General features: G+C 35.1%; 108 protein-coding genes and 1 pseudogene (1 of these 109 running past the window's edge). 57 read left to right on the top strand and 52 right to left on the bottom strand.

Annotated elements, in window-relative coordinates; genetic code table 11:
* A protein-coding gene (locus GXM16_RS20335) for a GNAT family N-acyltransferase (RefSeq protein ID WP_163396331.1) crosses the window boundary here: on the top strand, positions 1-984 show its 3' portion. Its footprint begins 825 nt before the window's first position; 984 of the gene's 1809 nt are visible here — the last part of the coding sequence; the start codon falls outside the window, past its left edge; its stop codon occupies positions 982-984.
* Positions 985-1036: 52 nt separating this feature from the next.
* On the opposite strand, the gene GXM16_RS20330 is transcribed toward GXM16_RS20335, so the two are convergent.
* The 3 genes from GXM16_RS20330 to GXM16_RS20320 form a co-directional block, all read right to left on the bottom strand.
* Complete coding sequence (locus tag GXM16_RS20330) at positions 1037-1315, bottom strand: TM2 domain-containing protein (protein ID WP_163396330.1); 279 nt, start codon at positions 1313-1315, stop codon at positions 1037-1039.
* 19 nt (positions 1316-1334) lie between these two features.
* A complete protein-coding gene (locus tag GXM16_RS20325; RefSeq protein WP_163396329.1) occupies positions 1335-1757 on the bottom strand; it encodes a DUF805 domain-containing protein in 423 nt (140 codons plus the stop codon).
* Positions 1758-1927: 170 nt separating this feature from the next.
* Complete coding sequence (locus GXM16_RS20320; RefSeq protein WP_163396359.1) at positions 1928-2875, bottom strand: 2-hydroxyacid dehydrogenase; 948 nt, start codon at positions 2873-2875, stop codon at positions 1928-1930.
* A 163-nt stretch (positions 2876-3038) separates the two neighbouring features.
* Between GXM16_RS20320 and nhaA the strand changes: the two genes are divergently transcribed.
* Positions 3039-4196: a Na+/H+ antiporter NhaA gene (gene nhaA / locus GXM16_RS20315; RefSeq protein ID WP_163396328.1), complete on the top strand. Its 1158-nt coding sequence runs from the start codon at positions 3039-3041 to the stop codon at positions 4194-4196.
* A gap of 36 nt (positions 4197-4232) precedes the next feature.
* Here the strand turns inward: nhaA and proC are convergent, their stop codons facing one another.
* From proC to GXM16_RS22700, 12 genes are all read right to left on the bottom strand, one after another.
* On the bottom strand, positions 4233-5018 hold the full coding sequence (proC, locus tag GXM16_RS20310; protein ID WP_163396327.1) for a pyrroline-5-carboxylate reductase: 786 nt from the start codon (positions 5016-5018) through the stop codon (positions 4233-4235).
* Positions 5019-5116: 98 nt separating this feature from the next.
* A complete protein-coding gene (gene mgtE / locus GXM16_RS20305) occupies positions 5117-6466 on the bottom strand; it encodes a magnesium transporter (RefSeq protein WP_163396326.1) in 1350 nt (449 codons plus the stop codon).
* The gene (gene rsmA, locus GXM16_RS20300) at positions 6450-7235 is read right to left on the bottom strand and encodes a 16S rRNA (adenine(1518)-N(6)/adenine(1519)-N(6))-dimethyltransferase RsmA (RefSeq protein ID WP_163396325.1); all 786 of its coding nucleotides are present in this window, start codon (positions 7233-7235) and stop codon (positions 6450-6452) included. Before rsmA ends, mgtE begins: the two co-directional genes overlap by 17 nt.
* A gap of 92 nt (positions 7236-7327) precedes the next feature.
* Positions 7328-7660, bottom strand: coding sequence for a DUF4286 family protein (locus GXM16_RS20295; protein ID WP_163396324.1), 333 nt, complete (start codon positions 7658-7660; stop codon positions 7328-7330).
* Positions 7661-7742: 82 nt separating this feature from the next.
* Entirely contained in the window at positions 7743-9524 is a 1782-nt protein-coding gene (locus GXM16_RS20290) for a tetratricopeptide repeat protein (RefSeq protein ID WP_163396323.1), read from the bottom strand.
* An 85-nt stretch (positions 9525-9609) separates the two neighbouring features.
* A complete protein-coding gene (gene serS, locus GXM16_RS20285) occupies positions 9610-10881 on the bottom strand; it encodes a serine--tRNA ligase (protein ID WP_163396322.1) in 1272 nt (423 codons plus the stop codon).
* Between the two features lie 211 nt (positions 10882-11092).
* Positions 11093-11617: a hypothetical protein gene (locus tag GXM16_RS20280; RefSeq protein WP_163396321.1), complete on the bottom strand. Its 525-nt coding sequence runs from the start codon at positions 11615-11617 to the stop codon at positions 11093-11095.
* A gap of 57 nt (positions 11618-11674) precedes the next feature.
* On the bottom strand, positions 11675-13078 hold the full coding sequence (locus GXM16_RS20275; protein WP_163396320.1) for a tetratricopeptide repeat protein: 1404 nt from the start codon (positions 13076-13078) through the stop codon (positions 11675-11677).
* A 39-nt stretch (positions 13079-13117) separates the two neighbouring features.
* Entirely contained in the window at positions 13118-14038 is a 921-nt protein-coding gene (locus tag GXM16_RS20270; RefSeq protein ID WP_163396319.1) for a hypothetical protein, read from the bottom strand.
* A gap of 90 nt (positions 14039-14128) precedes the next feature.
* A complete protein-coding gene (locus tag GXM16_RS20265; protein WP_163396318.1) occupies positions 14129-15682 on the bottom strand; it encodes a patatin-like phospholipase family protein in 1554 nt (517 codons plus the stop codon).
* A 90-nt stretch (positions 15683-15772) separates the two neighbouring features.
* Positions 15773-16315 carry a DMP19 family protein gene (locus tag GXM16_RS20260; RefSeq protein WP_163396317.1) on the bottom strand — a complete coding sequence of 181 codons (543 nt, stop codon included), beginning with the start codon at positions 16313-16315 and terminating at the stop codon, positions 15773-15775.
* 36 nt (positions 16316-16351) lie between these two features.
* On the bottom strand, positions 16352-16519 hold the full coding sequence (locus GXM16_RS22700; RefSeq protein ID WP_167519881.1) for a hypothetical protein: 168 nt from the start codon (positions 16517-16519) through the stop codon (positions 16352-16354).
* A 222-nt stretch (positions 16520-16741) separates the two neighbouring features.
* Here GXM16_RS22700 and GXM16_RS20255 point away from each other — a divergent pair, with 222 nt between their 5' ends.
* The 4 genes from GXM16_RS20255 (at position 16742) to GXM16_RS20240 (ending at position 19432) form a co-directional block, all read left to right on the top strand.
* Positions 16742-17104: a TlpA family protein disulfide reductase gene (locus tag GXM16_RS20255; RefSeq protein WP_208797402.1), complete on the top strand. Its 363-nt coding sequence runs from the start codon at positions 16742-16744 to the stop codon at positions 17102-17104.
* 129 nt (positions 17105-17233) lie between these two features.
* Positions 17234-17791 carry a YdeI/OmpD-associated family protein gene (locus GXM16_RS20250; RefSeq protein WP_163396316.1) on the top strand — a complete coding sequence of 186 codons (558 nt, stop codon included), beginning with the start codon at positions 17234-17236 and terminating at the stop codon, positions 17789-17791.
* A gap of 131 nt (positions 17792-17922) precedes the next feature.
* Positions 17923-18825, top strand: coding sequence for a PhzF family phenazine biosynthesis protein (locus tag GXM16_RS20245; protein ID WP_163396315.1), 903 nt, complete (start codon positions 17923-17925; stop codon positions 18823-18825).
* Positions 18826-18841: 16 nt separating this feature from the next.
* Entirely contained in the window at positions 18842-19432 is a 591-nt protein-coding gene (locus tag GXM16_RS20240; RefSeq protein ID WP_163396314.1) for a hypothetical protein, read from the top strand.
* Positions 19433-19496: 64 nt separating this feature from the next.
* Here GXM16_RS20240 and GXM16_RS20235 read toward each other — a convergent pair whose 3' ends face one another.
* Positions 19497-19724 (bottom strand): CDGSH iron-sulfur domain-containing protein, encoded by a 228-nt coding sequence (locus GXM16_RS20235; protein WP_163396313.1) that lies wholly within the window; start codon positions 19722-19724, stop codon positions 19497-19499.
* 247 nt (positions 19725-19971) lie between these two features.
* On the opposite strand from GXM16_RS20235, the gene GXM16_RS20230 reads away from it, so the two are divergent.
* The 10 genes from GXM16_RS20230 (at position 19972) to GXM16_RS20185 (ending at position 30227) form a co-directional block, all read left to right on the top strand.
* Complete coding sequence (locus GXM16_RS20230) at positions 19972-20853, top strand: 3-keto-disaccharide hydrolase (protein ID WP_163396312.1); 882 nt, start codon at positions 19972-19974, stop codon at positions 20851-20853.
* Positions 20854-20988: 135 nt separating this feature from the next.
* Positions 20989-23124 carry a methionine--tRNA ligase gene (gene metG, locus GXM16_RS20225; protein WP_163396311.1) on the top strand — a complete coding sequence of 712 codons (2136 nt, stop codon included), beginning with the start codon at positions 20989-20991 and terminating at the stop codon, positions 23122-23124.
* Positions 23125-23257: 133 nt separating this feature from the next.
* Entirely contained in the window at positions 23258-24679 is a 1422-nt protein-coding gene (locus GXM16_RS20220) for a hypothetical protein (RefSeq protein WP_163396310.1), read from the top strand.
* Between the two features lie 88 nt (positions 24680-24767).
* Entirely contained in the window at positions 24768-25649 is an 882-nt protein-coding gene (locus GXM16_RS20215) for a DMT family transporter (RefSeq protein WP_163396309.1), read from the top strand.
* Between the two features lie 69 nt (positions 25650-25718).
* Complete coding sequence (locus tag GXM16_RS20210; protein ID WP_163396308.1) at positions 25719-26426, top strand: HAD family hydrolase; 708 nt, start codon at positions 25719-25721, stop codon at positions 26424-26426.
* Positions 26426-27055, top strand: a complete 630-nt coding sequence (locus GXM16_RS20205) for a chloramphenicol acetyltransferase (protein ID WP_163396307.1) — start codon at positions 26426-26428, stop codon at positions 27053-27055. Before GXM16_RS20210 ends, GXM16_RS20205 begins: the two co-directional genes overlap by 1 nt.
* Positions 27056-27105: 50 nt before the next feature.
* Entirely contained in the window at positions 27106-28587 is a 1482-nt protein-coding gene (locus GXM16_RS20200) for a hypothetical protein (protein WP_163396306.1), read from the top strand.
* A 72-nt stretch (positions 28588-28659) separates the two neighbouring features.
* A complete protein-coding gene (locus GXM16_RS20195) occupies positions 28660-29178 on the top strand; it encodes a ferritin (protein ID WP_163396305.1) in 519 nt (172 codons plus the stop codon).
* A gap of 78 nt (positions 29179-29256) precedes the next feature.
* On the top strand, positions 29257-29442 hold the full coding sequence (locus GXM16_RS20190; RefSeq protein ID WP_029271150.1) for a hypothetical protein: 186 nt from the start codon (positions 29257-29259) through the stop codon (positions 29440-29442).
* Between the two features lie 92 nt (positions 29443-29534).
* Positions 29535-30227, top strand: coding sequence for a DUF2461 domain-containing protein (locus GXM16_RS20185; RefSeq protein WP_163396303.1), 693 nt, complete (start codon positions 29535-29537; stop codon positions 30225-30227).
* A 70-nt stretch (positions 30228-30297) separates the two neighbouring features.
* Here the strand turns inward: GXM16_RS20185 and GXM16_RS20180 are convergent, their stop codons facing one another.
* Complete coding sequence (locus tag GXM16_RS20180; RefSeq protein ID WP_163396302.1) at positions 30298-30621, bottom strand: single-stranded DNA-binding protein; 324 nt, start codon at positions 30619-30621, stop codon at positions 30298-30300.
* Between the two features lie 177 nt (positions 30622-30798).
* On the opposite strand from GXM16_RS20180, the gene GXM16_RS20175 reads away from it, so the two are divergent.
* From GXM16_RS20175 to GXM16_RS20165, 3 genes are all read left to right on the top strand, one after another.
* Positions 30799-32328, top strand: coding sequence for a carbon-nitrogen hydrolase family protein (locus GXM16_RS20175; RefSeq protein WP_163396301.1), 1530 nt, complete (start codon positions 30799-30801; stop codon positions 32326-32328).
* A 393-nt stretch (positions 32329-32721) separates the two neighbouring features.
* Complete coding sequence (locus GXM16_RS20170; protein WP_163396300.1) at positions 32722-33069, top strand: hypothetical protein; 348 nt, start codon at positions 32722-32724, stop codon at positions 33067-33069.
* A 9-nt stretch (positions 33070-33078) separates the two neighbouring features.
* Positions 33079-35469 (top strand): M28 family peptidase, encoded by a 2391-nt coding sequence (locus GXM16_RS20165; RefSeq protein ID WP_163396299.1) that lies wholly within the window; start codon positions 33079-33081, stop codon positions 35467-35469.
* A gap of 292 nt (positions 35470-35761) precedes the next feature.
* On the opposite strand, the gene GXM16_RS20160 is transcribed toward GXM16_RS20165, so the two are convergent.
* Positions 35762-36220, bottom strand: a complete 459-nt coding sequence (locus tag GXM16_RS20160) for a rhodanese-like domain-containing protein (RefSeq protein WP_373285446.1) — start codon at positions 36218-36220, stop codon at positions 35762-35764.
* 71 nt (positions 36221-36291) lie between these two features.
* Between GXM16_RS20160 and GXM16_RS20155 the strand changes: the two genes are divergently transcribed.
* The 12 genes from GXM16_RS20155 to GXM16_RS20100 all read left to right on the top strand — a co-directional run bounded on the left by GXM16_RS20155 (position 36292) and on the right by GXM16_RS20100 (position 46828).
* Positions 36292-37191, top strand: coding sequence for a LysR family transcriptional regulator (locus GXM16_RS20155; RefSeq protein WP_163396298.1), 900 nt, complete (start codon positions 36292-36294; stop codon positions 37189-37191).
* Positions 37179-37628, top strand: a complete 450-nt coding sequence (locus GXM16_RS20150; protein WP_163396297.1) for a GNAT family N-acetyltransferase — start codon at positions 37179-37181, stop codon at positions 37626-37628. The genes GXM16_RS20155 and GXM16_RS20150 overlap by 13 nt, the downstream gene beginning before the upstream one ends.
* Positions 37629-37710: 82 nt before the next feature.
* Positions 37711-38532: an NAD-dependent epimerase/dehydratase family protein gene (locus tag GXM16_RS20145; protein ID WP_163396296.1), complete on the top strand. Its 822-nt coding sequence runs from the start codon at positions 37711-37713 to the stop codon at positions 38530-38532.
* A gap of 159 nt (positions 38533-38691) precedes the next feature.
* On the top strand, positions 38692-39168 hold the full coding sequence (locus tag GXM16_RS20140; RefSeq protein ID WP_163396295.1) for a methylated-DNA--[protein]-cysteine S-methyltransferase: 477 nt from the start codon (positions 38692-38694) through the stop codon (positions 39166-39168).
* 22 nt (positions 39169-39190) lie between these two features.
* The gene (locus GXM16_RS20135; protein WP_163396294.1) at positions 39191-39415 is read left to right on the top strand and encodes a hypothetical protein; all 225 of its coding nucleotides are present in this window, start codon (positions 39191-39193) and stop codon (positions 39413-39415) included.
* An 87-nt stretch (positions 39416-39502) separates the two neighbouring features.
* Entirely contained in the window at positions 39503-40216 is a 714-nt protein-coding gene (locus GXM16_RS20130) for a 3'-5' exonuclease (RefSeq protein WP_163396293.1), read from the top strand.
* A 104-nt stretch (positions 40217-40320) separates the two neighbouring features.
* Positions 40321-41397 (top strand): winged helix DNA-binding domain-containing protein, encoded by a 1077-nt coding sequence (locus tag GXM16_RS20125; protein ID WP_163396292.1) that lies wholly within the window; start codon positions 40321-40323, stop codon positions 41395-41397.
* A 99-nt stretch (positions 41398-41496) separates the two neighbouring features.
* On the top strand, positions 41497-42936 hold the full coding sequence (locus tag GXM16_RS20120; protein ID WP_163396291.1) for a nucleoside recognition domain-containing protein: 1440 nt from the start codon (positions 41497-41499) through the stop codon (positions 42934-42936).
* Positions 42937-42954: 18 nt separating this feature from the next.
* Positions 42955-43701 carry a hypothetical protein gene (locus GXM16_RS20115; protein WP_163396290.1) on the top strand — a complete coding sequence of 249 codons (747 nt, stop codon included), beginning with the start codon at positions 42955-42957 and terminating at the stop codon, positions 43699-43701.
* A 71-nt stretch (positions 43702-43772) separates the two neighbouring features.
* Positions 43773-45377, top strand: coding sequence for a fumarate hydratase (locus GXM16_RS20110; protein WP_163396289.1), 1605 nt, complete (start codon positions 43773-43775; stop codon positions 45375-45377).
* Between the two features lie 74 nt (positions 45378-45451).
* Positions 45452-46018 carry a Crp/Fnr family transcriptional regulator gene (locus GXM16_RS20105; RefSeq protein WP_163396288.1) on the top strand — a complete coding sequence of 189 codons (567 nt, stop codon included), beginning with the start codon at positions 45452-45454 and terminating at the stop codon, positions 46016-46018.
* Positions 46019-46087: 69 nt separating this feature from the next.
* Complete coding sequence (locus tag GXM16_RS20100) at positions 46088-46828, top strand: SDR family NAD(P)-dependent oxidoreductase (protein WP_163396287.1); 741 nt, start codon at positions 46088-46090, stop codon at positions 46826-46828.
* Positions 46829-46889: 61 nt separating this feature from the next.
* On the opposite strand, the gene GXM16_RS20095 is transcribed toward GXM16_RS20100, so the two are convergent.
* The 5 genes from GXM16_RS20095 to GXM16_RS20075 form a co-directional block, all read right to left on the bottom strand.
* Positions 46890-47549, bottom strand: coding sequence for a CoA transferase subunit B (locus tag GXM16_RS20095; protein WP_163396286.1), 660 nt, complete (start codon positions 47547-47549; stop codon positions 46890-46892).
* An 88-nt stretch (positions 47550-47637) separates the two neighbouring features.
* Positions 47638-48339 carry a CoA transferase subunit A gene (locus tag GXM16_RS20090; protein WP_163396285.1) on the bottom strand — a complete coding sequence of 234 codons (702 nt, stop codon included), beginning with the start codon at positions 48337-48339 and terminating at the stop codon, positions 47638-47640.
* 166 nt (positions 48340-48505) lie between these two features.
* The gene (locus GXM16_RS20085) at positions 48506-50815 is read right to left on the bottom strand and encodes a penicillin-binding protein 1A (RefSeq protein ID WP_163396284.1); all 2310 of its coding nucleotides are present in this window, start codon (positions 50813-50815) and stop codon (positions 48506-48508) included.
* 2 nt (positions 50816-50817) lie between these two features.
* Complete coding sequence (locus tag GXM16_RS20080) at positions 50818-51303, bottom strand: gliding motility lipoprotein GldH (RefSeq protein ID WP_163396283.1); 486 nt, start codon at positions 51301-51303, stop codon at positions 50818-50820.
* The gene (locus GXM16_RS20075; protein WP_163396282.1) at positions 51287-52669 is read right to left on the bottom strand and encodes a PSP1 domain-containing protein; all 1383 of its coding nucleotides are present in this window, start codon (positions 52667-52669) and stop codon (positions 51287-51289) included. The genes GXM16_RS20080 and GXM16_RS20075 overlap by 17 nt, the downstream gene beginning before the upstream one ends.
* 353 nt (positions 52670-53022) lie before the next feature.
* On the opposite strand from GXM16_RS20075, the gene GXM16_RS20070 reads away from it, so the two are divergent.
* The 3 genes from GXM16_RS20070 to GXM16_RS20060 are packed head-to-tail and all read left to right on the top strand — an operon-like array spanning position 53023 to position 56362.
* On the top strand, positions 53023-54204 hold the full coding sequence (locus tag GXM16_RS20070; RefSeq protein WP_163396281.1) for an ankyrin repeat domain-containing protein: 1182 nt from the start codon (positions 53023-53025) through the stop codon (positions 54202-54204).
* Between the two features lie 34 nt (positions 54205-54238).
* Entirely contained in the window at positions 54239-55576 is a 1338-nt protein-coding gene (locus tag GXM16_RS20065; protein WP_229684400.1) for an ankyrin repeat domain-containing protein, read from the top strand.
* Between the two features lie 33 nt (positions 55577-55609).
* Positions 55610-56362: a hypothetical protein gene (locus GXM16_RS20060; protein ID WP_163396279.1), complete on the top strand. Its 753-nt coding sequence runs from the start codon at positions 55610-55612 to the stop codon at positions 56360-56362.
* A gap of 112 nt (positions 56363-56474) precedes the next feature.
* Here GXM16_RS20060 and trhO read toward each other — a convergent pair whose 3' ends face one another.
* From trhO to GXM16_RS20025, 7 genes are all read right to left on the bottom strand, one after another.
* The gene (gene trhO, locus GXM16_RS20055; protein WP_163396278.1) at positions 56475-57833 is read right to left on the bottom strand and encodes an oxygen-dependent tRNA uridine(34) hydroxylase TrhO; all 1359 of its coding nucleotides are present in this window, start codon (positions 57831-57833) and stop codon (positions 56475-56477) included.
* A 268-nt stretch (positions 57834-58101) separates the two neighbouring features.
* Positions 58102-58512: a BrxA/BrxB family bacilliredoxin gene (locus GXM16_RS20050; protein ID WP_163396277.1), complete on the bottom strand. Its 411-nt coding sequence runs from the start codon at positions 58510-58512 to the stop codon at positions 58102-58104.
* 146 nt (positions 58513-58658) lie between these two features.
* A complete protein-coding gene (locus tag GXM16_RS20045) occupies positions 58659-59822 on the bottom strand; it encodes a lycopene cyclase family protein (RefSeq protein ID WP_163396276.1) in 1164 nt (387 codons plus the stop codon).
* Between the two features lie 17 nt (positions 59823-59839).
* Positions 59840-60304, bottom strand: coding sequence for a thioredoxin family protein (locus GXM16_RS20040; protein ID WP_163396275.1), 465 nt, complete (start codon positions 60302-60304; stop codon positions 59840-59842).
* Positions 60305-60335: 31 nt separating this feature from the next.
* Complete coding sequence (locus GXM16_RS20035; protein WP_163396274.1) at positions 60336-62540, bottom strand: TonB-dependent receptor; 2205 nt, start codon at positions 62538-62540, stop codon at positions 60336-60338.
* A gap of 136 nt (positions 62541-62676) precedes the next feature.
* Positions 62677-63585, bottom strand: a complete 909-nt coding sequence (locus GXM16_RS20030; RefSeq protein WP_163396273.1) for an NAD(P)/FAD-dependent oxidoreductase — start codon at positions 63583-63585, stop codon at positions 62677-62679.
* Between the two features lie 11 nt (positions 63586-63596).
* Complete coding sequence (locus tag GXM16_RS20025) at positions 63597-63950, bottom strand: MerC domain-containing protein (protein WP_163396272.1); 354 nt, start codon at positions 63948-63950, stop codon at positions 63597-63599.
* Positions 63951-64045: 95 nt separating this feature from the next.
* Here GXM16_RS20025 and GXM16_RS20020 point away from each other — a divergent pair, with 95 nt between their 5' ends.
* The 3 genes from GXM16_RS20020 to GXM16_RS20010 all read left to right on the top strand — a co-directional run bounded on the left by GXM16_RS20020 (position 64046) and on the right by GXM16_RS20010 (position 67129).
* Positions 64046-64438, top strand: coding sequence for a Fur family transcriptional regulator (locus tag GXM16_RS20020; protein ID WP_163396271.1), 393 nt, complete (start codon positions 64046-64048; stop codon positions 64436-64438).
* A 74-nt stretch (positions 64439-64512) separates the two neighbouring features.
* The gene (locus tag GXM16_RS20015) at positions 64513-66381 is read left to right on the top strand and encodes an Nramp family divalent metal transporter (RefSeq protein WP_163396270.1); all 1869 of its coding nucleotides are present in this window, start codon (positions 64513-64515) and stop codon (positions 66379-66381) included.
* Positions 66382-66475: 94 nt separating this feature from the next.
* A complete protein-coding gene (locus GXM16_RS20010; RefSeq protein ID WP_163396269.1) occupies positions 66476-67129 on the top strand; it encodes a metal-dependent transcriptional regulator in 654 nt (217 codons plus the stop codon).
* Positions 67130-67195: 66 nt separating this feature from the next.
* Here the strand turns inward: GXM16_RS20010 and GXM16_RS20005 are convergent, their stop codons facing one another.
* The 8 genes from GXM16_RS20005 to GXM16_RS19970 form a co-directional block, all read right to left on the bottom strand.
* Positions 67196-67723: a hypothetical protein gene (locus GXM16_RS20005; RefSeq protein ID WP_163396268.1), complete on the bottom strand. Its 528-nt coding sequence runs from the start codon at positions 67721-67723 to the stop codon at positions 67196-67198.
* 34 nt (positions 67724-67757) lie between these two features.
* Complete coding sequence (locus tag GXM16_RS20000; protein WP_163396267.1) at positions 67758-68165, bottom strand: hypothetical protein; 408 nt, start codon at positions 68163-68165, stop codon at positions 67758-67760.
* A 117-nt stretch (positions 68166-68282) separates the two neighbouring features.
* The gene (locus tag GXM16_RS19995; RefSeq protein WP_163396266.1) at positions 68283-69065 is read right to left on the bottom strand and encodes an enoyl-CoA hydratase/isomerase family protein; all 783 of its coding nucleotides are present in this window, start codon (positions 69063-69065) and stop codon (positions 68283-68285) included.
* A 12-nt stretch (positions 69066-69077) separates the two neighbouring features.
* Positions 69078-70493 (bottom strand): sensor histidine kinase, encoded by a 1416-nt coding sequence (locus GXM16_RS19990; protein WP_163396357.1) that lies wholly within the window; start codon positions 70491-70493, stop codon positions 69078-69080.
* Between the two features lie 131 nt (positions 70494-70624).
* Positions 70625-71173, bottom strand: coding sequence for a CopD family protein (locus GXM16_RS19985; RefSeq protein ID WP_163396265.1), 549 nt, complete (start codon positions 71171-71173; stop codon positions 70625-70627).
* Between the two features lie 61 nt (positions 71174-71234).
* Complete coding sequence (hemH, locus tag GXM16_RS19980; RefSeq protein ID WP_163396264.1) at positions 71235-72248, bottom strand: ferrochelatase; 1014 nt, start codon at positions 72246-72248, stop codon at positions 71235-71237.
* Positions 72249-72370: 122 nt separating this feature from the next.
* The gene (locus tag GXM16_RS19975; RefSeq protein WP_163396263.1) at positions 72371-72742 is read right to left on the bottom strand and encodes an FEKKY domain-containing protein; all 372 of its coding nucleotides are present in this window, start codon (positions 72740-72742) and stop codon (positions 72371-72373) included.
* A 4-nt stretch (positions 72743-72746) separates the two neighbouring features.
* Positions 72747-73613: an AraC family transcriptional regulator gene (locus GXM16_RS19970; protein WP_163396262.1), complete on the bottom strand. Its 867-nt coding sequence runs from the start codon at positions 73611-73613 to the stop codon at positions 72747-72749.
* A 365-nt stretch (positions 73614-73978) separates the two neighbouring features.
* Here GXM16_RS19970 and GXM16_RS19965 point away from each other — a divergent pair, with 365 nt between their 5' ends.
* The 11 genes from GXM16_RS19965 to hemF all read left to right on the top strand — a co-directional run bounded on the left by GXM16_RS19965 (position 73979) and on the right by hemF (position 83622).
* The gene (locus GXM16_RS19965) at positions 73979-74413 is read left to right on the top strand and encodes a hypothetical protein (RefSeq protein ID WP_163396261.1); all 435 of its coding nucleotides are present in this window, start codon (positions 73979-73981) and stop codon (positions 74411-74413) included.
* An 18-nt stretch (positions 74414-74431) separates the two neighbouring features.
* On the top strand, positions 74432-75019 hold the full coding sequence (locus tag GXM16_RS19960; protein ID WP_163396260.1) for a globin family protein: 588 nt from the start codon (positions 74432-74434) through the stop codon (positions 75017-75019).
* Between the two features lie 358 nt (positions 75020-75377).
* Positions 75378-76682, top strand: a complete 1305-nt coding sequence (gene hemA / locus GXM16_RS19955; RefSeq protein ID WP_163396259.1) for a glutamyl-tRNA reductase — start codon at positions 75378-75380, stop codon at positions 76680-76682.
* A 44-nt stretch (positions 76683-76726) separates the two neighbouring features.
* On the top strand, positions 76727-77650 hold the full coding sequence (gene hemC / locus GXM16_RS19950; RefSeq protein WP_163396258.1) for a hydroxymethylbilane synthase: 924 nt from the start codon (positions 76727-76729) through the stop codon (positions 77648-77650).
* Positions 77650-78315, top strand: a complete 666-nt coding sequence (locus GXM16_RS19945) for a uroporphyrinogen-III synthase (RefSeq protein WP_163396257.1) — start codon at positions 77650-77652, stop codon at positions 78313-78315. Before hemC ends, GXM16_RS19945 begins: the two co-directional genes overlap by 1 nt.
* A gap of 49 nt (positions 78316-78364) precedes the next feature.
* Positions 78365-79390 carry a uroporphyrinogen decarboxylase gene (hemE, locus tag GXM16_RS19940; protein WP_163396256.1) on the top strand — a complete coding sequence of 342 codons (1026 nt, stop codon included), beginning with the start codon at positions 78365-78367 and terminating at the stop codon, positions 79388-79390.
* A gap of 139 nt (positions 79391-79529) precedes the next feature.
* On the top strand, positions 79530-80081 hold the full coding sequence (locus tag GXM16_RS19935; RefSeq protein ID WP_163396255.1) for a transposase: 552 nt from the start codon (positions 79530-79532) through the stop codon (positions 80079-80081).
* Positions 80082-80187: 106 nt separating this feature from the next.
* Complete coding sequence (locus GXM16_RS19930) at positions 80188-80565, top strand: hypothetical protein (RefSeq protein ID WP_163396254.1); 378 nt, start codon at positions 80188-80190, stop codon at positions 80563-80565.
* 1 nt (position 80566) lies between these two features.
* Positions 80567-80800 (top strand): GNAT family N-acetyltransferase, encoded by a 234-nt coding sequence (locus tag GXM16_RS19925; protein WP_163396253.1) that lies wholly within the window; start codon positions 80567-80569, stop codon positions 80798-80800.
* A gap of 37 nt (positions 80801-80837) precedes the next feature.
* Positions 80838-82703: a hypothetical protein gene (locus tag GXM16_RS19920; protein WP_163396252.1), complete on the top strand. Its 1866-nt coding sequence runs from the start codon at positions 80838-80840 to the stop codon at positions 82701-82703.
* 16 nt (positions 82704-82719) lie between these two features.
* On the top strand, positions 82720-83622 hold the full coding sequence (gene hemF / locus GXM16_RS19915) for an oxygen-dependent coproporphyrinogen oxidase (protein ID WP_163396251.1): 903 nt from the start codon (positions 82720-82722) through the stop codon (positions 83620-83622).
* A 64-nt stretch (positions 83623-83686) separates the two neighbouring features.
* Here the strand turns inward: hemF and GXM16_RS19910 are convergent, their stop codons facing one another.
* Both GXM16_RS19910 and GXM16_RS19905 read right to left on the bottom strand, forming a co-directional pair.
* Positions 83687-85456 carry a hypothetical protein gene (locus tag GXM16_RS19910; RefSeq protein WP_163396250.1) on the bottom strand — a complete coding sequence of 590 codons (1770 nt, stop codon included), beginning with the start codon at positions 85454-85456 and terminating at the stop codon, positions 83687-83689.
* Between the two features lie 16 nt (positions 85457-85472).
* The gene (locus tag GXM16_RS19905) at positions 85473-86105 is read right to left on the bottom strand and encodes a hypothetical protein (protein ID WP_163396249.1); all 633 of its coding nucleotides are present in this window, start codon (positions 86103-86105) and stop codon (positions 85473-85475) included.
* A 225-nt stretch (positions 86106-86330) separates the two neighbouring features.
* Here GXM16_RS19905 and hemB point away from each other — a divergent pair, with 225 nt between their 5' ends.
* Complete coding sequence (gene hemB / locus GXM16_RS19900; protein WP_163396248.1) at positions 86331-87323, top strand: porphobilinogen synthase; 993 nt, start codon at positions 86331-86333, stop codon at positions 87321-87323.
* A 2-nt stretch (positions 87324-87325) separates the two neighbouring features.
* Positions 87326-87724, top strand: coding sequence for a c-type cytochrome (locus GXM16_RS19895; RefSeq protein ID WP_163396247.1), 399 nt, complete (start codon positions 87326-87328; stop codon positions 87722-87724).
* 47 nt (positions 87725-87771) lie between these two features.
* Here GXM16_RS19895 and GXM16_RS19890 read toward each other — a convergent pair whose 3' ends face one another.
* The gene (locus GXM16_RS19890; protein ID WP_163396246.1) at positions 87772-89832 is read right to left on the bottom strand and encodes a M13 family metallopeptidase; all 2061 of its coding nucleotides are present in this window, start codon (positions 89830-89832) and stop codon (positions 87772-87774) included.
* 196 nt (positions 89833-90028) lie between these two features.
* On the opposite strand from GXM16_RS19890, the gene GXM16_RS19885 reads away from it, so the two are divergent.
* The 4 genes from GXM16_RS19885 (at position 90029) to GXM16_RS19870 (ending at position 93265) form a co-directional block, all read left to right on the top strand.
* A complete protein-coding gene (locus GXM16_RS19885) occupies positions 90029-90694 on the top strand; it encodes an SCO family protein (RefSeq protein ID WP_163396245.1) in 666 nt (221 codons plus the stop codon).
* 105 nt (positions 90695-90799) lie between these two features.
* Positions 90800-91039, top strand: coding sequence for a FeoA family protein (locus GXM16_RS19880; RefSeq protein ID WP_025572482.1), 240 nt, complete (start codon positions 90800-90802; stop codon positions 91037-91039).
* Positions 91039-93138 carry a ferrous iron transport protein B gene (gene feoB / locus GXM16_RS19875; protein WP_163396244.1) on the top strand — a complete coding sequence of 700 codons (2100 nt, stop codon included), beginning with the start codon at positions 91039-91041 and terminating at the stop codon, positions 93136-93138. The genes GXM16_RS19880 and feoB overlap by 1 nt, the downstream gene beginning before the upstream one ends.
* A 4-nt stretch (positions 93139-93142) precedes the next feature.
* The gene (locus GXM16_RS19870) at positions 93143-93265 is read left to right on the top strand and encodes a FeoB-associated Cys-rich membrane protein (protein WP_163396243.1); all 123 of its coding nucleotides are present in this window, start codon (positions 93143-93145) and stop codon (positions 93263-93265) included.
* A gap of 105 nt (positions 93266-93370) precedes the next feature.
* Here the strand turns inward: GXM16_RS19870 and GXM16_RS19865 are convergent, their stop codons facing one another.
* The 3 genes from GXM16_RS19865 to GXM16_RS19855 all read right to left on the bottom strand — a co-directional run bounded on the left by GXM16_RS19865 (position 93371) and on the right by GXM16_RS19855 (position 96021).
* Complete coding sequence (locus GXM16_RS19865) at positions 93371-94024, bottom strand: HD domain-containing protein (protein ID WP_163396242.1); 654 nt, start codon at positions 94022-94024, stop codon at positions 93371-93373.
* Between the two features lie 213 nt (positions 94025-94237).
* Complete coding sequence (locus GXM16_RS19860) at positions 94238-95239, bottom strand: acyl-ACP desaturase (protein WP_163396241.1); 1002 nt, start codon at positions 95237-95239, stop codon at positions 94238-94240.
* A gap of 35 nt (positions 95240-95274) precedes the next feature.
* Positions 95275-96021 carry a lysophospholipid acyltransferase family protein gene (locus tag GXM16_RS19855; RefSeq protein WP_163396240.1) on the bottom strand — a complete coding sequence of 249 codons (747 nt, stop codon included), beginning with the start codon at positions 96019-96021 and terminating at the stop codon, positions 95275-95277.
* Positions 96022-96146: 125 nt separating this feature from the next.
* Here GXM16_RS19855 and rnpA point away from each other — a divergent pair, with 125 nt between their 5' ends.
* The 3 genes from rnpA (at position 96147) to GXM16_RS19840 (ending at position 99107) form a co-directional block, all read left to right on the top strand.
* On the top strand, positions 96147-96551 hold the full coding sequence (gene rnpA, locus GXM16_RS19850) for a ribonuclease P protein component (protein ID WP_163396239.1): 405 nt from the start codon (positions 96147-96149) through the stop codon (positions 96549-96551).
* 110 nt (positions 96552-96661) lie between these two features.
* Complete coding sequence (locus tag GXM16_RS19845; RefSeq protein WP_163396238.1) at positions 96662-98299, top strand: S41 family peptidase; 1638 nt, start codon at positions 96662-96664, stop codon at positions 98297-98299.
* 4 nt (positions 98300-98303) lie between these two features.
* Positions 98304-99107, top strand: coding sequence for an OmpA family protein (locus GXM16_RS19840; protein ID WP_163396237.1), 804 nt, complete (start codon positions 98304-98306; stop codon positions 99105-99107).
* On the opposite strand, the gene GXM16_RS19835 is transcribed toward GXM16_RS19840, so the two are convergent.
* From GXM16_RS19835 to GXM16_RS19800, 8 genes and pseudogenes are all read right to left on the bottom strand, one after another.
* On the bottom strand, positions 99104-99550 hold the full coding sequence (locus GXM16_RS19835) for a GNAT family N-acetyltransferase (RefSeq protein WP_163396236.1): 447 nt from the start codon (positions 99548-99550) through the stop codon (positions 99104-99106). The two genes, GXM16_RS19840 and GXM16_RS19835, sit on opposite strands and share 4 nt — an antisense overlap.
* Before the next feature lie 141 nt (positions 99551-99691).
* Complete coding sequence (locus tag GXM16_RS19830) at positions 99692-100333, bottom strand: DUF1579 domain-containing protein (protein ID WP_163396235.1); 642 nt, start codon at positions 100331-100333, stop codon at positions 99692-99694.
* A 49-nt stretch (positions 100334-100382) separates the two neighbouring features.
* Positions 100383-101357: a DUF4837 family protein gene (locus GXM16_RS19825; protein WP_163396234.1), complete on the bottom strand. Its 975-nt coding sequence runs from the start codon at positions 101355-101357 to the stop codon at positions 100383-100385.
* A 47-nt stretch (positions 101358-101404) separates the two neighbouring features.
* Complete coding sequence (locus GXM16_RS19820) at positions 101405-103210, bottom strand: LysM peptidoglycan-binding domain-containing protein (RefSeq protein ID WP_163396233.1); 1806 nt, start codon at positions 103208-103210, stop codon at positions 101405-101407.
* Between the two features lie 110 nt (positions 103211-103320).
* The gene (locus tag GXM16_RS19815) at positions 103321-104508 is read right to left on the bottom strand and encodes a phosphoglycerate kinase (RefSeq protein WP_163396232.1); all 1188 of its coding nucleotides are present in this window, start codon (positions 104506-104508) and stop codon (positions 103321-103323) included.
* 396 nt (positions 104509-104904) lie between these two features.
* Positions 104905-105879, bottom strand: coding sequence for a PorP/SprF family type IX secretion system membrane protein (locus GXM16_RS19810; protein ID WP_229684401.1), 975 nt, complete (start codon positions 105877-105879; stop codon positions 104905-104907).
* 43 nt (positions 105880-105922) lie between these two features.
* The gene (locus tag GXM16_RS19805) at positions 105923-112573 is read right to left on the bottom strand and encodes a T9SS type B sorting domain-containing protein (RefSeq protein WP_163396230.1); all 6651 of its coding nucleotides are present in this window, start codon (positions 112571-112573) and stop codon (positions 105923-105925) included.
* Positions 112512-115343: pseudogene (locus GXM16_RS19800) on the bottom strand (T9SS type B sorting domain-containing protein); the annotation flags it as partial. The gene GXM16_RS19805 and the pseudogene GXM16_RS19800, both read right to left, overlap by 62 nt.

Here is a 115343-nt window from a genome sequence, read left to right as displayed (position 1 = left end):
CACAAATTACTGGATCCCTCTAGTTTAAAGATTTCGAAAGCGCCTAAAAAAATTGTTACTGCTGCCAATGAAGCAAAAATGATTGATGAAGTTCAGGCTTTAAGAAACAGTGACTGCCGTTTACTGCAAAGTAAAAACTATGAAGTATTTTTTGCAAGGGCAAAATCAATTCCGAATATTTTACATGAAATTGGGCGTTTGCGTGAAATTACTTTTCGTGAAGTTGGCGAAGGAACAAATGAATCAATAGATTTGGACCAGTTTGACCAGTACTACCATCACATGTTTTTATGGGATGAGGATACCAAAAAAATTGCCGGTGCTTACCGTATGGGATTAGGTTCTGAAATTTATCCAAAATACGGAATCGAAGGCTTTTATCTGAATGACCTTTTCAGATTTGAACCTGAATTGCACGATATGATGCATAAATCGATTGAAATGGGTCGTGCATTCATCGTTAAGGAATATCAGCAAAAACCAATGCCTTTATTCTTATTATGGAAAGGAATTATTCATACCACTTTACGCTATCCTGAACACAAATATTTATTAGGAGGCGTAAGTATCAGCAACCAGTTCTCTGACTTCTCAAAATCATTAATGATTGAGTTTATGAAGTCAAACTATTACGATCCGTATATTGCCCAATATATCCATCCGAAAAAGGCTTATAAAGTAAAACTGAAAGATGCCGACAAAGACTTTATTTTTGACGAAGCTGAATCAGACCTGAATAAATTTGATAAAATTATTGATGAACTTGAACCTGGAAATTTACGTTTGCCTGTTCTGATTAAAAAATACATCAAACAAAATGCACGCGTAGTTGCTTTTAATGTTGACCCTCTGTTTAATAACGCTGTAGACGGCTTAATGTACATCAGGATTGCAGATATACCGGAAAGCACTATGAAACCGGTTATCGAGGAGTTTCAGATCGAACTCGAGCGTAAATTATCTGAAAAAGAAGATATCAGTTAAGAAAATTTATAAAAAGAAAACCCATTTCAAACGAAATGGGTTTTTTTATGTTTTAGAACCAGCCTTTCTTACCAACCTGATAGGTTTGATAAAAGTCTTCGTCTGTTTTAGTCAGGTAGATAATTCCTTCAACAAAACCAATTAGGCTTCCGAATCCACAAGTAACTAAAGTTACAACTAACTGGATTATCCCTTCCTGAGTATAGCCTAAAATGAATTTATGCACTCCAAATCCACCTAAAACGATACCAAGGATTCCGGCAAGAACTTTTTTGTTTTCTTCTCTACGAGCTGGAGGGTTGTTCCAGTCTTCTGTTTTTGTATTTTCCATTTTTTTAAATATAAATTAATTATTCTTCTACACTTCCAATTTTATTGATTTCGTCAAACTCTTCTTTGGGATCCGGACCATAAGCGTTTGAACCAAAATTCCCTTCTGTACACAATAGAACAAGTATCCATATACCTCCAACAACAGGTATAAAACGAACAAGATAAAACCATCCACTTTTACCAATATCATGCATTCTTCTTACAATTAATGCTAAATATGGTATTAAAATTGCCAAAAAATAAACGCCCATAAAGCTGAAAGATATAAAAAATCCATCTTCAGTATTATCAAAAAACATCCCTAAAAATGATCCTGTGGCGACTATCGCAAAACAAATTAAAATTTGTGCCAGTACAAAATACCAATATTCACTTCTTCTTGCACGACCATTAAAATTTGCATAGTTTTCAAAAACCGTCTTTTTGTACCATTCAATCATAATAAATATTTTTTGTTAATCCTTCTTCATTTAGGATTTTTACTTATTCCCTTTTTTAAAATTTTGTTAAATTTAACGACAATATTAAAAAAAAATAAATTCAAAAACTAATTATAGAAATTAATTTTACAGAAAAAACCTGTTATTAAAACCTAAAGTTAAACTAATTTTTATTTTGAGTACAAAGCCTTTATTTTATCTACAATTACCTGTGCAAGACGCTCATGACTTTCAAATGTCCAGCCTGCAATATGGGGGGTAAGAATGACTTTTTTACCATCTAACAGATACTGAAAAGCTTCCGGAGTATTTTTTTCCTGAAAAAGCGTTTCAAATGACAATTTCTCATACTCCAGCACATCTAGTCCAGCTCCTAAAACCTTCCCACACTTCATTGCTTCAACTAAATCTGCCGTGACGATGTTTTTACCTCTCGATGTGTTTATAATCCAAATAGGCTTTGCAAACGCATTAATGAAATTCAGATCTATCATTTTGTCTGTATCCGGAGTCCAGGGAATATGCAGACTTAAAACATCTGTTTTTTCCTGTAATTCCTGAAGCGAGACCTGTCTTGCATTTTCATCGCCCATGTTATCTGCAATATCATAACACAAGACCTCAACATCAAAACCACGCAATTTTTTAGCAAAGGCTTTTCCCATGTTTCCGTATCCGATAATCCCAACCGTTTTCCCGTCAAGTTCATGTCCGCGGTTGCTTTCCCGGTTCCATGCTCCTGAACGAATTTCACTATCTGCCTGATTTAGTTTATTAAAAAGAGACAAAATCATTCCTAATGTGTGTTCTGCAACAGCGTTGCAATTACCTTCCGGAGCGGCAATCAAATTGATATCTTTATCCAGAGCGTAGTCACAATCAATGCTTTCCAGGCCTGCTCCTACTCTGGCAATGAACTGCAAATTGACAGCTTTGTCTAAAAATGTTTTGTCAATTTTAAAACGACTTCGGATAATGATTCCATTATAATCCTGAATTTTAGCTTCGATTTCTTCCTTTGACGATGTAAAATCGGCATGATTTTCAAAACCCGCTTCTTCTAATTGCTGCCAGAGAATCGGATGATTGCTGTCGATATGTAGAATTTTTATACTCATCATTTTTTAAATTTAGTAAAACAAAAATACAGTTTATTCTTTATTTCTGAGTTTCGATGACACCAAACAAAACAACTAAGTTTTTTATTGCCGTGATTTTTTTTAACTTTGAAAATAGCACAAGAAAAAACAGCACAATTACTGTAAGTATAAATTTTTCTCAATGAAATTAACCAAAACTTTTAAAGCCTTTATCGAAAGTGAAAAATCAGGAGGCTTGTTGTTGCTTTTTGTTACGATTATTTCACTTACGCTTGCCAATTCATCATTTCAGACAACCTATCTCTCAATTTGGGAAAAAGATCTCGGAGGACATTCCATTACACATTGGATCAATGACGGGCTCATGACTATTTTCTTTTTACTGATTGGTTTAGAATTAGAACGGGAAGTTTATCATGGGGAACTTTCTAACATAAAAAATGCCGCTTTGCCAATCATGGCAGCTTTAGGCGGAATGCTCATTCCTGCCGGGATTTTTATATCACTGAATCATGGTGCTGTAACGAAAAACGGCGCCGGGATTCCGATGGCTACAGATATTGCTTTTGCTATTGGTATTTTATCACTTTTAGGAAACAGAGTTCCGGCATCGCTAAAAATATTTCTTACTGCTTTGGCAGTAATTGATGATTTGGGTGCAATCATTGTCATAGCCATATTTTATACCAATTCTGTTTCGTTTGTAAACCTAGCTATTGCTTTGGGAATCTGGGGATTGTTATTTATTTTCAACAGAAAGAAAATCCATAATCCGATTCCATATCTGATTGGCGGAGTCGCTATGTGGTATTTTATGCTAAATTCGGGAATTCATGCTACAATTACAGGAGTTATACTTGCTTTTGTAATTCCTTTTGGGGATGGCGGCGAAAAATCAGTATCTTATAAAATACAGCATTTTCTGCATAAGCCAGTTGCTTTTTTAATACTTCCTTTGTTTGCGCTTGCCAATACAGCCATAATGATTGATTCCGGCTGGCATCAGGGGCTGACTCAGCCACATACTTTAGGCATTATTTTAGGCCTCTTTATAGGGAAGCCTCTTGGAATCACACTTTTCGCCTCTATTGGGGTAACAGCAGGATTATGCTCTTTACCGAAAAACCTGAAATGGGCTCATATTGCAGGTGCCGGAATGCTTGCAGGAATCGGTTTTACGATGTCGATTTTCATTACTTTTTTAGCTTTTAAGAATCCTGAAACAATACTTTTTTCTAAAATTGCAATTTTGATTGCTTCTGTGCTTTCGGGAATTTTCGGATTTGTCTACTTAAATTATATTTTATCTAAAAAACAAAATTCCAAACTCCAGCGATAAGTTGGAATTTGGAATTTCAGCCTTTTGATATTTTTTTTATTTTAATAGCCCTTTAATCTGTTTCAAAGAAGTTTTAATTCCTTTAATTAAAGACGAACTGAAACCGTTGTGTTCCATTTCATTAAGACCAACAATTGTACAGCCCTGAGGTGTTGTAACACGGTCGATTAATTGTTCCGGATGTACTTTTTCTTCTAATAACATTTTCGCGGCTCCTTTTGCGGTTTGAGCAGCAATAGCCAAAGCTGTCTGAGAATCAAATCCAATTTCGATTCCGGCCTGCATTGAAGCACGAATATATCTTAAAGCGTAAGCTGTTCCGCAGGCACCTAAAACAGTTGCTGCGTCCATTAATTTTTCATCAATAACCGGAGCAGTTCCTAAATCCTGAAATAAATTTACGATTGGCAAAGCCTGCTCCCTATCCTTTTCAGGAAAAGAAATACAAGTAGCTGACTCACCAAATTGTGCTGCGATATTCGGCATGATTCTTACTACCGGATATTCATTATTCGTTTTTGACTGAAGCATTTCCAAAGATAAGCCACTAACTGCTGATGCAATGGTTTTTCCTGAAATCACTGGTAAAATCTCTGCCAGAACAGTATCTACCTGATACGGTTTTATGGTCAGGATTATCACATCAGCTTCCTGAATATTCTGTTTGTTATCTGAAGAAACGGTAATTCCTAATTCTGTTAAATACTGAATACTTGCTGTATTTCTTCTTGTAACAGTTACTTTATGGTTTTGAGAAAATTTTGCAATTCCCAAGGCAACAGAAACCCCAAGGTTTCCTCCTCCTATTATATGTACTTTCATGCTTATTTATTGCTGATTAATAGCGTATTTTTCAAGCCACAAATTACACAGATTTTAAGGATCTTAAATCACTCCATTCTGTTAATTTGTTGCAAAACTTAGAAACCAAGAATCAATTTGGCTACTCCGAAATAGAGCATAATTCCAAAAACATCATTGGTAGTAGTAATAAATGGTCCCGTAGCAATTGCAGGATCAATTTTGTTTTTATGCAAAAAGAGCGGTACCAGAGTTCCTAATGTTGCAGCAAATAATATTACTACAATCATCGAAATTGAAATTGCCAGTCCAACTAAATACTGTTGGTACATAATCGAATGATACCCCAGTAAAAGCAATGAAATAATACTTCCGGATATCATAGAAACACTAATTTCTTTACTAAAATATCCTCTGCTAAAATCTTTTAAAGTACCATTTGCTAAACCCTGAACCACGATTGCCGATGCCTGAACACCAATATTTCCGGCCGTTGCAGAAAGCAGAGGCACGAAAATGATTAAAGTTGAATATTTTTGGAATGTCTGTTCATTTCCCTTCAAAACAAAAGAAGCCACGATTTCGATAACCATACCAATTAAAAGCCATGGTAATCGTGCTTTTGTCAATTCTAAAACGCTGTCATTTGATTCAACGTCCTGCGTAATACCAGCAGCTAACTGATAATCCTTATCAGCTTCATCCTTAATTACATCTACAATATCATCGATTGTAATTCTCCCCACTAAACGTCCCAGTTCATCTACAACCGGAATTGCTTCCAAATCGTATTTTTGCATGATACGCGCTACCTCAACATCTTCAGTATCTACGTTGACAAAATTCAGTTTTCGGATATAAACATCACCAATTTGTGTTTTGGTCGATGAAGTCAGTAAATCTTTTAGAGACAATCTTCCTTTTAAGCGATTCTCATCATCGACTACATAAATCGAATGTACCCTGGATACGTTTTCGGCCTGGATGCGCATTTCTTTCACACAGGTCAGCACATTCCAGTTTTCGTTTACTTTTACGAGCTCTTTACCCATCAAACCTCCGGCAGAATTTTCGTCGTAGCGCAACAAATCGACAATGTCTTTTGCGTGTTCAACGTCAATTAATTCCGAGATTACCTCAGCTTTAATTTCCTGTGAAAGTTCTGCAATGATATCTGCCGCATCATTTGTTTCGAGCTCATCAAGCTCTTCGGCAATTTCTTTTGGTGAAAGTCGGCTTAAGATATTCTCACGAAGGTCATCTTCTAATTCGAGAAGAATCTCAGCGGTTTTATCACTATCTAAGACCTTAAAAATATAAGTTGCATCGTCAAAATCCAGTTCATCAAGGATCTCGGCGATATCAGCGTGGTGCAAATCGTTCAATAAAACTTCAAGTTCATTGTCGTTTTTATTTACAATATGCTCTTCTAATTGCTGGATTAATTCTTTGCTAACTTTGAACTCCATCGGCTTCTATTTTTTGAGTCAAAACAATAAACTCATCAACGCTAAGTTGCTCTGGTCGAAGATCAAAGATAGTATCTTCCCGCAAATTATCTGATAAATTTAATGTTTTCAAACTGTTACGTAATGTTTTTCGTCTTTGCTGAAAAGCTGTTTTTACTACAGTAAAGAACAACTTTTCGCCGCACGGAAGACTATAATCTTCCTTTCGGGTCATTTTCATCACACCCGATTTCACCTTGGGCGGAGGAATAAAAACATTTTCGTCAACAGTAAACAAATACTCAGTATCATAGAAAGCCTGTGCCAGTACAGACAGGATTCCGTAGGTTTTTGATCCTTTTTTTTCACAGATTCGCTCTGCAACTTCTTTTTGAAACATTCCTGAAAACTCCGGAATCTGATCTCTGAATTCTAATGTTCTAAAAACAATCTGAGAAGAGATATTATAAGGAAAGTTACCAATTATGGCGAACTGTTTGTTTTCGTAAACCTGATTTATATTGTATTTCAGAAAGTCTTCTGAAATGATTTTATCTTTTAATTTTGGATAGTTGGCATCCAGATAGGCAACAGATTCAGTATCAATCTCGATTACTCGTGTTGTTACCTCTTTGTCAAGTAAATATTTAGTAAGCACACCCATCCCCGGTCCTATTTCTAAAACCTCATCGTATCCCTTTAAACTTAAAGTATCTGCAATTGCTTTTGCGATGCTTTCGTCTTTAAGGAAATGCTGTCCTAAATGTTTTTTGGCTTTTACTTTTTCCATTTTCTTTCTTGTTTTGCCACGAGGGCGCAAAAGTATTCTTTTTGCAGCGAAGACTCAAGGGCTCAAAGCTTTATTTTCAAACTTTTTACTAATTAAGACTTAAAGTCGAAATCGTAATGTTCTGAAATAACTTCCAATTCTGTTCTGAAAGAAAGCATTTTGTCTGCAAACAATTCAAGCGCTTCCTTGTCAAATTTAGGCTGATCTTCAAGATAATATTTCTCTAAAGTATCCTTACTGTCTGTTGTGTATTGTACAGAATACGTAACTCCACCCATCTCTTCTTCAACCAGAACTTTTACAATTCGTGCCGAAGAAAACTTATTTGTAGCCAGAATTTGAGGAATATGTTTTTCCTGCATCCAATTTAACCATTGGTCATGAACGCTTTCGTGTATATTGGTGGTAACGTTGTAGATAATCATTTTTTTTAGATTGTTAGATTGGTAGACTTCTTAGATTGTTAGACTTCTAATGGTCTAACCTTCTATTAATCCAAAGTCTATTTTATAAATTTTTGTCACCTCTTAACTCCCGGTATTTTTTTCTTGCATCAACAAAGTAAATACTGTCCTGATGATTAAAAATTACCTTCTCATACAAAGGTTTTGCCTTTTCTGTTTCTTTCAGTTCATCATTGTAAATTTCTGCTGCAAAGAACAGTGCTTCGTCTACATAAATTCCATCGCTATGATGGTCAATCACTTGCTGGTATTGGCTTAAAGCCGAATTATAATCTTTTAAACTTTCATAGATTTTACCTAAACGCAACATTGTTACAGCTTCGATTTCCTGTCCTTTAAAAGACTTTAAAATGTTCTGAAACTGTTCGATCGCTTCTGGTTTTTTATTCTGATAAAGCAAAAAATCGCCTTTTGCAAATTGTTTTAAAGCGGTTTGTGTCGAATCGGCAACGGTGTTGTCATTGATCAGTAAAAAATATTCCAGGGCATCATTTGCTATTAATTGTGTATTAGCCGACTTTAATTCTTTGAATTGTTTTAAAGCCCACTCAAAATCGGTTTTAAAATAACTTGTTTTAGCTGCTTTTAAACTTGCTTCGTGCGACATGACATCATTCTTTAAATCCAGCTGAATCTGCGAATAGTAAATTAAAGCCTGATTGAATTTTTCTTCCAAAAGCAGAATATCACCCAGTTCCATTTTTGCATCGGCTTTCTGATACTCATTTAAATTAAGCTCTAAAGCTTTTTTTATAACTGCCTTGCCTTCTTCTGTCTTTTTTAAATTAAACGCCAGAAAATGTGCCTGAATTATTTGCAAAGATAAGGTAAAAGAACTTACTCCATAAGTTGCAAGCAAATGTTCCAACTCAGCACTAATTAAGGGATACTCTGTTTCAGATGCTTTATCAATTTTAATCTGCATCAGACTCGCATTCGTACGGATCAGCAAATCCTGATCTTTCGTATTCTGCAGAATAAAATTTAAAATTTCTGCAGCTGTTTCAGTATCATCTTCATTTAGTGCAAACTGACTTAAATTTACAATGCTTATTAAAGATTCCGGTTCACGTTTGTAAATTGCTTTTTCCTGAATAAAAGCTTTTGCGAATTCTTTTTGCTGCACATAAAACCAGCTCAGATAATGATTCCAGAATACATCCTGATTTTGTTGTGTTTTCAGGATTAAGGCTTTTCGCATTGCATCTTTAAATGCTGTACTGTCGCTTTCACCGTTCATGAAACGCGATAACTGAGTCTGGATTAGATTGGTGTTTTGAGGATTTTTAAAAGATTCTGTCAGCAAAAGATCAATCATCAGATCGGTTTTGCCCAGTTGTCCGTACAACATTCCAATTTGAAAATTAAAATTGTAATTGGGCTGAATCGTCATCGCTGTCTGATAGGCTTTCAGAGCATATTCCAACAATACTTTTTTCTCGAATGAATTTGCGGTACCGTAAACATCATTCGGATTGGTTTTGATTTTTTCGATTGCCTGATCGTAATAATTTTTGGCTTTTGATTCGTTTTTCTGTAACTGAAAATTATAGCCCAATTCAACCAAAAAAACACCTTGCTTATATCTATTGTATCTTTCCTGAATGGCTTTTTCAGCATTAGTAAATTGCTGCAGTTGCTGATAGCATTCGACTGTTCTTAAAAAATACTGGGTATTGGATGGTGAAGCATTTAAAAGCTGTTCATAACTGATTTTGGCTTTTTCGAAATCACCTTTATCGTAGTAATATTGAGCTAATTGCTCATTTTGGGAAAAGGTAAAGGAAGACCACAACAAAACGATATAGATACAGATGTTTTTCATATTCAGTTTTTAATGTGGGATTTCAACAATTAAGAAACCTAACAGATTTTTAAAACCTGTTAGGTTTATCTCTAAATTACTAAATTTAGTTTATAATATCAAATCCACAGTATGGACGTAAAACTTCCGGGATTAAGATTCCTTCCGGTGTTTGGTAATTTTCTAAAATTCCCGCCAAAACTCTTGGTAAGGCCAATGAACTTCCGTTTAATGTGTGCGCCAGTTGGTTTTTTCCGTCTTTGTCTTTGAAACGTAATTTCAGTCGGTTTGCCTGAAACGTTTCGAAGTTAGAAACAGAACTAATCTCTAACCAACGATCCTGTGCCGTAGAAAACACTTCAAAATCATACGTTAAAGCTGAAGTGAAACCCATATCGCCACCGCAAAGACGTAAAATTCTGTATGGCAACTTTAATTCCTTCAAAATGTTTTTTACATGTTCTACCATTCCGTCAAGAGCTTCATAGGATTTTTCAGGATGTTCGACACGTACAATTTCTACTTTATCGAATTGGTGCAAACGGTTTAATCCTCTTACATGCGCTCCGTATGAACCTGCTTCACGACGGAAACATGGCGTATAAGCAGTGTGCAGAATTGGAAGATCACTTTCGTTTAAGATCACATCGCGGAATAAATTCGTAACCGGAACCTCAGCAGTCGGAATCAAGTACAAATCATCAACAGTTGCATGATACATTTGACCTTCCTTGTCTGGTAATTGTCCCGTTCCATAGCCTGAAGCTTCATTTACCAAGTGCGGAACCTGAACTTCGTTGTAACCCGCAGCTGTATTTTTATCTAAAAAATAATTGATTAAAGCACGCTGCAAACGGGCTCCCTTTCCTTTATAAACCGGAAAACCTGCTCCTGTAATTTTTACACCCAGTTCAAAGTCGATGATATCGTATTTTTTTACCAGTTCCCAGTGAGGCTGTGCGCCTTCATGCAAAACCGGAATATCACCTTCTTCAAAAACATTCAGATTATCATCAGGTGTTTTTCCTTCAGAAACGATATCTGCCGGAAGATTTGGTAAGGTGTACAATTTATTGGTAAGTTCTGCTGCTAAAGCTTCGGCTTTTTCGCCTAGTTCTTTGCTTCTTTCTTTTAATGAAACCGTTTTTTCTTTTAAGATTGCTGCTTTAGCTTTCTCGCCAGCCTTCATTAATTCGCCTATGTCTTTGGACAATTTATTAGATTCAGATAAAGTGTTGTCTAATTCTACCTGAGCTGCACGACGGTTTTCGTCTAGTTGCACCACCTCTTCCACAACGCTTTTAGCATCGATATTTCGTTTTGCTAAAGCCTTGATTACTTTCTCCTGATTTTCTCTAATAAATGCGATTTGTAACATAGCTTGTTTTTTATAACTATTGTATTTTTATAACGGAAGCAAATTTAAGGAAATGTTTCCTAAGATTACGACAAAGTTTTAGGGGAAAATGAGTTTAAAAAAGTTGTTTCGCAAAGTTACACGAAGTTTAAGCAGAGACTCGCAAAGCTTTACCAGGAAAGCTAAATTAATTATTATCACAAAAGGCGATAAAAACTACTAAAAGTGCTTTTTATTTTTGCATAGCTTTGAACTGATCATAACGATTTTTTACACTTTTATACTCTGTACTATCTGTTTTTTCAGTTTTAAAATCTATTTTTTTCAGCTCCGATTTCAATTGTTCAATATTACTGTTTTCATAAATATTGATCTTTCTGCTTTTGCTGATTCCTTCATTTTCATTTTTGAAATAATTGATTTTTTCTATTAGTGCAGCATAAGGGTCTTCCTTTTTTCGTTCATCTTTATAAATCAAAATATCCTTGCCCTCAATTATTTCGGCAAACAATAACTTTTCATTTTCATAATAACTAAAATCAAGATCCATAAATTTATCGTACTTGTATTTTACGCTAATTTTAGTTTCGTTCTTCGTTTTATATCTTTTAACTTTTACTTCTCCGTTACTATCTTTTTTCTCAGATTCTGATTCAAATTTTGCTTCAGTATCTATTCTTTTTATATCTTTTTCTACATTTTCAACCCAGTCAGACTGAATTAAAAGAAACATGGATAACATTAAAAAGTATTTCATCTCACAAAAGTTTAAAATTTATAAAAATTTATTTCACAGCTATTTAATCTTAAACATTTATTGCTTAATAAGTTTGAATGTTTCCGTTACGGCTTCACTGGAAACTTTAAGAATATAAAATCCGGAAGCCAGACTGGAAACATCAATAGTCCCGTTGGTGGTATTTCCGTTTAAAACCGGATTTGATTCAAAATCAAACAATGCATAGCTGAATTTTTGGGTACTAAAATTTTCTACTGATATTGAAGAAACAGCCGGATTAGGGAAAACAAAAGGTTTTTTCTTCTGGAATATTTCATCAGGCACAATATTATTACAGGCACTTTCTAATAAGGAGTCCAAATCGTTTTCATTAAAAATTAAGCTGTAATTCAGTTCTTTTGCTTTTTGAAACAACTCACATGCTTCTTTGTATTTTTTCTGGTCCAGATAAATAATTCCAAGGTTTTTGAGAGCATAGGTGTTTTTTTTATCCATTTCCAATACTCCCTTAAGATCCTTAATTCCTTTTTCGGAATCTCCTAATTTGTGGTAAAGCAAGCCTCGGGTTGTTTTTAAATCCCTTCCTCCGTAGCCTGAAGAATGTTCTATAATTGTTTTTTCTTTTGTAAATGCTACGTTGATATTCTCCATTGCCTTTTCATATTGCCCAAGATCAGAATACAATTTGGCTATTCCCCATCTGGCATGACCATGTTCCGGTTTTTCTTTTATTATTTTTTCTAAATAATAAAGTGCCAGATCATTCTGTTTTCTGTTTTGGAGACAATTGGCAAAATTGTATAAAATCCGGTAGTCATTAGGAGCAGAAACCATCGCTTTATTAAAATAATGAAAAGCATGGTTCTCCATTTCAAAACTCATGTATAAATTGCCCAGAAGATCATAAATATTACTTTTGAATTTCTCTCTTTTTGTTTTTACAGAATCCGGTATTATTGTAGCTTTTTTAGAAATTTTATCCATCAGGAATTCTACCCTTTTTAAATCTTCAATTGCAAGAGAAATATTTCCAAGACGAGCCCTTAAATTCCCTCTTTTAGCAATATCTACAATTTTATCCGGATTATAATTGGTTTTTACATTTAGCTTGGCAAGCCGTTCAAGTATTTTTTTCATTGTTTCTTCACTGTCTTTATTAAAAGGCAGTTTATGATCTGTCCTGCTCACCAGTATGCCGTGCAAAAAGTCCCATGTTACACGTTTTTCTCCCTGCATGTCATATTGATAGCAATTGGAATTTTTAAGGCCCTTTTCGTCATAATAAAAAACTTCATTTAATTTTCCGTTAGAATGATAAGTCTTCATACTGTCTCTTTTTTTATCAGAGCCATACCAAATTTCTACAGATGTTACCTTATCGTCGTAAAAATAACGGGTGACCTTATTTGCAGTTTCCTTGTTAGACTGTGCGTACAATAAGACCGGAAAAAAAAGTAAAACAAGTATTTTTGTATGCATAATGTTATTTGGATAGAGTAAATGAATGGTTCTTAACTTTTAATTATAATCCAGAAACCTGTATCTGTCATCTTCTTTAAAAATGTAAGCATGACCATTGTATTTTAGTCTTTCTGATTCTTTTTTTACTTTGATACTTGACTTTTCTGCAGTACCAGTTTCTTCATCTGCCTCTACAGCAACTTCATACAAAAAGTTTTTTGAAACAATTAAATCCCGGAAACCATTTGTTTCTTCATTAGAAATTATCAAACCTGTTTCTAAAGTCTCCAATTCAAAAGAGCTGCGTCCGTTTGAGTCTCCCTGGGTTTTTCTGATTGGATATTCGTACAACAGTTTTTTAATTTTATTGTTTACTAATGCTAAAATCGTAAATTTTTGCTGAGAATATAAACTTACGCGGCTGCCTGAAGCTTCCTCGGTATAAAATGCAACAGCTGCTGTATTTTCGTTTAACTGAATTAAATCTTTAAGAATATACGTTTTCGAAAACTTCATTCCTTCATTTTCATTATAACTCAGATTAAAATCTGTTTGCTCATCAATAATTTTCCCGTCTGATTTATTGACAAAGAAGTATTTTCTTTCGAAATAATCACCCAAATCATATTCTTCTGCTTCTTTACCGTGCTCATCCGTATTAACCAGATAAGTGATTACAAAAAAGGCAATTTCATCATTATAACTAACAGAAGTTGTTTCGCTAATTCTTAAGTCTGAATATCTGATATTTAGATTTATTACAGCTTTTTTTAAGAGATCAAAATCCATTTCATCAGATAACATAATGTTGTCATTGTCTTTAAAAACCAATTTTTCGACTGGTTTCTGTCTTAGATTTTCAGCCTGAATGGGCTCTGATAAAGCGATTTTTTCATCAATGACTTGTCCTTTACTGTTATGACAGGAGCTCAAAAGTAAAAATGTACCGATGAGAATTAAGTAGGCATTAATTTTCATTGTTTTTAGATTTTATTGTTAGGGGCTTTCAAATATAAAATATTCTTACTAAGCTTTTTAAATAAAACCTGATAAATTGATTTTTTAGAACTACTTATGCTCAGTCAGTAAATCTTTTAATTCAGTTCTTTTTAGAAAAACTGCCAAACGACCGGACAGCAATAGCATTTCTCTTTCTTCAGGAGTGATTTTTAATTTGGTTTCAACATGAGAAGCAAATTCATATAAAATCAAAATATTAGCTGCCGTTAATTCATTAAACTTATCACGGGTCAGAGTGGCAAGGATTATTTCTCCGTCTTTATCACGTGTAAAACTAAGTTCGCCAAACTGCTCTGTTAAATCGTGTTTGAATTTTTCGTAGAACTTTAACCAGTTATCATAATCATCGTCTGCCTTTTTCAGTTCGGTGACGATTTTTTCATACGATTCATCTTTTTTCAGCTTCAGCAAATGGTCTTTCAGAGTAGTAAAACCAATTATCTGATAATTTGAAGCGGGCATTTTATATCTTTCAAAGGCATTTTCTATATCTCTTTCAAAAGTCATATATCGGGTTTGAACTGTATACAATGAAGTTGTTTCAAGTAATGAAATCAATTTTATTTTTTCATCATTTATATAAGGCTCTTTTTTCCCCTGTCCCAGACAATCAATAAAAAGTGCTTTTTTGTTTTTATTATTTACTTTAGAATCATCATGAAGGAGTTCCAATAAAGTTTTGTAGCCCGTATTATCTGAAGCACCACCATCAACAACACACAATATTTTATCCTGCCCCTTGATTCCGAATTTCGTTTTTGGAAGCACACCCGGAAAAGCAGAGCTTGCTGTTATGCCGTATGTAAGCGGAAAATCATAACCGTCGTTTACCTGATTTTCGTCTAAACAAATCGAAGCTTTATTGGGAGCCAGGGACGAGTTTATATTCAAACCCCGAATGACATGAGGCATAAATGCAATTCGTTCTCCGTTGTTATACGCAGTTCCGTTGGCAACCATCATAGGTAAATAAGGAATTTGGCTGCTTTCTTTGGAAACAAAAAAATCAGACAAAAGCATTTGAGTGTTGCATCTATCAGGATTGTCAGGATTCGTGCTGTCATATTGCAGTACCTCCAGATCCAATTGTTGGCTCATGGATATTTTATCACCCTTTTCATTTTTGCTGTTATTCAGAAGTGATAAAATACTGGCCGATTTATTCACATAATCCTTGTAAGCATCGGCTTTAGAAAAGTAAAAATCATTAAAAGACTGATGATTCTTATACAATTTATTTTTCAGGATGGTTAGATAATACCCTGCAGAATAACAGCCTCCCGACACTGTCGAGAAATAATCGATTTCATTTAAAAAATTACGCTGAGAATGGTCTTCTCTGATTTCCTCCAGCCCCAACAGCACGCCCATACTAAAAAACTGCGCTCTGGAACCTCCGCCGGAAATCGCAACTCCTAAAGCAATATTGGGATTTTGGAAGCTTTTATCGCGTTCCTGAACCGATTTATACTCATTTAAAGAAACAGGCGGAATCGAATTGTAGTTAATCTCAGAAAAAAGACTGATCTTATTTTGGGAAAATCCGAATTGAAAACTTAGAAAGCATACAATCAGGAAAATCTTGCAATATCTGTATTTCATTTTAGCTTTTTTTAATAACTAATTCACTGAAAGCGAATTTACAAGAAAGTTGATTACAATAAAAACAAGACTAATCGAAATATATGAAAACTAAGCACGCTTAATTTCATGCCCAACAAATTCTTCTAAAACTGAAAATATCTCATCAACCGGAAGCACTTCAAAATCAGGGTGGTTTTTCAGGAAATCCGCGTTTAACGCAACCAGATTTTCATCTAATTCAAAAAATGCATTGTTGTTCAGCAAATCCCTTGTTGGATTAACCCCTTCAAACTTTCCGTTTAAAAATTTACCAATTTTCACACTGCTGAGTAATTTTACCCTTTTGGCCTGCGCCTGAAATAATTCTAAATGTTTTTCGGCACCAATCAGGGCAAGGCCTTCTTCGATAAGTTCGTTAAGTTCTTTATTCCATCGGGAATCGTATACAAATTTTGCAAAATTCTCTTCAGTATATTTTGAATTATAATAATCCAGATAATAACTCATCAAAGCATCTTCGTGAATAAATTCGTCATCAATCCCTTCTTCACGCATTAAATTGATCACCGAAATGTTTGAATTAATGACATCCTGCGGATTTTCACTATTCATTGCTGTTTCAGAAACGATTATTCTTCCGAATTCTTCCATCTTGATTTGTTTAGGGATTGTTTTGCACAATCTGATTTATATGACACTATCGTTATTGTTCTTTTTTTCATTCATTTTTGCAACCAAAGCTTTCAAACGCAAGGCACGTTCTCTTTTCTCCTCCTGAAGTTTTGCTTTTTTCCGGTTTAGCAATTTGGTATGCAACGCCTTGTTTTTAGTATTTTTTTCAGGTCCTTTTGCCATGATCAAATTGTTTTTGCAAATTTCGGACAAATAATAATATGAATGGTAATCTTTTTTTGGGCGTTTCCCTCCGGGTCGGGCTTTCGGCTATATCTTTTGCATTGCTTCGCCTGCAAAAGGATACCGCCTCTATCCCTAACGCAGTCCCGCATTTATACAGAAATATGTTTTGTGAGATTATTTTGAAGTAAAAAGAGTATTTTTAGGACTCAAAAAATCAGTATGAAAAAAACATTCCTCCTATTAATAAGTTTATTGGTGTTAAACGCTTTTTCACAACAAAAAAGACTTTGGGCAAAATCAGTAATCAACCAAAAAGCACCAAAACTGGTTGTAGAAAAATGGCTTTCCGACAAACCGGATACGAAAGGAAAATTTGTCCTGATTGATTTTTGGGCGACCTGGTGCGGCCCATGCAAAAGAGCGATCCCGGAATTAAACCATTTCAAAACAGAATTTGAAAATGACCTGATTGTTATTGGTATCAGCGACGAAACAAAAGAAGTTGTAAATGCTCTCCCAACTCCTAAAATTGAATATTACAGCGCCATAGATACCAAAAGAACAATGTATAATACACTCTAAGTCCAGGGAATTCCGCATTGCATTTTGATAGATCCGGATGGTATTGTTCGTTGGGAAGGTTTACCCTATCCTGACTGGCTTTGAACTTACATCGGATTTGATAAAAGACATTATTACGAAATATAAAAAATGAAACCAACCTTCTTCCCTACTCAGGACAAATTCAGAATATGGCTTGAAAAGCATCACCAGACCGAAACCGAACTTTTAGTTGGTTTCTATAAAGTAAAAAGCAAAAAACCAACTATGTCCTGGTCAGAATCTGTAGATCAGGCACTTTGTTTTGGCTGGATCGACGGCATTCGAAAAACCATTGACGAAGAAAGTTATTCCATTCGCTTTACACCGAGAAAAAAAACCAGCATCTGGAGCGCCATCAACATCAAAAAAGTCGAGGAACTTACCAAAGCCGGACTGATGACTGAAGCCGGTCTAAAAGCTTACGAATTCAGATCAGAAGAACGTTCCCGAATTTATTCACACGAAAAAGAAGCTTATATTCTCGATCCCGAATTTGAAAAACAATTCAAAGCGAACAAAGCTGCCTGGGATTTTTTTGAAAAGCAGGCACCATCCTACAAACGAGTAGTAATTCATGTAATTATGAGTGCCAAACAGGAAAAAACCAGACTTTCGAGATTGGAAAAAGCAATAAACATAAGCGCCGAACAAAAAAGAATGCTTTAATTGACAAACGAACTTTTAATCATAAAGTAATACTAAAATAACACCTGAAAGGTTAGTCTTATAATTAAAATAAAAGAATATACCTTAATTTTATTCCTTCAAAAAAGATTTCAGCTATAAAAAAGGAAAATATGACGGAAAGAAAAGCATTAGAATATTATGTTTTAGATGTATTCTCAAACGAAAGTTACAAAGGAAACCCGCTGTCTGTTGTTTTTACTTCCGGAAATTTAGCACTGGAAACGTATCAGGATATTTCTAAAGAATTTGGTTATTCTGAAACTTCTTTTGTTTACTATTCAAAGGAGCAAAAAGCATTAAACGTCCGTTCATTTACCCCAACCGGAATTGAAATTGACGGTGCCGGACATAATTTATTGGGTGCAGTCTGCGGGGCTTTGCTTAAAAAAATGCCCATCTTTGAAGAGCAATCAGAAAATAACCGATTTGTAATCATGAAACATTCACCGATTCCGTTAACGGTAAACTTCGATTCGGTTACTTATGATCCTGTTGTACAAATGCATCAAAAACCGGCTGTCCTCAAAGAAGAAATTCCTACTTATAAATTAGCTGTCGCACTTGGTTTAAAAATCGAAGATTTAGACTGCAATGATTTCGTACCGACGATTGTAAAAACGGAGGTCGCACATATCATGGTTCCGATAAAAAACAGTCAGATTTTAAACAGCATCGTTCCGGATCACAAGCTTTTAATCGAAATTTCAAAAGAATACCAATCTGAAGGATTTTATTGTTTTACTACTTCAAACCAAAATGACGGCAACATCGCCGAAGCCAGATTCTTCAATCCCGTAATCGGAATTTATGAGGATCCCGCTACGGGAACTGCAGCCGGACCACTAATTGGTTTTTTGGCTTCTAAAAAACAGGCAAAACTAAACACCGAATATAAAATTTTGCAGGGGGTAAAATTAAATCAGCCTTCAATTATCGAAGTGATGAATCGCGAAAATGATATTTTGGTTGGTGGTTCTTCGATTATTACAATGAAAGGAGAATTATATATTTAATATCGAATAAATTATAATGAAAAAATTTATTTTTTTAATCTTTCTAATTCTGACAGCTTGTAATGATTCTAATTACAAATCATTAAGTTCAGAAAAAACAGACACAGAAAGCCTTCTAAAAAAAATTAATCCTAATAGAATTTATGATTATTGGGAAATAAATTTTTGCTTAGGTATCTCGCCTAAAACTGTTTTTTATAAAGGGGATAAAAAATTAAAAGAGCGATATAATTATAATTGCACTTGTCTTGGTTTTTTTCATGGTTGTCAACCAATGTCCTGTTCATATAATATTACTTATTTAAAAAATGGTAAATGGAATTATGTTTATGATGAAAAAGAATTAGCTTCATTTATATATAAAATTGATAATCCAGAAGAAGCTTTTCTAATTGCTAAAATCCATGATTTTGATATTGATCCATATAACCAAAAAGGGAATGGTTATCTCAAAACAAAGAATGGCTACGACTTAAAAGTCATGAAATATATCAGTTGTCCAGAGTCTAAAGAATCATTTATAATTTCTATAGATTCGACAGGACAATTAAAGAGAACAGAAAGTCAGGGGTTTTATTTAAAAACCAAAAACTGTATCGTCTACTAAATGAAAACATAAAAAAAGCGGCATTTATAATGTCGCTTTTTATGTCAAACTCAATTAGAGTTTCTTAATTCGTTTTCATCGGCGGTAAATCAAACGCTACAGAGTCATGTTCGAAGTTGTTTCTGTGCCCGCCATCGCAAAATGGTTTATTATTTGATAATCCGCAACGGCAAAGCCCCAATGCCGATCTTCCCTGTAGTCCGTAAATAGTTCCTTCCGGATCCATAATTTCAAAATCACCTTCAATTTTGATTGATCCGTTTTTATTGATGATAAGTTTTGTCTTGCTCATAAAATTGTTTTTGTTGTTTTTTTGGATAGCAAAGATTGCAAAATATATCTTGAAGATTTCACTTGTAGTCTTAGTTTAAACTGGTTCTATTTAGAAGTATATTTTTCAATTTCCAATATAAATTAAGGTTTAATATGACCCGCTAAAATGTAGAAATGGTATCTGATTATGAATGAATAACACAATAGCTTTGAAACATTATTTTGTAGATTTGAGAAATCATTTTATCTAAACTATCAAACCACTTATGAAAAAATACGCTATTCTAATCGCATTTGCCTTTAGCCTGACCTCTGCAACTATCCAGACAAATTCATTCGAAGAGGACTGGATCAATTTACTGGACAACAACCTAAGCAAATGGGATATGTATCTAAGTTACAAACACAAAAACGGATATTCCGGCAAAACGCCAACGGATGCTAATGGAAACGAAATACCACCTGTTGGCTACAATAAAAATGTAAATAATATGTTTACGGTGATTCAGGAAAACAAAGAACCCGTCCTTAAAGTTTCTGGCGAATATTATGGTTGTGTCTTTACCAAAGAAAATTTCAAAAACTATCGACTAAAACTGAAAGTCAAATTTGGAAATAAAAAGTGGGAACCCAGAACAGATAAACTCCTCGATGCGGGTGTACTTTATCATTCTCAGGGAGAAGCGGGCGTAGACTACTGGCGTGCCTGGATGTTATCGCAGGAATTTCAAATTATGGAAGGCCACTTTGGCGATTACTGGAACATCGCTAATTCTGCAATTGATATCAAAGCCTATCTGCCTGAAGGAGCAATGAATGCCGTAGCCGACGAGGGCCAGCCATTTATTCCGTTTGGGAAAAACACTCAAAACATGGGGTTTTGCATGCGAAAAATGAGAGCTGAAACACCTAACAACGGCTGGACAGAAGTAGAACTGGTTTGTTTTGAAGGTAAAAGTCTTCACATAGTTAACGGCAAAGTAGTCATGGTTTTGCAGAATTCCCGTTATTTTGATGGTGAAAAATTTATGCCTTTAACGGAAGGAAAAATACAATTGCAAAGCGAAGCTGCCGAAGTTTACTATAAAAACATCAAAATAAAACCAATAAGCAAAATGCCCGTTGAGTTTGAAAATTACTTTAAATAGATAATTTATTAGCCCCGATAGAAGTGAAAATCCTTTTGCTTTTTCCTTTAAAAAGCAAAAGATTGCAACGGATAGCGGGAAATAGCTTCAAATAATAATTCTATTGCTTATTTTTGCACTCAATAAAATTGAAAAATGATACAGAATCCAAAAAGATATACAATCACAGCTGCATTGCCTTACACCAACGGGCCAATACATATTGGACATTTGGCGGGGGTTTATGTGCCTGCTGATATTTATTCGAGATACCTGCGTTTACAGGGAAAAGACGTTGCCTTTATCTGCGGAAGCGATGAACATGGTGTGGCTATTTCGATGAAAGCCAAAAAAGAAGGCGTTACGCCACAGGAAGTTATCGACAAATATGACGGAATTATCAGAAAATCGTTTGCTGATTTCGGAATTTCTTTCAACAATTACTCCAGAACTTCGGCTAAAATTCATCATGATACGGCTCAGGAATTCTTTAGGACTTTGTATGATAACGGTGATTTTATTGAAGAAGTAACGGAACAATTGTACGATGCAAAAGCAGATCAGTTTTTGGCAGACCGCTTTGTGGTAGGTACATGCCCTAAATGTGACAATCCTGAAGCTTACGGCGATCAGTGTGAAAAATGTGGATCGACTTTAAATGCGACCGATCTGATTAATCCAAAATCGACTATTACCGGAGAAACTCCGATTTTAAAATCAACGAAACACTGGTTTTTACCTTTGGATCGCTACGATGCTTTCTTACGTGAATGGATTTTAAAAGGGCACGAAAAAGACTGGAAAACCAATGTGTACGGACAAGTAAAGTCCTGGATTGACGGCGGATTAGAGCCTCGTGCCGTAACTCGTGACCTTGATTGGGGAATTGACGTTCCGGTTGAGGGTGCTGAAGGCAAAAAACTATACGTTTGGTTTGATGCACCAATTGGTTACATTTCTTCTACAAAAGAATGGGCAGCACGCGAAGGAAAAGAATGGGAACCGTATTGGAAAGATGAAGAAACGAAACTAGTTCACTTTATCGGAAAAGATAATATTGTTTTCCATTGCGTTATTTTCCCGGCAATGCTTAAAGCAGAAGGCAGTTATATTTTACCGGACAATGTTCCTGCAAATGAGTTTTTGAACCTTGAAGGAAACAAACTTTCGACTTCTAAAAACTGGGCGGTTTGGTTGCATGAATATTTAGAAGAGTTCCCGGACAAACAGGATGTTCTTCGTTATGCTTTGACATCAAACGCTCCGGAAACAAAAGATAACGATTTTACGTGGAAAGATTTTCAGGCGAGAAACAACAATGAATTAGTGGCTATTTTTGGAAATTTTGTGAATCGTGTTGTGGTTTTGACCAACAAATATTACGAAGGAGTTATTCCAACGCCAAACGAATTTACCGAAATTGACGAAACAACTTTAAACGAACTTAAAGCATATCCGGCAGTAATTGCAAGTTCATTGGAACGTTACAGATTCCGTGAAGCTTTAGGCGAATTGATGAATGTGGCCCGTTTAGGAAACAAATATCTTGCTGATGAGGAGCCATGGAAAGTAATGAAAGACAATCCGGAACGTGTAAAAACCCAAATGTATGTGGCTTTGCAAATTGCTGCAGCTTTGAGCGTTTTGGCTGAACCGTTTTTACCTTTTACATCAAAAAAACTTTCAAGAATCTTGAATTTGAAAGACCTTAAAGAGCATTTTGAAGGATTTAGTAAGTTTCTAAAAGAGAAGAATCGTGATGCAAAAGACATCATTATTGACAAAACCTTAGACTGGAATGATATTGCTGAAAATTCAGATTTAATTCCGGCAGGACACAAAATTGGCGAAGCAGAATTGCTTTTCGCAAAAATCGAAGACGAAGAAATACAAAAACAAATAGATAAATTGGAAGCAACAAAAACCGCTAATCTTGCTGAAAGCAAACAGCCTGAACCTCAAAAAGATTTGATTCAGTTTGAGGATTTTGCAAAAATGGATATCCGTATCGGAACTATTCTTGAAGCTGAAAAAATGCCAAAAGCCAATAAACTTTTAGTTTTAAAAGTAGATACGGGAATTGATGTCCGTACTATTGTTTCAGGGATTGCCGAAAGTTTTTCTCCTGAAGAAATCATCGGAAAACGAGTTTCTGTACTGGCCAACTTAGCACCAAGAGCTTTACGTGGTGTTGAAAGTCAGGGAATGATTTTGATGACTACGAATGCTGAAGGAAAACTGGTATTTGTAAATCCGGATGCTGATGCTCCAAACGGATCGACTGTAAACTAAGTATATGAGTTTTATAAATTGCGTGAATCAGTTAAGTATTAATTGATTCACGCTTTTCTATTTTAAAAATCTAACTATTATCCTTTCAGAAAAAAACAATCTTCGCAAATTAATACACTAAAAAAAACAAATCATGAAAAAAACAATTTGTTTGATCTTTTTATTTTTAATAAATCTATCTGGTTTCACTCAGGAAATTGTTAATTCAATAGCTTTGGAACTAAAGAAAAATAATGCTGTTTTTCAAATTGCTAATCCCAAAAAAAACGCAGTTACATTGTTTGTGAGAGACTCAGTAAAAATAAAAGCAATCAATCTGAATGAAAAGATGCAAATTACTGACAGTATCACGGCTAAAAGACCAAATCTTAAAGCGTACACGAACATAATTGGTTATAATAGCAGTAATGGCAACACAAGGTTATTTTGGTCGTCTAATAATTATGAAGCAATTTTTGCCCAATTGCTTAATCCTACTAGTCGTGAAACCCTGACGAAAGAATATAAACTGCTGTTAAAAAACGAAAAAGTTATACAAAAATTCAGTCAGGGCGACAACTTTTACATTCTGACAGTTGTAAAAAACAGTGATATCTTTAAACTTTATATTTTTGACAGCGAAGGCAATTATACCGAAAAAATGATTGCCACAGAAGGGTTTCACTTTTTCACATTAGACTATAAAAAATCAGATTTATACACAGCGTTTTCCGAAAGTTTGCTGCCTTTTGAAGCGCCTTTCTCTTTACAAAATATCACTGTTGAAAGTCAAACATCATTAATAGATGCTGCCAAAAAAAGAAAATGCTATTTGAACGATAAGCAACTTGTAATTACTCTTGACACCAACATCGATTTTACTCAGGTGATTCTAATTGATTTACAAAGTTTTACTGCTACCGAAAAGATGATAAAAAAGCAATATTTGGTTGGAGATAGAAAATTTTTAAATTCAAATTCCTTTTATTTTGATAATAAATTATATCAGCTAAAAACCTCATCAGGCATCATTTATTTCACTATAAAAGATTTAGAGGACAACGTTTTAAAAGAATATTTTGCTAATTCAACGAAGCCAATTGCCTTTAAAAATTCTGAATTTTTTGAGCAGGGTGGCAGTTTAAGAGGCAAAAGAACTTTGGCAAGCAGCCCTCTGTTTATTCTTAAAGCAAACAGTTTATCTTTGGGCCTTTCCTGTTATAAGACTGGTGAAAATACATTTATTACTTTTGGAGGTGTATCGGAATTAAAACAATCAGCCGACCAGACTACAATAAATGAATTTGGACTTACTGAAGATATCGTATTCAGTACATCAATGGAAGATTTTACATCCAGTTCCAGCAGAAGAGTAGTTAAAACAGAAGGATTGTTTGATACTGCAGGAAATCGTATTAAAGGAAAATTACAGCCATTGGCATCTGATAAAATCACTGCTTTTTTTGATAAAAACAATACTATTTCATCACAGATTTTATTCAAATTAGATGATTACTATCTGGGATATTACGATAGTAAAACAAAAGAATACATCTTTAGAAAATTTGCAGATTAACCAAGAACTCCCGACTTAGCAACTCGGGAGTTTTTTTTCTGATAAAACTTTCAAAATACTAATTTTGCATTTCGACTAATAAAACAATATGAAACTTACAAAACCAAGATTGGCTTTAATCTGCGGCATTCTCTGCATTTCTATTTTTCCGATACTGGTAAAACTGAAACTAACACCCGGATTAATTTCTGCTTTTTACCGGATGTCTTTTGCAGTTACATTGCTTTTGCCTTATGTGCTTTTAAGTAAAAACTTTAAACTGCCAACATTAAAATTCACCCTTTTAGCAGGGCTTTGCGGAATTTTATTCGCCTCAGATGTTGCAGTTTGGAATATTTCAATTCAGGATTCGAGTGCTACACAGGCTTCTTTGTTGACCAATTTGTCTCCTGTGTGGGTTGGTGTTGGTTCTTTTTTGTTCCTTAAATCAAAACCTGCAACCAACTTTTGGATTGGAACATTGGTATCGTTATTCGGAATGGTGACTTTAGTTGGCTTTGAATTTTTTATGGAATTGAATTTTAATCAGGCTTTCCTTTTTGCCGTTTTATCAGGTATTTTATATTCTATCTATCTTTTAATCAGCAAAAATGTACTTTCTAAAGTTGACGTTTTATCCTTTATGACCATCAGTTTATTCGCTTCGAGTATTTATTTAGGAATACTTTGTTTTTTACTAAACGAGCCTTTTACAGGATTTTCAGATATGGGCTGGTTTGTGTTAGTATTACAGGCTGTAATCTGCCAGTTGTGTGCGTGGCTTTCGGTTAGTTATGCGACACAGCATATGCGTGCTACAAGAGTTTCGCTTAGTTTGTTAAGTCAGGCAGTAATTACTTCAATATTAGCTTGGTTGTTTTTGGAAGAAAAAATAACTTTACAAATGGTTTTAGGTGGAATCATTTTACTTTTTGGAATCCGGATTACGTTTTACGACAAGACAATTACATTAAAGAAACTGTTTTCTTAAAATTGCAGATTTAGATTTCATGTCATAAACCTAAAACAAAGAAAACTGTAAAACCTCAACAAAAAATACATGTTACATAGAAATAAAATACCAAATTTAAAAGTAATCGCATTTGATGCCGATGACACTTTGTTTGTTAACGAACCTTACTTTCAGGAAACAGAACATAAATTTTGCGCCCTGATGGAAGATTATCTTTCGCATCAGGGAATCTCGCAGGAGTTATTTAAAATTGAAATAGACAACTTGCCTCTGTACGGTTACGGAATCAAAGGGTATATTCTTTCAATGATTGAAGCGGCAATGAATATCTCGAACAATACAATTCCGGTTGAAGTCATTGAAAAAATCATCCAGTATGGAAAAGAACTGCTGGAAAAACCTATCGAACTCTTAGACGGAATTGAAGAAACATTGCAGGCTTTGCATGGAAAATACAAACTTGTCGTTGCCACAAAAGGAGATTTGAAAGACCAGCACAGTAAACTGCACCGTTCCGGTCTTGGACATTATTTTCACCATATCGAAGTCATGTCAGACAAACAGGAAATTGATTATCAGAAATTATTAGGCCGCTTAGACATTCAGGCGCATGAATTTTTGATGATTGGAAATTCATTGAAATCAGATGTATTGCCGGTTTTAGGAATTGGCGGATATGCCGTTCACATTCCGTTTCATACCACTTGGGAACATGAAAAAATCAATCATAAAGTAGAACACGAGCACTTTAGTTCATTCGAAACTATTGCGGAAGTTGTTCCTAATTTACTATAATGAAAACCCTTTTAGACTTAGAAAACTGGAATAGAAAAGAGCATTTTGAACATTTCAGCAAAATGGAAGAGCCTTTTTTTGGCGTAACTGTCGACATTGATTGTACAAAAGCTTATCAGACTGCCAAAAGCCTTAAGACTTCTTTTTTTATCTTTTATCTGCATAAAACTCTGGTTGCAGTAAATTCGATTGAAAATTTTAAATACCGAATTGCTGAAAATCAAATTTACATTAATGATCGTGTGGATGTTTCTGCAACAATTGGCCGCGAAGATGGTACTTTTGGGTTTTCATTAATGGAATATAATGAGGATTTCAAAATTTTTGAAAAAGATGCACTTGCAGAAATTGAGCGTATTCAAACTACCACCGGACTTTTTACAAGATCGTTTGATGATGATAATGTGATTCACTTTTCGGCAATTCCATGGTTAGATTTTACTTCAATTTCGCACGCACGCAGTTATTCTTATCCCGACAGCTGCCCTAAAATTTCCTTTGGAAAAATGATGACTTCAGAAACCGGGAAAAAAACAATGACAATGGCTGTACATGTTCACCACGGATTGATGGATGGATTACATGTTGGTCAGTTTGTTGATCTCTTTCAGGAATTAATGAACCAGTAGGAACAAACTGAAAAACAAATATTTGGAATGATTTTTGGAAGCAAAAACACATGAAAAAACTACTACTCCTTTTTTGCATATTTTATAATACTATCTTACTAAGTCAGACAGTATTAAACTCTTTTTCATTAAATCTCAACCAACCTTTAGAAAATGGTCAGATTCTCAATGTTGAAGATGAAAAAACCAAGGATATTTATGTTTTTGCAGCCGATGATAAATTCATCAATATCTTAAAATATAATAAATCCCTGTTCTTAAAGTATCAATTTACTGATTCTATAAAAATGGCAGAAAACAGATCTTTAATTGGACATAGTATAAGTGATGATGGAAATCCGTTGCTTTACTGGGCAACAAATAATTTAAGAAACATACGGATTATTAAATATTTCCCCGAAACAAAAACTTCACGGGCTTTAAATTTTGATTTTCCTACAACCACAGAATACATTATAAACACTTTCCAGAAAAATAATCTTTTTTACATCCTGTGTAAAGAAACGAACCAACCACATTTATTGCTTTATGAATTTAATGATGGAAAATGTGTAATAAAAATGTTTGATTTGTCAACAATTCCATTCCAGAATGAAAAGGGACAAAATGTTGCTTTTAGCACTATTATCCGATATTATCCTATTGAAAAAATAGACCCTGACAATTTTACTCCTCTGGATAAAACTATTAACAAAACCAAAATGTATGTATTAGATGACCATATTCTTTTGGCATTTGATTATAGCTTGAAAAAAACACAAATTTTAGATCTTAACCTTGCAACTGCTGATGTTACAGAAAAGAATTTTAATCAGCCTTTCACTGAAAAAGCATTTAAATCTTCAAATTCCTTTCTTTACGATAATAAATTACTACAAATCAAGGCAGGTAAAGAAGAACTATTATTCGACATCAAAAACTTTGAAACAGGCAAAACGCTTAAAAGCGTTTCTATTTCAAAAAAAGACTCAATTCAATTTAAAATCTCACCTCTCTTTTTACAGTTAAACGGAAAAAAACCTCAGGAAATAAAAACAACTGAGAAGTTTTTAAAACAACTTTCTATTTTAAACTCCGGAATATCAGCTTTTAAAAATAAAAAAAATACATTGATAACTATTGGCGGATTTGCAGAATATCAAATCGGAGGTTATGATTACTTACAAAATAATTCGCTCGCTGATTTTTTTGATAATGACTTTGGCGGTTATTCAGAATATTCGAATAAGATGGTTTATTTTGATGCGATATTCAATCCTGATTTAGAGTTTATAAACCAAAAACGAACAGAGCCTCTGGCTATTGACAATATTTATTACTACCTCAGCATCAATAAAAACATCACACTTCAAAATACGCTTAAACTTAAAGATTATTATATCTTAAGTTATTATGACACCGATTCCAGACAATTTATCATGCGTAAATTTACGGATGGTTTTATCAATGATGGACCTGGAAATTTAATCAGAAATAAGCAATTATTATCAAATCCTGCTAAATTTGACACCATTAAATTCAGTGGGAATTAATCCAAATATTTTTCAGAGTTTCAAAAAATGCTTTGAATTATTTTCGTTAATTTTACAAAAAAGACACACATTATGTTATCAAAAAATATTGAAACGGCTTTAAATAAGCAAATCCGCATAGAAGCAGAATCTTCACAAACGTATCTTTCAATGGCTTGCTGGGCTGAAGTACACGGATTAGAAGGAATCGCCCAGTTCATGTATACCCAGTCAGACGAAGAACGTGCACACATGCTTAAACTGGTAAAGTATGTTAACGAACGTGGCGGTCACGCTCAGATTACAGATCTAAAAGCACCCAGAATAACCTATTCTACTTTTAAAGAAATGTTTGAGGAGCTTTACAATCATGAACTTTTTGTTTCTAAATCGATCAACGAATTGGTACACATCACTTTTGAAGAAAAAGATTATGCTACACATAATTTCTTACAATGGTATGTTTCTGAACAAATCGAAGAAGAAGCTACAGCTAAATCTATTTTAGACAAAATCAACTTAATTGGTGAAGATAAGGGAGGACTTTATCTGTTCGATCGTGATATTCAGCAGTTAACCGTTACAAGCTCTATCGCTATCAATCCAAAATAAAAACGTTAAATTTTATTTAGAATATATAAAAATAATATTTTCTGTTTATATTTGTCACTGTTTTTAATACAGAGGAAATTGAGCAAGAAAGAAAAAGACAAGGACAAGAAAAAGGATAAAAAGAAAAAGAAGAACAAAGATATCCTTGACAAAATCAAGAAGATTGAAAACTGCAAATCTTCTTGCTGTGAGAAATATAAAAAAAGTGAAAAGAAACGCTGCTCACGCTGTCCTATGTTTGATTTATTCAAAAAGACTGCTTAACGATATAAACAAAACCCACCAGATTTTTCCGGTGGGTTTTTTAGTTTTAAATTGCAGCCAACTTCTGATTATTAAAATGCTCTGAAATTTATATGGAAAACCAAATTATAATTCCCAAATCTGCTCTTGATTTTTTAGAGCAGCTCAAAGAAAACAATAACAAACCGTGGTTTGAAGCTAATAAACCAAAATACCTCAACGAATTAAACCATATTGAAACTTTTGCAGATGATTTGCTTCAGGAACTTTCTAAAACCGATGTTCTGGAAACCAAATCAGGCAAAAAAAGTGTTTACCGAATTTATCGTGATATCCGTTTTTCTAAGGACAAAACTCCTTTTAAAACCTTTTGGGGAGGAAGTTATACTCGTGCTACAGCGGCTAGACGCGGTGGTTATTATTTTCATCTGGAAAAAGGAAACAGTTTTTTCGCAGGTGGTTTTTGGGGACCTAATGCCGCAGATCTAAAAAGGATTAGAACTGAGTTTGCCCAGGACCCGGAAACCTTTCAGAAAATTTTAAATTCAAAATCGTTCATCAGCAATTTTGGAACTTTACAGGGTGAACAACTCAAAACAAAACCAGCAGGTTTCGATATCAATCATCCGGCAATTGACCTGCTTCGTTTCAAACAATTTTTAGTCATTAAACGGTTTACAGATGAAGAGGTACTAAGTCCGTTTTTCTTAGAACAGGCTTTAGAGGCATTCAAGAACATGAGACCCTTTTTTGATTATATGAGCGAAGTATTGACAACTGATATAAATGGCGCTTCGGTATTATAAGCTTTGTTTTTTAAAATAAAAAACCCGACAGGTTTAAAAGCCTGCCGGGTTCAACCAACAAATGAAATCTTTATTTGCTGAGCAGTAAGATTTCGTTTACAACAACTTCTGTAACGTAGCGTTTCTCGCCATTTTTATCGTCATAACTTCTGTGGGTTAGTTTTCCTTCAACGGCGACTTCTTTTCCTTTTACTACATATTTTTCGATAATTTCGGCCGTTTTACCCCAGGCAGTAACACGATGCCATTCGGTTTGCTCTACTTTTTCACCCTTGTCATTGGTGTATTTCTCATTGGTAGCAATACTTAAATGCGCTAATTTTCTTCCGCTGTCTAATGTTTTGATTTCAGGGTCATTTCCTACGTTTCCGATTAATTGTACTTTGTTTTTCATGGCGTATACTATTTTTAAAGGTTTATATAAATTGAATCGTTCGTCAAATTCAACAGTGCAAAGATGTGGCAGCTTTTAAAAATTATTCGGTTGTCAACTGTTTACTTTCGGTTGTAACTGTTTGTAACCGTTTGTAAATGGAAATTAATTTAGTATATTTGAGATAAATCATACAAAATGCAAACAAAAATCAATAAAGTAGAATTACGAAATTTAGAATTTGACGACTACAAACAGTTAAAAGATTCGATGGTAAAATCGTATCCTGAAATGGCTAATTCTTACTGGAGATCTGCAGATATTAAAAAATTACTTTCAATTTTTCCCGAAGGACAATTGGTCATTTTAGTTGATGGTGTTGTTGTAGGATCAGCATTATCATTAATTGTGGACGAGGCATTAGTTGACAAAAGACATAATTACAGACAAATTGTGGCCGATTACAGTTTTTCTACCCATAATCCCAACGGTGAAATTTTATACGGAATCGATGTTTTCATTCACCCCAATTACCGTGGTCTGCGTTTAGGCAGGCGTTTGTACGATGCAAGGAAAGAATTGTGCGAACAGCTGAATCTGAAAGCTATTGTTTTTGCGGGAAGGATTCCGAATTATTCGCAGCATTCTAAAAAAATGACACCGAAAAATTATATCGACAAAGTAAAACACAAGGAATTACACGATCCAGTGCTTTCATTTCAGTTGAGCAATGATTTTCACGTTTTGCGGATTATCAAAAATTATCTGGAAGGAGACGAAGAATCAAAAGAATTTGCTGTACTACTCGAATGGAACAATGTCTATTATGATGAAAGTCCAAAATTGATTAATCTGGAAAAAAGCGTCATCCGTCTGGGGCTTGTACAATGGCAAATGCGCCAATTGAATAATCTGGAAGAATTTTTCGAGCAGTCAGAATTTTTTATTGATGTGGTTTCAGGCTATGGCTCTGATTTTGCTCTTTTTCCAGAACTTTTCATTGCCCCTTTAATGGCCGATTACAACCATTTATCAGAAGCAGAAGCCATTCGGGAACTTTCCCGATATTCTGACCCAATCAGGAAGCGTTTTCAGGAATTGGCTATTTCTTATAACATCAATATCATCACTGGTAGCATGCCGTATTTAGAAAATGGCAATTTATATAATGTTGGTTTTTTATGTAAAAGGGATGGAACTTCTGAAATGTATACTAAAATTCACATTACCCCAAATGAAGTTGTGCACTGGGGAATGAAAGGCGGCTCCCAATTTAAAACCTTTGATACCGATTGCGGTAAAATCGGAATCCTGATTTGTTATGATGTGGAATTTCCGGAACTCCCAAGATTACTGGCAGATGAAGGAATGAATATTCTTTTCGTACCCTTTTTAACCGATACACAAAATGGTTATACCCGTGTAAAACACTGTTCTCAGGCACGTGCGATAGAAAACGAATGTTATGTAGCTATTGCAGGCTGTGTAGGGAATCTTCCGAAAGTAAATAATATGGATATCCAGTATGCACAGGCAGCAGTATTTACACCTTCAGATTTTGCTTTTCCGAGCAACGGTATTAAAGCCGAAGCCACTCCAAATACAGAAATGACTTTAATTGTTGACGTTGATTTGAATTTGCTAAAAGAATTGCATGAGCATGGGAGTGTGCATACGCTGAAAGACAGGAGGACAGATTTGTATGAGGTTAGGAAGATAAATCCTTGATGAAAATAATTAGCAGGACCAAGGAGAAAAAAGATCCGGAAATAACAAAACGTCACTTCGAGTGCTGGCTGATAAATTTTCTTTTGAAAACAAAAAGCAGTTAGCCAAAAATGTATCGAGAAATCTTGGTTACAATAACGGTTCTCGATACAATTTTATAAAAATGCTACCGCTATTTTATAAAATCATTCGAACTGACGATAGAAAAACATCATAATTTCGAGCGGATGGAGAAATTAAAAAAACCATGCCCAATAACTAGCCCTGATAGAGCCGGTATCCTCGTAACGGAGTGAAGAGATAAAGGCGAAAGCAGGAACCCATGTTAACTGATACAAAACCATCATTCGCTTAAAATAAAACCAAATTGTCTATTTAAATTAAGACAGATCTATGAAAACATGCCTCGAATGCGCTGAGAAAATTGTAGGCCGGGAAGACAAAAAATTCTGTTCGGACAGCTGCCGCAATGCTTACAACAATAAAATAAACAAGGACAGTACCAATTTTATGCGGAATGTAAACAACAAGCTGCGTAAAAATTACCGAATTTTGTCTGAATTAAACACAGAAGGAAAATCTAAGGCAACCAGAGAAAAAATGCTGAATAAAGGTTTTGATTTTGATTTCTTTACCAATATCTTGCAGACCAAAACAGGCAATACCTACTATTTCCTGTACGATCAGGGATATCGGTCTTTGGACAATGATTATTTTATGCTCGTAAAAAAAGAAATTTAATACCACAATATGAAAAAAAATCCTACTTCAATTCTGGCTTTCTTGGGAGTCTTAGGAATTCTGGCCATCATCTATGCCTCAATGATGCCCCAGTATATTTCTAAAGATGAAGAAGCTCTTGCTGAATTCTCAACTGAACGAGCACTAAATCAGGTTCGGATTATAGCCCAAAAGCCCCATTTTGTCGGCTCAACCAATCATGAATTAGTTGCCAATTACCTTAAACTCGAACTAAACAGAATTGGTTTAGAAACCAGTATTCAGGAGGGTTTTACCCTGAACGACAAAGGTCTTTTGGTAAAATCCAAAAATATTCTGGCGCGTATAAAAGGAACTGATAGTTCAAAAGCCTTATTATTGCTTTCGCATTATGACAGCGCACCGCATTCTTTTTCTAAAGGAGCGAGTGATGATGCTTCCGGAGTTGCCACAATACTTGAAGGCGTTCGTGCATTTTTGTACGCCAACGAAAAACATAAAAATGATATTATTATTCTTTTTTCTGATGCTGAAGAATTAGGTTTAAACGGCGCTGCCCTATTTGTAAATCAGCATCCATGGGCAAAAGAGGTTGGTCTGGTCTTAAATTTTGAAGCAAGAGGTTCCTCAGGTCCAAGTTATATGCTGATGGAAACCAACAAAGGGAATCAGGCTCTTGTAAAAGAATTTTCTAATGCCAAAACAAAGTATCCGGTTTCAAATTCATTGATGTACAGCATTTACAAAATGCTTCCAAATGATACTGATCTAACAGTTTTCAGAGAACAGGGAAATATTCAGGGTTTCAATTTTGCCTTTATCGACGGGCATTATAATTATCATACACAGCAAGATGATATTCAGCATTTAAATAAAACTACATTAACACATCAGGGATCTTATTTGATGCCTTTATTAAAATACTTTTCTAATATTGATTTAAACTCTACTCACACCACAGAAGACAATGTTTATTTTAACGTTCCGTTCGGATTCTTTATAAATTATCCTTTTTCATGGGTTTTCCCAATGAGTGTCATTGCTTTGGGACTACTTGTTTTCTTTATTTTCGTTGGAAAAGTAAAACATCTTATTTCGTTCAGGGAAATTTTTAAAGGATTTGTTCCTTTCTTAGGTTCGATTATCATTGCCGGTCTGGTAACCTTTTTGGGATGGAAAATCATTCTGCAGATTTATCCACAATATTCTGATTTATTAAATGGTTTTACCTACAATGGTCACGCCTATATTGGAGCATTTGTAACGCTTAGCATTGCAATCTGTTTTGCTTTTTACCATCATTTTTCGGAAGAGAAAATTACGATGAACCATTTCATAGCACCTTTATTACTATGGATTATCATTAATGTTGTTTTAGCCAATCAATTAACGGGAGCAGGCTTTCTGATTATTCCAGCTTATTTTGGAATCATTTTGTTGGGAATTTTTGTTTTTACGCATCATTACAGCGTTGGTTTAAACTTATTATTCAGTATTCCTGCTTTAGCTATCGTAGCACCTTTTATTGTGATGTTTCCAATTGGTTTAGGTTTAAAAATCCTTTTTGGAAGCGCAATATTGACAGTCTTGCTTTTCGGATTACTCCTCCCTGTATTTGGATCATTTGTCAAAAAGGGAGTGTGGACTATGCTTTTCTTTATCATATCGATCAGCTTTTTTGTATACGCCGGTGTAAATTCAGATTATGAGCCAGGAAAAGCAAAATCAAACAGCTTATTATACGTTTATAATGCCGACACTAATTCTGCCGTCTGGACCACTTATGATACCAATCTTGACGACTGGACCAAATTTTACCTTGGCAATATGAATCAGAAAGCAGTGGGTTTAAATGGTCTTCCAATAGCGAGCAAATACAATACTGCTTTTACTTACAGCGCTATTGCTCCTAAAATAGAAGTTCCAAAACCAACTATTTCCTTTGTAAGAGACAGTGTAATAGGAAGCAAAAGGTATCTGAAAATAAAAATTACGCCAAATCGTAAAGTGAATCGGTACGATATTTATGCCAATCCAAAAATGTCTTTTTATAACTTTAAAGCTAATGGCGTTTCTACTTCCGGAGAAAAAGGAAACCTTTTGGAGAGAAAGGACAGCAAAATTTTATGCTACTATGTCGTAGGAAACGAACCGCTTGTAATGGAATTCATTATCAATAAATCGACAGTTTTTGATATGGATTTGATCGAAAGTTCTTTTGATTTAATGACAAATCCGTTGTTTAATATCAAACCAAGAAGCAACTGGATGATGCCAACTCCTTTTGTTCTGAATGATGCTGTTTTGGTTCAGCAAAAAATTAAAAGATATACTGCTCCCGTAAAACCTATAGAAGCTGCTCCGGTAAAAGACAGTATAATAGTTGTAAAAGACAGTTTGAAACCTATTAAATCTGAATAAGGAATATTTTGAAAGGTCCTGATTTAACAACTCTATTTCTTCTTCTTATTGTTTTATTGTTTATGATATTTAGATCGTTCGATTCTAAAGATGATAAATTTTCAAAAAGAGATTATTTTAGACTATATGATTCAATTAACCATATTATCTTGATGTTAATTGTGATTATAATCGTAATTGTCGAAATAATAAGCCAACTGGTAAATAGTAAAAGTATTTTCTCGTAATAAATATTTAAAATTGAAAACATATAAAAGGCAAACTTTATTATTTAAAGCTTTGCCTTTTTCATTTAACAGGCACATTCCATTTTCAATCCGCCCTTATTTCCTTTTATTCCTTCAGTTGCATATCCATCGAGTTTCCACCATTCCAGTCCGCCAATTAATTCTTTTACTTTAAATCTTAACCTCGCCATATTTAATGCTCCTTTTGTTGAAGCGTTGCATCCAATACCGTCGCAATAGGTTACGTATAAAACATCTTTATCCAAATGCTGAGTGGTTTCTAAATTCATTTCACGATGCGGAATATTAATCGCATTGGGAATGTGTTCTGTTTCAAATCCAAAAGGCTTTCTGGCATCAAGCGCAATTATCTTTTCACCATTATTCAAAGCTTCGAATAAATCGGACGGATCCATTTCGAATGCTAATTTGTTTTCGTAAAATTTAATCTGATTTTCCATAGTTCGCTGTTTTTTTTCAAAAGTAGCAGAACATTCCATCACATAAAAACGAAAAGAATTCATCAATCTCATTACTTTTTTTCATAGAAAAGCAAGTCTAAAATTTTGTTTCTTTGTGTATCAATACTTTCAAAATGGAAATACGCCACTTAAAACTGATAAAAGCAATTGTTGAAGAAGGAAGCATCACTAAAGCGATCGACAAACTTCATTTGACACAATCGGCACTCAGTCATCAGCTCAAAGAAGCAGAATATCAATTGGGAACTGCCATTTTTCTTAGAACCAATAAAAAACTGGTTTTGACCAAAGCCGGTGAAAAAATATACGATCTCGCCAACGAAATACTGAACAAACTCACAGAAACCGAAACCCAGATTAAACAGATGGTTTTTGGGGAATATGGCGAAATTAGAATCAGTACCGAATGTTTCTCTAGTTACCACTGGCTTCCATCGGTTTTAAAGCAATTCCATCTTTTGTATCCGAATGTGGAACTGAAAATTGTGATTGAAGCCACTCATATTCCGCTGCAGAAACTTTTAGACAATACGATTGATATTGCCATTATAAGTGATCCGATTAAAGACAGTAATATAAAATACACCGAACTTTTTCAGGACGAAGTAATGATGGTCGTTTCTGAAAATCATGCCTGGGCAGATAAAAAGTACGTTGTTGCAGAAGATTTCATCAATGAACATCTCATTATCCATTCACTTCCGATGGAGACCGTTACGATTCATCAGTTTCTTTTGGCTCCAGCCAAAGTGACTCCGAAGAAAATAACACCAATGCCCTTAACAGAAGCTTCCCTTGAAATGGTAAAAGCCGATATGGGCGTGATGTCAATGGCAAAATGGGCCGTTCAGCCTCATTTGAAATCCGGTCCGATCAAAGCCATTAAAGTTGGCAAAAACGGCTTAAAGAGGAAACATTTTATCGCGACAAGAGCAAACGAAAATTATCCGGATTATTTCAATCATTTTATAAACTTTCTCCAAACCGAAATCAATCTGCAATGGAATATTTAATAAGAAACTGCGAAATAGCCGATCTGCCAAAATTAGTTGTTCTCTGTCAAAAACATGCTGAATTCGAGAAAGCCGATTATGATCCTGAAGGAAAAGAAGAAGGACTGAAAAAAGAACTGTTTAACAATAATCCTAAATTATTTTGCTTAGTTGTTGTTTCTGAAGCTGAAATTGTAGGATATGTGACTTATACCTTTTCTTACTCCACCTGGAGTGCCGGCGATTACATGTACATGGATTGCCTGTTTTTGGAAGAAGGCGCCAGAAATTTTGGAATTGGAGAAGTATTAATCAATACATTAAAGCAAATCGGAAAAGAGAAAAACTGTGTAAACATGCAATGGCGAACACCGCAGTTTAACGAAAGAGCTATAAAATTCTATCACAGAATTGGTGCAAAAGGAAAAGACAAGGTTTGTTTTTTTCTGGATTTGTAATCTTACGATAAAAGAAATCATTTTCATGAGTAAAATCATCCTTTACAACTTTGTACCTTTATAGCTTTGAACTTTCATACAAATGATAAAAATAAGCATATTAGGCTGTGGCTGGCTTGGACTTCCTCTGGCAAAAAGATTAATTGAAAACGGAAATTCAGTAAACGGATCCACAACTTCAGAAAATAAACTTCCGATTTTAAAAGATGCCGGGATAAATCCGTTTTTAGTTGCGCTTGAAAGCGAAAGTGTTTCTGAAAGCATCAATACGTTTTTAGCGGAAAGCGAAATCCTGATTATTGATATTCCACCCAAATTGAGAGGGAATCAAAGTTTCTCGAATCCGCTCGAAATGACATTTGTGAGGAAAATCGAAAATCTAATTCCGTTTATAGAGAAATCTAAGGTTAAGAAAGTACTCTTTGTGAGTTCAACTTCAGTTTATGGAGACCAAAATGATTTGATTACAGAAGAAACAAATCCAAATCCGGAAACAGAAAGCGGTAAACAATTGCTTTTAGCAGAAGAAATGCTGCAGAAAAATCAAAATTTCGAAACTACTATTTTACGTTTTGGCGGATTAATTGGTAAAGATCGTCATCCTGTTACTTCATTATCAGGAAAAGAAAACTTAACAAATGCAGATGCTACCGTAAACCTGATTCATCAAAACGATTGTATCAACATCATTGAAAAAATCATAACCCAATCTAAATGGAATGAAGTCTTTAATGCTGTTGCTCGGTTTCATCCGACAAGAGCTGAATACTACACTCGAAAAGCGAAAGAACAAAAGCTGGCTTTACCAAAATTCAGTTCTGAAAAATCGAACATCAAAAAGATAATTTCAAGCGAAAAAGTCGAAAGCGTTTTGAATTACCAATTTGAACTAAAAAATTACTAAAAGCATTATGTCAGGCTGAGCGAAGTCGAAGCCCTTTTGATTTCAGGCCTTCGACTCGCTCAGGGTGACAGTTGTGTGAGCTATAAACAAAATTAAATGAACTTATATAACTTATATGGTTCAAAAAATATTCGCGAACTTTGTGGTTAAACCAAAATTATGGAAACAGTCTACATCAATTCGCCTCTCGGAATCACCAAAATTATTGGAGATGATAACGGTATTTCAGTAATTTCTGTTTCTGATGTTGGTACAAATGAAATCTCAGAGACAATTCCCGAAATTTTAAAAGATGCTGTGTTTCAGTTAAACGAATATTTCGAGGGTAAAAGAACCGACTTCAATTTAAAACTAAATCCAAAAGGAACCGAATTTCAACAAAAAGTCTGGAAAACCTTACTCGAAATTCCATACGGAAAAACAGTCAGCTATATGGATCAGACTAAAAAACTCGGCGATGTAAAAGCCATTCGGGCTGTTGCTTCTGCAAATGGCAAAAATCCGCTTTGGATTGTGGTTCCATGCCATCGCGTAATTGGTACAAACGGTTCGCTTACGGGTTACGCCGGAGAAATATGGCGCAAAAAATGGCTTTTAGAACATGAAAGCCCGACTTCACAGCAAAGTTTGTTTTAGTTACAATTATAACCCATTCATTATGGCAAAAATAGTTATGGAAAGCTGGAGAGAAGGCTTAAAAGGAGTTTCACTTGTAAAGTTGCAAAATGAAATATTAGGATTAGGTTTGAAAGAAGCTAAAACTAATTTAGACAATCTTTTAGATGACATTCAAATAATTCTGGAAATTGCTGATGAAAATTCAGCTAAATATTTCTTAGAAGAAGCAGATAAGCTAGGTGTTAATTGTAAATTCATAAAATAAATTTAATAATAGTAAGAATTTTACGCATATTTGCAAAAAAGAATCTAAGAAAGTCTAACAATCTAAATATCTAAGAAGTCCCCAAAAATGATTGAAAAAATAAACCTCAACAACATTTTATTTCTTGATATAGAAACTGTTCCTGAAGAAGAAAACTTCAATTCGCTCGATCCGGAAATGCAGTCCCTTTGGGATTTAAAAACACAATATCAGCGGAAAGACGATTTTACTCCCGAAGAATTTTACGATCGTGCCGGAATCTGGGCAGAGTTTGGAAAAATAATCTGCATTTCAGTTGGGTATTTTACTATTCGGGGAGATATTCGAAATTTCAGGGTAACTTCTTTTTTCGGAGAAGAGAAAAAGATCCTGAAAGATTTTAATAATCTGCTGAACAATCATTTCAATCAGCCACAGCATCTTTTATGCGGACACAATGCTAAAGAATTTGATATACCATTTATCGCGCGCCGAATGATTATCAACCAAATCGCAATTCCGGACAAACTGAATTTATTCGGTAAAAAACCATGGGAAATTCCGCATCTGGATACTTTAGAATTATGGAAGTTTGGTGATTACAAACACTTTACTTCTTTAAAACTACTGACCAAAATCCTCGGAGTTCCTTCCCCAAAAGGTGATATTGACGGAAGCCAGGTAGCACATGTTTTTTATGTAGAGAAAGACATGGACCGGATTGTAACCTATTGTGAAAAAGACACTATTGCCGTAGCACAGGTTTTTCTCCGCCTTCGCAGAGAGGATTTACTGATAGATGAGGAAATAATTCATGTTTAAATTTTTGAGTTCCTAAGATCCTGAGATACTAAGTTACTAAGATTTTGAAATGCAAAATTTAAATGCACTTACATAACTTATATGGTTTAAAAAAAATGTTTCAAATGACACACGAGAAAATTTCACATCTTAGACTTGCTTCCCAAAAATTAGACAAAACAAGTGCTTCATCACCACAGGAAATTGTCAGACATCTTGGTGCTATGCAGGCTCAGGATTATGCCATGGCAAAATGGGCGATTGGCTCCCGATGTGATTCCACTGAAAAACAAATAGAAGAAGCTATAAATTCAGGAAAAATAATCCGGACTCATATTCTTCGTCCAACCTGGCATTTTGTTGCTGCTGATGATATTCATTGGATGCTGGATGTTTCAGGACCTCAGGTCAAACGTATGATTCTTGCTGAAACCAAAAAATATAGTTGTGACGAAAAGGAATTTGACAAGATTAACTCAGCAATAGAAAAAATACTGGCTGGCAACAATCATTTAACACGTGAGGAAATCATACAGGAACTTACTATCAAAAAGTTTTCCGGCGATTACAAATTAAGTCCTGTTCTGATCATGATGTATGCAGAATTAGATGGTGTGGTTTGCAACGGCAAAATGAAAGGCAAACAAATGACATACGCCTTACTGGAAGAAAGGGTTCCAAAGCCTCAATCCAGACTGACAAAAGAAGAAGGTCTGGCTAAACTGGCAAAACGTTATTTTGAAAGTCACGGCCCGGCAACACTACTTGATTTTTCGTGGTGGTCAGGTTTTTCGGTTACAACTTGCAAAAACATTATTAATGCAACAGAACTGCAACTAAATAGCTTTACCATTGATAATCAAACGTATTGGTTCGGAAAAGAATATTCGAATACAGATAAATTCCGCGAAAGCGTACATTTCTTAGCTGCTTTTGATGAGTATTTAATTTCATATAAAAACCGGGAATCTTCGATTTTATTAGAACATCAGCCAAAAGCTTTTACCAAAAACGGCATTTTTAAACCCACAATTGTAGAAAACGGAAAAGTAATCGGAACCTGGAAAAGAACCATCAAAAAAGATCATGTCAAAATTGAAACAGACTTTTTTAATGAAACTGAAAGTCATAAAAAAGAAGTTCTTTTTGAAGGAATCAAATCATTTGAAAAGTATCTGGAAACGAAAATTGCAATTGAATAAAACTTAAAAACACCTAAATCTATTTACCCTTAAACCACGAAATTGACTTTTGTAATTGTCATTGCAATTGATTTATTACATTTACAAAAAATTACAATTATGGTATTAAGCAGATTTTGGTTAACGATTTTTATTTCTTCGATTGTGTTTATTGTGGTGAGTTTATTTACTGCCAATACGTATACTATTGATTCTGTTTTGAATGGAAAGAAAGATGACCCGATTTTGGTTTCAGAAAAATACGTTGAACAACTTCCCGCTTTCATCAAAGACAGCATTAAAACTGCTCCGGAACAGACTATGATTGTCAATCGTGACACGCTAAATGCCGACACGACTTATGTTTATAAAAACAAAACAGTAAAAATTTACAGCGGCCTTCAAAAATCAGATGGTTTATTGCCAACCTGTAAAAACACTCTGGTTGATTTAATTCTGCCATTGATTGCCTATCTGGCTTTCTTCTGTGGATTGATGGAACTTTTAATTGTTTCGGGAGCTTCCGGAAATTTAGCTAAAGTATTGAGTCCCGTTTTTGTAAAAGTATTTCCAAGCATTCCTAAAAATCACCCTTCGATATCCTACATGACCTTAAATTTTGCTGCCAATTTCTTAGGATTAGATTCAGCTGCAACACCTTTCGGCCTTAAAGCCATGGAGAGTTTACAGGAAATAAACCCAGAAAAAGACAAAGCGAGTGACGCACAGATTATGTTTATGTGTCTTCACGCTTCGGGCTTAACCTTAATTGCAACTTCGATTATTGGTTATCGTGCGGCTGCAAATGCCAGTAACCCAGCTGATGTGATGCTGCCTTGTATTATTACTTCATTCATTGGGACGATTGCTGCTTTCCTGATTGTAGGTGTGAAACAAAAAATCAATTTTAAAAGTGCTTCGCTGCTTATTGGCTTGATGACTTTAATTGCGGCTATTATTGGATTACTGATGTATGTGAACCATCTGGATTTAATTGGTAAAAACTATTTTACGTCTAATCTTTCTGGATTAATATTAATTGCAATTATCGCTTTCACTTTGATCTTTTCATTTATCCATGAGAAGAAATTCAAAGAAGCTGAAACGACTGTTTTTGACACTTTTGTAGTAGGAGCAAACAATGGTGTTAAAACCGGAGTGACTATTTTTCCTTATGTTTTGGGAATGTTGGTTGCCATTTCACTGTTCAGAAACAGCGGTTTGTTCGAAATCATCAGTGATGCCATTGGATTTATCTTTTCGAATATGGGGGTAAGCAAAGAAATCACGAATGCGCTGCCTGTTGCGATGTTGCGTCCTTTCAGCTCTGCAGGATCCAGAGGATTTTTAATTGATTCGATGAATACTTTTGGCGCCGATTCTTTAACTGCCAGATTGAGCAGTATTTTCCAGTGCAGTGCCGAAAGTACGTTTTATGTAATTGCGGTTTACTTTGGTTCGGTAAATATCAAGAATACCCGTTACGCTTTGGGTACCATGCTTTTGGTAGATTTGATTTGCGTGATTACGGCTATTTTTGTGGCGACGTGGTTTTTTTAAAATTTGACGGTTTTAAATATGAAAATTAAATATCTTTTCATTTTATTTCTTCTGGCAAGCTGTCAAGAACAGAAAAAAAATCTAATTGCAGATGTAAGTTCTGTTGAAGCAACAGAAATTCATCCCATTGCAGATAAAAGAGAAACCGAAGAAAAAACATTACGAACAGATACCATTTTACTTTCAAATGAAAAAAATGCCGAATTCACCCATATACTGGCAAATTTGACAGAACTGAAAGCAGATAAAGACAGTATTTTAACCTCTAAATTCAGGCTTGATTTTTATAAGGATAAAACCAAAATCGCCTCTTCCAGAATCACAATTACCAATTACGAAAAAGGTGCTGGATGGGGCGGTTCATCCGGTTTAACAAATTTATCAGGAAAAAATTCTTCTTTTATACAAATCGGTTTTGGGTATCCTGCCTGCGGATATACACATGAAAATTATTTGTATTATCTGAAAAAACACGATTTACAACTTGTTCATCAGTGGCAGTCGATGTCAGACAGCGGCTGGGGAACGTGGACAGAATTTTTAAGCGATGCATCAGCAGAAGAGGATCCCAAAACTTTTTATTGCAAAACGGTTTCATTTGAACCCGGAGATGATGAAAATGAAGATTCCGGAATTGTAACCTATACGGATTCCATTTTATTTTCAATGAAAGGAAATCGCTGGAAAAAGAAATTGCTTTCAGCAAAAGACAAACCTTATTTTGAGAAAAAGATGAGCTTCAATGCGTTTCATAATCAACAATAAAGTTGCTAAACGTATATAATTCAAATTCTTTCTTAGGTAAATAATTTTTAACTTTGCCAAAAACCTAAGAAATGATTGATTTTATATACCAGGATCCTTATCCTATCTTAAAAGACGAGACACAATACCGCAAAATTTCTTCAGATTTTGTAAAAGTAGAACAATTTGGAGAACGTGAAGTTTTAACTGTTGATCCAAAAGGATTAGAGTTATTGGCCGAAGAAGCCCTGACAGATGTTTCGTTTATGTTAAGAACGACACATTTGCAAAAACTTAGAAACATTCTGGATGATCCGGAAGCAACAGATAATGATCGTTTTGTTGCTTACAATTTACTTCAAAATGCTTCGGTTGCTGCCGAAGGACAATTACCAAGTTGCCAGGATACCGGAACAGCAATCGTTATGGCCAAAAAAGGCGAAAGCATTTTTACCGGAGTTGATGATGCTGAATGGTTAAGCAAAGGAATTTTCAACACCTACCAAAAACGCAATTTAAGATATTCGCAGATTGTACCGATTTCGATGTTTGAAGAAAAAAATTCAGGCTCGAATCTTCCGGCACAAATTGATATTTATGCTAAAAAAGGAACTTCATATGAATTTTTATTCATGGCAAAAGGAGGCGGATCTGCCAATAAAACCTATTTATACCAACAAACAAAATCATTACTGAATGATAAATCTCTTGATGCTTTCATTCGTGCAAAAATCAAAGATTTAGGAACTTCAGCCTGTCCGCCTTACCATTTGGCTTTGGTAATCGGCGGAACTTCTGCGGAAGCGAATCTGGCTACGGTTAAAAAAGCATCTGCAGGTTATTTCGACAATCTCCCTACTTCAGGAAATATGGCCGGCCAGGCGTTCCGGGATTTAGAATGGGAAGAACGTGTTCAGAAAATCTGTCAGGAAAGTGAAATTGGAGCTCAGTTTGGCGGAAAATATTTCACGCATGATGTTCGTGTCATCCGTTTGCCGCGTCACGCAGCTTCCTGCCCGGTTGGATTGGGAGTTTCCTGTTCTGCAGACCGAAATATCAAAGGAAAAATCACCAAAGACGGAATCTTCGTTGAACAGCTAGAAGTAAATCCGAAACAGTTTTTACCGGAAACCGCTCCACATTTAGAAGCTCCGGTTGAAATTGATTTAGATCAGCCAATGGCGGATATTTTAGCAAAATTATCCCAATACCCAATCAAAACCCGTTTGAAATTAAACGGAACTGTTATTGTAGCCCGTGATATTGCACACGCAAAAATTAAAGAATTATTAGATGCCGGACAGCCAATGCCGGAATATTTCAAAAATCATCCGGTATATTACGCCGGACCTGCAAAAACTCCTGAAGGAATGGCTTCGGGAAGTTTTGGACCAACAACTGCCGGACGTATGGACGTTTATGTAGATGAATTCCAGAAACATGGCGGAAGTATGATCATGCTGGCAAAAGGAAACCGAACCAAACAAGTTACGGATGCCTGCAACAAATATGGCGGATTTTATTTGGGCTCTATCGGAGGTCCGGCTGCTATTCTGGCTCAGGATAACATCCTGAAAGTAGAAGTGGTTGATTTTGAAGAATTAGGAATGGAAGCGGTTCGAAAAATCACCGTAAAAGATTTCCCTGCTTTCATAATTACAGACGATAAAGGGAATGATTTCTTTGAGAATCTGTAACTTTTGAAATAATTTAAAATACCGTAAATTCATCATTTTAATTTTTGAATTTACGGTATTTTCATTTTACAACTATGAATCAATTACTTACTATATTTAATTCTGTCCTCCCTATTTCAGAAGAAGAACAAAACTTCATGAAACAGCACTTGTTTATTGAAACATTGAAAAAAGGAGAAAAATACTGTGAACAGGGCAAAGTCTGTAGAAAAATTGGTTTTGTTCTCGAAGGTGTTTTAAGAGTCGTTAAAACAGATTCGGAAGGAAATGAGTTTATACCCTATTTTACAAGTGAAGGTCATTTTGCAGTAGCGATGGAAAGCTTTACCAATAAAATTCCTTCTGATGAATCGGTTGAAGCCTTAACAAACTGCTCTGTGGCGACTATAACAAGTGAGGCTTTTGACTTATTTGAAAAAGAGGTCACGAATTTTTCAAAGATTATTCATCTTCTAAAAGAAAAAGCATTTCTTGAAAAATATAAAATGAAAAGCGAAATGCTGATGGATGATGCCGAAACTAAATACGCCAAACTCCTGCAGAGACAGCCATCCATCATTCGGCGGATACCCCAAAAACAGATTGCATTATTTCTGGGCATAACGCCACATACTTTAAGCAGGCTCAGAGCAAAAGTTTGATTTCTTGCCTTATGTCAACTTTTTTGTTTTTTCTTCACTCTACTTTTGCTACTGTAAAACAGTAAAGAAATGAGCAAAGTAAAAAATAAGGTAACCGTTGTTACCGGAGCATCAAAAGGAATTGGTGCCGAAATTGCATTAGAAATGGCAAAAGAAGGCGCAAAAGTTGTAGTTAATTATTTATCCGATAAAAATGCTGCTGAAACTTTAACAGCAGCCATTATTAAAAACGGAGGCACAGCCATAACCATTCAGGCCGATGTGACTAAAAGTAAAGATGTCCAAAAATTATTTGAAGAAACACACAAAACTTTCGGAAAAATTGACACCCTGATTAATAATGCAGGAGTTTACAAATTTGAGCCTTTGGAAATGGTTACCGAAGAAGAATTCCGCCGTCAGTTCGACAATAATGTTTTGGGAACTATTTTACCGATTCAGGAAGCTTTAAAATACTTTAATGAAAATGGCGGGAGCATTGTTAATATCAGTTCAGTTGCCAGCATCAAAGCGACTCCGATGACTGTAGTCTATTCTGCTACAAAAAGTGCTGTTGATTCGATTACCAGAACATTATCAAAAGAACTGAGCGGAAAAAAAATCCGTGTTAATTCTATATTGCCCGGCCCAACTGAAACAGCAGGTAATCCGGTTTTAGGAACCGAAATGGAACAATACATAGTAGCTAATACGCCGTTTGGAAGAGTGGGTCAGCCAAAAGACATTTCAAAACTTTCTGTTTTTCTGGCCTCTGATGATGCTTCCTGGATTACAGGCCAAAAAATAAGTGTTTCAGGAGGGTTTGATTGATTTCAGATATTAGAGTATTAAAAGTTCACAGATTCATCAAATCATATGAATCTGTGGAATCTTAATTTATATGCATTTCAGGAATTTCTCCCTCAATTATCAAATCAGCTTCGGTTGAAGCGATGATGTGCTCGACTGACACACCTGGCGCTCGTTCTAAGAGCTTAAAACCTTTTTCTGTTACTTCTAGAACAGCCAGTTCCGTTACGACCTTTTTAACACATCCTACGCCTGTTAATGGTAAAGTACATTTTTTAAGGATTTTGGATTCACCTGCTTTATTGACGTGCATCATGGCAACGATGATATTTTCTGCGGAAGCTACCAAATCCATGGCTCCTCCCATTCCTTTTACCATTTTGCCCGGAATTTTCCAGTTGGCAATATCACCGTTTTCAGAAACTTCCATAGCCCCCAGAATCGTTAAATCGACTTTCTGGCTGCGGATCATTCCAAAACTAAAAGCCGAATCAAAGAAACTTGCTCCGGGAAGCGTGGTAATCGTCTGCTTTCCTGCGTTAATAATATCAGCATCTTCTTCTCCAGCAAAAGGGAAAGGTCCCATTCCTAAAACCCCATTCTCACTTTGAAAATCAACTGAAATATCTTCTCTTACGTAATTCGCTACCAATGTCGGAATCCCGATTCCAAGATTGACAAAATAACGGTCTTTTACTTCTTTTGCAATTCTCTTTGCTATATCTTCTTTACTAAGTCCCATATTTAAAATGTATCAATTGTCAATTTGATAATTAGATAATTTTAAAACGCTCGTAAAGAATTATCTAATTGACAAATTATCTCATTATCTAATTCTTCTGTCTTACTGTTCGTTGCTCAATACGCTTCTCAAACTTTTCTCCCTGAAAAATACGCTGCACCATAATTCCGGGAATGTGAATTTGATTTGGATCCAAAGTTCCAACGGGAACTAATTCTTCAACCTCTGCTATCGTAATTTTTGCTGCTCCGGCCATACAGGCATTGAAGTTTCTGGCGGTTCCTTTGAAAACCAGGTTTCCGGCTTCGTCACCTTTCCATGCTTTTACAATGGCAAAATCAGCGTTGAAGGCTTCTTCCATAATGTGCATTTTACCGTTGAATTCACGTACTTCTTTTCCTTCGGCAACTTCGGTTCCATAACCTGCAGGTGTAAAGAAAGCGGGAATTCCGGCCTGAGCGGCTCGACATCTTTCTGCTAAAGTTCCCTGAGGCGTAAGTTCAACTTCCAGTTCACCCGAAAGCATCTGACGTTCGAATTCTGCATTTTCACCAACGTAAGAGGAAACCATTTTTTTGATTTGTTTTTTCTGAAGAAGCAGTCCCAAACCAAAATCGTCTACACCTGCATTGTTTGAAATACAGGTCAGACCTGATATTTGGGTATTCACTAAAGCTGCAATGGTATTTTCAGGAATTCCGCACAGACCAAAGCCGCCAAACATAATAGTCATGTCATTTTTAATTCCTTCAATTGCATCCAGAACACTATTAACTTTTTTTGTTATCATAACAAATTGTCTTTATTGCTTTATAATAATGATAAAAATAAGATTTTTAGATGGAATTATATCGATTTCGCAAACAATAAAACCTATACAAATCAAAAAAAAATCCTTTTGTATCCATCTCAATTCAAGAGGCTACAAAAGGATATTATATATTCTAAAGTTAAAACTACAGTTCGAACTCTTCTGTATTTTGTTCTGTTTGTGTAGTATCTTTTACAACAGCTGCAGGTCTGGTATAACAATCTACTTTGATTGAAAGATTGGCCGGACGTTCAAACTCTGCTTTTGAAACCTGAAGTGCCGGATCAGCATAACATTTTTTCATGAAATAAGCCCAGACCGGCAATGCAGCGGTTGCTCCCTGTCCGTAAGTCAGACTTTTGAAACGTGCTGAACGGTCTTCGCAGCCAACCCAAACTCCGGTTACCAAATTTGGAACCATACCCATAAACCAACCATCTGACTGGTTTTGTGTTGTTCCTGTTTTCCCTGCAATTGGGTTTGTAAACATATAAGGATAACCTGTCCAGCGATTGTCACCGTTACCTCCGCCCTGCGTACGCAAACGTGCACCCGAACCTGTTTCTGTAACTCCCTGAAGCAACTTGATTACAGCAAACGCAATATCTTTATTTAAAACGTCATGTGACTCAGGAATCGGCTCATAAATAACCTCACCGCTTTTATTCTCAATACGGCTTAAAAACTGAGGTTTTACATACACACCCTGATTAGCGAATGTACTGTAAGCTGCCACCATATCTTCAACTGTAATATCAACAGCTCCCAATGCGATAGAAGGCTGTACCGGAATTTCAGTTTTAACGCCTAATTTTCGTGTTAGTTCTACAACAGCTTCCGGGCTTGTTCTGTCAATTAGTTTTGCAGACACTGTATTAATTGACGCTGCTAAAGCCTGCTTTAAAGTAACCATGCCACGGTATCTGTAATCAGAATTTCTTGGCTCCCAGTCTTCTGTTACGTGATGGCGTCCTTTGTGAATCATGAAAGGTCCGTCTAAAATAGAATCACAAGGTGACATGTTTAATTGCTCAATAGCCGTAGCATAAACAAAAGGCTTGAAAGTAGACCCTACCTGTCTTGCCCCCTGTCCTACGTGATCGTATTGGAAATATTTATAATTGATTCCGCCAACCCATGCCTTAATAGCTCCTGTCTGAGGCTCCATAGCCATTAAACCTGACTGTAAAAAGTGTTTGTAATAGCGAATAGAATCCATTGGTGTCATCGTAGTATCGCGTTCTCCTTTCCAGGTAAAGACTCTCATTTTTGTTTTTACCTTAAAAGAGGCTATAATATCATCTTCACTCTTGTCCATTTCTTTCATCTGAGCCCAACGAACAGAATTCTTCATGGCCTGCATCATGATTCTGTCGGTTTCAGCCTGCGTAATATTTACGAAAGGCGCATTTTTATTGGTTTTCATCTCAATAAAAAACTGCTGTTGAAGATTTTTCATATGCTCTGCAACCGCTTCTTCAGCATGAGCCTGCATTCTTGAATCGATTGTTGTATAAATTCTCAGACCGTCTTTGTAAATGTCATAATCAGATCCGTCTGGTTTTTTATTGTCTGCCATCCATTTCTTCATGTAATCACGAAGATATTCTCTAAAATAAGTCGCCATTCCTTCACGGTGACTTTCTAATTTAAATTTCAAAGCTATTGGCAATGCTTTGTATTTATCTTTTTGTGATTCTGTAATCATCTTGGCTTTTACCATTTGCCCCAATACTACATCACGTCGGTTTTTAACTCCTTCAGGATTACGTAAAGGATTGTAAAGAGATGAATTATTAAACATTCCAACTAAAATGGCTGATTCGTCTATAGTTAAGTCTTTTGGCTCTTTGGAAAAATAGGTTTGAGCTGCTGAGCTTACCCCTACAGCATAATTTCCAAAATCATAAACGTTGCAGTACATCGCTAAAATTTCATTTTTGGTATATTGTCTTTCCAGACGGATCGCAATAATCCACTCTTTTATTTTTTGTACTATTCTAAACGGCAGAAAGCTGGAACCTCCACGATGAAATAACTGTTTTGCCAATTGCTGTGTTATTGTACTTGCTCCTCCATTTGTACCAAGGGAAAAAGCAGCACGTAAAGTTCCACGACCATCAATACCTGAATGTTCATAAAAACGGGCGTCTTCTGTAGCAACCAAAGCATCAACGAGATTTTTTGGCAAATCAGAATATTTAAGCTGTGATCTGTTGGTTTTAAAATACTTCCCGATTACAACCCCATCAGAAGAAATAATTTCAGTCGCTAAATTAGAATCCGGATTTTCTAAATCTTCAAAAGAAGGCATTGAACCGAAAAATCCCCATGATGCAAAAAGAAAAAAGGCCAAGACACCTAATAATCCATAAGCAAAGATTCTCCAGAATTTTTTTTGATAGTATTTAATATCCTTTGTACTGTTTGTTTGATTGTTTTTTTTGGCAGCCATAACTATTTCTGATCTTTTTGTTCTATTCTAAAACCTACATCCGTAATACCTTCTAATTCCTGAACTCCCGGAATTTTTCCTGATTGTCTGACGGCTTGTTTGATGTGTACCTTGTATTTGCCTCTAAATTTTACGTTTTCTTTTAAATACAGTTTACTTTCTTTAATATCCGAAAAACCATTTCCTAAAAGTGTTCCGTCAGGATTTGCCATTTGATATTCTAATGTATCAACCTTCGTAAATCCGTTTGGCATTTCAATGGCTACAATTAAAAATAAATTATTGAACGGATAATTGTTGTTGTCCCTCACATTTACAAATAAATCGTATCGTTTTGTGGAGTCTAAAACCGGCAGATCGAAGGTTACAATACTGTCTTTATGCCAGGCACTTCCAACAGATTTGTACTCATCAAATACTCTTTTTTTATCACAAGAAAAAAGAAGTATAGCTGCCAAAAGAAGAATTCCGCTATTTTTTATTCTCATTTTTAGTAATAATTATAGGTTTTCTAGGTTCAGCTGGTTTATTTTCATTTGAATTTTGCTTATTCGGATTGTTTTTATTCGAATTATGCTTTTTCTTATGATTTTGCTTATTTGGGTTGTTTGGTTTATTCGCATTGTTGCCATTATTCGGATTATTATTTCCGGCAGGCTTAGCATTATTGGTATTTTTTTCGTGCTGTGGTTTCTGCGGAGCTCCAACTGTAGCAGCTTCAGCATTTTGTTTGCGCTTGCGGTTTGGTTTTTTCTTCTTTTTAGGCTGGTCAAAACGGGTTAAACTTTCCTGCCCCATTGCGTTATTAAAGTCTTTTTCAGGTTCTGAAGTTACTTCGATAGCGAAATCTTCTAATGAAGAAACCTTATTTTTCTGTTTGTTTTCGGCAATAATTTCTTTTACCTGATCAATTTTCAAAACATGCCAGTTGGCAAAATTGTTCGTGTAAGCAAACCACATTAATCCTTTGAAAATATCCTGTTTCTGGCAGACTGCATCACCTTTTTCTGTAATCAGTTTGGTGTCATAATCCGGAAAATCTTTCAAAGCATCCATATAAGTATCTAACTCGTAGTTTAGGCAGCATTTTAATTTTCCGCATTGTCCTGCTAATTTTTGCGGATTCAAAGATAATTGCTGGTAACGGGCCGCCGATGTATTGACACTTCTGAAATCTGTCAGCCAGGTAGAACAGCAAAGTTCACGACCGCAAGAACCTACTCCGCCTAAACGAGCCGCTTCCTGACGGAAACCAACCTGTTTCATCTCAACTCTTGTACTGAATTCTTTAGCAAAATCCTTAATCAGCATTCTAAAATCAACACGATCGTTTGCTGTGTAATAAAAAGTCGCTTTAGATCCGTCACCCTGAAACTCAATATCCGAAATTTTCATTTCCAGTTTATGCTGAATCGCTAATTCACGTGCACGAACTTTCATAGGTTCTTCACGGTCACGTGCTACAGACCAGATATCAATATCTTTTTGGGATGCTTTTCTGTAAATTTTTGGAACTTCGCTGCTGTCAGGATTTACTCCTTTTTTCTTCATTTGAATTTTTACCAATTCGCCTGTCAAAGTAACAATTCCGATATCATGTCCCGGTGATGCAACAGTTGCTACAATATCACCAATACTTAAAGTTAATTTCTCTGAATTTCTAAAGAATTCCTTGCGTCCGTTCTTGAAACGAACCTCAACACAATCAAAAACTGCCTCTCCATTGGACGGACTCATGTTTGAAAGCCAGTCAAAAACCGTTAATTTATTGCAGCTGTCGGTGCCGCAAGTCCCATTATTTTTACAACCTTTTGGTGCGCCGCCATCTGAGGTTGAACAACTTGTACATGCCATAATTATATATGTAGTGTTGCAAAAAAGCAACTTAAGTTCATAAACGTTTGATCGGTAAAGATAGTATTTTTTTTATTTTGCTTTTTACGGATTGAAACTAAAGGTCTGTTAAATAAAAAAACATACTCCCATATGTAAAAATCCTTTTAAAATTTATCTTCTTTACTTTCTTTACTTTTCATTTAGACAACAATATTTTTCAAAAATTTCTTTTGTGTCTGTTTTGTTCTGTAAAAAGTTATTTTAAATTTTTATGCTGAAATATAATTGTCATTTTTATGTTTTATCTTACAGCATAATTTCGGAAACCCTATTAAACAAGGCTTTCTATTCATTTTTAAAATTTTATTCGAATGCAAACACAAAACCAGATTGAAAATTTCCTTTTTAATGGAAAATTTGACGAGGCCAGAGAATGCCTGAAAAACGGAGAAACCTTTAATGAACAATATCTTAAAAACAATTTTTCTCAAATAGCTGCCAGAATTTTCGAGGCTAAAGAAATTGATTTTATTGACCGGTTCATAAAAGCCGGATATATTGAAACCGATATTTACGAATTAGACAGTTTTGACAAATCTGTTTTTTCATCTTTAATCCGATATTTGAAGGATGACGAAGAATCGATATCTTTCTTTAAAGAGTTAATGTCAAAAATGGATAATTTGAATGATGAGATCAGTGACCAGACTTTGCTGGGATATTTCCTTGAAAAAGGTACTTCTCCAAAAATAGTTAAAGTCCTGATTGACGATTTCGGTGCAAATTCACAATATAAAAACAATGCCGGCGAAAATTTAATCTTTAAAACACTCAACACTTATGGTTTAGATGGAGAGAAAGCAAAAGAATACATCAAATTGCTTCTTGAAAACGGAGTTGACATTAATGAAAAAAACATTGTTGGAACTACACCTCTGTTGGCTGCCGTTCAGAGAAACAAAAAAGAATTAATTCCCTTTTTACTTGAAAATGGTGCAGATCCAAATGAAACGGACAACAAAAACAATACAGCATTTTATTATGCTGTTGCGGAGCAATTCTCTTATGAAATGTACAGTGCACTTGCAGCTGTTTCCTCGCCTGATTTTAATATTGTAAATAAAGACGGAAGGACCTTATTAACTTATTTTATCAGTTCTGTTTCAGGTTCTCCCGGCGATATTCAGTTTTTAGAAAGATTATTGTCTGATGGAGCAGATGTCAATTTTGCTGCTCAATATTACGGCCAGCCTAAGTCGGGAATCGATTTTATTGCCGAAAAGAAATCTGAAATCCTCAAATCGGTTTTAGAGAATGTTTCTCTGGATATAAATGAACAGGACAACCAAGGCAACACCATTTTACATAAAGTCTGTGCCTATAATGTCAATTATGATGCTGAAATGGCAAAAGAAACCTACCGCAAAGTAAAATTACTGATCGATAAGGGTGCAAATATTTCGATTACCAATGACAAAGATGAAACCGCCCTGATGCTGGCCTCAGGTGATAACCTCAAAATTAAAACGGTTGAACTTTTAATGAAACAATAAAACCGATATTACTTTAAAAATTTTATACATGTCAATGTCATTTATAATTGCCTGTGAAAACGGGAATAGAAAAATAGCCGAATTGCTGCTTCAGAATAAAGAAGTCGATGTAAAATATACTGATGAAAGAGGAAGAACAGCCCTTCATTATGCGGCTCACAGAGGATATCTGGATATTGTGAAAATCCTGAATGAACAAGGTGCCGATCTTGATTACGAAGATCATCAGGGAGAAACCCCTTTGTATTTTGCCTGCCTTCAAAAACAAAAGCAAACAGCTTTGTATCTTTTGGAAAACGGAGCTGAAATTTCCAAAAATGATAAATACGGAAACAGCCTTTTACACCTGGTGGTTCAGACTGCACAAATAGAAATTGCAACAAAGTTGCTTGAAGCAGGAACTGATGTCAATTTACTGAATAACAATGGAGAAACTCCTTTATTATTGGCATCTGCTAAATTAAACAGAGAAATTATCCAGTTGCTTTTAGACAAAGGTGCTGCTATTAATATAACTGATAAACAAGGAAATACTCCTCTGCTTTATGCCTGCTACACCAAATCACTCCCAATGGTGACATTACTTTTAGATAATGGTGCCGATGTCAATCACGTCAATCACTCCGGAGAAAATGCACTTTTAATTGCCTGTTATGAAACAAATAGAATGCTGGCCAAATTACTGGTAGAAAGAGGAGCTAATATTTTCACATCTAACAAGAATGGATATTCTCCTGTTTGGTACGCCTGCGCGAATAATCAAAAGGAAATTGTCTCCTTGTTTTTAGAAAATGGCGTCGATGTCAATTACAGCAAACCAGTATCCGGCGATACTTCATCAATGAACGATTATCTGGATTGGGTTGTCAGCGCAACAAATATTTCTAACGAATCAAGTTTTACACTCAACAGTTCTTATACTTATGGTGGGGAAAGTCTGTTGCATGTTGCCACCAAAAAAGGCAATTTAAGCATGGTAAAACTGCTAATCGATGCTGGTGCCAATATCAACATTCAGGACGAATCAGGAAACACGCCTTTACATTACAGTGCTGCAAACGGCAAAAAAGACGTTGTAAAGTATCTTCTCGAAAATAAAGCCGATGCTTCTATTGTGAACGTAAAAGAACAAAAAGCGATTGATTATTCGAATGTAAAAGGCTTTAACGAAATCACAGAACTGATTTTAAAATATGCCCCTTCGGGAACAGTCGTTACCCCGATTCAGAAAAATGATGCTCCGCTCACAGATTCCGGTAATTCTATGGAAGGAAAAAAGAAAGCCCTTTTGGATTTAAAAGAATTATTGGATGCTGGTATTTTGACCTCAGAAGAGTTTGAAAGTGAAAAGAGTAAAATTCTTAAAGGATAATAATTTTTTCAATCATCAATTAAAACCATCATTATGAATAAATCCTTGTTTTGTACAGTTGTAATTTTGATACTAACCGGAATTGTGAGCTGCAATAAACCTAAAACCGACAATCAATCAACATCTGTTGTTGATGAATTACCACAAGTTGATGAAACTATTGAAAATAGTCCGAAAACAGAAGTAAAAAAAGATTTCACAGATTTTTTACCTGAAGGGCATGTCATGTTTGATACTATATTTGGTGATTTAAACAAAGACAATCAAGAAGATTGCGTTCTTATTATCAAGGGAACAGATAAAAACAAAATAATCACACATGAGTATCGTGGTCAACTTGATCGTAACCGAAGAGGTATCATTGTCCTTTTAAACGAAAATGGCAACTATCAGCTGGCTACAAAAAATTATGATTGCTTTTCTTCTGAAAATGAAGACGGCGGTGTCTATTATGCTCCTGAATTATCAGTCGAAGTAAGCAAAGGAAAGTTGTTTGTAAATTATGGCCATGGAAGATATGGATACTGGTCCTACACATTCAGGTACCAAAACAACGGTTTTGCACTTATTGGTTACGACGCAAGTCACAACCGTGGTCCGGTTACGGAAACTCAAGTGAGTATCAATTATCTAACGAGGCAAAAGATTGTAAATCATAATACTAATGAGAATGCTGATGATGGAGAAGAGATTTTTGAAAAGACTCTAACGAAAATCAAAAAAACCAAATTGACCTTATTATCTGAAATTAAAGATTTTGATGAACTGGATATTTCAGAAGATTAATATTTTTAAAAAGATAAGCCCTGTATTTGTATTACCAAAACAGGGCTTATTTATTTTCTAAAATGAATTTGTTATTTTTAAATAATTGAAATTAATAACAGGCTAAATAGAACTAACTTATAATTTTATATATTTTATCTGACAACCTGATCCTGAACGGAACTTCAAAAGTAACTTTATCCCCTATTTTAGCAGATGAAGTTTCAGTTCCGTTTACAATTAATTTTTCTAAAACCAATTCCTGTTCCCCTGTTGTGGGTCCGGAAATTAAGATTTTATCTCCTGCGCTCAATTCGTTATTTTCAACCGTAAATTGTCCAACTTTCGCTTTAACATAATAGTGTTCTGCTTTTCCAAGCAATACTTTTTTGATTTTTACTTTCTGACGAATATCAGCAGACTTTTGTGCAGCCGCCAAAGCAGTATCAGTAAGTTCACCTGAATGTTTGAATTTCAGATTATCTGATTTTCCTTTTCTGAAGACTTTATTTCCTACTTGTTTACCGGCTCTCAATCTTACCTGATCCACCAAAGGCATATTTACCACTTCCATACACTCTGAAGAACAACAGTTTTGCATAGCCGATTTACATTCATCACACTGAATGAACAATAAATGGCATCCGTCGTTTTCACAATTGGTGTGATTGTCACATGGTTTACCGCACTGATGGCATTGCGAAATAATATCATCTGTAATTCTTTCCCCCAGACGATTATCAAATACAAAGTTTTTACCAATAAACTTGCTTTCTAAACCTTCTTCTTTAAGTTGTTTTGCATAATTGATAATTCCTCCTTCTAACTGGTAAACATTTTTAAAACCCTGATGTTTGAAGTACGCACTAGCTTTTTCACAGCGAATTCCGCCTGTACAATACATCACAAGGTTCTTATCGTCTTTGTGATCTTTAAGCTGTTCGTTGATTATGGGTAAACTTTCCCTGAAAGTTTCAACATCGGGAGTAATGGCACCTTTAAAATGCCCAACTTCACTTTCGTAGTGGTTTCTAAAATCGACTACGATTGTATTTGGATCATCAAGGATTTCGTTGAATGCTGCGGCTTTTAAGTGAACGCCAATATTAGTTACATCAAAAGTCTCGTCGTTAAGTCCGTCTGCAACGATTTTATCACGAACTTTAATGGTCAGTTTTAAAAACGAATGATCATCGTGTTCTACTGCTTCGTTTAAACGTATGCCTTTCATAAAATCGTAAACTTCAAGAGTTGCTCTAAAAGCTTCCAAATTTTCTTCGGGAATACTCATTTGAGCATTTATTCCTTCGGTGGCAACGTAAATCCGGCCTAAAGCATCTAGCTTATTCCAGGCTACAAATAAATCATCGCGAAATTTTTTGGGATCTTGAATTTTGGCATACGCATAAAAAGACAACGTTAGTCGTTGTTTACCGGCATCATCAATCATGATGGCTCTTTCTTCTGCGCTTAAGGTGTTGTACAGTTGCATGCTATAAACAGTTTAAGTTGAGAAATTATTTTGAAGGCGCAAAGTTAAGAAAAAAGGTTCTAAGTGACAAAGCTTCTGAGTTTCTAAGCTTTTAAAATTGCTGAAAACTTAAAGTTCTTAGTGTTTTGATTTTTTTAGCCCGGATGGAAACGGCATCCTTTTGTGCCGGGGTTCGGCACAAAAGATATAGTGGACAGCCGGATTAGCTTCAAATAAAAAAGACTGCCTAAAAACAGACAGTCTCATTTATACCTAGCAGCTTAAAAAATTAACAAAACTCATTAAAAGCATCCTGCAAATTCTCAGCAATCATTTCAGCAGGACGACCTTCGATGTGGTGACGCTCTAACATGTGAACCAATTCTCCGTTTTTGAACAAGGCCATAGATGGCGATGATGGAGGAAAAGGGAACATGTGTTGCCTTGCAGCATCAACAGCTTCTTTGTCAACACCTGCAAAAACAGTGATTAAATGATCCGGTTTTTTTGCTCCCTGTAAACTCATTTTTGCTCCCGGACGCGCATTTCTTGCAGCACAACCGCAAACAGAGTTTACAACTACTAATGTGGTACCTTCAGCTTTGATAGCATTCTCAACAGCCTCAGCACTATGTAAATCTTGAAAACCGGCAGCTGTTAATTCAGCCTCCATTGGTTTTACCATTTCTTGTGGATACATATTTTTTATTTTTAAATTTTACTTTTGAAATGCAAAGTTACAAAGTTTAGCGGCAACTACTTAATTTGAAGTATAAAGTTTTGTTATAGTTCGATTGATTAAAGTCGAAAGATTGAAAGTCATAAGGTTGAAAGTCAAAATTGTTTTTAAAACAAAAATCTAAATAAAGCCTTTATAAATGGTACTTTAGGACACTTCCAAATTACTTTTAAATCTTCCGTCAAATTAGTTTCTTCATCCAGAAATTTAAATATCAAAGCTGGATTTCCTTTTTTGAATAGAGAGGAAAAAATCATGCTTCCTAATTCATTGCTGCGATGGAGAATATCCAAAAGCAATAAATCGTAATACCAAAACCGGTTTTTTTTATGAAATGATTTCATATCTGTTGATGAGCTCCCAATCTGAAGAAAATCCACCAAAGCAGAAGATTTCTTATCCGAATTTTTAAAGGTATAACCTGTACTCGCCTTTGTCCATCCGCCGGCAGTTCCAATGTTTAGAACGCGTTTTGTATTTCTTTTCCAGAAAGGAAAACAAGTCATCGGTATACTTCCCTGTTCTTTTTCCAGAATTTCAAATTGTTCTGCTCCAAGTTTTTTAAGATAAAGCTGAATTTCGTTTTCATATTCTTCTTTCGCAAGCAATTTTTCCGAAAACAAAGTATATTCTACCAAAGCTTCTGTTTTTGAGGCTGGCAAAACATACATGAAACGCGTATTCTCCTTTTGCTCAACAGAAAAATCCATGAAAGTTGCCTGTTCCGGATTGAAAACATCCTTTTCAGTTTTTACAAACCATCCCACAAAATGCTGCTGTAAAACAGGATATTCGGTTTGGTTTTCAACAAAATTTTTAGAGTAAATACTATTGAATAAGTAATCACAAGTATATCTGTTCTCTTCGGTTCCGACAAAAACATGTGTTTCGAGTTCATTAATATCGGTTACTTTTTCGTTTAGAAAAGTAATTTTGGAATGTTTCGAAATTTCATCCAAAACAAAGTTGTAGAAATCTAATCCCCGAATTTGATTGTATTGATAAGGCTTTAAGTCTAGATTACGTCTGAAATCTTCATTAGCAAATAATGCCGAATCCCATTTTTTAGAAATAACAGAATCCCATAAAGTTTGATTTTCAGACCAAAAACACCAGGTTCGATCATTAGTTTTCTTTGCATTTTCATCCAATAATAAAACCGATTTGTCAGTGAATTTTCCGGATTGAATCATTTTGTAAATAGTCATCAAGGCAGATAAACCTGTTCCGGTAAAAATATAATCGAAATGTTGGATCTGTGAGGAATTCATTCTCAAAAATAAGGAATTTATCCTTTGAGTTTTTCCAAAAGCATTTTAAAATCCTTCGGGCTCAAATAATTCGAATATTGAAAGATAATTTCATTCTTCTCATTCAAAACACATAAAACCGGATAAGTAATTTGATTGCTCATAGTACCTAATTGTAAAGCCAGTTCATGAACACCAACATTGTTTCCGGCTGGTTTGTATTTAAAGGTTTGATTGTGGAATGTGATATCCCGTTTTTCTTCGGCATTAAAATCAATAAAATAGAAGTTTGAGTTTAGTCTTTCGATAATTTCCTGATTTTTAAAAGTTGTGCTTTTCATTCTTTGGCAAAACTGGCACCAGTCGGTATGAATGAAAACGATGATTCTTCGCTTCTGAATCTGCTGCAAACTATCAATTGCTTCAAATGAACGACTTCCCGACTGGCAAAATCCGGATGAAGTAATTCCGAAGAAAACAATAAACAGAAATAGCTTTTTCATATTTTCTTTGTACAGATTCCAAAAATGTAAATTATCTAAACGTATATCGCAATCCCCAAAACCCTCGAATGGTCTGATTTTGACCATACACATAAGTCGTATCAAACGACAGTCCATCGGGGTTTTTATCAAAAGGATCATCAGCTCCTGAAATCAGGAATGGATTATTTTGCATTGGCGTAAAATTAAGCAGGTTCTTGATTCCGCCATAAATCTCAAAATTCTTCCATCCCGAATACGTAAACTGAATATTCTGAATGCTGTACCAAGGCGATTCCGGACTTCTTGGATCTGTTTCACTTAACAAAGGCAGTTTCATCGGACTGTATAAATTTCCGGTATAGTCTAAAGACAGATTCCAAGGTTGGATTTTATAGGAAACACTCCAGGTTCCGGTGAAATTCTCGGTTAGAAAAGGTCTTTGCGAAATGCCGTTTTCGACATTTTTATTATCAAGAAGCGTTGCACCCAGAATAAATTTCAACCCCGAAGGAAAATTTAAATCAACATTCGTGCTGATTCCCTGACTTATCGCGTAGCCGTCGATATTGTTGTAAAGAATCTTATTTGGGTCACTTTCATAATCCGAAATAATTTTGTTGCTAAATCTCGTGTAAAAAGCAGTTGTTTCAATTCCCATAAAAGTCCCGTTTCCGAAATTGATTTTCTGAATATAATTCAAATTCACGTTTACCGATTTCTCTGGTTTTAAATCACTTTCAATCACTACATCCCGTGACCCTGAAAGAGCCGCATGATCTTCGGTAAAAAGATTCACAACTCTAAAACCGGTTCCGGCATTTAATCTGAAAATCGTGTTTTCATTCGCTTTAAACCGGTATGCAAATCTCGGCGTGAAAATAGAACCGTGAATCGAGTTGTAATCATACCGCATTCCCAGCAAAACCTGACTTTTCGGTGAAAAGGTAATTTCGTCCTGAACAAAAACTCCCGGAAGCCAGGTATTTTCAGGTTCTCCGGTGGCAGGTGTGTTATCGTCGTAATACGTATATCGGCCTGCTATGCCTCCCAATAAATCATGTTGCCCATTTTTTTTATCCCAGGTCAATTGCAAAAAACCAATTTTCTGATTGGCGATATATGAGGTTGTGCCGTACCGGCTGTCCTGATAATGGACATTTCCTGAGAACGAAAGCATCAGTTTTTCTTCAAAAGGCAATTGGTAACTCCCAATCAGTTCGGCTCTTTTGGTATAAATACTTTCTCCATAAATTTCGTCACCTCCCCGGAATTGCTTTTCCCAACGAGTATCTCCGCCCCAGCGGTCTTCATACATTCCGCGCACAGCAACCGTAAAAAGTCGATTATTATTTCTGGCAAAACTCCATTTATTAAAAAGCGAAATCCTCTCTGAAAGCGTTACATCAGTAAAATTATCATGATCTTTATCTATCACCTGATCATAGTTGAAATAATTTAAACCTATGATTGATGTAGCTTTTTTGCCCAAATTGAATTTAGTTCCTAAATCGAGATTGCTTTCAAAATAAGAAGTTGCAAAATAATCGGCTGAAAAAACCGGAGCATTAGTTGGATTTTTGGTAATGATATTGATCAGACCGCCAACTGCTTCACTTCCATAAAGCGATGAAGCCGGGCCTTTTACAATTTCAATTCGTTCTACCAAAGAATTCGGAATTCCGCTCAGACCGTAAACTGTCGAAAGGCTGCTGACAATTGGCATTCCGTCTATCATCACCAAAGTATACGGGCCTTCAAGCCCGTTAATGTGAATATCGCCTGTATTACAAACCCCGCAATTGAGTTGTGGACGCACGCCGTTGATGTTTTGAAGTGCATCATAAATACTGGGTGTTGGGTTTTTCTTGAAGAAAACCGGTGAATAAACTTCAACAGGGACGGCACTTTCTAAACGTTTTACTGCTTTTAAAGTTCCGGAAACTACTACTTCGTTTAATTCATTGTTATCTTCTTTTAATTCAAAATCAAGATGTATATCTTCATTATTAACAGCAATTTTTTGGTTTATCGTTTTCAATCCAGTCGAAGTTACCTGAATTTTATAGTTCCCCTCCATAATATTTTCCAGCTTGTAAAATCCTAAACTATCAGCTTCGGTTTTAATATTTGTATTTAAAAGTTTAATCACAATTTGTTTTGTTTCCAAGGCATCAGAAGTGACTTTTCCGGAAATCGTTTGTGAAAAGGTGGCTTTTGCCGAAATTAAAAATAATATCGAAAATAAATATTTCATTATTGTAAAATTAAATTTAGACAAATCTAAAAATTAAATTTGACAAACAATTACTTTAAAACTCAATTTTTCAAACTCAATAGATTTAATGTGTTATAAATTCGTTTTAATACTGTTGGAAGTTCTTTTAACTACCTTAATCAAAATCTTCCTCAATAAGATCTTTATTGATTACAGCTCCGGCAAAAGATCCTGTCGAAACTGCAATTGCCACAGAACGCATTTGAGTAGTAGCATCTCCACTTGCGTAAATACCGGGAACGGTTGTCTTTTGCATAAAATCTACTTTTATCAATCCTTGTTCATTGAGTTCACAGCCTAATGCTTCAGGCAAATGACAATGCTGCTCGAAAGGTGGTCTTGCGTAAATTGCTTTTACATCTATTTTTTCCTGATTTTTGAAGATAATCTGCTTAATCTGACCGCTATTATGTTCTAAAGATTCTATCTCTTGTTCTAAAATACTAATACCATGTTTTTCTAAACTTTTAGTTTGTTCCAAAGTCAGAGTTGATTTTCCATTGGTACATAATCTCAAATCTTTTGTCCAGTTCGAAATCAGTTTCGCATATTCATAACCCATTTCTCCATTGGCAATAATGGCCGTTTTTTCGTATTTAACTTCATAGCCATGACAATACGGGCAATGCAAAACCGAAATTCCCCAGCAATCTGAGAAACCTTTTATTTCGGGAAGCAAATCTTTTACACCGGTAGCAAACAGAATTTTTCTTGCTGTGAAGAGGTCACCTGATTCGGTTGTAATTTCGAAACCATTCTCCGTTTGCAAGGCTTTTACAGCTAATCCATTGTAAAACTGAACTGTTTTATAAAATTCCAATTGTAGTCTGGCTTTCGCCGAAATAGCAGCTGGCTTTTCTCCATCAAGTGTTATGAAATTATGAGAATGCGGTGTTTGTCTGTTACAGGGTAAACCACTGTCAATAATTAAAACCTGACGCAAAGAACGCCCTAAACTCATTGCTGCAGATAAACCACTGTAACTTCCTCCAATAATAATTATATCAAAATTGTCTTTTTTCATAATCCTTAGATTTAATGATTCTGTTTTTTATGCCATTTGTAGTTCATTAAATGACCGATAATCATTCCAATTCCTCCAAAATAAATCAAATGCAAATGAAAATCCAGAAATAATTCACTTAAGATACTAATCCAAATTAAAGTCATTGAAACAGTTAAAACAGCAGAAATTAATATATTTGATTTTTGAATAATTTTTGAAACTGCAAATGTTCCGAAAAACGCAAAAACTAAATCGATAAAAGGATTGTGACTCAAACCCAAAGGAAGAATAGTCAGCATTGGAAAAATCAAACAATGCACCAGACAAATTGCTGCACTGGAAATTCCTAAAATATCATAAAAATTAGTCGTGGTTTTCTTCATTTTTTAATACATTTGTTAATGCAACTTTATTGCAAATATATGGATTTTTATTTAATCGCAACATTGTTGCGATATTTTTTAATTTTTTGGAATAAATGAAAACAACACGTAATACTACAGCAAAGACAGCCGTTTTAGAGGTTTTTGAGAAATCTAAAACAGCCTTATCTCATACAGAAATACAGAAACAATTAAATGGCATTTGTGATCGAGTAACTATTTACAGAATTTTGGATCGATTGATGAATGACGATATTATCCATAAAATTTCGAATTTAGACGGTACTGTAAAATATGCAAAATGCAATCATTCACATCAGCGGGTACACATACATAATCATGCCCATTTTAGCTGTGAAAACTGTCATGAAATTACTTGTCTTGAAAATGTCAAACCAAGTTATATTATGCCTCATAATTATAAAGTAAAAGAAATCAACTTTACCTTATCCGGTTTATGCCCAAATTGTTTAAATTCGAACATTTAACTTTTAGACAAGACTAAAAATATTGTTGCTCTAATGTAATTTTTCTATATATTTGGGAAATCAATATATTACGAATGACAAAATCATTAGAAGAAGTAAACCAATCGGTTTTTACAGAACATAAAAAAACAGGTTTCAGAAAAATACTAGCCTTTTTAGGGCCCGCTTATTTAGTAAGTGTCGGTTATATGGATCCCGGGAACTGGGCTACTGATATTGCAGGCGGAAGTCAGTTTGGATATGCGTTAGTATGGGTTTTACTGATGAGTAATATAATGGCTTTGCTTTTACAGAGTTTAAGCGCCCGGCTCGGAATTGTAACACAACGTGATCTTGCCCAGGCTTCGAGAGAAACCTATTCAAAACCAATCAACTACATTTTATATTTTCTGGCTGAAATTGCGATTGCAGCCTGCGATTTGGCAGAGGTTCTTGGAATGGCGATTGGAATTAATCTGCTTTTTGGGATTCCGTTACTTGAAGCTGTTTTAATTACCGTTTTAGACACATTTTTGTTGCTTTTCCTTATTAATAAAGGAATTCGCAAAATGGAAGCCTTCATTATTGCTTTGGTTGCCATTATTGGATTTTCTTTTATCTTCGAAATGATTTTTGCTGAACCTGAAATGCATAAGGTTTTAGAAGGATTGATTCCTTCTATTCCAAATTCAGCTGCTTTATATATCGCCATTGGAATTATTGGTGCAACGGTTATGCCGCACAATCTTTACTTACACTCTTCTTTGGTCCAAACCCGAAAATTCGACAGAACTCCAGCCGGAATCAAACAAGCGTTGAAGTACAACTTCATCGATTCGACAATTGCCTTAAATCTTGCTTTTTTTGTAAATGCTGCGATTTTGATTCTGGCCGCTGCTACTTTTCACAAAAACGGAATGTATGAAGTGGCAGAGATTCAGGATGCGCATAAATTTCTGGAACCGCTTTTAGGCACTAAATGGGCTCCTGCTTTGTTTGCGATTGCCTTAATTGCTGCGGGACAAAGTTCAACCGTAACCGGTACATTGGCCGGACAAATCGTAATGGAAGGTTATCTGCATTTCAGAATACAGCCCTGGGTTCGCCGAATCATTACGCGTTTAATTGCGATCATTCCTGCTGTTATTGTAATTTTAATTTATGGAGAAAGTGTCACAGGAAAACTATTGATTTTAAGTCAGGTGATTTTGAGCCTTCAGTTAGGATTCGCTATCATTCCGCTGATTCATTTTGTGAGCGATAAATCGAAAATGAACGGTTTTCATATCTCTAAACTTACACAAGTTGTTTCATGGATTATTGCTTCGATTATTGTTTCGCTAAATGCCAAATTAGTTTACGATGAAATTACTTCATGGCTTGAAAGCTCAGAAAACCCAATTGTTTTATGGCTTACCGTAGTTCCATTAGCCTTAGGTCTTTTGGCGTTACTGCTTTACATTGTTTTTAAACCTTTTATTGCCAAAGTCAAATCAAAAACATTAAATCATTCGCCACACAATCTTCAGCTTCAATTCACGCCCAAGGAAAGTCAAAGTATTAAAAACATTGCTGTTTCTGTAGATTTCTCGAATGCGGACAGTGCTGCTTTGAATAAAGCTTTTGAACTAGGAGGACTACAAGCTCAATATACATTGATTCATATTGTAGAAACTGTCGGCGCTTTGATGTATGGCACTGACACACACGATCATGAAACCACAATTGATGAAAAATTGTTATTAGAGTATAAAGAAATGCTTTCTCAAAAAGGATTCAGCATCCAAACGGAATTAGGTTTCGGAAAACCAAACAAAGTCATTCCGAAAATCATAAACGAAGGCAATTTTGATATTCTAGTAATGGGAACCCATGGCCACACTGGACTAAAAGATATTTTATTTGGAACAACAGTAGACAAATTGAGACATAAAATTTCAATACCTTTGTTGATTGTTAAATAGAAGTACTAAGCTGCTGAGATGCTAAGATTCTAAGGTTTTTTCCAATCTTTGAGCTTAGAAACTTGGGAGCTTATAAGCTCAGAATCTCAAAAAAATGACCTTTTCAGAAGAAAACTACCTTAAAGCGATATACCATCTTACTGCTTCATTAGAAACGGAAGTCAGCACGAATGCCATTGCCGAAATAATGGAAACCAAAGCTTCATCGGTTACGGACATGCTTAAAAAACTGTCAGAGAAAGATTTGGTGAATTATAAAAAATACCAAGGGGTTTCATTAACCGAAAATGGAAAACTGGCTGCTAAAATGATTGTGAGAAAACATCGTTTGTGGGAAGTATTTTTGGTAGAAAAACTAAATTTCAGCTGGGATGAGGTTCATGAAATTGCAGAACAGCTTGAACATATTAAATCCGAACAGTTGATTAACCGTCTGGATGATTTTCTTGGTAACCCTACTGAGGATCCACATGGTGATCCTATTCCGGATGCCAATGGACGAATTATTAAAATTGAAAAACAATTGCTTTCTGAATTATCCGAAAACCAAATTGGTGTTTGTGTAGGCGTAAAAGATACTTCATCAGAATTTTTGAAATATCTTGATAAACAAGGGATTGCCTTAGGATCTAAAATTGAATTCTTATCGAAAGAATCTTTTGATTTATCTGTAAAAATTAAAATCGACAATAGAGAATTATCTATTTCGAATAAAATTGCTTCTAATTTATTTGTGAAGCTCGTTTAAATTATCAACCTCCAAAATCAAAAACCCAAAAAAGAATACGTTTCTTTTTTGGGTTTTTGTTTGAAATTAATCTTTCAGACTATAAAGGATTTTTTGAAAATCACCTTTAAAAGTATCTTTCTTTGCTTTAGAAGTCCAGGACATGACTTTATAAAAAGCCTTTTTTGTTTCAACAATACCGACTAAATAATAAAATTCCTCATTCGCTTCCTTATCAAAATAACTAGCATCTGATTCTATGAAATTAATGTCACCCATTTTTTTTGAGACTGCCTTTGAAACCGTTCTCTTTTCTTCATCCTTCAAAAAATCTTTTATGAAATCTTCATAAAAATCATTTGCCGAAGTATAGTTTAGCTCAATATATCCTAGCTCTTCTTTAGTATCAACAATTACAATTCCAAAAACATCCTTAACTTCACTTTTATACTGAATAGAAGCAGAAGTATTTAATCCGGCTGTTTTGTTCATATAATCGGGAAGGCTGATGTTAAAAACGTGCCCACCCTTGTATTCCTTCATTTTAGTCTGTGCATTCATGGCAGTACTTATAAATGCAATTGCCATTATAAAAAGGGTAATTTTTTTATTCATTTTTTATAGTTTTAAATTATGAGGAGATATAAATTTAGAGTTGTACAATTCCCTTCTCAATCATTTCAAGCATTACCGGCGACGCATTTTTAAATGTTGGCGGCTGTTCAATAATACTTCCGGCGTTCTTTTTGTTTACTTTGAAAGTCACATCATTATCTGTTGTAAAAAGCAAAGCTGTCAAAAAAGGCTTTTTGATGTACGATCCTAAGATTAGTAAAGCTTCATCCAGAGTATGAATGCTTTCGATTTCTTCTGTTTTGTAACGCGTAGTTAGTGAAATCGAAAATGTATCATCTTCATTCAGGACTAATCTGAAATAGATGTTTTTGATTTCGGTATCGCCCATTGTTTTGGCTAAAGTTAATTTTGCGAAAGTTCCAGACTGAATACTTTCTTTAACTCGTTCGCAAAAAAGGGCAAATATTGGTTCGTATGACATTTTTTTAAGGTGCTAAAGTTCTGAGTTGCTAAGATTCTAAGTTTTTTATTTAAATACTGAATTTTTAAAACCTTTTCGAATCTCTGCGAATTCTTCGTGTATCTCTGTGGTATAATTTTATTTTCCTGTAAACTCCGCTTTTCTTTTCTCTAAAAATGCAGTTGTACCTTCTTTAAAATCCTGAGTTCCGAAGCATTTTCCGAATGATTTTATTTCGGTTTCAAAACCGTCTTTTCCATCCTTATAATTTGCATTAATTGCTTTTATAGCTTTACTGATTGCAAATGGTGCGTTTTTAATGATTTTATGAGCAATTACATTTGTAAACGATAAAAGTTCAGTCTGAGGCACTACGTGATTCACTAAACCATATTGCTTTGCTTCTTCTGCAGAAATCATCGCTGCGGTCATAATCATTTCCATCGCACGGCCTTTTCCAATTAATTGTGGCAAACGTTGTGTTCCTCCGTAGCCCGGAATTAATCCTAAACTTACTTCCGGCAATCCCATTTTGGCATTATCAGAGGCCACTCTGAAATGACATGCCATGGCCAGCTCTAATCCGCCCCCTAATGCAAAACCATTTATGGCTGCAATTACAGGTTTCTTTAAACTTTCAATGTAATCGAATAAAATTTCCTGACCTTCAGCTGCAAGTTGCGCTCCTTCCACAATAGTATAATTTGCAAATTCAGAAATATCGGCTCCGGCAACAAAGGCCTTTTCACCACTTCCGGTCAAAATAATAACGCGTACATCGTCATTTTTACCCAATAACTTTACTGCTTTGCTCAAGTCGCTAATAGTTGCTTTGTTTAAAGCATTCAGTTTTTCAGGTCTGTTAATCGTGATGGTTGCTATTTTATCTTCAATCGAAATTAAAATATTTTCGTAGTTCATAACGTCATTATTTTAAGAGTTTGTAATGGGCAGGGAAACCTTAAAAGTGGTTCCTTTTCCGTAAGCTGACTCAAAGGTAATTGTTCCTTTGTAATTTTCGATGATGTTTTTTATAATTCCGAGTCCAAGACCCATACCACTAGTTTTCGTAGTGAATTTTGGTTCAAATATTCTGCCGGTATCCAGCTTCTGAATTCCGATTCCGTTGTCTTTTACCGCAATTTCTACATTATCATCTCTACGTTTTACAGAAACAACAATTGATTTTTGAAACTGACTTTCGGGAATCGCCTGAGTTGCATTTTTTACCAGATTGGTAATGACACGAATCAGTTGGGTACGATCCATTTTGGAAATGATTTCTTCTTCTTCCTTTTCAAAAGAAATATAATCTTCGTTGAAAATATCAAGTGCCAGTTCCACAACCTCAACTACATTTAAAGTCTCGTTTTGCTGGGCCGGCATCGAAGCAAAATTCGAAAATGCCGAAGCTACCGCAGTCATCGTATCAATCTGCTGAATTAAGGTTTCTGAATAATCATTCATTTTCTGCTTTACATCAGGATCATTCGGATCAAACTTTCGCTGAAAACTCTGCACCGTCAAACGCATTGGTGTCAACGGATTTTTGATTTCATGCGCAACCTGTTTTGCCATTTCGCGCCAGGCTTCTTCACGTTCGCTTTGTGCTAATTTGATGGCACTCGTTTCCAGCTTATCCACCATTCCGTTATACGCTTTGATCAGGAAGTTGACTTCTTTGCTGTTCGCTTCCAAAACAATTTTCTCGTTTTTCTGATCCAGATTGGTTTCTTCCAAACGATCAGAAATCGTTTTTAATGATTTTGTAATATAAGTCGAAAGAAAATAGGCCAAAGCAAAAGCTACAAGCAGCATAAAGGAATATACCTGACTTAGACGAATCAGGAAGGTATTCAATTCGTTGTCGTAATAACCGTCATCCTCTAAATAGGGAAGATTTAAGATTCCGAGTGGTTTGAATTTTTCATCCTTAATTAAACTGTAGGATGATCTGTTTTTGACGCCATCAATAGTTTTAATATCTACAAAACGCTTTTCAATAGAAGAACGAACGAGTTTCAGAATGTATTCGGGAATTGGAGGTGCTACTTTATCAACTGCAAAAGATTCTTTGGATGATTTTAATAATTTTCCGCTAAGGCTGTAAATATTGATTTCGATTTTGTGAATCTGAGCTAATTCATGGATTTTGTCTTTAAAAATCAAATCCAGATTCCCTGTTTTTAAAGGATAAGTTGTGGTTGCCAGAACATAATTGATATGCTCTTTTACAGCATTTTCTTTTCGCTCTAAACGTTCCTGATGGTATTCTTTGGCTTCGTTTTTAAACTGAATAATAGAAATGGAAGCTAATAAAAAAGATGCCACAACAATCAATACAATCATCGACAGGAAAATCCTGGTTCGAAGTGAAAGCATCGACATTTTGAAGTTGTTCAGCATATTTTAGTGATTAGTGAATAGTAATTAGTAATTAGTAAAAGCTTAAAGACTATTCACTAATCACTCTTTACAAATTACTTTCTTTCTCTAATTCTTTTATAAAATCTGAATCCAAGCATAATTAAAACCGAGAATAAAACAATTCCGATTACACCGTAGATCCAGTTAATGGCATTTTTTAAAACTACTAAAAAAACCACGGCAAACAAAATAATTGTCGCACCTTCATTCCATAAACGCATGAAATTATTGGTATATTTTACCTCATCGTTCTGTAATTGCTTAAAAATCTGATGGCATTTTCCATGATATAAATACAAGAGGAAAACAAAACACAATTTTACGTGCATCCAGGGCATTTTGAGCCAGGCATTTCCTAAATCTGTAAAAAACAGCATCCAAAAAGCAAAAATACTTGCCAAAACAGCCGATGGCCAGGTAATGATATACCACAAACGATATGTCATTATTTTGTATTGAGCCTGTAGAATTTCCTTTTCCGGAGATGGTTTTTGATTCGCCTCAATTTGATACACAAACAAACGTACAATGTAAAACAAACCGGCGAACCAGGTAATTACAAAAATAAGATGCAGTGATTTTAGGTAGTTATAGTATTCCATTCATTAATTGTTTCAGGTTTCAGGTTGTTTCTCAAAGTTGAGCATAACTTGAAACAAAAATTTATTTTGCCCAGTCATTAATCCAGTTACCAACCGTTTGGCACCATTCGTCATCATCATTCAAACACGGAATTGCTAAAAATTCTTCTCCGCCGTTTGCCTCAAAATCTTCTTTGGCACGCATTGCGATTTCCTCTAACGTTTCTAAGCAGTCCGAAACAAATGCCGGTGTTACAACTGCCAGTTTCTTGATTCCTTTTGCCGGCATATTGTCAATTTCGACATCCGTGTAAGGCTCTAACCATTTATCACCTGCTAAACGTGACTGGAAAGTCAGGCTGTATTTATCTTCCGGAAGTCCTAATAGTTTAACGACTTGTTTTGTAGTTTCATAACATTGGTGACGGTAACAGAATTCATGTGCCGGAGATGGCGTGTTACAACAGGAACCATCAATTTTGCAATGGGATTTGGTCACATCGGTTTTGCGGATATGACGCTCCGGAATTCCATGGTATGAAAACAAAAGATGGTCGTAATCAAATCCAGCTAAATGTTTCTGGATTGAATCTGCTAAGTTTTTGATATAATCCGGTTTGTTGTAAAACGCCGGAACATCAGTAAATCTCATGTGAGGGAATTTCTTTTTACGAATTTCTTCTGCTTTAACCAAAATAGTCAAAGTCGAAGCCATTGCATATTGCGGATATAACGGAAAAAGCATTACATCTGTAACGCCTTTATCATTTAATTCCTGAAGACCTTTTTCGATTGTCATGCTTCCGTAGCGCATTGCCAGCGAAACAGGAACATCTACTAAAGGCTGTACTTTTTTCTGCATTCTTTCTGAAAGAACCACTAAAGGAGAACCTTCCTCCCACCAGATTTTTGAGTAAGCGTGTGCCGATTCCTCAGGTCTTTTTCTTAAAATAATACCGCGAACCAATAATGCTCTCAATAAATACGGAACATCGATTACGTATTTATCCATTAAAAATTCATCTAAATACGGTTTTACATCTTTTGGTTGTGGACTGTCCGGAGAACCTAAGTTTACTAATAATACGCCTTTCATTATTGTTTTCTTTTTGCTTTAAGCTTTATTTTAAAATTTCGTCAAAAGTAGTACTTGCTGCTTATTGGAAATATGATAATTGTTACTTTTTAATTATGTCCTTATTTGTAAAATTGATTCTTTTAATATTTACTTAATTCCTGTTCCATTTTTTCTTTCCACCCCTTTCCATTTCTATTTTCTAAATAGGAATCCGTTATTTTATGATATGCACCTATTGCTTCGTCAAGTTTTTTATCACCAATTACACAACCTTCATTTCTTAAAAACAAACCATATTTTTTATAAACACTATCTCGTTTATGTTCTCTTATTTCCTGAATTTTTCTTTGAGACTCAATAGGAGAAATAAATGGCAAACCATAAGTAAATTTTTTTACACTGTCAACTTCAACATCGTGCAAGGCCTGATTTTTGTATTTATCCACCAACGGACTATCGGGTGATTTACAATTAAAGAATGCAATACATAATATAAAAATAGCTTTTTTCATTCCGTTAAACATTCGCATTAATAGACATCAAATACTTTTTAGGTGTTGTTCCAAATTTCTTTTTGAAGGCAGCAATGAAATGACTTCCTGTGCTGTAACCAATTTTCAGTCCCACTTCGTTTACATTATAAGAACCGCTGTCTAAAAGCTTTCTGGCGAAATCCATTTTGTAATCGAAAAGAAAACCATAAACCGTATCACCGTAAATTTGTTTGAAACCCATTTTAAGTTTTTTCAGGTTCAGTCCAATTTCATCTGCCAGTTCCTGCAAGCCTGGCGGTTCTGCCATATTAGCAATTACGATTTCTTTTGCTTTTCGGATTTTTAGAACATTGTCTTCATCAATCAAAAACGGGCATTGTTCTGCATTTGGATCTTCTGTTCTGTTGAAATACAGACTCAGCAATTCATATCCTTTTCCTTTATAGTATAGGTTTTTTATCGAAGGATGAAGATTATAATGAAAAAGCTGACTCAGCACAATCGCCATTGACGGACTGATATTTCCTTCGTTATAATATTTTTTATCTTTATTGTCAGGACTTAAAAAAGTAATATAATCGGCTTCGGCTGAAAAAAGTGCGTGAAACTTTTTGATGGAAACAATAACTGAAATCACCCAGGAATTCTGAGCCAATTCTAAATTAAGAGGCAATTCTTTCTGTGGATTGTACAAAAGCAATGATTTCTCTTCCTTTAGCTCTAATGCATAATTGCCCTGATTGAACAAAAATTTTGCATTTCCCTTAAGCCCAAAATGAAACTGTATCAGGCCGCTGCCTATTTCACGCTGCGCAAAAAATGGTTCTGAACCGTCGTTTTGAAAACGGATAAGCGTAAAGTCATCTTCAATTTTTATTTCTTCCTCCATTGATTTCTTTATTCAGGTTATTAATTCCGGTTTTTTGGCCATTCAAAATTAAATCTTTTTGATGGTTTATCCGATTACCTGCACCTAAATTTATAAAATCTTTATTGTTTCATTATTTAAAATGCAGCTGGAAATCCGTTTACTACCTTGACGGATTTGTAACCATAACAATTACCGTAATCCACTGGTTTTAAGCTTAAAATCTATTTTTAGAATTCACAATAAATCAGATATCTCAGAAACAGCGATAACGTTTTAGCTATTCATAACAATTCTAAATTAATACTTTTCTTATATAAATTAAAACCACGCCTAAAAAGTCCCCGTATATAATTTTGAAATCTAACCATTTTAAAATTATCCATATGAGAACGAATAAAATAATAAAAAAGATTCTATGGTCAGGATTAATAGTCATTCTATTATTTATTGGCATTTTGCTTTTTCACATCATTACTGCCAAACCAGCAGTTTACGAAAATCCAAACTTACAGGTAAGCCGAATCGACTTTAAACAAAATATAGATTCTGCACAGGCCAGACAAATTTGTTCCGATTTAAGATCTATCAAGGGATTGACTTCAGATTCGATTATCGTTAAAAGAAATGTAGTCGTGTATTTCCACAACAATAAAATCACAAATTCTGAAAAAGTATATAACGAATTAATGCGTAAAAGACCTTATGAAGCACAGCGTTATATTTTGCCGGCACACTTAGCCAGTAAAGAAGTTTGTCCTGTAAATCAAAACAGTATGAGCTATAAATTATCCCGAAAAGTAAATCAGTTTTTTAATTAACCCTTTAAATATTTTATTATGAAAAATTTTTCTAAAATTACACTTAGTGTATTGATACTTGCATCGGCAACTTTAACTTCCTGCAACAATGATGATGACGATCCTGCACCTGTAAAAGCATCTATTTATACTCGTCTGGGCGGAACAAAAATGGTTGCAGATCCCGATAACTCAGGACAAATGATTGAACAGGGACGTTTGAGTTTCCGTAAAGTTGTAAATTCTACTGTGGGATTAATTGTAGCCGATATTCAGGCAAATGCTTCCGGTAATTTACAGGCACACTTTGCACCTCTTTTAGCAGAAACAGGTAATACTCAGGCTACCAATATTGCTAAATTATCAGATAACCTGACTGACTTTTTCTCCTTTAATACAGGCGGAACAAATGCTGTGAATACGTATTCAGGCCTCAACATGGTTGCTGCGCATGATCCTGCAAAAAACCCTCGTATGGGAACAAAATCAAGTAATGCAGATTATACAAAATTTGTTGGTTATGTGGGCGCTGCAGCAAATGCAAACGGTGTTGCTTCAAACACAGAACTTTACACCGATATTGTAGCTGTATTAGAATCTTTGAGAACTCCAATTGTTCAAAAATAATTCATTTCTAATTAAAACCCTGCCATAACTCAGGTAGGGTTTTATTTAACGAAGTTGTTTTTATATCTAAATTTCCAGAATCGTGAAAGTGAATGGTATATAAAACCCAGGAAGCATTAAACGAACTCATAGCGATATTTTTTCGTACAATATTTAAAACAAAAGCCAGACTGTTATTTAGAATAAATATACATAACAGGTTGTTGAATCCTTGATATCATTATAAATGGCAATAAATCCTATTCAGAACAGCCAAAATGATTCAATTTATTCCATAGCGATATAAAAAGTACCTCTAGCGTTGTTTTTATAAATTAGTTAGTAATAATTTTGTTGCACTTTTTAACGAAAGTATAATATGGAAAATTTTAATATGTCCAGAACTACCACTTTTTACGCTTTAGGTTTAAGTTATAAAAAAGCAGATGCTACCATTAGGGGAAAATTTAGTTTAGATGCTAAAGCACAATCTGATTTACTCGCTCAGGCAAAAACCGAAGGAATAGAATCATTAATTGTCACTTCTACCTGCAACAGAACGGAGATTTATGGTTTTGCCAATCATCCGTACGAATTGATCAAATTGCTTTGCGATAACAGTAATGGTTCCGTTGAGGAATTTCGCGAAGTTGCCTATATCTACAAAAATCAGGAGGCTGTAAACCATATGTTTCGTGTAGGGACAGGTTTAGACAGTCAGATCCTGGGTGATTTTGAAATCATCAGCCAGATTAAAATCGCTTTCAACCTTAGTAAGTCTGAGGGTTTAATTAATACTTTCATTGACCGTCTTGTTAATAGCGTTATTCAGGCAAGCAAAAAGGTCAAAACAGATACTGAAATTTCTTCTGGTGCAACATCGGTTTCGTTTGCATCGGTTCAATATATTATTAAAAACGTAGAAGATATTGGAAACAAAAATATTCTGCTGTTCGGAACTGGAAAAATAGGACGCAATACCTGCGAAAATTTAGTAAAACATACTAAAAACGGTCATATTACGCTTATCAACAGAACCAAAAACAAAGCCGAAATCCTGGCAGGAAAACTAAATGTTATCGTAAAAGACTACGCTAACCTGCAGGAAGAAATACAACAAGCCGATGTTTTGGTTGTAGCTACGGGAGCAAAAAACCCAACAATTGACAAAACATTACTCAATTTAAAGAAACCTTTGTTAATCCTGGATTTATCTATCCCAAGAAATGTAAATCCTGATGTCGAACAAATACCGGGTGTTACTTTAATACATCTTGATTATCTGTCGCAGATGACAGATGATACCCTTGAAAGAAGAAAACAGCATATTCCTGCTGCTGAGGCGATAATCGAGGATATGAAATTAGAATTCAATATCTGGATGAATGGTCGTAAATACGCTCCAACTATTCATGCACTTAAGGCGAAATTAAACGATATGGTTGCCGGAGAACTGGCTTTTCATAAAAAGAAAATGCTAAATTTTGATGAAGAACAGGCTGAATTAATCAGTTCCCGAATTATACAAAAAATCACCAGTCAGTTTGCCAGTCACTTAAAAGATGAAAATACTTCTATAGACGAAAGCATTGAGTTTATTGAAAAAGTATTTCAGATTGGACAGCTTGCGCCAAAAAATATTCCTTCCCCAATTGAAGAAAAATACAAAATCAACCTCTCATAAATAGTTAAAAAGAATGTTCCTTACTTTTAAGGATCCAAAAAAATATGGCTCAAAAAGTTATCAGAATAGGAACCCGCGATAGTGAGCTCGCACTTTGGCAGGCTCATACCGTAGAAAAAAAGCTAAACGATTTAGGTTATCAAACAACAATTATCGCCGTAAAATCTCAAGGAGACATTATTCTCGACAAACCACTCTACGAACTCGGAATTACCGGAATCTTTACTAAAACTTTAGACATTGCGATGATCAACGGTGATATTGATATTGCTGTGCATTCTATGAAAGATGTACCAACGGCTTTACCAAAAGGAATTGTTCAGGCAGCGGTTCTCGAAAGGGCGAATGTTCTGGACATTTTAGTTCACAAAGGAAATCCTGATTTTTCTAATCCAAGTACTATTGCAACAGGAAGTTTACGTCGTCAGGCGCAATGGTTCAATAAATATCCAAATCACACGGTTGTAGATTTGCGCGGAAACGTAAACACACGTATGCAGAAATTGCAGGAAAACAACTGGGACGGAGCTGTTTTTGCTGCGGCTGGTTTGGAAAGAATCAACTTAAAACCAGAAAATTGCATCGATTTAGACTGGATGATTCCGGCGCCGGCACAAGGAGCAATGCTGGTTGTGGCAATGGAAAATGACAATTATACTTTAGATGCTCTTTCTCAGTTAAATGATATCGAAACTGAAATCTGTACGCATATCGAACGTCAGTTTTTGAGAACGCTTGAAGGCGGATGTACAGCACCAATTGGAGCTTTGGTTACCTATAACGAAGACGAAGACACTTTACACTTTCAAGGCGTTTTACTTTCTATTGACGGAAAACAAAAACTGGAAATCAACAAAACGGTTGACATTTCAGAATGGAAAAAACTAGGTTTCAAATCAGCCCAGGAAATTTTAAATAATGGCGGAACCGAATTGATGCAGAAAATCAAAGAATCCCTGAAAAAATAATGGCAAATCCGGTTCAAATAGTATCTACCAAAATATTACCATCTCTTCATAAGCAAGAGCTGATGAAATATGGTATTGAAGTAATCGAAGCCGATTTCATCAAAACAGAAAATAAACCTTTTGAACTAAAAGACCTCAACGAAAGCCTGATTTTTACAAGCCAAAATGCGGTTCACAGCGTTTTATCTCATCCTAAATCAGATGAACTGAAAAAGAAAAACGTGTACTGCGTTGGACTTAAAACCAAAACATTATTGACAGATAATGGATTCAATGTTATTGCGTACACAGGTTACGCTGCGGATTTGGCAGAAATCATCACTCTGATTTATTCAAATGAAAGCTATACTTTTTTCAGCGGTAATTTAAGACGAGATACTTTACCAGAAGCTTTGAAAGAAAGCGCCATCAAATTCAATGAAATTCAGGTTTACGAAACTACGTTACAGCCTCAAAAAATAAAAGCAAATCCGGAAGCGATCTTGTTTTTTAGTCCGTCTGGAGTTAAAAGTTATCTGAAAGACAACAAAATCCAAAAACAAATCTGTTTCTGTATCGGCGATACCACCGCAGAAGCGCTGTCAAAAATCACCAAAAACATCATCATTGCAGATCAGCCTACAATTGAAGATGTAATCGAAGATGTAATTCACGAATACAAATAAAAACCTTTGCAACTCTGTCACTTTGAGACTTTGCACTAAAATAAAAAACATGTTAAAAAACGACCTATTTTTAAAAGCATTAAAAGGAGAAACAGTTCAACGCCCACCGGTATGGATGATGCGCCAGGCAGGAAGATATTTACCGGAATTCAGAGAACTTCGTGATAAATATGATTTCTTTACCCGTTGTGAAACCCCTGAATTAGCTGCAGAAATTACGGTTCAGCCGATTCGCCGTATTGCTCCGGATGCTGCTATTTTATTCTCGGATATTTTGGTTGTTCCAAGAGCAATGGGAATTCACGTAGAATTAAAAGATAACTTAGGTCCGATAATTCCAGATCCGATTCGTACGATGGAACAGGTAAATCAGGTTTTTGTTCCGGATGTAAATGAAACTTTAGGATATGTTTTTGATGCAGTTAAATTAACCAAAGAAATGCTGAATGATGAGGTACCTTTAATCGGTTTCGCAGGTTCACCATGGACGATTTTTTGCTATGCTGTTGAAGGAAAAGGTTCTAAGAGTTTTGATACTGCAAAAGGATTCTGTTTTTCAAATCCGGTTGCAGCGCATACTTTATTGCAAAAAATCACTGATACGACTATTTTATATTTAAAAGAAAAAGTAAAATCGGGTGTAAATGCCGTTCAGATTTTTGATTCCTGGGGCGGAATGCTTTCTCCAGTTGATTATCAGGAATTTTCATGGAAATACATCAACCAGATCGTTGACGCTCTGGCTGAGGTTACGCCGGTAATTGTTTTCGGAAAAGGATGTTGGTTTGCTTTGAATGAAATGGGTAAAAGTAAAGCTTCTGCATTAGGAGTGGATTGGACTTGTTCTGCACGAAATGCTCGTTACCTGTCTGGCGGAAATGTTACCTTACAAGGAAATTTTGATCCGTCAAGATTGCTTTCGCCAATTCCAACCATCAAAAAAATGGTTCATGAAATGATTGATGAATTCGGAAAAGATAAATACATCGTAAATTTAGGCCACGGAATTTTACCAAATATTCCTGTTGATCATGCTAAGGCATTTATTGATGCTGTGAAGGAGTACGGGCAATGATATAGTTGAGGAGTATTCTGTGTGACTTCCTGCAAGGTTTCCAAAACCTTGTAGGTATATGCAAAGATTCGAATAGCAACAAAATATGAAGAATATCTACGAGGTTTAAAACTTGCAGAATTCAAAAACGAATAACAACATGAAATTAGAAGTTTTAGAGAAAGATTGTTATTATCATATTTATAATCGAGGCATTAACGGAACAACTATTTTTGAAAATGACGCCAATAAACTTTATTTCTTAAAACAATTAGCAAAGTATTCAACTGATAAAATTTCAATTTTTGCTTATTGTCTGATGAATAATCATTTTCATTTGATCATTCGCCTAAATTCAGAAGAAAAAGAAGTTACTCAGGCATTTTCAAACTTGTTTAATTCGTATGCAAAAGCATTCAATAAACAGATTAACAGAACCGGAAGTTTATTTGAGAAACATTTTAAGAGAATAAAACTAAAAGACGAAACTTATCTCAAACAATTGATTATTTACGTTCATTTGAATCCGAAACATCATTTTGATTTAGATTTCAAAAGTTTCAAATTTTCATCATATCAGACATATTTATCTGACAAAGAGACTAAAATAGAAAAGAATGAGATTTTAAATTTGTTTGAAGATTTAGAGAATTTCATTTTTTGCCACAATCAAAAGAATGATATTTTAAACGAAACATATACTTTTGAGTAGTCACTGTCTAGTCCTGCAAGGTTTTCAAAATCTTGTAGGTCTCATTCGAAAACACATAAGGACACCTACAAGGTTTTGAAAACCTTGCAGGAGAAAAAAAGAAATCATGCTCAATAAAGGTTTACGAGACGAAGAAAAAATCAGAATCGATAATGTTTTAAAAACGTTACGGACTCTTGTTTTTGTGCCTTATCCTTTGAGCAATATTCAAAAAGAAGATATCGAAAATCAACTAAAAGACTTTGGTTTAAACATCGAAGATTTAACTCAATATTCAAATGAAGAACTGATTAATTTATTAGTCCGCTGTCATTTGGATTTTGATCATTTAGAGCAGTTTGCCGATTTTCTTTTGGAGTTCTCTAAAACTGAAGAATATAACTTTCAGGAAAAAGCTTTGACTCTTTATCAATATATTCAACAGAAAAACGACGTTTTTTCTTTTGGAATAAATACTAGGATTGCTTCACTAAAAAACCAATAAAATGAGTTTTACAAATTGGAAAACAGACAGAATTGAAGCTATTCTTCCTGAAGAGTTTTTTAAACTGATGAATGAGGTTTTCATTTGTACTTCTGATGTTAATTTGGCGAGTCAGCGAATTGCATTAAAACATAATTTTAAACAAGAAGGAATTTTACGAGACGAATTTAGAAATTGTGATGGCGAATTGCAGAATTCGGTTTATTTTGGATTATTGAAATCAGAATATAAATAGTTATAAAACTAAATCTACCTCTAAATCTATAAAACCTATGAGAAAATTATTCTTTTTTTTATGTCTCGTTTTTAGTTTCAAAAATTATGCTCAAGGTTCTTTAAAAAAAGATAGTATATCTATAGCTGGCTTTATCAAAGAACAAAATATTTTAAAGAAAAACCCAAAAGTATTGGTTATTGAAGACAAAAAATGGGTTGATTTAATTAAAAGGTATTCAAGTTCAAAAGAAAAAATTAAAGAAAGCAGAATTTCTGACAGTCTGAAAAAAAAGTCAGTTGCTGAACGATTTAATTACGATGACAAAACAGCCGAAAAAGAAATTATTTCTATTATAAATGAGGGCAATAACGATTCCATTAAAAGTTTATTTTCAGATATTGTTTTCAATAATATCTATATTGGAACAATCGAACCAAATAGAAGAAAAATAATCAATTTAGAATTAAAATCCTTATTTTTCAAATGTTTGAAAAACCCTGAATTAGAGAGTCAAACTGCACAGATGTTGTCTGCAATGCAAATTGAAGGGTATGAACAACCAATAAAAGAAATATTATTATCGGGCCAGTCAAGAAATGAAATTCAATTGTTTCGTGCACTTAAATATGCCAATTATGGAGATGTTATTGATTATTTTTTTAATTCCTTATTGAATAATAAAAAGTATACATCTGTAGAAATCTTCAAAAAAAATTATCTTGCCTATTCATTAAATGAAAGTTATTTTAATAATAAAAACATTGATGGGGCAACCAGAAGAAAACTGATTACCTATTGTGCTGCATTGCTGAAAAAGTTTCCTGTTGATTCGTCATTAATTCAACCTCATTATGGAGCGCCAAACTGGATTCCTGGAGGTTCAATGGACTATAATAATCAATTTGATCTTATCTCCTTTTTATTATCAACTGGTGATGTAGCAGTTCTTCCAATAATTGAAGATTTAAAAGCAGTAGGATTTAAAGACAATCTAACTTTTAAGTTTTTAAATTGGAAATTAGGCGTTGACCAAAAGAAAGAAACTTTTGATGCCCTTTTGAATGATTGTAAATTTTACAACTATACAGTAAATGAATTATTCCTTAAAGGATTATTGACCGAAAATAATGACCAAAAATTTGTGGAAATTTTTGCTAAAATTGAAAAACCACTTCCAAGTATGCAGTCTGTAAATGAGTGGTCGGATTGCTTAAGATTTGGCATAGAAGGCATTTTTAATCCATTAGAAAAGAAAGACTTTGATAGAATTGTAAATAAGGCAATCAAAGACAACTCTTATAAACAAAAATTAATAGAAGTATACAATGGTAATAGAAAAGACAATATACTTGCCCGATTAACTGGCAGAGAAAATTGGAGAAAAGGAATGCCAAATAACTGGATGACACCATTTTATTATCACAACATGGATAGTTTAACGCTTCCTAAAAGAGTTCAAAAATTATGCGATTTAGCGAGAACAGACTTAGAAAGTAAAGGTTACAAAGTCTTTACTGATAGGGATTTTCTTAATTTTGGTACAGAAGAACCAAGTTATGCCAGAGATAAACTCAATACCTTAAAAGCGCAATCACACAATGAGTTAAATAACATGAGTTTTTTTATCGATTATAAGTATATTAAAAAAAGTTTAAGTTATGCTTCTCTTGAAAGCGATAAATTTGAGTTAAACTGCTTTATATTTTTCGATGATATAGTGTGTCTTGCAAAAATAAATGCCAACACTAATGACTCACAATTAATATTTAATAACATCTCAGAAATACTATTACAAAAAACAGGAAGCTCAAATAGATTTTTAGAAGTTAATCTTTTTAATGAAAAAAGCTCACCTTATTTTATTTTTGGAAATCCAATTATGGCAAAAGAGATATTAAATAAATATAATTTCAAAGAATAGGAAGAATACAATCAATATGAAAGATAAATTTTACGCATACATACAAAACTTACAAGATAAAATTGTAGCCGGATTAGAAGCCGTTGACGGAACTGCAAAATTCCGTGAAGATTTATGGAAACGCCCGGAAGGCGGCGGCGGAAGAACACGCGTTATTGAAAACGGAGCAGTTTTTGAAAAAGGCGGTGTCAATATTTCGGCTGTTCATGGCAAACTTCCGGAAACGATGCAAAAGATGTTTGGTGTTGGCGAAGCTGATTTCTTTGCCTGTGGCCTGAGTTTGGTTTTGCATCCAAAAAACCCAATGGCACCAACGGTTCATGCCAACTGGCGTTATTTTGAAATGTACGATGAAGCTGGAAATGTAATCCAGCAATGGTTTGGCGGCGGACAGGATTTAACGCCATATTATTTGTTTGAAGAAGATGCAAAACACTTTCATCAAACGTGTAAAACGGCTTGCGATAAACACAATCCTGAGTTTTATCCGAAATATAAAAAACAATGTGATTCGTATTTTTGGAATACGCACAGAAACGAAGCCCGAGGACTCGGCGGTTTATTCTTTGATTATTGCAAAGCAAATGAGCAAATGTCTATGGAAAACTGGTATGATTTCGTAACTGAAGTTGGAAACAGTTTCCTTGAAGCTTATGTTCCGATTGTCGAAAGAAGAAAAAACCTTCCTTACACTCCTGAAAACAGAACCTGGCAGGAAATCCGCCGTGGCCGTTATGTTGAATTCAATTTGGTTCACGACAAAGGCACATTATTCGGTTTAAAAACCAACGGAAGAATCGAAAGTATTTTAATGAGTTTGCCTCCGCACGTACAATGGGTTTACGATCACCATCCGGAAGCGGGAAGCGAAGAAGAAAAACTGATAAGAGTACTGGAAAATCCTGTAGACTGGATTTAATTCACTTTAGAAGAAAACATAAAAAAGCCCTAAAAACATCAATTTTAGGGCTTTCTCTTTTAGATTATTTAGTACTTAATTCTTCAATCATATCTATGGTCTGTAAAATGATATTTTTATCTCCCTTGGATGAGTTTAGCTTTAGCTCGAATTTCAGCTTGTTATCTACCAGTTTTTTGCCGGAATATAAGGTAACATCAGTGAACTGTTGAGCCAGTCGATTCAGGCTTTTTACATCAGAGGGTTTTGCTTCGCCTGAATTAGAATAGGCTGTTACTAATTTATCCATGCTTACCTGGGCAGCAAAATAGTTTTGTTTCAGCTCTTTTTTAACTTCTTTTGAAAAGGAATTGTCTTTCGGAAAAACATGATCAATGCTGTTTCCAATAATCAACACATCTTTATCTTTAAAAATAAACAAATTACCAAACTCCTGAGTTCCTTTTATTTCATAGTAATTTCCTTTTTGAGTCAGTCCTTTTTTACGAACGCCTAATTGGATTAGTTTATCTCCAAAAGTTGGGTGTGTTGAAGTAAAAATTACTGAAAATAACGGCACAGCTTTTTTAACCGTTTTTACCACTTCTTTGGACTCAAAATTCTCATCGTACTCATACGTTTTTGTAGTAACTTCTCTTTCTGCCACATCATAAAGAAACATACTTAAATCTCCGTCGAAAAGCGTTGCTGTAGCTTTTTCATCAATAATGGTCGAAATAAGATCAGTTGCTACACCAATATCTTCTTTCAGGATGTATGGATTATTGAAAACCTCAGCAGTCAAAGTTGGAAAACTATTCAGCATTTCCTTCGTATTAAAATGATACGTCAGATAACCGAGTGGCTTTTGGGCAGGAAAATAATTAAAGATGTTTTTATTGACTTTTCGGTTGCTGATTTTACCCACTATATCAGCAATTGGTTTTGAGTATTCAACGATTTCCTCGACACGCGCATTATCATTATCAAAATAAAAATCAACATTAATACCCTTTACAAAATTTCCCCAGTTTTTCTGGTTCGGAAAAAATTTATTATACGTTGTAAATTGTGCCAATGCCATGTAAGCCGAATTAAAACCGCTCAATGCTGCCCCATAATCAACCCAGCATGAAATGTCGGCGGTTTCATGCACCTTATCTGAAGTCGGGACAGCAAAACCATTTTCGAAAAGTAATTTTATAAACCTGTTCTGACTGATGGCCTGAATGCTGTCAAAAGCAGTCTGTTCTTTTTGGTAATTGCCATAATAATTATCGGAATAATCTGCATAAGTTGTGTCTACAGAAGATTCAACGGGTACATCAATAACAACATCTGTAGCTTCTACCGCTACTGAATCTACAACAGGTGGTGGCGGTATAGTATAATCATTATAAGAATATCTTTTAGTTAATCCAAAAATTACCAAATAGCTGTCATTCCACGCCATAGTCGTTTTTTTATCACCGGAATTATATACAGAATACTGTCCGAAATCTTCAATAAGCGGTTTCGCAATCGAATCACTTTCTTTATTCTTCTGAGTCAAAAAAGTTTTAATATCATTTCTGCTTTTTATCGGAATTGTAACCTGATAATACGGTATACTGTCTGAATAATTTCCGTGAACTGTTATTTTCTGGTCCAGTTTAATGAGATCTGCATATTGATTAACGTCCAGTTTCATTTTGCCATTTTTCAATAGAGAATGATTTAGAACCTCAGCCACACTTACTTTTTTAGAAAGCTGACTTCCATTAAACTGAATAAAATAATCCTGCTTTTTCGAAAGTTCCTGACTGTAACTAAAACTTAGAGTCAATAAGATTAATAACGTAAAAAATTGTTTCATGGGGAAATATAAATAATTATTGATTTAATTGAATTGTATTGTTCATCAGTGATGATTTTTTAAGAACACTATACATGCTTTGTTTTAAAAAAACGGTCTTTTTGTTTTTAGAAATTTTGCTGCTTGTATTGGATGTTGCTGAAATATCACGGTCAAAAGTGTAAATAGAAACAATGCTGGCTTTTTCAAGATCTGCTTTTTTCTTTTCATCTTTCACTAATTTTTCGGGAATAGGATAGGATGCGATTCTTTCAAAACTCCTGGAATCCCCAGTAAAATGAATCTGATTTTTTTGCTTATTTAAAGTATTTACGACTTCATTTAATGCTTTTAGAGTTTTATAATCTAATTTGATGATAAATACATACCTGTCAAAATCGGTTTTTGTAGTGACATTTGAAATTCCTTCTATTTTTGAAACTTTAGATTTAAATTCTTCCAGTTTTTGTGTGATTTCCTTTTCATTCGGGATTTTAACTCCATCCACTTCTTCCAGCCAGATAGCCGATTTGGTTTTTAACCACGATTGTGAAAAGTCAACCATCAGCGTATACTCGCCACTTTGGTCGTCATGATGTTTGATTCTTTCAGTTATTTCAAAACAACTTGTAAGAATCAGACAACAGCATAAAGCAAATATTTTCTTCATTTGGGAAATTTAGATTTTGAAAAACATTCCATAAGAAGATTCTTAATAGAAATTTAAAAAAGCAATACGAATTTAGATAATATTAACGAATTCTAACTACTTGCCGGCTCATTATTTAATCGATTTTTCTGTAACTTTGCCGCACTTATTTTAATTTCAGTTTTAGAATGAATTTAAAGCTCTTTTTAAAGAGAATATTCTTTTTAGAATTTATAAAAAACACCTATGTTCCCACTACAAAGAAACCGCCGTTTAAGAACTAATGAGTCGATTCGTTCTTTAGTTCGTGAAACTACTTTAAGTCCAAATGATTTTATGCTTCCGATGTTTGTTGCAGAAGGAAAAGATGTAAAAGTCGCCATTCCGTCAATGCCCGGAATTTATCGTCATTCATTGGATAACACCATCAAAGAAGTTAAAGAAGCCTGGGATCTGGGGATCAAAGCGGTGAACATTTATGTAAAAGTAAGCGATCATCTAAAAGATAATAAAGGGGTTGAAGCGTGGAACAAAGACGGATTGATGCAGCAAACCATCAGAGCTATTAAAGATGCTGTTCCTGAAATGATTGTAATGCCGGATGTTGCATTAGATCCTTATTCTATTTATGGCCACGATGGAATTATAGAAAATGGTCAGTTGATTAATGATGCAACAGTTGATGCTTTGACGCAAATGAGTTTAAGCCATGCCGAAGCCGGAGCCGATTTTGTAGCACCAAGCGACATGATGGATGGAAGAGTTTTAGCGATCAGAAAAGCTTTGGAAGAAAACGGACATCATAATGTTGGAATCATGAGCTATAGTGCTAAATATGCTTCAGCATTTTACGGACCGTTTCGTGATGCTTTAGATTCTGCTCCTGTGGATTCTCAAAATATACCAAAGGATAAGAAGACTTATCAAATGGATTATGCTAACAGAATTGAAGGAATCCGTGAAGCATTATTAGACGTTGAAGAAGGTGCAGATATCGTAATGGTAAAACCCGGAATGGCGTATTTGGACATTGTTCGTGAAGTAAAAAACGCCGTTCATGTACCTGTTGCAGTTTATCAGGTATCTGGTGAGTACGCTATGGTAAAGGCCGCAGCTGAAAGAGGGTGGCTGGATCACGACAAAATTATGATAGAGCAACTTTATTGCATTAAGCGTGCGGGTGCCAATATTATATCCACTTATTTTGCAAAAGAAGCAGCTGTTATTTTAAATAAATAATCATGAAAAAAACTATATTTTTATTAGCCGCTTTAACAATTATATCTTGTAAAAAAGAAAGTCAGAAACCATTTGGAAAACCAACAGAAACTTATTCTGAAGGAGAAACTGCTCAGACTAAAACCCCTGAAGCTTTAGGGAAAGAAATTTTTGAAGGAAAAGGAAATTGCACATCCTGCCATCAGCCGGATCAGAAAGTAATTGGTCCGAGCATAAAGGAAATCGCTAAAATCTACAAAGACAAAAAAGCTGACATGATCACCTTTCTAAAAGGAAATGGAGAACCAATTGTAGATCCAGATCAGTTTGCTGTAATGAAAACTAATTTTCCCGTTACGCAAGCTATGTCTGATAAAGAGTTAAAAGCAATTGAAAGTTACATTTACAGTCATTTAAAATAATATAATAAAACGGGCGCCTAAATTAGCACCCGTTTTTATTTATTCATCTACCAGATTTTAACCCTCTTTTCCGGTTCAACATACATTTTATCTCCTTTTTTGATATCGAAAGCATCATAAAAAGCATCAACATTCTGAATAGGAACAACAGCTCTGTACATTCCAGGAGAATGCGGGTCGGTTTTCACCTGACTCTTGATAGCTTCATCTCTTGATTTAGTTCTCCAAACTGTAGCCCAGGAAATAAAGAAACGCTGTTCAGGTGTAAATCCGTCAATTAAGCCCGGATTTCCATTGGCTTTCAAATACAATTGCAGACCGTCATAAGCAGCATTGATTCCGCCTAAATCACCAATATTTTCTCCCAATGTAAATTTACCATCTACATGAATTCCAGGCAAAGGCTCCAAAGCACTATATTGATCGGCAAGTGCAGTTCCTAAAGCCGTAAATTGTTTCAAATCTTCAGCTGTCCACCAGTCAACTAAATTTCCATCAGCATTAAAACGGGCACCAGAATCATCAAAACCGTGCGAGATTTCATGACCGATAACTGCTCCTATTCCACCATAGTTAACAGCCTCATCTGCCTGATAGTTATAAAATGGCGGCTGTAAAATAGCTGCAGGAAACACAATTTCGTTATATGACGGATTGAAATATGCATTTACAGTCTGAGGCGACATTCCCCATTCTGTTTTATCGACCGGTTTCCCTAATTTTGCCAGACTTTCTGAATAAGCCCATTTTGATACATTCTTCATGTTGTCAAAATAAGTCCCACCTTCATTAACATTTTTAAGTTCTAAAGCAGAATAGTCTTTCCATTTATCAGGATATCCAATTTTAATCGAAAGCTTTTTTAATTTTTCAATTGCTTTGGTTTTAGTTTGTACAGACATCCAGGGCAAAGCATTAATTCTGTTTTCATATGCCAGAATTACATTTGCAATCATATTCTTTGCTTTTTCTTTTGCTTCAGCCGGGAATAATTTCTCAACATACAATTTCCCTAAAGCTTCACCCATTGCACCGTTAATCACTTGTAAAGCGACTTCCTCACGTGGACGCTGTTTTAAAGCTCCTGTTAATGTTTTTCCGTAGAAATCAAAATTTGCATTTTCAATATCAGTACTCAAAGTTGAAGCTGCTCTGTTTAATACAGACCATTTAAGGTACTCTTTCCATGTCTCTACTTTTTTATCTGTAAAAGTTTTTTCTAATGCAATCATATAACGGGGCTGCGCTACGTTAACAGTATCTAATTTTGCCATTCCTATTCCGGCAAAATATTTATCCCATTGAATTGAAGGTGTATTCTTTTTCAGATCAGCAACAGCTGTTGGGTTATATTGTTTTCTGCGGTCTCTTCTTTCAACACGGTCCAGTCTTGGTGCAGACATTTCGATTTCCAAAGCCAGGATTTTTTGGGCACTTTCTTTTGATTTAGCTGGAGATTCGCCAATAAACTGCAGCATTCTTGCAACATGCAGTTCATATTTTTCACGCTTTTCTTTAGAATCTTTATCATCAGAATTGTAATAATCCTTATCGGATAATCCTAAAGCACCTGGATTCAGTGTTACCGAATTTTTATTGCTGTTTTTGGCATCCGCTCCAACATGAACCCCAAAAAATCCAGCTCCGCCCTGAGACTGCATTTCGATAAGATAATTTTGCAGGTCAGTTACATTTTTTATAGCGCTGATTTTCTTCAGATAAGGTTCAAGCGGTTTAATTCCTCGTTTGTTTCTTCCAACAGTATCTAAGATTGTATTAAACAAAGCAATCGCCTTTCCCTGATCTGTATTTGATTTATACTTTGGATTCTTAGAAGCTTCTTTAAGGATTGCCAACGAATTTTCATCGGTTCTCTGACGCAATTCATTAAAGCTTCCCCAGGCATTCCGGTCACTCGGGATTTCTGTACGATCCAGCCATGTTCCGTTTACATACTGAAAGAAATCTTCTTTGGGACTAATTTCTTTTTTCATAAAAGAAACATTAATTCCGGGTTCTTTTGGTGTAGTGTTTTGAGCTTCTGCAACTGCAAACGAAAGCATTGCAGAAAAAGCATAAAACATCGGTGTAGTAAGCACTTTTTTCATTTATATTTAACTTTTTAGAGTTTCGGCAAACATATTGCTAATATCCGAATCCCTATGTTAAAAATTCAACTAATAATTTATTAAAGATTGTTTTTCAATTAATTTACCCGGATATCTTATTCATTTGATGTTAAAAAAAAAGCATAACCAAACATTTTAAAAAGCTCTTTTCGTATTTTTGCACCAAATTATTTTTATGAAATCGCTTCTTTATAAATACCGAAAATTTTTCATTGTCTTAGGTGTATTTTCGGTAATTACTATAACCTTATTTTACTTTGCTTTGAAACCACAAAAAACACTACCAATTTACAATCCGGCCGATGTAAATCCGGAATTGGTTGACAGCACGGTTCAGTATAAAAGCAAATATCATACGATTGCTGATTTTTCATTCGTAAACCAAAACGGTGACACCATTACCCAAAAAAATTATGAAGGAAAAATTTATGTTGCTGACTTTTTCTTTACAACCTGTGGTTCTATCTGCCCAAAAATGTCTACCAATCTTGTTGATGTTCAAAAAGCAGTTTTAAACAATCCGAAAGTATTATTACTTTCTCATACTGTTTTTCCTGAGGTTGACAGTGTATCTGTTTTAAAAGCTTATGCCATAAAATATGGGGTTGTCGACAGTAAGTGGAATTTGGTTACCGGCGATAAAAAAGAAATTTATACCATGGCCAGGAAATCGTATCTGGCAGTAAAATTGGGTAGGCCTGATCAGCTTTATGATATGGTTCATACAGAGAATTTTGTTTTAGTCGATCAAAAAAGACGCGTTCGCGGATTTTATGACGGAACCGATAAGGAAGACATGAAACGACTTTTGGAAGACATTAATTTCTTAAGCAAAGAATAAAAAAAACCTTATTTTTAGAAAGATTTAGCATATTCAAAAGCATTAAATGCCTTGAAATAAAGAATAATTGCCTACTTTTGCAATCTAAATTCAATCTAAATAAGCTTGCAAAATACGATCCACACCCTGAAAAAAGGCGAGAAAGCCATTATCAAAGATTTTGATATCGATTTGATTCCTTTAAAATTATTAGAGATGGGTTGTTTGCCGGGCAGCTTAGTTGAATTACTTCAAATTGCTCCTTTTGGAGATCCTTTATATCTGGACATCAACGGTTCGCATGTTGCGATTCGTGTTGAAACCGCTCGTGAAATTGAAGTTGAACTTATCAAAAACAATTTATAATGAGCGTTCAGAATATCAATGTTGCCCTTATCGGGAATCCAAATACGGGAAAAACCTCAGTTTTTAATCAGCTTACGGGCTTAAATCAGCAGGTTGGAAATTATCCCGGAATTACTGTTGAGAAAAAAATTGGATTTTGCAAACTGCCACACAACATCAAAGCCAACATCCTGGATTTACCGGGAACATATAGTCTGAATGCCAGTTCAATGGATGAAAGTGTGGTGATTGAACTTTTACTGAACAAAAACGACAAATTATATCCTGATGTTGCAGTTGTTGTAACTGATGTAGAAAATCTGAAAAGAAATTTACTGATTTATACTCAAATAAAAGACCTTGAAATTCCAACAATCTTAGTCATTAACATGTCTGATCGTATGGAAAGTAAAGGAATTACTTTAGATATTCCGTATTTAGAAGAAAAACTAAAAACCAAAATTGCGTTGGTGAGTTCACGCAAAGGTTTAGGAATTGAAGCATTAAAAGAATTGATTGTTTCTTATAAAACGATTACACATGAACCTTGTTTAAATGCTTCAGTAATTGATCCTGAATACTTTGAAAAATTACAGCATGCATTTCCGAACCAGCTGATGTATAAATTGTGGCTGGTCATTACACAAGATGTCAACTTTTCTCATCTGGACCGAAATGAAGTCCGAAGCACATTTACCAAATCACATTCAGAATTAAAACGCCTGCAGCAAAAAGAAACTATTAAAAGATATCAGTTTATAAACGATGTTTTAAAAGAAGGTTTAAAAGTAGATGCTTCGATGGCAAAAGACATCAGAGCAAAACTGGATCGTGTATTGACCCATAAAGTTTGGGGTTACGCTATTTTCTTTGCTATTTTATTTCTGATATTCCAATCTATTTTTAGCTGGTCCACCATTCCAATGGATTTTATTGACAGCACTTTTGCTTCTTTAAGCAGCTGGGTTGCTGAAGAACTCCCAAGCGGTATTTTAACCGATTTGCTTTCACAGGGAATAATTCCCGGAATTGGCGGAGTTATTATTTTTATTCCTCAGATTGCTTTTTTGTTTCTGTTTATTTCTATTTTGGAGGAAAGCGGATATATGAGCCGTGTAGTTTTTCTGATGGATAAAATCATGCGCAAATTCGGGCTTTCAGGAAAAAGTGTTGTACCATTGATTTCTGGAACAGCCTGTGCAATTCCCGCAATTATGGCCACCCGAAATATCGAAAACTGGAAAGAGCGTTTAATCACCATTTTGGTAACTCCGTTTACAACGTGCTCAGCCAGATTACCCGTTTATGCCATTATGATTTCATTGGTAATTCCTAAACAACGAGTTTTGGGAATTTTAAACCTTCAGGGATTAACTTTAATGCTGTTGTATTTGCTCGGATTTGTAACTGCAATCTTATCTGCATATATTTTAAATAAGATTTTGAAAATTGAATCCAAAACCTATTTCGTAGTTGAAATGCCAAGTTATAAATTACCACTTTTCAAGAATGTTGGGATTAATGTAGTAGAGAAAACAAAAGCTTTTATTGTTGGCGCGGGTAAGATCATCCTGGCAATATCCATTATTTTATGGTTTTTAGCCTCATACGGACCTGGAAAAGATTTTAACGATGCGGAAGCTATCGTAAAAGAAAGATTTGCAAATACAACTTTAAACGAAGTACAGTTCGAAAATGAAGTAGCTTCTCAAAAAATCGAGAATTCCTATATTGGAATCATGGGTAAAGCTATTGAGCCGGTAATCTCACCTTTAGGTTATGACTGGAAAATCGGAATTGCGATTATCAGTTCATTTGCTGCCCGTGAGGTACTGGTAGGAACACTGGCTACGATTTACAGTGTTGGAGACAGTGATAACCAATCAACGATTAAAAGCAAAATGCAAAAAGAAGTGAACCCGGAAACTGGTGAAAAAATATTCAATTTTGCCAGCGGAATTTCATTATTGCTTTTTTACGCCTTTGCCATGCAGTGTGCTAGTACATTGGCTATCACTAAAAAAGAAACCAACTCATGGAAATGGCCGGCAATGCAGCTTTTCTTTATGACAGGTCTTGCTTATATTACGGCTCTTATAGCGTATCAATTTTTAAAATAAAACTATGATACAAGAAATTATTGCTTTTATCATATTATTTCTTGCTATTGTCTTTTTGATTAGAAAGTTTTTTTGGAAATCTAAAAAGAAAAAAGATTGTGGCGATGGAAATTGTGGGTGTAGTTGATTTTATTCCACAGAGATTCACCAAATAAGCACAATGATCCGCAAAGTAATTTTAAAAAACTTTGCGAATCGTTGTGCTTTTTCTTCGTGTGTCTTTGTGATAAAACTATTTAATCCCCTCCCATTCCGCATAAAACTGTGCTAAGAAACTTTCCATAAAACGATGTCTTTCGGCAGCAATTTGCTTTCCGGTTTCCGTATTCATTTTATCTTTTAAAAGTAAAAGCTTTTCGTAAAAATGATTTATCGTCGGTGCATTATTCTTCTTGTATTCTTCTTTAGACATATTTGTTACAGGTTCAATTTCAGGATCATACAAAGCCCTGTTTTTAAATCCACCATAATTAAACGCCCTTGCTATACCAATTGCACCCATAGCATCTAAACGATCCGCATCCTGTACAATATCCAATTCCAGAGAAGAAAACTTTTTTTCAAAATTTCCGCCTTTATACGAGATATTTTCGATGATATTCACAACATGCTGAATAATATCCTCTGAAACATTTTCTGATTCTAAAAACAAATGTGCCGTTTTAGGACCAATAGTTTCATCACCATTATGAAATTTGCTGTCGGCAATATCATGAAGCAAGGCCCCTAACTGAACTACAGTTAAATCGCAGTCTGCATTTCCGGAAATCAAAAGTGCATTTTTATATACCCGTTCAATATGAAACCAGTCATGCCCACCTTCTGCATCATGAAGTTTTTCTTTTACAAATTGGATTGTTTTATGTATTAGAGCTGAATTATTCATAGTATTTTAAGCTTAACTTTATACTTTCTTATTAGTGCTAAAAAAGGATTTTTGGTTGAATCCTTTTTTAGTTTTTATTTAAAAATTGACCCCGAAATATTAAAAAAATGTTGACTGTCAAAGATTTAAAAATCTCAACAATCAACACCTTTTTATAGCTTATTTGTTAAATGCAACAAAATTGCACTTGCCAAATATGTTTTTAATCTTAAATTATAATCTCGCCGGTTCAACCCATTTGAAAATATGAGATTCTTTTGGAATTACAATTCGCTCAGAGATTCTTGCCATACGAGCTGGCAATTTCATTAAATACTCACGGGCTTTTTCGGCTTCATCTGTCAAATTAGAAATCTTGTCAATTTCCCACTTATCAATTAATTTCTGCAGGATTTCAACATAATCGGTTGCTGTATAAACTCCAATACGCTGAGCAGAATCAGAAAATTGCTCGAAAGCTGTGCTTATCTTTTGTCCTGACTCCCTTAAGAAATGTGCAGGCATTACGATTTTTTGTTTCATCATGTATTGAAAAGCAAGCATCATTTCGCTTGGATCGACCTGAAAAATACGATTCACAAACTCACTGTAAGCATGATGATGACGCATTTCGTCACCGGCAATCATTTTACACATCTTAGATAACTTTTTATCGCCAAAGCTCTTCGCTATTTGAGATACCCTATTGTGCGAAACATAAGTGGCTAACTCCTGAAAACTCGTGTATACAAAGTTTTTATAAGGGTCTCTTCCTGTTCCGATGTCAAATCCATCGTTGATCAAATGCTGTGTTGTCATTTCGATTTCACGCATGTTCACACGACCAGACAGATACAGATATTTATTTAATAAATCTCCATGACGGTTTTCTTCCCCGGTCCATTGCTTTACCCATCTGGCCCATCCATTGCCGCCATTTTCAACCTGATCAACCTGATCGACACCCTCTACATCCATAAGCCACGATTCATAAGTTGGAAGGGCTTCTTCAGTGATTGTGTCACCAACAAGTGTTACCCAGAAATCATATGGAAGCTCTTTGGCAATTTCACGCAGCTCCTTTACCTCTTCAAAGAAATTTTCTCCCTGAGAATTAGGCAGAAAATCTGTTGGCTGCCAAATTTTTTCAACCGGAATTAAATACTGTTCAACGAAGCTTTCCACGTTTTTCTCCAAAAACTGCATTACTTCTAATCTAATGTTTTTTATAGACATTACTTTATTAAATTTGGATTTAAGCTATTCAAAACTTAAATCTGTTTATACTCATTAACTCCTTCTTTTACTGATTTTTCAGTAATCTCCATCAATTCTTCAAATTTATAATCTTTTACCGCCATAGCCTTGTGAACAGTAAAAGTTAAATGATTTCCTAATCCAACCGGAAAAAAACCATATCTGACCATTTTCCATGAATTATTGATACTCACCGGTACTACATACGCAGAAGGCGCATATTTACATAAAATTTTTAAACCGCTTTGCGCAAATTCTTTTGGCTTACCTGTTTTGCTTCTTGTTCCTTCGGGAAAAATAACAGCAGATCTGGTGTTTCTTTCGATATATTCAGACAAGCCTTTGATTACAGGAATCGCTTGTTTAGGGTCTTTACGGTCAATTAGCACTGAACCTCCGTGTTTCAGGTTATAAGAAACACTCGGAATTCCGCTTCCTAACTCTTTCTTACTTACAAATTTACAATGAAAACGTCTAAAGTACCAAATCATTGCTACGATATCATACATGCTTTGATGATTAGCTACAAAAATAATCGGAGCTTCTTTAGGAATTGTATCTACACCAGTAACTTTATAAGTTGTACCTACAAGATTGGTACATCTTAAAAGACTGAAATTTAAATAGTCTACACTTTTTTTATGAGCCTGATAACCAAAAAGATTAAGGCAAATCCATTGTATCGGGTGAAAAACCACTAAACACAATCCAAAACATAAATAATAAATTACGGAGATTGGATATGAAATTATCTTTTGCATGCTTAAAAAATTAAACGCCAAAAGTAGTAAATATATTTTTAGCGGTATAAAATTTGAAAACAATAAGCGCTTTTATGGTTTAATTGTACCTTTGTCTCTGGAATTGCAAATTTTTTCTGAATTAAATGAACTTCACTTACCCTAAAAATGAACGCTTAAAGAGCAAAACAACAATTGGATTACTGTTTTCCGAGGGTAAATCGGTTTCTAAATACCCGTTGCGTTTGGTTTATCGTGAAGCAGGAGAAAATTCAGAAGAAAAAATTAAAATTGGAGTATCGGTTTCTAAAAAATATTTCAAGAAAGCTGTAGATCGCAATTACTTTAAACGGGTTTTAAGGGAAACTTACCGACTGAACAAACATTTGCTTTTAGAGAATATTCAAGAACCTTATTCATTGATGTTTTTCTATCAGACGAAAGACAAGTTATCTTACGAAGAAATCAATAAAAAAACAGTTCAGTTGTTTGAGAAATTTCTGCAGCAGATTAATAAAATTCAGGATTTGGATAAAAAACCAGAATTATAAAAAACTTGCCATCAACATCTTTGAATAGAGCTGCTTAGAATCATTCATACAAGTCTCCTTAATTAATGTTTTTATTCTTATTTTAGTACACTATAATTTAATTCACAATTATGTACCCTTATTTCAAAAAGAAATTCATCATACCAGCCGCTGCCGCAGGATTTTTATTTATTGGAACCAGTTTCAAAGAAGACTTTTTTGAAATTGCCAAGCAAATAGAAATTTTCACGACCTTATTTAAAGCCGTTAATACCAATTATGTCGATGAAACCAATCCGGGTGACCTGATGGACAAAGGGATTAAAAGCATGCTGGGAAGTTTAGATCCTTATACGGTTTATTTTAATGAACAGGATGTGGTTAATTTTAAAATTAACAATACTGGTGAATATACCGGAATTGGCGCTATGATTGCACGTAAAAAAGATCGCTTAATTGTTCGCGAACCGTACAAAAACTATCCGGCAGATAAAGCGGGATTAAAAGCAGGGGACGAAATTATTCAGATTGGGGATGTTTTGATTGCCGATTTTAAAGATGATGCCTCGCAATTATTAAAAGGAACGAAAAATACCAAGATCAAAATAAAATACCTTCGTCAGGGAAAAACATATACTACAGATTTGGTTCTGGACGAAGTGGATATTAAGTCTGTTCCATTTTATGGAAAAATTGATGATAAAACAGGCTATATAGTTTTGGCACATTTTAGCAGAAAAGCAGCTTTTGAAGTAAAAGAAGCCCTTGAAAAACTTAAAAGTGACGGCGCTACACAGATTGTATTGGACTTAAGAGGAAATCCGGGCGGATTATTAAATGAAGCTATTGATATCTGTAATTTATTTGTTCCCAAAAATGAGGTGATTGTAACAACAAAATCCCGAATTGAAAAACACAATAATACTTACAAAACGACCAAAGAACCAATTGATACCCAGATTCCGCTTGCCATTTTAGTAAACGGAAAAAGTGCTTCGGCATCTGAAATTGTTTCGGGGGCTTTGCAGGACCTGGATCGTGCGGTGATTTTAGGAAGCCGCAGCTTTGGAAAAGGTTTGGTACAACGTACAGTCGAATTAACTTATGGAACACAGCTAAAAGTGACCATTTCCCGTTACTATACTCCTTCCGGACGTTGTATTCAGGCATTGGATTATGCACATAAGGACAAAAACGGAGTAGCCCAAAAAACCGATTCTAAAAACTTTAATGCTTTTAAAACCAGAAAAGGAAGAACGGTGTATGATGGCGGTGGAGTTTTGCCGGATATTGAACTTGATGAAGCTAAAATGAGTCCGATTACAAATGCTTTATTGAAAAATGACGGAATTTTTGATTATGCGACAACCTATTATTACAAAAACCCGAATTTAGGTGATAAAATCCCAACTATCACAGATGCAGATTATATCGCTTTCAAACAATATTTAAAAACCAATAAATTTACATTTGATACAGAAACCGAACTGGCGCTTAAAAACACTTTGGCTGCTGCCAAAAACGAACAAATTGACGAAGCAATAGTCATAGAATATAAGCAGTTATTAAATGCGCTTGAAAAAAGTGAAACTACATTATTGGACAAAAATCAAAAAGAAATTAAAAACCTGATTCTGGAGGAACTCATCAAAAGATACCAATATCAGGAAGGATTATATCAATATTACATTAAAAACAATTCAGAAATTAAAAAAGCGGTAGCCGTCTTAAACAATCAAACTGAGTACAAAACGATTTTAAAGATGTAAAAAAATGAAACTTTGTAGAGCCTTATTTCTGTTATTTATTTACAATTTATCGGCGCAGCAAAAACCCATCGAAACCATTTATTTTGATTTTGACAAATACATTCTTACCAATCAGCAAACCAAAGTTATTACCGATTTTGTAAAAAATTTAGACACAACAAAAATAGAATCCATACAAGTTTACGGCTATTGTGATGACCGTGGCAATGACGAATATAATTACCGTTTATCCTATGACCGTGTCAATACCGTTCAGGAAATATTAGTTGCAAATGGTTTTAATAAAAGTAAAATAATTATTCTGGAAGGAAAAGGCCGAGTCATAATCAAGACCGATACCGTACAAAATTTATACGAAACAAGATCTAAAAACCGCAGAGTCGACCTCATTGCTGTTAAAAAAAACAGTTTTGGAAAAGGAATTCATAACTCCCTGAAAAATGAATTAAAAGTAGGCGATAAAATTTTACTGGAAAACATATTGTTTGATCTTGGAAGTTCAAAATTAACAACAACTTCTAAAAAAGAATTAGATAAAATTGTCACCATTCTGCAATCCAGAAAAAGCATTCAGTTTGAAATCAGAGGCCATGTCTGTTGTACACCCGAAGTTTACACAGATGGCATAGACCGCGAAAATAACGAAAGAAGGCTTTCCTGGAACCGTGCCAAAACCGTATTTTTCTATTTATCATCTAAAAAAATATCCAAAAGCCGTATGACCTATCAGGGCTGTGGAAACAAATATCCGCTTAAAAAAGGAGATGAATTAGACAGGAGGGTTGAGTTTAAAATTACTAAGATTTAATTGAGTTGCATTTCAATATGCGGAATATCATCTTCCAGATACATTTCACTGGTTTGTATAAATCCGTGGCTTTCGTAGAATTTCTTCAGGTATAACTGTGCTCCAATTGTAATTTTATCTTTTCCAAAATTAGATTTTATCGCTGCAATAGCTTCACGCATTAAATCATGCCCCCACTTTCTGTCTCGATAATTGGCATTAACAACCACTCTTCCTATTGAAGCGTTATCATAACTAATTCCGGCATCAAATAATCTGACATAAGCAACGATTTTACCATCATATTCACCTATTAAGTGCAAAGCTTTCTTGTCTTTACCATCAATATCCAAATAAACGCAATTTTGCTCCACGACAAAGATTTCACTTCTTAGTTTTAGCAAATCATATAGCTCATCAACAGTTAATGCCTCAAAAGGCTTTATTTTCCATTTTAATTCCATTTGCGTATTATTTTACTATTTATTGTAATTTGAGAGGGCAAAATTAATTTAAAAACTAAAACATAAAGAATATTCTATTTCAAAAAAATCCCGATTACATCACGCAATCGGGAAATTTTTCTTTTTAAGTAAGAGTTCAGACTATTTCTTCTTCATAATGATTTCCATGCTTTTATATTCCTTACCATTTTTTGTATCGTACATTTCCATTTTACGGGTAGTTGCATCCACAATAGTGTAGACTTCACGATATGGTGTTTTTTTTCCGTTTACCGGATTTACCATGTCACCTTTAAGTTCCATGCTATTAGTCTTATCATCATATTTACCTGAAGCAATCATCATACCAGTACCCATGTTATCAATAAAAGTAGTCGTATATTCTTTGCTTGCATTATTGTAGGCCAATGTTGATTTTCCTTCAAATGGCTGTCCCATCATGGTTCCCTGATAATTAGCTTCCTGATAACGTCCTCCAAGAATCATTTTAATATTTGCCGTAGAAGTTGCTTTTTCCGGTTTACCACCTTCTTCTTGCCAGAATGTCATATCACAATTCCAGGTTCCGGTTTCATCAGCCATCATTTTATGTGGAGAGCCTGGTGTAGCATAATCCATCCACGCTTTCATCTGTGCTGTAGAATCTAGAGGTGTTTCAGCTATTGAATCTTGTGTTTTTATACTATCAGCAGGATTAGTGTTTTCTATCTCTGCTTTTACTTCTTTTTTACAGGAAGAAAAATATAGAACTAACATTAATAATGTTATAAATAAATTTTTCATAATTAATTGATTAAATGTTCGTTACAACCAAAAGTACGAAAAATAAATATTATCTGTTATCTATTCTGACTGATTTAATGATGGCTTCTAATTCTAACATTAAATCCCGTTCCTGATTTGATGGTGAATAACAAAAACCTTCTATGACCAGAATTCGGTTATAAGCTTCATCAATTATCGCATAGTTGATAAAAGGCCCTGTCATAAAATCGTTTTTTAGTTCCCAGGTTCCTTTGGTTTCAAATGTTTTTTTTCCGTTTAATGTAGTAATTGAAAAATAGGGTGCATAATCTTCGCCTGTAATCATTTGTGTACCGGGTTCGCGACCTTTTATGTAATGTCCTACAGAGTCACGCATTTTGATAATATTGCCTACTATATTTGAATTTTTGGTGAGTTTTTTTAAGGGAACCTGATAAATAAGCAAGCTAGTGTTTCCACTAATTATTTCTTTTTTAAGCCAGATGAAATTTTTCTTGTGCAGCATGTATTCATATGCTGTCGGGATTTGCAGATTAATATGAAATTTATTTTTGATAACGGCAGGATTCAAAAGTGATCTACTGTTTTCCTGCTGTATCTTCTTAATTTCTGTTTCCCGAATCGCTTTAATGATTTCGGCTGAATTCATTTCGATACTGCAGATTATCTCTTCAATTGATTTACCATAAATTCGAAACGTATTGTACGGCAATGATTTTACATTTGTTTTAACCTCAAATTTGTCTGTAGTCGACTTTTTAACTACAATAATACTTCTGCTATCAGTTACAAAACCTTCCAGCAATTTTGCGGGATATTGATTGATAGTAAACAAAGGTTCTTCTTGTGTAAGGCCTAAAACAGGTGAAGCAAACTTATTCCGAATGCTGTCACCTACTTCGCCATACCACAACTGATCATCAATTATAATAGAGATTGTATTGGTTTTACCTGGTTTTGGCTGTGCCTGATTCTCGTTTTTTTGAAAACAGGAAACCAGTAAGACTGAAAGTAGCAGAAATAAAAAATGGGTTTTATTCATTTTTATCATTTTATGAAATAAAACCCAAATTTAGGTAAGATTTTTTATTATCCGTTTATTTTAAGCTTCATTCCTGGTTTTATATCCTCGTCTTTAATTCCGTTCCATTTTTTGATATCTGAAATGGTCACGCCAGGATATTTTTTTGAAATACTATATAATGAATCTCCTTTTTTAACATAGTAATCTTCTCCAATAGTTTTTGCAGAAGTTGCTTTTTTCTTAAATGAATCAATTGAATTAGAAGCCACGGCTGTCGTTTCAACAACAGTAGTTTCCTTTTTGGAAACAATTAAAGATTTACCCAGTGCCAGATTATTTGAGGTAAGGTTATTCCATTCTTTCAAGTCTGCCAGTGTTACACCAAATTTTTTAGCAATATTACCCAGATTGTCTCCGCTTTTCACAACGTATTCAACCTCGATTTCATTTTTATCTGCTGTTTCTGCAGATGCTATTGCTCCTTCAGTAGGTTTTTTAATTACTTCCTGAGAATTTTTAGAAACTAAATCCTTAGGCTTTATTTTTAAAGATCTGCCTAATACCAGCGCATTGCTTTTAAGATTGTTCCATTCTTTAATATCTGCTACAGCAACATCATACTTTTGAGCAATTGAACTTAAATTGTCTCCTTTTTGAACTATATAAGATTCAAGATCTAATGGTTCAGGAACTTTTACTGGTTTTGCCTTTACTTTAGGAGTTACTTTCTGTGCCAGGCGAGAAGGCATTTTATAAATCCCGGAGTCATATTTTGCGTAAGCATAAATTTTATCCTCGTTAGCTACAAAAGTGGCAACCTTATCTTTTGGCAAACGTAAAAAATGCTGTTCATTCTGATAAAAAGGAACTATTTTTAGTTTGTATGAAGGGTTTAGAAGTTCTAATTGTGATTGCGGCATGTCTAACAAATCGGCAATTTGTTTAAAAGACATTTTTTCTTTGATGCGAATAGTATCTGTTTCAAAGTTTTTGACAACTGCTCTTTCAGGATTAATTCCGTGTTCTTTATGGTATTCAAAAAGATACATTGTCGCTAAAAAGGCAGGAACATATCCTTGTGTTTCTTTAGGAAGGTAATTTCGGATATCCCAGTATTTAGTTTTTCCACCTGAACGGCGAATTGCTTTGGTTACGTTTCCAGGACCTGAATTGTATGAAGCCAGAACCAGTTCCCAATCACCAAAAATACTGAACATTTTAGTCATGTACTCAGATGCGGCTGCAGTTGCTTTAAGCGGGTCGCTGCGTTCATCAATATAGGAATCAATTTTAAGTTCGTATTGCTTTCCTGTAGCATACATGAATTGCCAAAGTCCTGTGGCGCCCATTTTAGAAACTGCTTTAGGATTTAAAGCAGATTCTACAACGGCTAAATATTTAATTTCCAAAGGAACATTCTGTTTTGCAAACGCATCCTCAAATATTGGAAAGTAATATTCTGACAAAGCCATTAATCGGGAAAACGATTTTTTTCTATTCTTAAGAAATGACTTTATTATATTCTCCAGTCCCTGATTGTATTCTATTTCAAAAGGTGACTTTTCATTCATTACCTGAAGCCTTTGCTTTAAAAGCTCAGTTGGTAATTCCTGATCAACTGTAATATCTTTATTGATTGTTTGAATATCCTTAGTCAGATCATCATATATATCCAGACTTGTTAATTCATTCATCCAAAGACTATCTACCCTAATGGCTAAGTCATTTTTTACAAATGTGTTTTTTACTGAATCTAAGTACGAAATCTTTATTTCAGACTTTATTTCGGTATCTGTTTTTACTACATCTTGTGCAAAACCAGCTATTGAAAAAAAGACTGAAACGGCTAAGGAAATTTTTCTTATAATCATATAACATTTTTTTAAAATTCTATAATCCAAAGAATTACAGAAGTGGTATTTTACAAATCTAAGTAGAATATGCGTAAAAAACGTTAAAAAAAATGTTAATTGTTATATTTTTAATCTTGAATAGCTGCTATTCCAGGTAAAACTCTTCCTTCTAACATCTCTAACATTGCTCCACCACCGGTAGATACATAGCTCATTTTGTCTTCAAAACCGAATTGTTTTACTGCTGCAACAGAATCTCCTCCCCCTACTAAAGAGAATGCTCCATTAGCTGTAGCTTCAGCAATATAATCACCTAAAGCGATTGTTCCTTTTGAAAAAGTTTCCATTTCAAAAACACCCAATGGACCATTCCATAAAATTGTTTTAGACTCTAAAATTACTTTTTTAAAGTTCTCTAAAGATTTTGGACCTGCATCCAGACCTTGCCATCCATCAGGAATTGCTGTTACATCTACAACTTGTGTATTTGCTGAGTTTGAAAAATCATCAGCTGCAATTACATCAACCGGAATGTGAATCTGAACTCCTTTTTCTTTAGCTGCCTTTAGAATATCAAGAGCTAAATCTAATTTATCATCTTCGCAGATAGACTCTCCAATTTTTCCACCCTGTGCTTTGATGAATGTAAAAGTCATACCACCACCAATAATCATGTGGTCAACTTTATCCAGGATATTTTCGATAACCGTGATTTTAGAAGAAACTTTAGAACCTCCTAAAACTGCAACTACAGGTTTTTCACTGTTATTCAATACTTTATTTAAACTGTCGATTTCTTTTGCCAGTAATGTTCCAAAACATTTTTCAGTTGGGAAAAATTGTGCGATGATAGTTGTTGAAGCGTGTGCTCTGTGAGCTGTTCCAAATGCATCATTTACATAAATATCTCCAAGAGAAGCTAGTGCTTTAGCGAAAGCTACATCTCCAGCTTCTTCTTCAGCGTGAAAACGTAAATTTTCAAGTAAAAGCACTTCACCTGGTTTCAAATCTTTTGCTGCAGCCTGAGCAGGTTCTCCAACACAGTTTTCAGCAAATTTAACCTGAACACCTAAAATTTCAGAAGCTTTCTTTAAAATATGCTTTAATGAATATTTTTCTTCAGCACCTTTTGGTCGCCCTAAGTGTGACATCAAAATTACGCTTCCGCCCTGAGCCAGAATTGCATCAATAGTTGGTTTTGCCGCTTCAATACGTGTAGCATCTGTTACATTGAAGTTTTCATCCAAAGGCACATTAAAATCAACACGGATAATTGCTTTTTTATTTTTAAAATCGAAATCGTTTAGAGTTTTCATTTGATAATTATTTATGGTTTTTTTTGAAAGAAAAACAAATATAGAACTTTTAAGGTTCTCATAAATTGGAGAAAACTAAAAAACTGATAATTTCAGGAACGAAATCGTTGTAATTTCACAAATAAATTTCTTTATTAAATATTAAACACATTTTTTAAGGCATATGAACAATTATAATATTGAAAAGTTTTTTTACAATCTAATGTTCTTCCTCAATTAAAGTATATGGAAGAGTAAAATGTAATTGGACTATTCTAAAGCCTAAGTTATTGTATAGAAAATCTAATTTCCGGAAAGGCAAATAGAAAAAAACGAGCAATTACTATAAAAGAAATAATTGCTCGTTTTGAAAATAATTTTTTAGAAAGAAAATAATCCAGTAGTTTGTATAAATTATTAATCATGTACAGGACTATCCGTACAAGGACAGCTGCTTAACGCCTGAAGGAAATCAAATCCTAAAGTGACTACATGGGTTCCGGAGTTGTAATATCCTAAATCGTTAAACATTACCTGATAGGAATATGCGAAATAGATCTTGGATTTCATAAAACCTGCCATTGGTCCCAATGACAAGGGTTTTGGAAACTGGTCATTAAGCATACGATACGAAACCCCGATCCAATAATAATCTTCATAACGATTATAACGTCTGTACTTAAAGTTGATATCGGTAGCTGAACGTTTATCACTGGCAAAATACTGATAAAAAACAGAAGGCTCGTACTCGATACGATTGTTTTCCGCATCTCTAAATGTAAAGCCAGTATATACCTGATAGTTAGAAAGTAAATCTGGTTCAACACCTCTAAATTTGTTCGTGTTTTTCTTCAAAACGTTATTCGCATTAAAACTTAAATAAAAGTTTTTATTACGGTACAGCGCACTAATGTCAAAGTTATTGTTTGCAGTATAACGATCATTAGTAATAGCAGGATCTAAAACAGGATGTTCGATATCAGTATCAAATTCGTCTGTATCGATCCTAAAATTATTAAAGTTATACGAAATACCAAAAGACATATATTGTTTAGAATAATAGTCTAAAATGATATGATGGGCAAACGAAACTTTGGCACCTGTTTGTCTGGTGTAACCGTTTTTATCGTTGTAAACTGAAATACCAACTCCTGAACGATCAAGAAGCCTGAAATCAACATAAGCAGACTGGTTATCCGGGGCGTCTTTAATTCCAACCCACTGAGTCAGTCCGTTAAGCCTTATTCTAACGTTATCACCAATACCCGCATAGGCTGGTGAAATCACAAAAGGATTATCTGCTAAATACTGCGTAAACACCGGTAGGTTTAACTCCTGGCTGTAACCTGATGTTACAGCTAGGAGTACTAAGGATACTATTAATTTTTTCATTCTATTAATTTTTTTAGATAACATCATAGGGGCTATTATTTTGTTATCTGTATAAAGTGAAATGTCCAACAAACTCTCTATCATCTTTCTTGTCATTTAGTTTAAGAACATACCAGTAATCACCTGTTGGTAACTCCTCGCCATTGTATTTACCATTCCATTTCTGACCGTAACGATATTTCGCAATCTCACGACCGTATCTGTCGAAGATAGAGAACTCAAGGTTGTTGTAAATATTCGTACAACCAGGGCCCCATTCGTCATAAAGACCGTCGCCGTTTGGTGTAAAGTAATTCGGGATACAAACATCAACATATGTCATAGGAACAATTAATGTTGCTGTACAGCCATTTTGATCTCTAACTATCACTTCATAATCTCCTGATTTGTAGATTTTGTATGTGTTAGAAGATGTAAAATCTTCTCCGTTGAAACTGTACATATAAGCTGGTGATCCACCTGCTGCGGTAACTGAAATTACATTCATTTCCGGCTGTCCTCCAGTTAATGCCAGAGTTAATGGAGCAATAGCTTTAATCTCGAATTCCTTAGTAGGTACTTCACAACCATTTGTATGTCTAGCTATTACAAAGTGTTTACCTGGAGCAACATTTGTAAAGATGTTACTTGCCTGATAAGGAGCAATTCCGTCAAGAGCGTAATCAACATCCGCAAGGTTTGTAATGCTTTCATCAACAGTGATTGTTACTGAATTAGCAGCAGCATTATTCACACAGTCATAGTTTACTATTGCTTTTGGATCAAGTACAACACCCTCAGGTATTTCAACATCAAATGGTTCTATACATTTTGAGTTATTACCATCTTTAATATAAACTATATGTTGACCTCCTGCCATATCTGGGAAAGAATATGTCACTCCTGTAATATTATCATAAGAACCCGGTATAACAGTATAAGGACCATCTTGATTATCTAAACTATAACTATATGGAACTGTTGCACCTTTTATTGCAATTACGAATCCACCATCTTTAGCTCCTTTACAGCCTTCCGGTGTTACGTCACCAACAAGTGCTGTTGTTAAAGCTTTAGGCTCAGTAATCTCAACCTTCTGAGGAAGGTAATAACAACCTGATTTATCCTGAGCAAGTACCTGATACCAGCCTGGTTTTAAATTCTTAAACACATTACTACTACGGAATTCACGTAAATCATCAACAGCAGTAACTGCATACATAATTTCTCCTGTTCCACCTGTAGCGTTAATTTCAATTATACCGTCATTACTACCATTACATGTAACGTGTGTAAGCACAGTTGTGAATGTTAAAGGATTACTTGGTTCTGTTATATCTCCTGCAGCTTCAGAAGTATCACAATCTTCACTATCTACACGAACCACATAGTTAACACCTACTGGAAGATCCGTAAAGTTACCATTTGATTGAGGTGCTCTAAATTGAGTTCCATTTCTAAACAGAGTATACATATAGTTTCCTAAACCACCAGTCGCTGTAGCTACAATAACACCAGTTTCATCACCTTTACAATGAACAACTGCACTTCTTACATTTAAATCAAGTTTAAGTTCTTCTACAGGTGAAACCTGAATAGCATTTGAAGCAAATCCAACGCAGTTATTCGCATCTCGTACATAATACTGGTATTTACCTGGAGCTACATTAGTAATAATAGCCGGAGTTGCAGCTGTAAATGAACCCATTACTGTACCAAAGTTAGGGTCAACACTATATTCATAAGATCCTGTTCCTCCAGTTGCACTTAGCGTTAAGCTTGCCTGAGTTTGACAAGTAGGATCAGATAACTGACGTAAATCTGCAGTTATAATTGATGGTTCATTAATAGTAACTGAAGCAGAAGTTTCTTTACAATTGAATCCATCAGTTACCGTGACACTATAAGTACCTGCTCCTAAACCAGTAAAGATTGGTGAAGTTTGTGGTCCTGAAGAAGTTGTTCCAGTAGCTGTTACTGTATTCAAAGTGTACAAATAATTAATTTCCTGACCACCTGTAGCCGCTACAGTAATTGTAGCGCTCGTGTCACCATTACAAAGCAACATCGTTGCACTTGGAGTAGCATTTACCAAAATTGGTTGTGGGTTTTCTAAAACTACAGGAATACTACTTACAGGACAACCTTTTGTATCTCTAACACTTACAGTATAAGTTTCTGCTGTTAAGTTAGGGAATTCATAAGTTGCAGACCAGTCAGAAATAACGGTACCTGCACTATTTACCAATTTGTACTCATATCCGCCAGCCCATCCGCCACTTGCAGTTGCTACAATTCTTCCATCATTATTACCTGTAATACAAGTAATACGACTATGGGTTTCTGCAATTTTCAATTCTGCATCAGACTGTCCAATTGTAAATGTTGTAGACACTGTACAGAATGGGCTATCGATTAATGTTGCTGAAACAGTATATTCTCCTGCAATAAGATTTGATAAAGACAGTGGTCCTGCTGTTGCAGAATTTCCTGAACGTACTACTGCTCCTAATAATGAAACTGTATAATTGAATCTTCCAGCTTCATCAGGATTACCAATATTATCAATTAAAGTAATAGTTGCCGTTCCGCTATCAGAACCATAACATACTACATCAGTTTTAACAACTTTTAAATCGAAAGTATTTGGTTCATTTACATAGTGAGGCATCTGAATACTACATCCTGTTGCCGGATTTAATGCCGTAATGATATAATCTCCAACGGTTAGACCAGTAAAGTTACCTGTTGTATTAGGAGCGAATGTAATTGCGCCACTCACATCAGTTAACGTATATTGAATACCTGCTATTGCAGTTCCGGAAGCATCAACAGCCGTAGCAGTAATACTTTCAGGATTAGTACATGTAATAGCTGTTTTCACAACATTTATTTTATCCAGCTTAATGTATGGATTAATTGTTATCGGTGTAGTTGAAGTACCCATACAATTATTACTATCATAAACATTTATAGTGTAAGTTCCTCCAGATAAATCAAATTCTGTATAGATATTTGAAGTACCTCTTTGAATCTGAGTACCATTTTTAATGAATTCATAAACTGCATAAGTTCCTGAACCTCCTGTTACCTGATTAACCGTAATAGTTGCAGAATTAGACACATTCGTTCCTGCATTACAAACAAATTGAGAAAAATCAACATTGTTTACTACAACAGGAGATGGTTCGCCTACAGTTATTGGAAGAGTTTCTTCACATCCTCTTTCAGATCTTACTGTCACTGTATAATTTCCTCCAGCTAATCCTGTAAATACAGGTGAATCTTGTGGAGTAGCTCCATTCAAACTATACGTGTATTTTGGATTATCGTTTATACCTGGCGCAGGAGTATCAATTGTAGCAGTAATAGTACCATCGCCATTACCATTACAAGTTACTGGTGTTTCTGTCAACTTAAATCCTGTAATTTGAGTAGCAGGTTTTAATTCGACAGAAGCAGTCATTTCACAATTAGTAGTGATATCACGTACATAAATCGTATGTAAACCTGAAGTTACACCTGTAAATGGTATAACTGCTCCGTAAGCACCACTATCTATTTTATATTCATAATTTCCTGAACCTCCTGTTGTTGCCACAGCTACAATACCATCACCATCTGTACAAGAAGGAGAAGCAGTAACTGTTGGTGTAAGAATTAATGGTTCTGCAATAGTAACCGGAGCAACAGCTGAAGAACAGCCATTAGCATCTTTTACTGTTACATTGTATAAACCAGGAGCATTAACCGTGATAACATTGCTTGAATCAAAACTCACACCGTCAATGCTGTACAACAATGCTGAACTAAATCCTGTTGCTGTTACAGTAATTTCATAAGTACCCGTTAAGCTTGGACATTGTGTAGCTACTGCGCTTGCAATAGTTGGGTTTGCATCCAGATTTATAGACTGAGCATTAGTTGCATTACAATTATTGCTATCTACTACATATACAACCCAGTTTACATCAGTACCATTATTGGTATCAACAACCAACTGATTGCTTGTCACGAAACTTGTTGGAACCGGATCACCAGCTTTAGCTATTGCATATTTATACGGTGCAGTTCCTCCGTTTGCAGTTACTGTAATAGTTGCATTATCATCATTACAATTAATATTTGTTGCAACTGAAATTGAACTTAATACATCAACAGGTTCTTCAATCGTAAAGTTAACATCATCTTGACAACCAGAAATACCATCTGTAACTGTGAAAGTATAATTACCCTGAGGTAAAGCAGTATAACTTATCACATCACCATTTTGAGACATAGATCCAAAATTAGGAGATAATACAAATGTATAATTACCAGCTGTTATATAATTTGCTATTGTAAAATCAACAGCTCCTGTACTATCACCTTTACAATACACATGGTTAACAATTTGATGTGTAGCTGATATTTTATCAGCTTCCTCAACCACAATTGCTTTAGTCGTGCTACATCCGTTGTTGTCTGTTACTTTTATAATATAAGTATCAGGAATTAAGTTTGCAAAACTATTTGTCAAACTTGGAGCAGTTACTGCTGAAGCTGGCGAAGTAATTTCATATCTATATGGTGCTACTCCACCTGCAACTGCATTAACAGTTACTGTAGCTGCATTTCCAGGAGTACTGCAATAAATTGGACTTGCTGATAAATCCATATCGGTTGGAGGTAAATATGGTGTTACAGCAGTAGTTCCTGTTATACGGCAACCGTTGGCATCAAGAACTACATAATTAATAGCTTGTGCAGTATTCACAGTGAATGAAGCTGATGTTTGGAAAGTAGCTCCACCATCAAAACTATACGTATAATCTGTAGTGCCACCAGTAGCTATAATCGTTACTATTGCATCTTTAGCATTATTTGTAAGATCACATCCAAACGGCGTAACAACATTCGTAGCAGCCAAGACCGATGGCTCGGTGATGGTCACCGGAACTGCCGCTGAAGCACATCCTTTGGCATCCGTTACAACAACTGAATATGTTGTTCCTGCAATAAGGCCTGTATAGATTCCTGTTGCATCCCCGCTTGCATTAGAACCTGTTCCGCTAAGAGCAAATGTATATGGCGCAACTCCATTTGATGGCGTTACCGTGATCGTTCCGTTGCTCTCCCCATTACAGATTACTGCTGTTGGAACTGCAGTAGCTGATGGCGTAGCAGGCGTAGTTACAACTGCCGCGTTTGTCGTTACCGAACAAACCGCCGCATTGCTGTCTGTTATCACAAATGTATAGCTGCCCGCTGCTGTAACTGAAGCTGTAAAGCCTGTTGCTGTAGCCGTTACAGGTCCTGTAGCAACTCCGCCTAAATACATCTGGTAAGTATATGGCGGAACTCCGTCTGTAATAACAACATCAATGGTAGCATCAACTGAACCTGCACAATACAGGTCTTTAGTCAATGTAGCGGTAGCAAGCAATTGTTTCTCTATTGTATAGCTTACAAATGCCTCACAGCCGTTGTCATCCCTGATTCCTAATGTATAGGTGCCAGGAGCTGTAAAGGTAGCTGTCGATGTAGCTATAGCCGATCCGTTTACTGTGTATGATTTAACGTTGTTATACGTCGTAGTCAGGGCATCTAAGTCAACTGTCAAGGCTGATCCTGCATAACACTGTGGCGCTGCCGGATTGATTGTCGGAGCTGCATTGTTTGTGATGGCAACATTCTCCATGTGGATACAGCCGTTGGCATCTTTTACATAAACATCCCAAGAAAGGTCTGTCAGATTGGTATCTACCGACATCACTGCACTAGTACTGTAAGCCAATGCTGCCGGAGCGGCCGCGCCGCCTTGTACAACTGCGTAAGTGTAAGAGCCCGTTCCGCCTGTTACACCGCTAACTGTGATAGTAGAAATATCCTGTGAACAGAACACTTTGGTACCTGATGCCGTGAAAGCGATCGGGTTTGGTTCTGTTATGGTAACTGCTGCATTCGCTGAACAATGCGTTGTATTGTCCTCTACAGTTACTGTATAAGTGCCTGCTGATAATCCCGTCAATGTGATTACATCGCCAGATTGTGAAATCTGTGCTGCTGCAACTACCGGAGAAGTCACAACACTGTAATTGCCAGTGGCGCTGAAGCCTGTAACGGTAAACTGAGCCGAACCGTTATTGGTAGTACCGTCTGCAGCATTACATGAAATATCATTTAGCATAACCCCTGCAATAGCAATTGGCGTTACAGGGACAATTGTATAATTTCTCTCTATTGAACAGCCGTTGGCATCCGTTACCCTGAACAAATAAGTATCAGGTGCCAAACCGGTAAATAATGCATTGTTACCATTATCAACTGTGATTGGCGAGATGATCTCGTATTTAGCAATAGGCACATATCCACCCGATACTGTCAAAGTGATATCGGCAACATTGGTCGGACAAACAGGTGCTGTGGTCACAGCAAAAGTAATATCCGTTAATGGTAAATATCGGTTTACTGTAGCACTTCCACCAATAATACAGCCATTGGCATCCTTAACAGAATAAGTAATAGTCTGGTCTGTGCCATTGTCTGCAACAACTAATGTATTAACTGAAGTATAAGTCGATGAGCCATTGAAACTATAAGTATATGGTGCTGTACCTGTACCCGCAGTAGCCGTTACCGTAACAACTGCTGGCTGTGCTACATTGCCCGCACTACATCCAAACGGCGTAACAACATTCGTAGCAGCCAAGACCGATGGCTCGGTGATGGTCACCGGAACTGCCGCTGAAGTGTGCTACATTGCCCGCACTACATCCAAACGGCGTAACAACATTCGTAGCAGCCAAGACCGATGGCTCGGTGATGGTAATTGGAGTTTTTGGATAAAGACATGATTTTGCATCTTTAACTGTAATAGTATAAGTTGTACCAGCTGCTAATCCAGTGAACATATTAGAAGTTTGGAATGTACCCGCATCCAATTGATATTCATAAGGACCTACACCAGAAGTTACATTAACGATAATAGTACCATCTGCAACTCCATTACAACTTACATTTGTTTCTGTCGTTGTAAATATTGTTGGTGTAATTGGGTCTAAATCGAAACTAGTTATAGTTTGACATAGTGTTGTATTATTAGCATCCGTAACTCTAAACACATAATTTCCAGCTACTGTAGCTAAATATGGATTAGAAGCCGAAACGAATCCACCACTATTGAAAGATACTTCATAAGTATAATTAGCGGCAGGTGTTGTATTTCCTCCTGTAGTTGTTAAAGTAATTACTGCTTCCGGATTTATTGTACAATCTAATTCTTTAGTCAATGAAGCAGATAAATTTAACTTAGGGTATACTTCATAATCAACATTTGCTGTACATCCGTTTCCATCTTTAATTACTAAATTATAAGTACCAGCCGCATTAAATGTAAAACTTGGTGAGCTTTGGAATGCACTTCCGTTTACACTATAAGTTGCCCCTCCTACAATATCTGAATCAACTGTTCCTGAAAAAGTAATGGTAAACTCAGTTCCATCATAACAAACCGGAGCTACTGGTGGAGTAACTGTAGGAGCATCATCTGCATCTAATGTTACAGGTGCAGTTTTAATACAGCCATAAGCATCTTTTGCGTAAACAATATAATTTCCTGTTACACTTGTTGCAAAAGTTGTATTTCCTGTCCAACCTGCAGTACTTGCAGTTGGAGCAGCAGCAGATGCTAATAAATATTGATATGTATAAGGTGCTGTACCATCTTTCGCCTGAGCAGCAATTATTCCATCTTCGTTACAATTCACATTTTTAATTTTTGAAGCTGTAACTGATAAATCAATAGCAGATTCTGTAATATCAAATGGAGCTGAAGCTTTACTACAGCCAGCATTTGTTGCACCTGCATCTTCTGTAATTAAAATAAAATAATTACCTAATGGCAATGTTCCAAAATTATTTACTGTCAATGATCCACTAGCAGGAATAGTAGCACTTACTGCACCTCCTACCGGTAAAACATTTTGAGATTTATAAATTTGGTACGTAATTGGTGTCGCTACACCATATGTATGGTTTATCGTGAATGTTACATTTCCATTCGCAGAACCCTTACATGTAATATTATTTTCAGTTATAGCATTTACTCCAATTGTAGAGTTTGTTCCTATTGGGAATTCTGATGTTTCGAAATAGTAACATCCTGTTCCTGTACCACCATGAGCTGCATCTGCATCATATACTACAAAAGTATAAGTAACTCCTGCTATCAAATTATTAAATGTAGTTTTTTTACTTCCTACTGCATCTTCTGCTAACCACGTACCTGATGGGTATGAAGGAACAGATCCTGTAAATAGACTGAAATAAAATGGTCCTGAACCAATTGTGCTTGTAGGCGAAGAACTTACAGCTACAATCGCAGATCCTGTTCCTGAACAAACTACCGGAGATGGTGAAACAGTAATATCTAAATCATCTGGCGGAGATGCAACCAAAATATTTTGGTGCAAGCTCTGACAACCATTTGCATCAGTAACAATTAATTCATACAATCCAAAATTAACGATATCAAACACTTGTGAATTACCCGGCTGATTTGTGAACTTTTGGTTGTAACCATTAACTCCAGTAACATGATAAGTATAGTTTGGAGTTCCACCTGTTACTCCATTAACAATAATTCTTCCTAATGAAACACCTCCGGCTCCACAAGTAATAGGGTCAACATCGAAATCGACCACAATAGGATTTGGTTGCGAAATAGTAATGCTTCCAGTGTCTATACAACCTTTAGCATCAGTTACTGTAATTGTGTAATTACCTGCTGCTAAACCAGAAGTTTGAGTTGCATAATTAGTTCCTGTTGTTGTATTTAATACATTGAAAACAAATGGAGCTAATCCTTGGGTATTATCAATTGTTATATTAATTGCAGCAGTATCATCTCCATTACAATTAATAGATTGTGTTTGAGCAATTCCGGTAATATCAGGATTCACAGTTGGTGTTACCACAATTGCTGTTGTAGTTGAAGCAGAACATAAGTTAGCATCTGTAACTGTGAAAGTATAATTTCCTGGCGTATTAGTAGTAAATACATTTCCAGCAAAAATTCCGGTATTTGGAGAACTTGTATAAGTAAATGGTCCTACGCCTCCTGTTGGAGTTATTGTAATTTGCGCTGCCGTTGGAGCTGGATTACAAGTAATGTCTTTATTTAAAACCGCGCTTATAGTTAATTGTGGAGCTACTGTAACAGGGTTGCTATCTGCAGTACAACCGTTAGCATCTTTTACACGAATAGTGTATGTACCTACCGATGTTATTGCAAAAATACTAGACGCCTGATAAGAACCTCCTCCATTAATACTGTAAGACAAAGTTCCTGTTCCACCTGTTACTGATGCGGTAATAGTGTATCCTCCTGGAGTACCCAAACAACCAGCTCCAGTAGCAACAACTACTGTTGGCGCATTATCTGTTGCAATAGCAACATCTACTTTAAATGTACAGCCATTAGCATCTTTTACCCAAACATCCCA

It is taken from the genome of Flavobacterium limi (genome assembly GCF_010645075.1).
GTDB lineage: Bacteria > Bacteroidota > Bacteroidia > Flavobacteriales > Flavobacteriaceae > Flavobacterium > Flavobacterium limi.
The sequence above is the reverse complement of the archived record's forward strand: the minus strand, read 5'-3'. Positions and strand labels throughout refer to the sequence as shown.

What these genes read in the sequence shown, in the direction of transcription:
- hemC (WP_163396258.1), top strand. Translation starts at nt 76,727, where the DNA reads ATGGCTCAAAAAGTTATCAGAATAGGAACCCGCGATAGTGAGCTCGCA.
- GXM16_RS20205 (WP_163396307.1), top strand. Translation starts at nt 26,426, where the DNA reads ATGAAAACCCTTTTAGACTTAGAAAACTGGAATAGAAAAGAGCATTTT.
- GXM16_RS19810 (WP_229684401.1), bottom strand. Translation starts at nt 105,879, where the DNA reads ATGAAAAAATTAATAGTATCCTTAGTACTCCTAGCTGTAACATCAGGT.
- GXM16_RS19925 (WP_163396253.1), top strand. Translation starts at nt 80,567, where the DNA reads ATGAGTTTTACAAATTGGAAAACAGACAGAATTGAAGCTATTCTTCCT.
- GXM16_RS20175 (WP_163396301.1), top strand. Translation starts at nt 30,799, where the DNA reads ATGCAAACAAAAATCAATAAAGTAGAATTACGAAATTTAGAATTTGAC.
- GXM16_RS20050 (WP_163396277.1), bottom strand. Translation starts at nt 58,512, where the DNA reads ATGTATCCACAAGAAATGGTAAAACCAATGGAGGCTGAATTAACAGCT.
- GXM16_RS20040 (WP_163396275.1), bottom strand. Translation starts at nt 60,304, where the DNA reads ATGAAAAAGCTATTTCTGTTTATTGTTTTCTTCGGAATTACTTCATCC.
- GXM16_RS20200 (WP_163396306.1), top strand. Translation starts at nt 27,106, where the DNA reads ATGAAAAAACTACTACTCCTTTTTTGCATATTTTATAATACTATCTTA.
- GXM16_RS20185 (WP_163396303.1), top strand. Translation starts at nt 29,535, where the DNA reads ATGGAAAACCAAATTATAATTCCCAAATCTGCTCTTGATTTTTTAGAG.
- GXM16_RS19920 (WP_163396252.1), top strand. Translation starts at nt 80,838, where the DNA reads ATGAGAAAATTATTCTTTTTTTTATGTCTCGTTTTTAGTTTCAAAAAT.
- GXM16_RS22700 (WP_167519881.1), bottom strand. Translation starts at nt 16,519, where the DNA reads ATGGCAAAAGGACCTGAAAAAAATACTAAAAACAAGGCGTTGCATACC.
- GXM16_RS20290 (WP_163396323.1), bottom strand. Translation starts at nt 9,524, where the DNA reads ATGAAAAACATCTGTATCTATATCGTTTTGTTGTGGTCTTCCTTTACC.
- GXM16_RS19910 (WP_163396250.1), bottom strand. Translation starts at nt 85,456, where the DNA reads ATGAAACAATTTTTTACGTTATTAATCTTATTGACTCTAAGTTTTAGT.
- GXM16_RS19820 (WP_163396233.1), bottom strand. Translation starts at nt 103,210, where the DNA reads ATGATTATAAGAAAAATTTCCTTAGCCGTTTCAGTCTTTTTTTCAATA.
- GXM16_RS19935 (WP_163396255.1), top strand. Translation starts at nt 79,530, where the DNA reads ATGAAATTAGAAGTTTTAGAGAAAGATTGTTATTATCATATTTATAAT.
- GXM16_RS20220 (WP_163396310.1), top strand. Translation starts at nt 23,258, where the DNA reads ATGAAAAAAACAATTTGTTTGATCTTTTTATTTTTAATAAATCTATCT.
- GXM16_RS20095 (WP_163396286.1), bottom strand. Translation starts at nt 47,549, where the DNA reads ATGGGACTTAGTAAAGAAGATATAGCAAAGAGAATTGCAAAAGAAGTA.
- GXM16_RS20000 (WP_163396267.1), bottom strand. Translation starts at nt 68,165, where the DNA reads ATGTCATACGAACCAATATTTGCCCTTTTTTGCGAACGAGTTAAAGAA.
- GXM16_RS20160 (WP_373285446.1), bottom strand. Translation starts at nt 36,220, where the DNA reads ATGAATTCTTTTCGTTTTTATGTGATGGAATGTTCTGCTACTTTTGAA.
- GXM16_RS19930 (WP_163396254.1), top strand. Translation starts at nt 80,188, where the DNA reads ATGCTCAATAAAGGTTTACGAGACGAAGAAAAAATCAGAATCGATAAT.
- GXM16_RS20035 (WP_163396274.1), bottom strand. Translation starts at nt 62,540, where the DNA reads ATGAAATATTTATTTTCGATATTATTTTTAATTTCGGCAAAAGCCACC.
- GXM16_RS19995 (WP_163396266.1), bottom strand. Translation starts at nt 69,065, where the DNA reads ATGAACTACGAAAATATTTTAATTTCGATTGAAGATAAAATAGCAACC.
- nhaA (WP_163396328.1), top strand. Translation starts at nt 3,039, where the DNA reads ATGAAATTAACCAAAACTTTTAAAGCCTTTATCGAAAGTGAAAAATCA.
- GXM16_RS20255 (WP_208797402.1), top strand. Translation starts at nt 16,742, where the DNA reads ATGAAAAAAACATTCCTCCTATTAATAAGTTTATTGGTGTTAAACGCT.
- GXM16_RS20085 (WP_163396284.1), bottom strand. Translation starts at nt 50,815, where the DNA reads ATGGCTGCCAAAAAAAACAATCAAACAAACAGTACAAAGGATATTAAA.
- GXM16_RS20270 (WP_163396319.1), bottom strand. Translation starts at nt 14,038, where the DNA reads ATGAAAATTAATGCCTACTTAATTCTCATCGGTACATTTTTACTTTTG.
- GXM16_RS20070 (WP_163396281.1), top strand. Translation starts at nt 53,023, where the DNA reads ATGCAAACACAAAACCAGATTGAAAATTTCCTTTTTAATGGAAAATTT.
- GXM16_RS20110 (WP_163396289.1), top strand. Translation starts at nt 43,773, where the DNA reads ATGATTGATTTTATATACCAGGATCCTTATCCTATCTTAAAAGACGAG.
- GXM16_RS20080 (WP_163396283.1), bottom strand. Translation starts at nt 51,303, where the DNA reads ATGAGAATAAAAAATAGCGGAATTCTTCTTTTGGCAGCTATACTTCTT.
- hemE (WP_163396256.1), top strand. Translation starts at nt 78,365, where the DNA reads ATGTTAAAAAACGACCTATTTTTAAAAGCATTAAAAGGAGAAACAGTT.
- GXM16_RS20015 (WP_163396270.1), top strand. Translation starts at nt 64,513, where the DNA reads ATGACAAAATCATTAGAAGAAGTAAACCAATCGGTTTTTACAGAACAT.
- GXM16_RS20145 (WP_163396296.1), top strand. Translation starts at nt 37,711, where the DNA reads ATGATAAAAATAAGCATATTAGGCTGTGGCTGGCTTGGACTTCCTCTG.
- GXM16_RS20250 (WP_163396316.1), top strand. Translation starts at nt 17,234, where the DNA reads ATGAAACCAACCTTCTTCCCTACTCAGGACAAATTCAGAATATGGCTT.
- GXM16_RS19840 (WP_163396237.1), top strand. Translation starts at nt 98,304, where the DNA reads ATGAAACTTTGTAGAGCCTTATTTCTGTTATTTATTTACAATTTATCG.
- GXM16_RS20180 (WP_163396302.1), bottom strand. Translation starts at nt 30,621, where the DNA reads ATGAAAAACAAAGTACAATTAATCGGAAACGTAGGAAATGACCCTGAA.
- GXM16_RS19975 (WP_163396263.1), bottom strand. Translation starts at nt 72,742, where the DNA reads ATGAAAAAAGCTATTTTTATATTATGTATTGCATTCTTTAATTGTAAA.
- GXM16_RS20150 (WP_163396297.1), top strand. Translation starts at nt 37,179, where the DNA reads ATGGAATATTTAATAAGAAACTGCGAAATAGCCGATCTGCCAAAATTA.
- GXM16_RS20155 (WP_163396298.1), top strand. Translation starts at nt 36,292, where the DNA reads ATGGAAATACGCCACTTAAAACTGATAAAAGCAATTGTTGAAGAAGGA.
- GXM16_RS20115 (WP_163396290.1), top strand. Translation starts at nt 42,955, where the DNA reads ATGAAAATTAAATATCTTTTCATTTTATTTCTTCTGGCAAGCTGTCAA.
- GXM16_RS20170 (WP_163396300.1), top strand. Translation starts at nt 32,722, where the DNA reads ATGAAAACATGCCTCGAATGCGCTGAGAAAATTGTAGGCCGGGAAGAC.
- GXM16_RS20260 (WP_163396317.1), bottom strand. Translation starts at nt 16,315, where the DNA reads ATGGAAGAATTCGGAAGAATAATCGTTTCTGAAACAGCAATGAATAGT.
- trhO (WP_163396278.1), bottom strand. Translation starts at nt 57,833, where the DNA reads ATGCAACTGTACAACACCTTAAGCGCAGAAGAAAGAGCCATCATGATT.
- GXM16_RS20245 (WP_163396315.1), top strand. Translation starts at nt 17,923, where the DNA reads ATGACGGAAAGAAAAGCATTAGAATATTATGTTTTAGATGTATTCTCA.
- GXM16_RS20275 (WP_163396320.1), bottom strand. Translation starts at nt 13,078, where the DNA reads ATGCATACAAAAATACTTGTTTTACTTTTTTTTCCGGTCTTATTGTAC.
- GXM16_RS19890 (WP_163396246.1), bottom strand. Translation starts at nt 89,832, where the DNA reads ATGAAAAAAGTGCTTACTACACCGATGTTTTATGCTTTTTCTGCAATG.
- hemA (WP_163396259.1), top strand. Translation starts at nt 75,378, where the DNA reads ATGGAAAATTTTAATATGTCCAGAACTACCACTTTTTACGCTTTAGGT.
- GXM16_RS20125 (WP_163396292.1), top strand. Translation starts at nt 40,321, where the DNA reads ATGACACACGAGAAAATTTCACATCTTAGACTTGCTTCCCAAAAATTA.
- GXM16_RS20265 (WP_163396318.1), bottom strand. Translation starts at nt 15,682, where the DNA reads ATGAAATACAGATATTGCAAGATTTTCCTGATTGTATGCTTTCTAAGT.
- GXM16_RS20130 (WP_163396293.1), top strand. Translation starts at nt 39,503, where the DNA reads ATGATTGAAAAAATAAACCTCAACAACATTTTATTTCTTGATATAGAA.
- GXM16_RS19965 (WP_163396261.1), top strand. Translation starts at nt 73,979, where the DNA reads ATGAGAACGAATAAAATAATAAAAAAGATTCTATGGTCAGGATTAATA.
- GXM16_RS20140 (WP_163396295.1), top strand. Translation starts at nt 38,692, where the DNA reads ATGGAAACAGTCTACATCAATTCGCCTCTCGGAATCACCAAAATTATT.
- GXM16_RS19830 (WP_163396235.1), bottom strand. Translation starts at nt 100,333, where the DNA reads ATGAAAAATTTATTTATAACATTATTAATGTTAGTTCTATATTTTTCT.
- GXM16_RS19855 (WP_163396240.1), bottom strand. Translation starts at nt 96,021, where the DNA reads ATGCAAAAGATAATTTCATATCCAATCTCCGTAATTTATTATTTATGT.
- GXM16_RS20060 (WP_163396279.1), top strand. Translation starts at nt 55,610, where the DNA reads ATGAATAAATCCTTGTTTTGTACAGTTGTAATTTTGATACTAACCGGA.
- GXM16_RS20135 (WP_163396294.1), top strand. Translation starts at nt 39,191, where the DNA reads ATGGCAAAAATAGTTATGGAAAGCTGGAGAGAAGGCTTAAAAGGAGTT.
- GXM16_RS20230 (WP_163396312.1), top strand. Translation starts at nt 19,972, where the DNA reads ATGAAAAAATACGCTATTCTAATCGCATTTGCCTTTAGCCTGACCTCT.
- GXM16_RS19815 (WP_163396232.1), bottom strand. Translation starts at nt 104,508, where the DNA reads ATGAAAACTCTAAACGATTTCGATTTTAAAAATAAAAAAGCAATTATC.
- GXM16_RS19835 (WP_163396236.1), bottom strand. Translation starts at nt 99,550, where the DNA reads ATGGAATTAAAATGGAAAATAAAGCCTTTTGAGGCATTAACTGTTGAT.
- GXM16_RS20235 (WP_163396313.1), bottom strand. Translation starts at nt 19,724, where the DNA reads ATGAGCAAGACAAAACTTATCATCAATAAAAACGGATCAATCAAAATT.
- GXM16_RS19865 (WP_163396242.1), bottom strand. Translation starts at nt 94,024, where the DNA reads ATGAATAATTCAGCTCTAATACATAAAACAATCCAATTTGTAAAAGAA.
- mgtE (WP_163396326.1), bottom strand. Translation starts at nt 6,466, where the DNA reads ATGGAGTTCAAAGTTAGCAAAGAATTAATCCAGCAATTAGAAGAGCAT.
- GXM16_RS20330 (WP_163396330.1), bottom strand. Translation starts at nt 1,315, where the DNA reads ATGGAAAATACAAAAACAGAAGACTGGAACAACCCTCCAGCTCGTAGA.
- rnpA (WP_163396239.1), top strand. Translation starts at nt 96,147, where the DNA reads ATGAACTTCACTTACCCTAAAAATGAACGCTTAAAGAGCAAAACAACA.
- GXM16_RS20105 (WP_163396288.1), top strand. Translation starts at nt 45,452, where the DNA reads ATGAATCAATTACTTACTATATTTAATTCTGTCCTCCCTATTTCAGAA.
- GXM16_RS20295 (WP_163396324.1), bottom strand. Translation starts at nt 7,660, where the DNA reads ATGATTATCTACAACGTTACCACCAATATACACGAAAGCGTTCATGAC.
- GXM16_RS19870 (WP_163396243.1), top strand. Translation starts at nt 93,143, where the DNA reads ATGATACAAGAAATTATTGCTTTTATCATATTATTTCTTGCTATTGTC.
- GXM16_RS20320 (WP_163396359.1), bottom strand. Translation starts at nt 2,875, where the DNA reads ATGAGTATAAAAATTCTACATATCGACAGCAATCATCCGATTCTCTGG.
- proC (WP_163396327.1), bottom strand. Translation starts at nt 5,018, where the DNA reads ATGAAAGTACATATAATAGGAGGAGGAAACCTTGGGGTTTCTGTTGCC.
- GXM16_RS19825 (WP_163396234.1), bottom strand. Translation starts at nt 101,357, where the DNA reads ATGAATAAAACCCATTTTTTATTTCTGCTACTTTCAGTCTTACTGGTT.
- GXM16_RS20025 (WP_163396272.1), bottom strand. Translation starts at nt 63,950, where the DNA reads ATGAAGAAAACCACGACTAATTTTTATGATATTTTAGGAATTTCCAGT.
- GXM16_RS19860 (WP_163396241.1), bottom strand. Translation starts at nt 95,239, where the DNA reads ATGTCTATAAAAAACATTAGATTAGAAGTAATGCAGTTTTTGGAGAAA.
- GXM16_RS19845 (WP_163396238.1), top strand. Translation starts at nt 96,662, where the DNA reads ATGTACCCTTATTTCAAAAAGAAATTCATCATACCAGCCGCTGCCGCA.
- GXM16_RS19895 (WP_163396247.1), top strand. Translation starts at nt 87,326, where the DNA reads ATGAAAAAAACTATATTTTTATTAGCCGCTTTAACAATTATATCTTGT.
- GXM16_RS20195 (WP_163396305.1), top strand. Translation starts at nt 28,660, where the DNA reads ATGTTATCAAAAAATATTGAAACGGCTTTAAATAAGCAAATCCGCATA.
- GXM16_RS19985 (WP_163396265.1), bottom strand. Translation starts at nt 71,173, where the DNA reads ATGGAATACTATAACTACCTAAAATCACTGCATCTTATTTTTGTAATT.
- GXM16_RS20010 (WP_163396269.1), top strand. Translation starts at nt 66,476, where the DNA reads ATGACCTTTTCAGAAGAAAACTACCTTAAAGCGATATACCATCTTACT.
- GXM16_RS19905 (WP_163396249.1), bottom strand. Translation starts at nt 86,105, where the DNA reads ATGAAGAAAATATTTGCTTTATGCTGTTGTCTGATTCTTACAAGTTGT.
- GXM16_RS20100 (WP_163396287.1), top strand. Translation starts at nt 46,088, where the DNA reads ATGAGCAAAGTAAAAAATAAGGTAACCGTTGTTACCGGAGCATCAAAA.
- GXM16_RS20165 (WP_163396299.1), top strand. Translation starts at nt 33,079, where the DNA reads ATGAAAAAAAATCCTACTTCAATTCTGGCTTTCTTGGGAGTCTTAGGA.
- GXM16_RS20120 (WP_163396291.1), top strand. Translation starts at nt 41,497, where the DNA reads ATGGTATTAAGCAGATTTTGGTTAACGATTTTTATTTCTTCGATTGTG.
- GXM16_RS20075 (WP_163396282.1), bottom strand. Translation starts at nt 52,669, where the DNA reads ATGGCATGTACAAGTTGTTCAACCTCAGATGGCGGCGCACCAAAAGGT.
- GXM16_RS20090 (WP_163396285.1), bottom strand. Translation starts at nt 48,339, where the DNA reads ATGATAACAAAAAAAGTTAATAGTGTTCTGGATGCAATTGAAGGAATT.
- hemF (WP_163396251.1), top strand. Translation starts at nt 82,720, where the DNA reads ATGAAAGATAAATTTTACGCATACATACAAAACTTACAAGATAAAATT.
- metG (WP_163396311.1), top strand. Translation starts at nt 20,989, where the DNA reads ATGATACAGAATCCAAAAAGATATACAATCACAGCTGCATTGCCTTAC.
- GXM16_RS20020 (WP_163396271.1), top strand. Translation starts at nt 64,046, where the DNA reads ATGAAAACAACACGTAATACTACAGCAAAGACAGCCGTTTTAGAGGTT.
- hemB (WP_163396248.1), top strand. Translation starts at nt 86,331, where the DNA reads ATGTTCCCACTACAAAGAAACCGCCGTTTAAGAACTAATGAGTCGATT.
- feoB (WP_163396244.1), top strand. Translation starts at nt 91,039, where the DNA reads ATGAGCGTTCAGAATATCAATGTTGCCCTTATCGGGAATCCAAATACG.
- GXM16_RS20215 (WP_163396309.1), top strand. Translation starts at nt 24,768, where the DNA reads ATGAAACTTACAAAACCAAGATTGGCTTTAATCTGCGGCATTCTCTGC.
- GXM16_RS19945 (WP_163396257.1), top strand. Translation starts at nt 77,650, where the DNA reads ATGGCAAATCCGGTTCAAATAGTATCTACCAAAATATTACCATCTCTT.
- hemH (WP_163396264.1), bottom strand. Translation starts at nt 72,248, where the DNA reads ATGAAAGGCGTATTATTAGTAAACTTAGGTTCTCCGGACAGTCCACAA.
- serS (WP_163396322.1), bottom strand. Translation starts at nt 10,881, where the DNA reads ATGTTACAAATCGCATTTATTAGAGAAAATCAGGAGAAAGTAATCAAG.
- GXM16_RS20240 (WP_163396314.1), top strand. Translation starts at nt 18,842, where the DNA reads ATGAAAAAATTTATTTTTTTAATCTTTCTAATTCTGACAGCTTGTAAT.
- GXM16_RS19970 (WP_163396262.1), bottom strand. Translation starts at nt 73,613, where the DNA reads ATGGAGGAAGAAATAAAAATTGAAGATGACTTTACGCTTATCCGTTTT.
- GXM16_RS20030 (WP_163396273.1), bottom strand. Translation starts at nt 63,585, where the DNA reads ATGAAAAAAGACAATTTTGATATAATTATTATTGGAGGAAGTTACAGT.
- GXM16_RS20045 (WP_163396276.1), bottom strand. Translation starts at nt 59,822, where the DNA reads ATGAATTCCTCACAGATCCAACATTTCGATTATATTTTTACCGGAACA.
- GXM16_RS20065 (WP_229684400.1), top strand. Translation starts at nt 54,239, where the DNA reads ATGTCATTTATAATTGCCTGTGAAAACGGGAATAGAAAAATAGCCGAA.
- rsmA (WP_163396325.1), bottom strand. Translation starts at nt 7,235, where the DNA reads ATGGAAAAAGTAAAAGCCAAAAAACATTTAGGACAGCATTTCCTTAAA.
- GXM16_RS19885 (WP_163396245.1), top strand. Translation starts at nt 90,029, where the DNA reads ATGAAATCGCTTCTTTATAAATACCGAAAATTTTTCATTGTCTTAGGT.
- GXM16_RS20210 (WP_163396308.1), top strand. Translation starts at nt 25,719, where the DNA reads ATGTTACATAGAAATAAAATACCAAATTTAAAAGTAATCGCATTTGAT.
- GXM16_RS20280 (WP_163396321.1), bottom strand. Translation starts at nt 11,617, where the DNA reads ATGAAATACTTTTTAATGTTATCCATGTTTCTTTTAATTCAGTCTGAC.
- GXM16_RS20005 (WP_163396268.1), bottom strand. Translation starts at nt 67,723, where the DNA reads ATGAATAAAAAAATTACCCTTTTTATAATGGCAATTGCATTTATAAGT.
- GXM16_RS19990 (WP_163396357.1), bottom strand. Translation starts at nt 70,493, where the DNA reads ATGATTGTATTGATTGTTGTGGCATCTTTTTTATTAGCTTCCATTTCT.
- GXM16_RS19960 (WP_163396260.1), top strand. Translation starts at nt 74,432, where the DNA reads ATGAAAAATTTTTCTAAAATTACACTTAGTGTATTGATACTTGCATCG.
- GXM16_RS20325 (WP_163396329.1), bottom strand. Translation starts at nt 1,757, where the DNA reads ATGATTGAATGGTACAAAAAGACGGTTTTTGAAAACTATGCAAATTTT.